Origin of the sequence: Ralstonia pickettii (assembly GCF_030582395.1) — a bacterium.
GTDB lineage: Bacteria > Pseudomonadota > Gammaproteobacteria > Burkholderiales > Burkholderiaceae > Ralstonia > Ralstonia pickettii_D.
In genome coordinates this window covers 230,686-345,176 of the sequence record NZ_CP104382.1, presented here as the reverse complement: position 1 = coordinate 345,176, position 114,491 = coordinate 230,686, and the positions used below count along the sequence as shown (strand labels likewise).

Sequence of the window (114,491 nt, the reverse complement as noted above, 5' to 3'; positions counted from 1 at the left end):
GAAGATGGCGCCAATTACGTGGAAGCTGGAGACAAGATTGGGCCCGCCGTTGCCAACGAAGATGCGCACCGTTTCACCCACCTTGGCGTGCAGCGCCTTGTCACCGGTGAGCGCACCTTCGGCACCGTTGAACAACACGTAGCTCGGGCGTTCGTCGATGGCCTTTTCCATGTCGAACGGCTGCAGGCCCTTCTCGCGGTACTTGCCGGCAGTGTAGAAATCGCCCTGCATGACGTAGTACTCGTGATCCACCTTGGGCAGGCCTTCGGGCGGCTCAACCAGGATCAGGCCGTACATGCCGTTGGCGATATGCATGCCCACGGGCGCGGTGGCGCAGTGGTAGACGTAGACTCCCTCGTTAAGCGCCTTGAAGGTGAACTGCGATTCGTGGCCCGGTGCGGTGAAGCTCGATGCTGCGCCGCCGCCCGGACCGGTCACGCCGTGCAGGTCGATGTTGTGCGGCATCTTGCTGCTCGGGTGATTCTTGAGGTGGAACTCCACCGTGTCGCCCTGCCGCACGCGGATGAAACTGCCAGGAACGGTGCCGCCGAACGTCCAGAAGGTGTAGCTGACGCCTTCGGAGATCTGCATTTCCTTCTCGACCACTTCCAGCTCCACGATGACCTTGGCTGGATAGTTCCGGTTCACCGGCGGTGGCACAAGCGGCGGACTCGTCAGGACGGCGTGGATGGGCTCGCCGCGCGGCGGGCCAAAATCACCCGGCAACTTGGCGCTGGCAGCGCGGGCCGCAGTGCCCGCAAGCACTGCGCCCAGCAACACAGAAATCAGGCCCGCGCGCATCAGGCTGCGGACGGTGTGAAGACGGCTCATTTTTCCCCCGTGTATCGGTCTGGTGTCGTCCGCTCCACGTTAGGCCGCGGCGGCCATTAGGGCTTTGATACAGCGCAAACGAAAACCCGCCCCGACCGGTACATCCACCCCACCGCGTGGCACGCAAACCCAGTCGTGACGTGATTTGCCGCCTCAAGATATCCATCAAACAAGCATCTGATATACATCAATAACGCCAGAGATTCCGCTCACTACTATAGTTGCATCATTAATGCATCTTTTTGATGCGGCACCCACAGAGGGAATCCCCATGACACAGTCCGCCTCCACCATCCAGCTCGACCTCCGCGTGCTGGCGCCGCGCGAGCGCCATCCGCTGATCTTCTCCGCCTTCGGGGAACTCGGCATCGGCCAGCGCCTGGAACTGATCAACGATCACGATCCGCGCCCGCTGCAGTCGCAGTTTCAAGTCGAACGCCCGGGCCAGTTTTCCTGGGACTACCTTCAGCGCGGCCCCGGCACGTGGCGCGTTGCCATCACCAAGGTGGCGTCTGCCGCCAGCGCGGGCCACTGCTGCGGTGGCTGCGGTGGCGGCGCCTGATTTTCCGATCGCATCCTGCAAGGAACCTTGTCATGAAAAACAACCAAAGGCTGTGGCGGTGGCTCGGCCTGATCTTCATCCTGTCGTTCGGGGCATTGGGCTATCTGGGCCGGCAGATCTATCTGGCAGCGCCGCCGATTCCGCATGCCGTCGTCACCTCTGTGGGCGAGGTGCTCTTTACCGGCGAACAAATCCAGCGCGGCCAGGAAGCCTGGCTGGCAGCCGGCGGCCAGCAGCTTGGTACCGTCTGGGGCCACGGCAGCTACGTTGCACCTGACTGGTCTGCCGATTGGCTGCACCGTGAAGCCACAGCGCTACAAACCATTCGCGCGCATCAGCAGTTCGATACCGACGCGCCGTTGACGACAGTGCAGCAAGCCGCCGTCGACGCCAGCGTAAAGGAGGAAATGCGCCGCAATACGTACGACGCAAATCACGACATCCTGACCGTGTCGCGTGAGCGCGCAGAGGCCATCCACGGTGTGGCCCAGCACTTCGAGGCCCTGTTCGGCACCGATCCGTCGCTGGCAACGCTGCGCGATCAATACGCCATGGCCACCGGCGTGCTGCCGGAGGCGGCCGATCGTGAAGCCCTGGCGGCGTTCTTCTTCTGGACGTCGTGGGCCGCGGCCGCCGACCGCCCAGGTGAGACCGACATCTCGTATACGAGCAACTGGCCGCATGAACCGCTAGTAGGCAACACAATGACCGGCGGTGCGGCAGTGTGGCCGATGGTCAGCATCGTGCTGCTGCTGGGCGGTATTGCCGCCATGCTGTGGCTGCACGGCAGCAGCAAGCACGAAGAGGAGGCTGCGCCGCTGCCGGCCGATCCGTTCCTCAACGTGGTGGCCACGCCGTCGATGAAGGCCACGCGCAAGTACTTCTTTGCCGTGATCGGCCTGATGCTAGTGCAGATCGGCATGGGCGCCATTACCGCGCACTATGCGGTGGAAGGGGAATCGTTCTTCGGGATTCCGCTGGCGCAGGTGTTGCCGTACGTGATCAGCCGCACCGTGCACACGCAGCTTGGCGTGCTGTGGATTGCCACGGCATGGCTGGCCACGGGTCTGTACATTGCGCCGCTGCTGTCGGGGCGTGAACCGAAGTTCCAGAAGCTGGGCGTTGACCTGCTGTTCTGGGCGCTGATCTTTATCGTGGTGGGGTCCATCGCCACCGGCTGGCTCGGCACGCTGCAACATCGCGGTGCAGACTTCGGCTTCTGGGTCGGCAACCAGGGGCTGGAATACACCAGCATGGGTCGCGTGTGGCAAATCTTGCTGTTTGTCGGCCTGCTGTTCTGGGTGGTGCTGCTCGGCCGCGCGCTGTGGCCGGCACTGAAGACGCCGTCGGAATCGCGCGGCCTGATCGCCATGGTGTTCCTGTCGGCCACCTGCATCGGCGGGTTCTATTCGACTTCGCTGGTGTGGGGCCAACACACGCACTATTCGATGATCGAGTACTGGCGCTGGTGGCTCGTCCACCTGTGGGTCGAGGGCTTCTTTGAAGTGTTCGCCACCGCCGTCATCGCGCTCATCTTCACGCGCCTGGGCCTGATTCGCGCCAGCAGCGCTAACCGTGCCATCGTGGCTGAGACGATCGTGTTCCTGTTCGGCGGCATTCTGGGCACGCTGCATCACCTCTACTTCACAGGGACACCGACCTCGATCATCTCGGTGGGTGCAGTATTCTCTGCGCTGGAAGTGGTGCCGCTTTCGCTGATCGGGCTCGAAGCGCTGCAGAACTATCGCCGCACGCAAGGCACGCCGTGGCTCAATGCATACAAGTGGCCCGTGCTGTACTTCGTGGCCGTGGGCTTCTGGAACACCGTCGGCGCCGGCCTGCTCGGCTTTGCCATCAACCCGCCCGCTTCGCTGTACTACGTGCAAGGTCTGAACATGACGGCCGCCCACGGGCACGCTGCACTGTTCGGGGTGTACGGCATGCTCGGTATCGGCCTGATGCTGTTCTGCCTGCGCGGCCTGTATGCGCGCAGCTTGCATGCCGATCGCCTGCTCAAGCCCGCGTTCTGGGGCCTGAACATCGGCTTGGCGATGATGGTATTCATGTCGCTGCTGCCGGCCGGCATCTATCAGGCCTGGGCGAGTGTCACCAAGGGCATGTGGTACGCCCGCTCGCCGGAAGTGGTGCACTCGAAAGTGATGGAAACGCTGGTCTGGCTGCGTGTGCCGGGTGACATCGTGTTCGCCATCGGTGCGCTTGTACTGGCCTGGTATGCGCTGCGGCTGCTGCGCCGTCCGAAGGCCCAACAGATGGAGCCATTGCCGGCTTCGGCTCGCGCGACGCGTTAATTCCTAATCCAGCAGTCCTCCCAAAAACCCGCAGGGCCCGTGTCGATCAGACCGGGCCCTGCGGGTTTTCCTGTAATGCCCTCCGCCCCCCAGCTCCCTACAATGACGAGTCATATAGATGAATAGTTGACCACTTTTGAGACCCATGCCTGCCGATCTCCGCCTGCCCCGCTACCAGCAATTGCGCGACGATCTGGCCGCGCAGATCGCCCAGCAGCACTGGCGCCCGGGCGACGCCATCCCGACGGAAGCCGAGCTTGCCAAGACGTACAACGTGGCGGTCGGCACCGTCCGCAAAGCCGTCGATGTCTTGGTCGCCGAGGGCCTGCTCGAACGCTTCCAGGGCCGCGGCACGTTCGTGCGGCGCGCCAGCTTTGCCAGTTCCCTGTTCCGCTTCTTCCGCTTCCAGAGTGAAAGCGGCGAGCGGCGCATTCCCGAGAGCCGCATCCTCAAGCGGGACGTGCTGGACGCACCGTCGGCACCGGCTGCAGGCCTGCAGATTGAGACCGGCGCACCGGTCATTCGCCTGACCCGGCTGCGCCTGCTGGACGGCGCACCCATGCTGGCCGAAGAAATCTGGTTGCCGTACGACCGCTTTGCGTCGCTCGCCACGCTGGAACTCGACGCGTTTGGCGACCTGCTGTATCCGCTGTACGAATCGCACTGCGGCCAGATCATTGCCAGCGCTGAGGAAACGCTCACCGCCGAGGCCGTCAACGCAACGTATGCGCGGCTGTTGCGCATCCAGCCCGGCGATCCGGTGATGGTCATCGAACGCGTTGCGCGCGGCTACGACCGGGTACCGCTCGAATGGCGGCGCTCGCGCGGCGCGGCGGCGCACTTCCGGTACCACGTGGATATCCGGTAGCGCCGCCTCCGCTGCAGACCAATCCGACAAAAACACACACAGGAGACAACATCATGCAGGCCAACGCACCAACGGCCCCACCGCTGCTGGACGTGCGCGGCGTCACGCTGCAGTACAAGACACGCCAGCATCTGGTGACGGCCACCTACCGCGTCGACTTCCAGGTCTATCCCGGCGAGCGCTACATCCTGCTCGGGCCGTCGGGCTGCGGTAAATCGACCTTGCTCAAGGCCATCGGCGGCTACCTCACGCCCACCGAGGGCGAGATCCGTCTCAAGGGCCAGCCCGTGACGAAGCCGGGGCCGGATCGCATGATGGTGTTCCAGGAGTTCGACCAGCTCCTGCTGTGGAAGACGGTGAAAGAGAACGTGCTGTTCCCGCTGCTCTCCACGGGCAAGCTGGGTGCGCGTGAAGCCGAAGAACGTGCCCTGCACTACATCAACAAGGTCAACCTCACCAAGTTTGCCGACCATCACCCGCACATGCTGTCGGGCGGGATGAAGCAACGCGTGGCCATTGCGCGCGGCATGGCGATGGAGCCCGACGTGCTGCTGATGGACGAGCCCTTCGCCGCGCTCGACGCGCTCACGCGCCGCAAGATGCAGGATGAGCTGCTGCAGCTGTGGGACGAAACGCGCTTCACCGTGCTGTTCGTCACGCACTCGATTCCGGAGGCGATCCGCTGCGGCAGCCGCATCCTGATCCTTTCTCCGCATCCCGGCCAGGTACGCGCCGAACTGCCGAGCCTCGCGCGCGGCGATGATGATCCGGAGCGCTTCAAAGCGCTCGAAGCCGAGATCCACGACATGCTGTTCGCCCGCGCGGTGGAGGAAACCCATGCAGACTGAAACCCTTTCCATGCCGGCCACCACCGACATCAGCAACCGCGCGCCCGTCTACAGCACGCCCGTGGCGTTCGAGCGCATCGGCGTGGTGGAAAAACCCCTCTCCGTTGCGGAGCGTTTGTACGAACAGGCATGGCTGCGCAAGCTCGTCATCCTCGTCGTGCTCGCGCTCGTGTGGGAAGGCGGTGCGCGCTGGCTCGACAACCCGCTCTTGCTGCCGACCTTCTCCGACACGGTGCAGGCTTTGTGGGCTGGGTTAGCGAGCGGCACGCTGTTCGCTCGCATCGGCACGTCGATGCAAACGCTGCTGGCAGGCTACGCGCTCGGCTTGGCGTTGTCCTGCGCGCTGGTCGTGCTCGGTATCAGCAACCGGCTCGGGCAAGACTTCCTGGAAACGCTCACCGCCATGTTCAACCCGCTGCCCGCCATTGCGCTGCTGCCGATCGCCCTCGTGTGGTTCGGCCTGGGCAACGGCAGCCTGATCTTCGTGATCGTGCATTCGGTGGTGTGGGCGGTGTCGCTCAACACGCATGCCGGTTTCCTGTCGGTATCGAACACGCTGCGCATGGTGGGCCGCAACTACGGGCTCTCCGGCATGGGATACCTGACCAAGATCCTGATCCCGGCCGCGTTCCCCTCCATCCTCACCGGCCTGAAGATCGGCTGGGCCTTCGCATGGCGCACGTTGATCGCATCCGAACTGGTGTTTGGCGTCAGTTCCGGCCAGGGCGGCCTCGGCTGGTACATCTACGAGAACAAGAACCAACTGCAGATTCCCGAAGTGTTCGCCGGCCTGCTGACGGTGATCATCATCGGCCTGCTGGTAGAGAACCTGGTATTCCGCACGCTGGAAGCCCGCACCGTCAAACGCTGGGGCATGCAGAACTAAGGGAGCCCGCGCGACTACCGAAACCGTCCCGGCGCATACGGTCGCCCGGAGACGGTTTGGCCGGACCCTGCCCTATGCGGCGCCTTGAATTTTTGTGACCGGGCGGAAGAAAGAAGGAGGCCTGTTTGAGCGAAGCGAGTTTGCCTCCTTCTCCGCACGGTCACAGAAATTCAAGGAGTCTTTCGCCGCATCGGGCGCGCCTTTCTTTGCTTACTTTCTTTGGCAAGACAAAGAAAGTAAGTCGCCCCCGGCAGGGGGTGAAACAAGAAACGCACCACCAACAAACATAAAGCCCAACAGAGCAACAAGGAGACAACACATGCAGCACCCCCGCCGCACCATCCTCCGCCTGACAATCGCCGCCACGCTGGCCGCATCGCTCCTGACCGGCGCCGTCAGCACCGCCCACGCAGAAGCCAGCGAAGTCCGCATCTCCCACGGCTACGGCATCCTCTACCTCCCCATCATGGTCATGGCCAGCGAGCACCTGCTCGAGAAGCAAGCCAAGGCCGCTGGCCTGGGCGACGTGAAGGCCAGCTACCGCGTGCTCGACGGCGGCAATGTCATCAACGACGCCATGCTCTCCGGCGCGCTCGACATTGCCTCGCTGGGCGTGCCCGGCTTCCTCACGCTGTGGGACAAGACGCGCGGCAGCGCGATGGAAGTGCGCGGCCTGTCGTCGCTCAGTTCGTCGTCGATGTACCTGATGACGCGTAACCCGAACTTGAAGACGCTGGCGGATTTCTCCGACAAGGACCGCATCGCCGTGCCGGGCATCAAGACCTCGCTGCCAGCCGTGGTGCTGCAAATGGCCGCCGCCAAAACCTTCGGCGACAAGCAGTTCAACAAGCTCGACCCGATCACCGTGCCGCTGCCGCACCCTGACGCCACCGCCGTCATGCTGGCCGGCGGCAGCCAGATCAACAGCCACATGGCGTCGCCGCCGTTCTCGTACACCGAGGCCGCGGCCCCCGGGCTGCACCGCGTGTTCAACACGGTCGACGTGCTCGGCAACATCACGCTGGACATGACCTACACCAGCAAGAAGTTCTACGAGGCCAACCCGAAGCTGTCGGCGGCATTCGTGGCCGCGCTCGATGAAGCCAATGCCCTCATCGCCAAGGACAAGACCAAAGCCGCGCAGATCTACATCGCCCAATCGAAGGTGAAGAGTTCGCCGGAAGAGGTGAAGAAGATTCTGGACGATCCGGATTCGCGCTTCACGACCACGCCGGTGGGCGTCGCACACTATGCTGAGTTCATGCAGCGCGTGGGCACGCTCAAGAACAAGCCGGCGTCGTGGAAGGATCTGTTCTTTCCGACGGTGCAGAGCCGACAGGGCTCGTAAGCAGGCCGCACGCAGCATCCACACGGAGACATTCCATGGCACTACGCATCGTCCGGCTCGGCGAGCCGCGTCACCCCGATGAAGGCTTGCGCATCGGCACCGTGCGGCGCCCACCGCGCGGCGTGCCCAAGGAAGAATTTTCCAGCCGCGATTTCTACGACGTGTGGATGCCGTTGCTCTCCCCCACGCCGGAACTCGTCAAGCAGGCCCTGGCCGCACAGAGCGCGCACGACGAGAAAGGCTGGAACACCTTCGTGCGTCACTTCCGCACCGAAATGCGCGACGGTGATGCGGCACGATTGCTCGATATGCTGGCCGCACTTTCGCACCAGACCAACCTGTCGGTCGGGTGCTATTGCGAGGACGAGACGCATTGTCATCGGTCCGTGCTGCGCGCGTTGTTGAAGGAACGTGGGGCGAAGCTGGCTCCGTGAACGATGTTTCCCCCTGCACAAGGAAAATCATGCCGAACCTGCCCTACACGTCGCGCTCCGCAGTCTCATCCGCCCTCTTGCTTGCGCTGACCATGACGGCCACCCAAACGGTGACAGCGCAAACCGCCCCCGCCGCACTGCAACCGGCCGACTCGCATCACACCGTCGCCACGCTATCGGCCACGGGGGTGCAGATCTACGTTTGCAAGCGCGACGGCGACAAGCCTCTGGCGTGGGTCTTCAAGGCGCCGCTGGCGGAGCTTTACGATGCGAGCGGCAAGCTCATCGTCAAACACGGTGCCGGCCCAAGCTGGGAGGCCTCCGACGGCAGCAAGATCACAGGCAAAGTCGTGCAGCAGGCGCCCAACACCGCGGAAGCCGGTGCCATTCCGCTGCTGCTGTTGCAAGCCACGCATGCTGGCGGCGCGGGCTTGTTGGGCGGTGTGCGCTCCGTGCAGCGGCTGCAGACCCACGGCGGCATCGCGCCCGCACAGCCCTGCACGGAGGAAGGCCAGGAAGGCCGCAGCCCATACTTGGCGCAATACGTCTTCCTGGACTGACGCGCCGCGCTCCGAGGTCGGTGCCCCTACCCCATACGGGGGACGACGGGTTTCCTTGGCAACCCTATAACGAAGAAATGCGCGACGTGTCGTTCACCGCGTCGCGCGATCGTCATTCCTCATTCGTCATTCCAGGAGCACCGTCATGAGCCGCCGCTACATCGACTGCCGCGCTTTCCCCAGCGAAACCAACTGCTCGGTCGCCATCAGCGCCGACAGCGATGCCGAACTGCTGGAGGCGGCCGTGCAGCATGCCGTTTCCGTGCACAAGCACACCGATTCGCCCGAGTTGCGGGCGCAACTGCAAACGCTTTTCCAGGACGGCACCCCTGCCGTGGCGCCACCCAAGACGGCCACCGCCTGATCGGCGCCTAGCGACGCGCCGATAACGCGAGCATCAGCCGCACGACATCGCACTGGCTGTGGGTGTTGGTCTTGCGATAGACGTGCTTGAGATGCGTGCGCACCGTATCGAGTGAAATGCCCAGCGTGCGGGCAATGCATGCCGGGTCGGAGCCGCTTGCGAGCAGACCGGCCACATCGGCTTCGCGGCGCGTCAGGTGAAAGGCATCGGTCAGCCACAGACTGGCCGGCTGCGCAGGCGAGATGCCCGCGCGCGCAGCAACGCGCTGCCAGCACAACGGCAGCGCCTGTGCAAAGTGCGGCAGCAATGCTTGTGGCGCCGCACCATGCTGCATGGGCGGCACACCCGTCTCGCGGTAATCGAGCCATACCGCACCGCGTACTTCAGCATCGGCCATCGGCCACGCCTCAACGCCATCGCCGCGGATGGCACGCGGCAGCACATCGGCCGAGCGTGCGCCGCGCGAGGCCACCCAGTGCCAGCGTCCATCGACACGCCATCGGATCATCGCTGCTGCATGATCCGCACCGCACGCATCGCGCAGCACGTTCATCACGCCAATGGCATCGCCCGCGCACGCCGCTACGTAACACTGGCGAAGCACGGTTGCCGAGGCATGGGATGGGGTGACGGAAAAACGCAGCATGAAGGCAATACGGGCGCAGCGGCTTGCGACCGCTGCGCCCGTCTTGAAAGGGACTTCATTATAGGAAGCGCATGACCTGCTGCACTGCCCCTTTTGCCCTAGGCCAGCCTCCACTTCAGGCCAGCGCGCGACGTGACATCCAGCGTGCGCGCAGATGGTCGTATGCGAGGTTGAAGAAGAAGGTGTACGGCAGGAACAGCAGCATGATGCCGATGTCGAGCACGAACGCTTCCCACAGACCCACGTCGAGCCACCAGGCGGCCAGCGGCACCAGCATCAAGACCAACCCGCCCTCGAACAGGCAGGCATGCACCACTCGCAGCACCCAGGTACGCGAGAGCCTGTAGCGACGCTCCACGCGCTCGAAGATGGCGTTGAACACCATGTTCCATACCATCGCCACCGCAGCAAACATGAGCGTCATCACACCCATCTCAGCCAACGGCAGTTCCATCAGCCAGCTGAACAACGGCGCACAAATCAGCATGGCAACCAACTCGAACGTCAGCGCATGCACGAGGCGCTCAGCTGGCGTTTTCTGTATGACTTGCATTGCAATTACCTCCAAAGAACGAGGTGCATTTTCATCGGTATGAACGGTATGATCCAGTTCATTACTATCGGTTTTTCCGATATATGGGCGATACATCGCCGTCCGGAGTGCCCAATGCGCCATTCACCCGAAGCCTTACTGGCGTTTGCCGAAGCCGCTACGCTGGGTTCCTTTTCCGCCGCAGCCCGAAAATTGGGCAAACGGCAATCCACGATCAGCGAGGCGATCGCCAATCTCGAAATCGACCTCGGTCTGACCCTGTTCGACCGCAGCACGCGCCAGCCCACCTTGACCGAAGCGGGCCACGCGATGCTCACTCAGGTGCGCCGCGTGCTCGATGCCAGCGCGCAGATGGACCGCATGGCCGCCCAGATGGCCGGCGGTCTGGAGGCTCGCCTGACGCTCGTCATGTCTGACACCTACCAATCCGATCGCTACGAGCAAACGCTGGCCACGCTGGAGCAGCGTTATCCCGACCTTGAACTCGAATGCCTGATCGCCGAACACGAAGACGTGGTCGACATCATCCAGCTTGGCCGTGCCCAGATCGGCTTGGTGGCTGCACAGCCGGCATATCCGGCCGATATCGGCTGGGCGACCATTGCAGAGCAATCGGAGATCGGATTGTTCGTCGGGCTGCAGCACCCGCTCGCCCGATACGGCGACGAGGAAGTGCCGCACGCCATCCTGCGCGAGGCGCGCGAGCTGCGGCTGAACACCTTCGTCGACCCAACGGGCCCGCGCACCGATGCAGTGCCCGTGCGCAGCCTGCGCCGCTGGTCTGCGCCGAGCTACCTGATGCTGCTGGAAATGGCCGTGCTGGGTTTCGGCTGGACGGAGTTGCCGCGCTGGCTGGTTGACCACTTCGCGGCAGACAGGTTGCATGAAGTGCGTGCGCGGGGGTGGCCGCGCCTCGTGCCGGTTGACGCCGTATGGTCACGCAATCGCACACTGGGGCAGGCCGGCGCCTGGCTGCTGGAAACGATGCTGGCGGGCTAGGTGCTCAGGCGTTTTCGTCCAGCCGTTCGATGATCAGATGCGAGAGCTGCGCTGTCTGCTCCTTCGACAGCGTGAATTCCACACCAAACGAAGGGAACGCCGACGCGGTGGTGCCCAGCGCTGGCGACCCGCTTGCCACGCGGCCTGTCAGGGCAAACGTCTCCATTTGACCGTCCACGTAGGCATGGAAATCCAGCGCGAGTCTGTCACCGGGTCGGAACGCCGGATTGGCACTCTGCACCAGCGCGCCATTCAGGCAGATGTCGCGGATCACGGCCACGCGGTCCGCTGCCGACGCGGCCTGCCCCTGCGCACGCACGCGCGCCCCGATGCGAACCTGCACGCGCTTCGCCCGGCGTAGCGGCATCTTCTGCATCTTGATTGGTGCAGACAACACCAGATACGGCGATGGAAACTGCCCGACCGACACCACGCTGCACACCATCGTGATCACGGCGCGGCCGGAGAAACCGCGCAGGATGAGCACGTCTCGGGGCTCGGGCCGCAGCGTGCGTTTGGCGTCGGCCGGTTGCGTGACAAACAGCGCCTCGCCTTCGATATAGCCGATCAGGCGGCACGGCAGCAGGCCACGCAGCGGCGCGGACTTCTCTTGCACCTGCAAGACGGTGCCCACCGTCAGGCCGGCCGAGCCAAGCCGGGGCGGCGCTTCCGCGGGCGCGGTGGCGGGCGCTGCCGCAACGTCATCGCCTTCCGCCAGCGCCAGCACCGGGCCGTGATGGAACAGCAGGCGCACGTCTTCGGCATCGGGCACGACGGCACCGGCAGGCAGCAGAAGCCGACCCACGCTGTCTGCCAGCGGAAACGGCAGCGGTTGACCGACCGGAACGTCTTCCTGCGTGAGTTGCCGCGTTTTTTGAAGGGTCATGTGTGGCGAAGGATCGCGTCTGGTCTGTCATGGGCGGGCCAAGACCCAGGCAAGGCCAAGGCCGATGCCTCGGCAGGTATGCCCGCCATGTTGTAACAATGGCCGGCAAACCGCCGGAGATCAACTCGCATGAACCCTTTCCACCTGACGCACGTCAACGGCAAGCGTTTGCGTCAGCCCGCCATTGCAGTGGCCTCGATTTCGACGGCCAATCCGTAGTGCAGCGTCGGCACCGGCACGACCGCGCGCGCCGGGCGCAGGTCGCCGATCCACGCCCTGTACAGCGCATCGAACGCGGGCCAGTGCGTTTCCATGTCGGTCACGTACACGCGCACCTGCACCAGGCGTGAGCGGTCCGTTCCCGCGGCAGCGAGCACCGCATCGAGGTTCGACAGCACCTGCCGCACCTGCGTCTCGAACGGCGCATCGACGAGCTTTTCGCCGGTAGGCGTCACGGGAATCTGTCCGGCGACGAACACGAAGCCATTGGCGCAGACCGCGTGCGAGTAATGCCCCGCAGGGGGGCGCAGTTGCGGCGCGTTCAGGTAGCGTGCATCGCTCATTTCGCTGCCTCCGCGCCCAGCACCAGCTTGGCGAAGAGTTGCAAATCCACATTGCCGCCAGACAAGATTACGCCGACGCGCTTGCCCCGCACATCGACCTTGCCGTTCAGCGCCGCAGCGGCGGCCAGGCAGCCCGTGGGCTCAACCACCGCCTTCATGCGCGAGGCGAAGAACTGCATGGCGCTGACGAGTTCTGCATCGCTGACGGTCACGATGTCGTCGACCAACTCGCGAATCACGGCAAACGTGTGGTTGCCCAGATGCTGCGTCTGCGCGCCGTCGGCCAGCGTCTTGGGTGTATCGATGTGGACGATCTCCCCCTTGCGAAAGCTCTGCTGTCCGTCGTTACCGGCCTCGGGTTCCACGCCGAAGATCTTGCACGCCGGGTTCAGTGCGCGCACCGCCGTGGCGCAGCCGGAGAGCAGCCCGCCGCCGCCCAGCGGAGCGAGCAGCACGTCAAGCTGGCCGACCTCTTCGATCAGTTCCTTGGCCGCTGTGCCTTGCCCGGCCATCACGTGCGGATGGTCGTACGGAGGGATCAGCGTGAGTCCATGTTCTTCGGCCAGCTTGCGCCCGATGGCTTCGCGGTCTTCTTTGTAGCGGTCGAAGAACACCACCTCGCCGCCGTAGCCGCGCGTGGCTTCCACCTTCACGACGGGCGCGTCCTTCGGCATGACGATGACGGCGCGCATGCCAAGCAGCCGGGCCGACAGCGCAATCGCCTGCGCGTGGTTGCCCGACGAAAACGTGATGACGCCGGCCTTGCGCTGCTCCGGCGTGAATTGCGACAACGCGTTGTACGCGCCGCGAAACTTGAACGCGCCCATGCGCTGAAAGCTCTCGGCCTTGAAGAACAGCTCGGCGCCGGTCATGGCGTTGGCGGTGGCCGACGTCAGCACGGGGGTCTTGTGGGCAACGCCGTGCAGACGCGTGTCGGCGGCAACAACGTCATCGTAGGAAATGGGCAGGCTCATGCGAGGTCCTCGGGCAGGTAGGTGTAGACGGTGGAGCGCGCCACGCCCAGCGTTTGCGCGACTTCGGTCAGCGCGCGGCGCAAGTTCAGCAGGCCGCTGGCGGCCAGTTCGCGCATGGCTTCGCGGCGCTGGTCGAGCGTCATGGCCATGGGCGTGGTGTTGCGTGCGGCGGCAAATTGTTCGAGCGCGACGCGCACGTCTTCCACGCGGCGCGATGCGAGCGACTCGGGCACCGGTGGCGCTGCAACATCGATACGCATCAACTGCGTGAGGCTCGACGTCATGGCGCCGAGCATCGATACATCCATGTTCAGGCAGATGGCCGCGACGTAATCGCCGCGGCTGTTCTTCAGCCCGATCGATGTGCTCTTGGCGGGCCGCCCGTCGGGAAACCGGTTGGCGTAGTTTTCGATGACTTCCGGGAAGTCGGGGTCGGCCAGGCGCGCAAGGCCCAGCTCCGTCACGGCGTCGCCCACGTGGCGGCCGGACAGGTTGTTGGCGATGGCGACGACGGAGTGGTCGGGATCGGTCAGGTCGTGCAGGACGACTTCCACCAGCGGCGCCAGCGTCTTGCCCAGCGCCTCGACGATCTTGCGGCCTTCGCGCAGCAGAAGGCGGTTTTCTTCGATGGGCTTCATGATCGTTGACGATACGTCAATTTCTGACGTTTCGTCAACGATCATGAACTTCGCTTACTGGACGGGAGCGTTGATGAAACGCACCAGCTCCGTCATGGTGGCCTCGGGCGCTTCTTCCATCAGCCAATGGCCGGAGTCCTTGATGGTGACGCCGTTCACGTTGGTCGCCACCATCCTGGCCTGTTCGATCAGGAAGGCGCCGGAAGCCTTTTCGCCCGCCAGTACAAGCATCGGCATCTTGAGCGGCGTCTTGGCAAAGCCCGCAAAGTCCACCGCATCCTTCGGGAAGGCGTGAAAATATTCGAACCCTGCCGCCATGCGCCCGGGTTGGCCGTAGGTGCGCGCGTAGAACTGGCGGTCAGATTCGGGCACCGAGTGCTTGGGATCGGCCGCAAAGTCGTTCCAGAAGTGCTCGAAGTAGATGCGCTCGCGGCCCTGCACCAGCTTGAGCGGCGTGTCGCCATAGAAGTGGAAGTGCCACAGGTCGCGCAGCAGCCAGACCTTTTGCCAGTCACCCACGCCGGGCAGGAAGGCGTCCATGAGCGTGACGCTTTCCACCTCGTCGGGGTATTGCGCGGCATAGGCGTATGCCACCATCAGACCGATGTCATGGCCGACCACCTTGACCTTGCGATAGCCCATGGCCTGCACCATGGCGTGGATATCCTGCGCGAGCGTCGTCTTGTCAAAGCCCGACGCGGGAATCGCCGAGGTGCCCGCGCCCGGCAGGTCTGGCGCCAACACCACGCGGCGATCGGCCAGACGCGGAATCAGCGGCAGCCACATGTGGCTGGTCTCGGCATAGCCATGCAGCAGCACGACGGGGGTTTCGGGGCCGTTGCCGGCCTGCAGCGTGTGAATCTGCAGGCCCGCGGCCTCCACCATGCGGTCATGCACGACGGGTGCGGCATGCGCGTGCAGCGCGGCCAGGCCGATGAGGGCAGCGCCCAGGTGGCGTACCAGGTTGGGAAGAATCTTCATGATGATCTCCAGCCGTGCCACACGCGGTGTGCGGCACGCCATAACAAGGGTTGAGTTAGAGCTGGCTCATGCCGCCGTCGGCAATGATTTCCGTGCCGACAATGAACGCCGATTCGGGTGCCGCCAGGTGCAGCACGGTCGAAGCAATCTCTTCCGGCTGGCCAAAGCGACCCAGCGGGATCTGGCTTTGGATGTGTGCAGCGGTCGCCGACAGCGTATCGGCATCCATGCCGAGCTTGCCGTACAGCGGCGTGCTCACCGGGCCGGGGCTGACCACATTCACGCGGATGCCGGCGCTGATCAGTTCGCCTGAAAGCGTCTTCGCCAGCGAGATCAGCGCCGCCTTGCTCGCCGCATAGACCGACGAATTCGGCATGCCGATGTGCGCGTTGATGGAGCCGTTCAGCACGATCGACGTGCCCTTGTTGAGGATGGGCAGCAGCGCCTGAACCTGGAAGAACGCGCCCTTCACGTTGGCGTTGAAGGTGGCGTCCCACAGGGCTTCGTCCACGTCCGGGACGGCGGCAAACTTGGCCATGCCGGCGTTGATGAACACGGCGTCCAGACGCACGCCGGCCTCCTGAAGCTGGCGGGTCAACTCGCGAGCGGCCGCCACGGTGCCGGTTTCGTTGCGGATGGCAACCGCGTTGCTGCCTAGCGTAGCGCGCGCCGTTTCCAGTGCTGCCGCATCGCGGCCGGTGATGACCACGCGGGCGCCTTCCCGCGCAAATGCCTGGGCGGCTGCCAGGCCAATGCCGCTGTTGCCGCCAGTGACCAGAACGGTCTTGCCTTCGAAGCGATTCATGATGTCCTCCATGGGATAAGTTGAACTTGAACAATCGCGTGACTGCAGTGTGGACGCGGACAAGCGGTTTGCCATACGATCCAGACGATGGACACGTTCGAAGGAATTGCACATGTTGACAGACGAGGAATTGGCCCTGCTGGAGGCCATCCGGCAAACGGGCAGCCTGTCGCGCGCGGCGGCGCAACTGGGCAAGGCGCCGTCGACCGTGTCGTACGCCGCACGGCAATTGGAGCAGCGCTTCGACGCCCTGCTGTTTGACCGGCGCCGCTACCGGCTGCAGCTCACGCCCGCCGGCCAGTTGCTCACGGAAGAAGCCGCGCGGCTTGCGCAAGATGTGTCGCGCGTGACGCAGCGCGTGCGGCAGGTGGCCAACGGCTGGGAAGACCGCCTGTGGATCGTGACGGACGAACTGCTGGAATTCGAATCGCTCATGCCCGTGATCCACGCGTTCGATGCGTTGCAATCGGGCGTGGCGCTGCGCGTAACGCACGAAGTGCTGGCCGGCACCTGGGAGGCTTTGCGCGATGGCTGCGCCGATCTCGTCATCGGAGCGACCAACGAGCCGCCGTCCATTCCCAACCTCGGGTGGTTCGAACTGGGCGTGGTGGAATGGGTGTTTGCCGTGTCGCCCCGGCATCCGCTGGCAGCTATCGACGCGCCGCTCACGCGCGAGGAAATCGCCCGGCATCGCGCCGTGGTGGTGGCCGATTCCGCGCGCACCACTGCCGGCCGCGCGTACGGCATGCTCAGCGGGCAGCCCACGCTCGCCGTGCCCAGCATGCGCGCCAAGACACTGGCCCAGCGCGACGGCCTGGGCGTCGGCTGGCTGCCGAGGCACCGCGTGGCGACGCTGCTCGCGCGCGGCGATCTGATTGAAAAGCGCACCACCGATCCACGCGAGCCGAACCTGCTCTACGTCGGCTGGCGCAGCGGCGATGGCGACGGTGAAGGCCGCGCACTCCAATGGTGGCTGGAACAACTACGGCAGCCCCGTCTGGCCAAGCGGCTCGTGCAGGGTGTCGACGCATTCGCCTGAATCTTCGCCGGGGCATCTGATGTTGCCTATGCTGGGATGGCGCCGGCGCCGCATTGGCCGTCTGCGCCTCCAGGCGTCGCCGACTGTTGCGGAATGATCAAAGTTGCAGCGTTTGTCTTCTGACAAACCCTCGGGTTGGTCAACGCCCGCTGTCGGCCAGCGTTAATCGGTCACGCACGTATATTCGTGCCTCGTTGAGGGTCTCGTTATGAAACTGTCTGCGTTGATGTTTTCCATGGGTGCGCTGGTGATGGGCTCGGCCTTTGCCCAGGGCACCGCCGCACCTGCCACCGCTGCGGCAGCTGCTCCGGCGGCCGTTCATGCGGTCTGCAAGGACGGCACCCCCTACAGCGGCGCGACGCTCAAGGGCGCTTGCCGCGGCCATGGTGGAGTCGACAAGAAAGCCAGCGCAGGCGGTGCCCCAGCCGCCGCGCCGGCCGCCCCCGCAGCAACGCCTGCCGCGCCGGCCCCGGCCAAACCTGCCGCAGCGGCTCCAGCTGCGCCTGCCGCCGCGCCCGCCCCCGCACCCGCAGCCAAGCCCGCCGCCGCCACGCCCGCCAAGCCTGCCGCAGCCGGTGCAGGCGCCGTTGCTCCCGGCGGCGGCCCGGACAAGGTGTGGGCCAATGCCAGCACCAAGGTCTACCACTGCCCGGGCGATCGCTACTACGGCAAGACCAAGCAGGGCGAATACATGACCGAAGCCGATGCCAAGGCCGCCGGCATGCGCCCGAGCCGCAACAAGGCCTGTACCAAATAAGACACGCCTGTAGCAAAACCGTACGCCGCGGCCCACCGGGGTCGCGGCGTTGTCTATTTCAGCCGGACCACCGCGCCGCATGCCCCCAAGCAACGAACATCCCGCCACCGCCCTGCAACATCCGGAGAGCTTCGCCCCACTGGATGCGCCGCCCCAGCCGCCACAGCAGCGGGTGGTGCGCGACGTCATCGCCGGGTTCTCGATTGCAGGTCTGTTGCTGCCCGAAGCCGTTGCCTATGCGGGCATCGCAAGCCTGCCGCCGCAAGCCGGGCTGATCGCGCTGATGTGCGGCCTGGTGGTCTATTCGCTGCTCGGCACGAGCCGCTTTGCCATTGTCTCGGCCACGTCGTCGTCCGCTGCCGTGCTGTTTGCAACGGTGCTGTCGGAGCCCGGCGCCAGCGGCGCGACGGCGCTCACGATGGCCGCCGCGCTCATCATCGCGACGGGCGTGCTGTTCATCCTGGCGGGGGCGGCGCGGCTGGGCGGCATGTCAGATTTCATCGCGCGGCCGGTGCTGCGCGGTTTCACGTTTGGGCTGGCGCTGACGATTGCCATCAAGCAGTTGCCCAAGATCCTCGACGTGGCCGTTCATCACAGCGACACGCCCCGCGTGGCGCTCGACCTCATCGCCGGCGCGGCTGGCGCCAACCCGTACAGCACGGCATTGGGCGCCGTCGCACTCGCGCTGCTCTTCGGCCTCGGGCGCTGGGGGCGCATTCCGGCCACGCTGGTCGTCATCGTGCTGGCCATCGCAGCCGGCTACTGGATCGACTGGCATGCTTACGGCATTGCCGTGGTCGGCCATATCGACCTGCAGAACATCAGCTTCGGCGTACCCGACCTGGGCCGCGCGCAATGGATGCAGAGCGCCGAACTCGGTTTTGCACTCATGCTGATCCTCTATGCCGAGTCCTACGGTTCGATCCGAAATTTCGCGCTCAAGCACGGCGACAGTATCTCCGCCAACCGTGACCTCGTCGCCCTGGGCTGCGCCAACCTGCTCTCGGGCCTGCTGCACGGCATGCCCGTCGGCGCCGGATATTCCGCCACGTCTGCCAACGAAGCCGCGGGTGCGCAATCGCGGTTCTCAGGGCTGTGCGCGGCGGCCGTGGTGGCGCTGATCGTGTGGCTGTTCCTGCCGCAGCTCGCGCGTATTCCCGAGCCGGTGCTGGCGGCCATCGTGATCTTTGCGGTCAGCCACTCGCTGCATCCCGCAGTGTTCAGACCTTACTGGGCCTGGCACCGCGATCGGCTCGTGGTGATTGCCGCATTGCTGGCCGTGCTGGTGCTGGGCGTGCTGCACGGGTTGCTAGCCGCAATCGGCGTGAGCTTGCTCCTCACCCTGCGCAAGCTTTCCGAGCCCAACGTAAGCGTGCTCGGCCGCCTGCGCGAGAGCCACGATTTCGTCGATGTGTCTCTACACCCCGAAGCCAAGCCCGTGCCTGGCGTGCTCATCGTCCGGCCCGAGGTGCCGCTGTTCTTCGCCAACACCGAACGCGTGCTCGGCCAGGTTCGCGCGATGCTGCAGCAGCCGCACGAGCCTGCGCTGCGAACCATCATGCTCAGCCTGGAAGAAACGCCGGACGTGGACGGCTCCGCCATCGAAGCGCTGCGCATCTTTGCCGCCGAATGCGCAGCGCGCGGCCTGCAACTGATGCTGGTGCGGCTCAAGCCGCGCGCGCTGACCGTCCTGCAGCGGGCCACCGACGACACGCTGCGCACCGAGATGCTGCATGAGCTGAGCGTGGATGAATGTGTGCAGTCATTGGCTACAACCGCCGGCATGCCGGCCCCGGCCCCGGCCTAGCCCGACACCGTCAGCGCACTCCAGGCACCGGTTTTCGCCGCATCTCGCACGTAGTCGGCAAAATCCCGCGGCGCGCGCCCGAGCGACCGCTGCACGCCGTCGGCCACCTGCGTGTTGCGGCCATCCAGCACCTCGCTGAACAGCCCGCCCAGAAATTCCGCAAACGCGCGTGGCACGTAATCGGACAGCATGTCGACATAGGCACCGGTTTCCATCGGCTGATAGTGGATGGTGCGGCCGAGGGCATCGCTCAGGATGCCCGCCACCTCCGAAAATGTGAGCGCGCGCGGCCCCGTCATCTCGTACAACTGGCCGAGATGCCGCACATCGGTGAATGCGGCGATGGCGGCATCGGCCAGGTCATCGGCGTCGACGAATGGTTCGGCGACATTGCCGGCTGGCAGCGCGATCACGCCGGCCAGCACGGGTTCAAGCAGATGGCCCTCACTGAAGTTCTGGTTGAACCAGGCCGCGCGCAGCACCGTCCAGGCGAGTCCGCTGTTCTGGACGATGGCTTCGCAGCGCTGTGCAGCCGGTTCGCCACGGCCCGAGAGCAGCACAAGATGGCGCACGCCTGCTGCCTTGGCAGCATCGGCGAATGCGGCGATGGCCGCCTCTGCGCCCGGCGCAGCCAAGTCCGGCTGATAGCTGATGTAGACGCCATCCATGCCGGCCAACGCCGGCGCCCAGGTGGCAGCGTCCTCCCAATCGAATGCGGGGCTGGCGTTACGCGAGCCCTCGCGCACGGTCACGCCATGGTTGCGCAGGCCTTGGGCGACACGCGCACCGGTCTTGCCGGTCGCGCCCAGAACGAGGACGGAAGAGACAGGGGGAACGTTAAAAGTCTGGACGATCGGCATGGGAGCGCTCCTGGAGGCATGGCGGGTAGAAGACGCCTCCAGTATGGAAAGCCGCGCCGCCTGCGATGTGATTGCGCGTCCTGCGTTCATGCCCGATCGTCCAGATCAGAGCAGAATGCGCATGTCACGGACCGGATGCCACTATGAACACCCCCTCCCCCTGGACCCACATCGACCCCCTGGGCGAAGCGCTGCACTTTCTGCGCATGAACGGCGTGTTCTATTGCCGCTCGGAGTTCTCCGCGCCGTGGGGGCTCGCCCTGCCGCCGATGCCCGATTGCATGATGCTGCACGTGGTTGCCAGCGGGTGCGCCTGGCTGGAACTGGATGGCGAGGCGCCCCGCCCGCTCAGCGTCGGCGACCTGGCCATCGTGCCGCGCGGCACCGGGCACAGGCTGACCAGCCAGCCGGGCGTCGCGTCCGCCGGCCTGTTCGACCTGCCCCGCGAGCTGATGAGCGAGCGCTACGAGGTTCTGCGCCACGGCGGCGGCGGCGAGCCTGCGCGGATGGTCTGCGCAGCCGTGCGCTTCAACCATCCGGCCGCACGACGGCTGGCGGCGCTGCTGCCGGCGGCGCTGTGCATCGACAGCCGCCAGTCTCCGCACGCACAGTGGATCGACCAGACGCTGCACTTCATGGCCGCCGAGGCTCGCACGCCGCAACCCGGCGGCGAAACCATGGTGACGCGGCTGGCGGACATCCTCGTCATCCTGGCCATTCGCGATTGGATCGAGCGCGATCCGGCCGCGCGCAGCGGCTGGGTCGGCGCGTTGCAAGACAAGCAGATCGGCCGCGCGATGGCGCTCATCCACCGGGAGCCCGAACGCGATTGGACATTGAACGCCCTCGCCGACGCGGCGGCCATGTCGCGCTCTGCATTTGCGGCACGCTTCACGCGCCTGGTGGGTGAACCGGCCATGCAATACGTCGCCCGATGGCGCATGCAGATTGCTCTGGGCTGGCTGCAGGAAGAGCGCGTGCCGCTGGCAGAAGCCGCCAGCCGGCTGGGCTACCAGTCGGAGGCGGCATTCAGCCGGGCGTTCAAGCGGTTCAATGGGGTGACGCCCGGGGCCGCTCGACGCACGTCAGCCGCGGCGCTGGCAGGCTAGCGCGCGGCGTTCCCCGCTGCACGCGCGCCTTCAAGAATGATGCGCGCCAGCTTGGCGTAATCGCCATCAAAGTGATGGCCGCCCGGCAGCTTCACGAGCTGCACCTGCTTCGGATCCAGGCCAGGGCAGTTGGTGTCCTTCTCTTCCTTGCCGTAGATGCACATGCCCAGACCCGCCGGCAGCTTCTGCACCTCGGGCAGGATCGGCAGGCCGGATGCGCTGCTCGACACCCAGTTCGTCATGTGGAACTCAAAATCGGCGCGCTTGCCCAGGCCCATCATCACGGCCAGCGCAACATGCTCGCGCGACGCCGCCGGCAAGCGGTTGACGATGAAGGGCAGCACGTCTGCGCCTTGCGAATAGCCGATCAGCAACGCCTTCTGCTTCTTCCAGCGCGCGGCGTAAAAGCGCACGAGGCGGTCCATGTCTGCGGCGGCGGAGGCAGGCGTGCGCGGCGTCCAGAAATAGCGCAGCGAATCGATACCGACCACCGACACGCCGGATTTGGAAAGCGCCGCGGCGACCTCCTTGTCCAGCCCTGCCCAACCGCCATCTCCCGAGAGCAGCACAGCGAACAGCTCGGACGACGTACCGGGCTGCGCGGGCACCTCGATGATCGGCAAGTCGGAAACCGCCGCGGGCGGGGGCGGGGGCGGTGGTTTGCGCTGCGCGACAAGCTTGGCGAAGGCGGTTTTGAATGGCTCGGAGGCGGTCACGGGCGGCGCATTGGCAGCCGACGCGGCGGCCGGCAACGCCACCGATTGCGCCCCCGAAATCGTATCGATGAAGGCTTGCGTGGCACGCGCTTCGCACAGCGGACCGGAGCGCCGCGCAAACGACGTCGGTACGGTCGATTGCAGCGCCACCCACGGCGCAGACAGCTTCGTGGCGGGTAGCAGGACCACGCCCGCGTTTTCGGGGGGCTTGACCCGCTTGGCCGTGGTGCGGCTCTCGCTCATGCGGCGGCTGAAGTGCACACCCTCGCCTTTGCACAGCGGCTTGTGCAGCTCCAGCACCGGGCAGAACTCCATCGACATGGCTGCGGCAAAGATGTTCGGGCGCGCTTGGGCAATCATGGCGTAGGCCAGCGCACCGCCTTCGTTGTCGCCGACCAGGATGGGCGGGTAGTAGCCGGGCACCTTCTCATAGGCCTGCAGGAAGCGGCTGAAGTTTTCGAGATCGCCATCGGGGAAAGCGCAATCGCCCGGGTCGGCTTCCAGGCTCGCAAACAACGCGGGCGTCGACAGGCCTGCCACCAGCGCCCCCTGCTGCGCAAGGCTCTCTGCCATGCGCGAGGCAGCGGGCGTCCAGCCGAGATCGCCCGACAGCATCAACACGACGGTGCGGATTTCGCCCTTCGGTTTGTAGACCGGCACATCGCGAAAACGCCCGTGCGTGACAAATTCGACGGCACCCGGTGCGGCGGCGGGCGTAGCGGGCGCCACCACCGGCAGCGACAGCACGCCGCCATTGGCTGCCTTGTTCGCCGTCACCGCGGCTCCGCTCATTTGCAGCCGAGGCGGCATGTCACCACGCGGCGGCACCGCCACGACACCACTCGCCCCTGTCATACCCACGGGCGGAACCAGCACCGCGCCCTGCACGGGTGCCGGTTTGGGTGCAGGCGCAGGAGCATCGGCGGCGATGGCCCAGGACGCTGCCAGCATCATGCCGATGGCACCTGCATGCCCCGCCCAACGCAAGCCTTCGCGTAGCACTCCCCGATGCCGCGCCTCTTGCGTGCGCGGTGCTTGCCAACTCATTTGGAGATCACTCCCTTCAAGCCGCCGCCGATCAGCGCGGCGACGTCCGTCAATGTGAACAGTGGCGCAAGACCGCCACGTGCGAGGAGGTAGCGGGCTTCCCACACCGGCTCGAACTTGTCCTTGAAATTGCGCAGCCCTCTGAAATTGTAGAAGCGCGCACCGTGCCGGAACATCATCCGTCCGAAGCGGTGCCAGCGCGGTGCAAGCTGATGCTCAACCATGCCCGACATCGGCGCCATGCCCAGCCCGAAACGCTGATACCCCTGCGCCTGGAAGTGGAGGATGACCTTGCCGAACAGGAAATCCATCGTGCCCGGCGGCACGTCGCTGCGATAGCGCATCAGGTCGACGCTCGCCTCGATGCGCAGCACGTCAGGGCACATCAGCGTGGCAAACGCGAGGATCACGCCTTCGCGGCGCACCACCGCCACAGGCTGGCTGAGGATGTAACGGTCCTCAAATGCGCCGAGCGAGAAACCCTTCTCGCGCGCGTTCTGATTGCGCAGCCATTCATCGGAGATGGCGCGCAATTCGTCCAGCACGGTCGACACCTCCGCCGTCGGGATGATCTCGAACGACAGCCCTTCGCGTTCGCCGCGCGTCACGCCATGGCGCAGGTTGGCACGGCGCGAGCCCTTCAGGCTGAACTCGGGCAGCGACACATACGCCTCCTCGCCCAGCTTGTAGGCGCGCAGGCCCGCATCGAGATACAGCGGCAGCGTCTGCGGCCGCGTCTTGTAGAACGCGGCGCGCCCGCCATGCGCGTCGGCCATTTCGATAAAGCGCCAGATCAGTTCGGGCCATTCCTGCTGCGCGCCCACGGGGTCGGACAGCGCCACCCACGAGCGCCCTTGCTTGGCGTACATGATGAACGCGTTACCCGACGGCGAGAACAGCAGGCTTTTGTCGCCCATCAGCGCGAGCGTGGCGTCGGCGGCGGGCTGCTTGCGGACGATCTCGGCCGCGCGGGCGAGTTCTTCGTCGCTGGGGTAGGTGGTAACGCCCGGCTCCTTGCGAAAGAGCTGCCACATGCCGAAGCCGAGCCCCGTCACGGCCACGGCCATCAGCGCGCGGATCGAACGCGGCGCATCGCCGTCGAAGGTGAATTGCCACCAGAGCTGGTTGGCGTAGGCCACCTCGCGGTAGGCGAAGAAGAGGATCCACACACACGCCGCAAACACGCAGACCATGGCGAGCAGCCATCCCGCCTCCAACCGCTGCGAGAACAGCGACGACGGCCGGTCAAACTGCCGGCGCGAGACGACGAGCAGCACCGCCAGGGTCACCAGCACCGCCATCTCCGACACGGCAATGCCCTTGGGCAGCGCCAGCACGCCGGTGAGCAGCGACAGCACCAGCGCCGCCCACCACGCGGCGTCCAGCCGGTGCAACAGCCCGCGTGCGACAAACAGCATGATGAACCCGGCCACGCTGCCGATCATGTGGGAGGCTTCCACCACGAACAGCGGCACGTGCATGCGCAGGAGGTCTTCCGCTTCGTCGCTGGCCGGGGTGACGCCCGAGACCAGCAGCATTACGCCCGCCACCATCGTCAGCGCGGCCAGCAGCCCTGGCGACAGCTTGACCGCAGCGCGGCCGAACGGCGCCCCGGCGCCCGAACGCAACTCGAACGCGCCGAGCATGGCCGCAGCCACGACAAGCGGCAGCAGGAAATAGATGACGCGGTAGAACAGCAGCGCGGCCAGCACCTCGGCCGGCGGCGCCTGGCCGCTGCAGCCTAGGAGGATGACGGCCTCGAACACGCCCAGGCCGCCCGGGCTCTGGCTCAGGACGCCCAGCGTGACCGCCAGCGCGTAGAACGCCACGAACGTCGGCAGATCGACCGCGCCTGCCGGCATCAGCACCCACAGCGCCGCCGCGGCCGCAATCATGTCCGCCGCCGAGATCGCGAACTGACGCGCGGCCAAGCCGGGCGGCGGCAGGCGGATCTCCCAGCGGCCGAAGAGCATCACATGGCGCTGGCGCATGCACAGCAGCAGCAACGCAACGACGCCCGCCAGCACCAGCAAGGCCACCACTTCGAGCAATGCCACCGGCAGATGCGTAATGGCGGCGATGTGCGGCGCGCCCCAGAGCAGCCCGACTGCGCCAAAGGCGGTGGTGGGCACGCCGAGCGCCCCGGCATCAAACGCAACCGCCTCCGTCACGCGGGCGGCATCGACCCCGGCCGCCGCGTACAGGCGCGTGCGCACCGCCCCGGCTGTCAACGAACCGAGGCCGATAGTGTTGCCCAGCGCGTAAGCGATGAACGAAGTGGTGGCGACCGTGGCGGGGGCGACGTGCGCGCCGGCATAGCGCAGGCCGGACGCGTCGTAGCCGGTCAGGGCAACGTAGCTCAGCGCCGTGGCCAGCACGGCCAGCAGCAGGTGCGAGCGCGGCGTCGCCTGCAGCGCGGCGACCATATCGGCGTAGTGAACGTGGTCCAGCAGGGCATACAGGCTGTCGAACACGAGTGCGCCAAGCACGAGCACCATGCCGACCACGATCCAGCCGGCAAGGCCGAGGCCGGAATCGGGCCGCGCAGGCGTGGCCGGCGTGGCAGGCGCGGGGTGGGCCGAGGATCGGCGGGGTGTTGGACTGGCGTCGTTGGACGCGGCGTCAGGCATGGTGAAAACGAAATCCTGCTGGCTGGGCGGAGGGCCTTGTCGATGCGACATGCGAATCCGGACACCCGCCGATGGAAGAGCGCGGCAAGCCAATCCCCCGAAGCTCACGCTTCGGACGATATCGACTTCTTGATTGGACCCGGCCTATCGGCACGGGCTGGCGGCGCGCGCCGGCCTTCTCGCGACTCGCGCCTCAAACGGCGCGTGTGTTGGATTCGCACGCTATTGGCGGCCAACGTAATACGGCTGAAGAGGCCGATTCGTTGACACGCGTTTGCGCATTTTACGGTTTGGGCGCGCTCTCCGGCGGCTTGGGCGGCACATTGGGCTTGCCGGCATCAACGGAAACCGGGTCGCTCGCGGGAAAGGTTTCCTCGATGCCTTCATCCAGCAGCGCTTCCTCGTGCGTGTCGGCCACGGGCGGATGCGGATTGGCGGGCGCCGGCGTGGGTGAGGCGCGATCGTCTGGCTCTGGCATGGCGTTCTCCAAGGATGCTTACCCAGAATAGGCAAAGCCGGATTAACAGGATGACATGGAGGGCGGCATGAGCGTATGTCCGGCGAGGGGTGTGCCCGGCACGACAGGTGCGGCACTCAGCCGATGCTCAGCAAACTGTGCGCCCGAGCAGCCGAAAAACGTTGCGCAGAAGGGATCGAATCGGGATGCGCAAACCTTTTCGGTGCTGAAAACGTCTTAGTCAGTATTGCGTAGGAAGGTGGAGTCCGGTACACAACTCACACCACCCTTTTCAATATTTTCACAATTCTGCGCATGCCTTTACAGCGCGCCACCGGTGCATTCCTTCGGCGGCCCTCTCTGCTGATCATCGGCGCGTCAGTGCTTTCGCTGATGCTGGCCGCGCTCACCGCGCTGTCACTGTGGGAAATGCGCTCGGACGCACTGGCCCGCGCACGCGATGCCGCCGACAACCTTTCGCTGATCCTGCAGCGCGACATCGCCCGGAACATCGAGGTGTACGACCTCTCGCTGCAGGCCGTGATCGACGGCGTGCGCGATCCTGCCATGCTGGCGCTGCCGCCCAACGTTCGCCAGCTCGTGCTGTTCGACCGTTCGACCAATGCGCAGGACCTGGGCTCGCTGCTGGTGACCGACAAGGCCGGCGACGTGGTCATCGATTCGCACTCGGTGCCGCCACGGCGCATTTACCTGGGCGACCGCGACTATTTTCAAGTGCATCAAGGCTCCGACAACGTCGGGCTGTACATCAGCGAGCCGTTCATCCCGCGCGCGACCGGCCTGGACCGATCGCTGGGGCTCAGCCGGCGCCTGAACGGCCCGCACGGCGAATTCAACGGCATCGTGGTCGGCACGCTGCGGCTGAACTACTTCCGGCGGCTGTTCGACGGCATCAACCTTGGCCCCCACGCCACCGTCACGCTGATCCGCACCGACGGCACGCTGCTCATGCGGCGCCCGTACAACGAAAAGCTCATCGGCCGCAGCCTGGCCGATGCCACCGCGTTCCAGAAGCGGCTGCTCGCACCGGAAGGCTCGTATGTGGACGTCGCGGGCCTTGACGGTATCGAGCGGCTGTTCAGCTTCCGCCATATCGGCGACCACCCGCTCATCGTCACCGTCGGGCTTGCCACCGAAGACATCTACGCCGAGTGGTGGCAGCGCGCGTGGGTGATCGGCGGCATCGTGCTGATGCTCGATGCGGTGTTCATCGCGCTGTCGATCCTGTTTGCGCAGCATCTGCGCAAGCGGTTCGAAATGGAGCAGCAATTGCATTTGCTGGCCAATACGGACAGCCTGACCGGCCTCGGCACGCGCCGCGCCCTGGACGCCGCGCTCGATGTGGAATGGCGCCGTGCCAATCGGCATCACACCCCGATGGCGGTGTTGATGATCGACGTGGACGATTTCAAGCGCTACAACGACCGCTACGGGCACGCCGCCGGCGACACCGCGCTGCGCACCGTGGCGCGCTGCGTGAACGACAGCATCAAGCGCCCCGGCGATTTTGCGGGCCGCTACGGCGGCGAGGAGTTCTGCGCCGTGCTGCCCAATACGGATCTGAGCGGGGCCGTGCGCGTGGCCGAGGCCATTCGGGCCGCGGTGTTGGCCGCAGACGAGCCGAACGCGGGAAGCGCGTACGGCAAGCTGACGGTGAGCATCGGCGTGGCCGTGCATTCGGGCGTGGCCGCCGAAGACTACACGCTGGAAGACCTCGTTCGACTGGCCGACGGGCGGCTGTATGAAGCCAAGGCCGCCGGCCGCAACGTGGTCTTGCCCAGACAGGAGCGGCCAAAGCTGGCGGTGGTCTAGCCCCGCCCACTTACGGCAGCACCGCATGCGCCGTGGCGTAAGCGATTGCAGCGTCCGCATCGGCCTGCAACAGGAAACGCCGCGCCACCAGACTGCTGGCCGCAGCCGTCACGGCCGCCACGTAGCCGCTCTGCGTGCCATAGCGCTCTTCGATGGACAAGCGCGGATCATTTGCACTGGCGCGCGCAGCCGCCGTCTTTTGCAACGGAAAGAATGAGCCCACCAGCCCCGGCTGATCGACAATCCCCGGCCGGTTGATCGTGTTCCAGCCGGTGTTGGTGGCCAGCGGCACGGCCACGTCCAGGCTGCGGATGCCGGCAATGTCGTTGCCGTCTGCATCCACCTGCGGCACGAGGATGGCGTAGTCGCGGCCCAGATAGGCCGGCGGCACCTGCGTGGCAATGCCGGTTTCATCTTGCGGGGTGTATTGCGGGCCCCAGTCAAGCAGGTGGAACGTGTTCACCAAACCCGTGTATGTCACGCCCGGAATGGCCGGAAACGCGACGTGCGCAGGCGCAACCAGCGTGGCATCTGCAATGCGCGGCACCTGGTTGTCGGGCGGCTGCGTACCGCGCACGACCCAGTCCTCCAGATCCTGATACAGCGCCCGGATGACCGGCACCACGCCGGTGTTGCCGTTCGTGGCATACAGCGCGTTGTACGCCGGTCCGAAGACGGCAGCGGCAGACGCGCCCGGAACCGACGGCGCGCCCAGCAGATGCTGAGAGCTTGCGTAGTAATAGACACGCGCGTTGTCGGGCTGGACCAGATCCTTGGTGCCGAACGCGTCGGTCAGCATGGGCGAGCCCTGCAACGTCCAGAATTCCGTGCCGCTGAAGCCGACGAACAGTTTCGGGCACGTGCCCGATGCATCGCAACGGGTCATGATGCCGCCCTGCCGGCCTGCTACATCGTCAACATAGTCTTTCGCCAGCCCGCGCCGGCCGCCCTGACCGAACGCGGTGTGATCGGCACGCACGCCACCGCCGCCTCCCGGCACGGCAAAGCGCATGTTGATGTTGGTCTGCCGCGCGGCGATCTGTGCAAACACGCCGTCGAACACTTTTGAGCCGTCGGCGGCCTGGTTGAAACCCAAGTTGATGAAGGTCTTCATGAAGTTGCCGCATTGCGATACGCCCGACCCGATGGCGTATCGGATAGCGCCCGCAACCGGATTGGCAACGCCCGGCGCATCGGCCGGAGCACTGCGCAGGAACGAGACCATGTCGCGCACGGCAGCCAGGCCCAGGCCCATCACCTTCGGGTCCTTGGCGACGTAGACGAGTTCGTAGAGGTATTGCGGATCCCACCCGCCCTTGACGCAGATGTTGGCCGGGTCAGGCGTGCCCGGAAACGGCACGGTGCTGCTGCATTGGGCGAACTTCCAGTCCGTAGCGGGAATGAGCTGGCGCGGGTCGCTCTCGTTGATGCGGCGCGTGAGCACGTAGCCGGGTTGCGTGTTGTCGAGGCTGGCCGGCGCGTACGGCACCATCGCGCCGTTGAACGCACCGCCAGGCAAGGTCAATGACGCCGTGGTCGCCACCGTGGGCAGCAGTTCGGCGCGGTAGGTGCCGATGATGGACGAGCCGTCGGCGTTCTTCGCAACCGGCACCGTCAACGTCACGCGGCCGGCGCTTTCCGGCACGTCGCCCTGCCACGCCGACGATAGGAAGACGTAACCGCGCGAGGCAAAGTACGGATCGAGATTGACGATGTTGCCCCGGTTGGGCGCGTCGTAGCGCAGCACGCCGTTGGCCTTGGACATGTCCACCGGCTTGAACAGCACGAACTCCGAGGTGTATTCGACGTTGCCGTTGGCGTTGCGCGGGGCGAGCTTGAGGTCGGTGATGATGCCATTACGCGCATCCGCGGGGTCGACCTCGCCGGTGAAGGTGCCGGAGATCTTCTCGTACGCACCAACGTTGCCGAACGTGCCCGCCACCGGCTCGGTCTTGCTGACCGTGATGCGATAGGCCGGCGCCGGGGCTGTGCTCGCCACGGGGGCCGGCGGGCCAGCATCCGAATTTCCGCCGCAAGCGGCCAGCGCGCAGGCGAGCGCGAGCGCGCCTCCCAGAATCGGAAGCTTCATGGTGGTCTCCTCTGTTGGTGGGTCGTTCTTTTTGCGCGCAGCCCGATGCAACGCGGTCCGCAGGCTGTGATGAGGTTGTGCACAGAACTCTAGAAAGCTTTCGTTGATCGGTGAAATGGAATGTTTCGATCAACCATGCGGTGGGCGCGATGAATGAAGGGCGCCTCTTTCCCACCCTCCCCCCCGCGTAAAATGCGCGGCTTCCAACGGATGGCACCTGCGCATCCGGGCCCTTCTTCAGATCCAGGACACCACACCATGACCAAGGCCACCGGCAGCTTCGAAGCGCTGGCCGCGCGCGAAGGCGGCCTGCAGCACCGCTTGTCTTCCGCGCAACTCACCATGATCGCCATCGGCAGCGCGATCGGAACAGGCTTGTTCCTGGGCAGCGGGGCGGCCATCCAACTGGCCGGCCCGGGCGTCATCGTCAGCTACGCCATCGGGGCGTTCATCGCGCTGCTGCTCATGGGCTGCCTGGCAGAAATGGTGGTGGCGCACCCGACCACCGGTTCCTTCGGTGCCTATGCCGAACACTACGTGAGCCCGCTCGCCGGCTTCCTCGTGCGCTATGCGTATTGGGCGGCCGTCGTTTTCGTGATCGGTGCGGAGGTGACCGCGGTGGCGGTGTACATGGCGTACTGGTTTCCGGGCGTGCCGGCGTGGGTGTGGATTGCCGGGTTCTCGGCCGTGCTGGTGTGGATCAATGCAAGCAGCGTCGATGTGTTTGGCGTGGCCGAATACTGGTGCTCGATGATCAAGGTGGTAGCCATCGTCGCGTTTCTGGCGGTGGCCAGCTTCGCCATCTATCGCGCGCCCGAAGGCGGCCCGATCGGCTTTCACAACTACGTAACCACGGGCGGTTTTCTGCCGCACGGCTGGAATGGTGTGTGGTTCGGTGCGGTGGTCAGCATCTTCAGCTTCTTCGGCATCGAGCTGATTGCGGTGGCCGCCGGCGAGGCACGCGAGCCCGAAGCCGCCGCCACCAGCGCCTTCCGCTCAACGCTGTTCCGGCTGGTGTTCTTCTACCTGTGCACGCTCGCGCTGATGCTCGCCGTTGTGCCGTGGCAGCAAGCCGGCACGGGCAAGAGCCCGTTTGTGCGGGTGATGGAAATCCTCGGGATTGCCGGGGGTGCAGGCGTGATGAACTTCGTGGTGCTGACGGCGGCGCTGTCATCGATGAACGCGCAACTCTATGTATCGACGCGCATGCTGTTCAGCCTCGCGCGGGGCGGGCAGGCGCCTCAGGCGTTGGGCGCGGTGAGCCGACGCGGTGTGCCGCTGCGCGCGCTGGCGGTGTCCAGCTCCGGTGCAGCATTGGCGGCCGTGCTGAGCGTGGTGCTGCCGGGCCACTCGTTCCTGCTGATGATGTCGCTGGCGATGTTCGGTGCGCTGTTCACGTGGCTCGTCATCTTTGTGACGCACCTGCGCTTCCGGCGCGCCGCCGAGCGCGAGCGTCGCGCATTGCGCTTTCGCATGTGGGGTTTTCCGGTGCTGACCATGCTTGGCGCCATCGCCATGGCGGTCATCATCGTCAGCACCGCGTGGATGCCCGATTTTCGGATGACGCTGGTGGTGGGGGTGCCGTTTTTGGCTGTTATGGCATGCGTGCACCTAAGAATTCGAGACCGGTAGTCGCTCTGCCGCCACACCCCACTTCTTGACGGGCTGGCGAGCGCACTTTCACGCGGGAATGTGGGATACGATCAGTTTCTCATTCTTACAAACAGCTTATTTCCGCTGCTCATGACTCCCGCGAAACTGTTCCTCGCCGCGCTCTTACTTTCCACGCCGGTGCTGGCTGCAGCGCAGTCGGCAGATGCCCCTGTCATCAAAAGCGGCGACCAGTGGACGTACCAGACCACCATCGAGACAGGGCCGTCCGGCTGGAAGCAGACGCATGACACGTTCACCGTTGTGCGGACCACGGCGTCGAACATCTACTTTACGGTGCAGGCCAAAGGCGCGCCTACTGGCCCGATCGAGGTTATCGCCGGCGCGGATTGGAGTCGCATTCGCAACGTGGATGGCAAAGAGACGACCGTCAACCGTCCGCTTGCTTTCCCGCTGCAGCCAGGCAAGAGCTGGGATGTTTCCTTCACCGAGCACAATCCAAACAAGGCCCATACCCTTGAGCAGTGGGACACGCACTACAAGGTCATGGGCTATGAATCGGTCGAAGTGCCCGCCGGCAAATTCAACGCCATCAAGATCGAGGCGGAAGGTCAGTGGATAGCTGAACTGGCGCCATCCACCGCCATTGTGCAGTCGGCCAACAGCGCCGCGGGCGGCACTACGATGGTCACGCAGACGCAACGCACCCAGCCAAGCAAGGCCACTGGGCGGACGTATAGGGCCGTGTGGTATGCGCCCGAGGTCGGCCGCTGGGTGAAGTCTGTTGATGAGGTCTACAACAGCGGAGGCGTGCGCAGCCAGCGCACCACGTCGGAACTGGAAACGCTCCAGCTCACGGGGCGGTAAGAAGCCTCATGCGCCGAGCGCCGCGAGGCGCTCGACGTCTGCACATCAAGCCTGCGCCAGCGCCTGATCCAGATCGGCCAGCAGATCATCGATGTGCTCGATGCCGATCGACAGCCGGATCGTCTCCTGCCGCACACCGGCCTTGGCAAGCTCGGCTTCAGACAGCTGCCGGTGCGTGGTCGATGCCGGGTGCGTGGCCAGCGACTTCGCGTCGCCAATGTTCACCAGCCGCGTGAACAACTGCAGCGCATCCTGAAAACGCGCCCCGGCGGCAGAGCCGCCCTTCACACCAAACGTAAGCAGCCCTGGCGCCTTGCCCGAGAGGTACTTGCGCACGAGTGCGTGATCGGGGTGATCGTCCAGGCTGGCATGGTTGACCCACTCCACCTTGGCGTGGCCGCGCAGATGCCGGGCGATCTGCGTGGCGTTCTGCGTGATGCGGTCGATACGCAGGCCCAGCGTTTCGATGCCCTGCAGGATCAGGAACGCGTTGAACGGCGACAGCGCCGCGCCGGTATTGCGCAGCGGCACCACGCGCGCGCGGCCGATATACGCCGCGTCACCCAGTGCTTCCGTATAGACGACACCGTGGTAGCTGACGTCCGGCTCGTTCAGCCGCTTGAAGCGCGCCTTGTGCTTGGCCCACGGAAACTTGCCCGAATCGACGATCGCACCGCCCAGGCTTGTGCCGTGACCGCCCAGGTACTTCGTCAGCGAATGCACGACGATGTCGGCGCCGTGCTCGAAGGGCCGCGTCAAGTACGGTGTGGGAACGGTGTTGTCGACGATGAGCGGCACGCCGTGGCGGTGCGCGATCTCGGCCAGCGCCGCAATGTCGGTGATGTTGCCCAGCGGGTTGCCGACGGTCTCGGCAAAGATCGCCTTGGTGCGGTCGTCGATCAGCGCCTCGAACGCTGCCGGGTCGCGCGGATCGGCAAACCGCGTGGTGATGCCCGACAGCGGCAGCGTGTGCGCGAACAGGTTATAGGTGCCGCCGTACAGCGTGCTGGCCGAGACAATGTTGTCGCCCGCCTCCGCAATGGTCTGGATGGCATATGTGACGGCCGCCTGTCCCGACGCCAGCGCAAGCGCCCCGATGCCGCCTTCAAGCGCAGCGATGCGCTTCTCCAGCACATCGTTGGTCGGGTTCATGATGCGGGAGTAGATGTTGCCCGGCACCTTCAGGTCGAACAGATCGGCGCCGTGCTGCGTGTCGTCAAACGCGAACGCAACGGTCTGATAGATCGGCACGGCCACCGCGCGCGTGGTGGGGTCGGCGCTGTAGCCGCCGTGGACGGCTACCGTGTCGAGCTTCCAGGCAGGGGCCGTGGTGAGCGATTGCTGCGTCATCGTCGCGTCTCCGGAGGATTGATCTCCGGCGAGCATAGGGGTTGCCGTTCAGGACGCGAACGACCGTTTTTGTCTTTGGTTATGCGCTCAGGCGCTCTTGCCGGCGCACGCGGCGCGCTCCTTCTGCCAGTGTGTCATCAACTTGCGCAGCGCCGCGTCCCGCACCTCCAGGATGGCAAATACGCCCAGGGCGTCGAGCGCGGGGAGCACCTCGCTGGAATCGCATTGAGTTCTTGTTCTCAAAAGCCGTAAAGCTTGACCGGATTCGCCACAAAGATCATCTGCTGCCAATCCGCACGGCCGATCCACGCGGCAAACGTATCGACGAGTGCAGCATCGTCGGGCTTGTGCGCCTTCTCGGTGGGATGCGGCCAGTCGGTGCCCCAGAGCATCCGCTCGGGAGCCGTGTTGATGAAGGCCTTGGCCACGGGCTCGACATCGGCGTAAGCAGGGGCACCCGTCTTGGAATCGACGTAAGGGCCGGACAGCGTGACCCACGTGTTGCCCTTGTCGACCAGGCGCTGCGCCGTGCGCATGGCATCGGACTGCATGCCGCCAGGCTGTGGCACGTGCGCAATGTGATCGATGACAAGCGGACACGACAGCGCAAGGAGATGCGGCTCCAGCGCGGGCAACTTCGCGCCTTGCACGACCAGCTCGATATGCCACCCAAACGCGCCGATGCGTGAGGCCAGCGGCGCAAGCATCTCGACGGTGGTGGCCCCCGGATAGCTCAGGTTAAAGCGGATGGCCCGCACACCTGCCGCGTGCATCTCGGCAAGCTGGGCATCCGTCACGGAGGTATCGACCACCGCAACCCCGCGCGCATTGGCCCCGAAACGCTTGAGCGCATCCAAGGTGCAACGGTTGTCGGTTCCGTATGTCGACGGCGTGACGACCACGTTGCGCTGCACGCCCAGACGCGCCTGCACCTTGCGGTACTGCTCGATGCTCGCGTTGGGCGGCCGCAGCGTGGTGCCCGGGGCGCTGGGGAATCGGTCATTGTAGATGTGCATGTGGCAATCCACTGCACCGGCCGGCAGCTTGAACGTCGGCGCGGCGCTGCCGGTGGACCACAACTCTTCTGCTTCGGTAAGCCCCGGAACAGCGGCCGCCACGGCACCAGCGCCTGCCATCTGCAGGAACCGCCTTCTGTTGAGTGCGCGCATGTCAGGCCGTCTCCGTCTTGTTCAGCATCTGCGCTTCTGATGTGGAGCGACTCAACAGCAGCAGGGTGGCCACGCTCACTAGCGTCAGCACGGCCAACGGCATCAGCGCCAGGGCATAGCTGCCGGTAGCCTGCTTGACCCAGCCGTACACATTCACCATCAGGCCGCCGCCGATGAGGTTGGCGATCGCGTTGATGGTGGCCAGCCCCGCAGCGGCTGCACTGTTGGAGAGCATGCCGGAGGCCAGCGCCCAGAACGGCCCCTTGAACGAATAGGCCCCGACCAGCACCGCGCACAGCATCACCATGGTCGGCACCAAAGACCCGCTGAGCGAGGTGCCGAACAGGCCCAGCCCGATCAGCAGCATGGGGATGGCGGTGTGCCAGCGGCGCTCCTTCAGGCGGTCGGAGCGGCGGCCCCAGAACACCATCAGCACCGAAGCCACGGCATATGGCACCGAGTTCAGCAGCCCCGTCTGCATGACGGTCAACCCGAACGATTTGAGCAGTTGCGGCTGCCACACCGACAGCGTGCTGCCGGCAGCCGACGCACACACATCCACCAGCGCGAGGCACAGCACGTAGCGGTTGCAGAACAGCTTCGCCAGCGGCATCTGCGCAACCTTCTTCGGGCCGCGCGCTTCACCGGCCAACGCATTCGTGAGCCACTGGCGCTCGTCAGCGGACAGCCACTTGGCTTCTTCAGGCCGATTGGTCAGCAAGCGCAGGCAGGCAATGCCAAGCAGCACCGTCGGAATGCCTTCGAGGATGAACAGCCAATGCCAGCCGCGCAATCCAGCGAACCCGTCCATCTGGAGCAGCGCAGCCGAGATGGGCGAGCCGATGAAGCTCGCCCCCGGAATGGCGACCATGAACGTGGCCACAATGCGGGCGCGGTGCGTTGCCGGAATCCAATATGAGAGATACAGCAGCACGCCGGGAAAGAACCCCGCCTCGGCGGCACCCAGCAGAAAGCGCAGCGCGTAAAACGAGGCCGGGCCTTGCACCAGTGCCGTCGCAGCCGAGATCAGACCCCACGTGATCATGATCCGCGCGATCCAGATGCGCGCGCCGTAGCGTTGCAGCGCAAGATTGCTCGGTACCTCGAAGAAGAAGTACGACACAAAGAAGAGACTGCTGCCGAACCCGAACACGCCGGCCGTGAGCCCCAGGTCATGATTCATCTGTAGCGAGGCCATGCCCACGTTGCCGCGATCGATGAAGGCCAGCAGGTAGCAGACCATCAGAAATGGCACGAGACGCCAGACCACCTTGCGCAGGGTCCGCCGTTCGATCTCGGTGACGCCGGTACCGCCGGTCACTTGCATGTGTGTCTCCTGGCGCCGTCGCGTGTTGCGCGGCGCTATTGGATGTCTGGGAAGAAAGGTACTGCGATTGCGCAATCAGCGTGTTGCAGCTTCACCGGCATCGGCGCCGGGGTCGCCCAGCCACGCGATGGACAGCGCTCCGATGAGCAGCACAGCCGACACCGCCAGCAGTGGCGCGGTAAAGCCCTGCGAGTACTGCTTGATGGCGCCGACCATCGACGGACCGACAAAGCCGCCGAGGTTGCCCACGGAAACGATCAGCGCCAGGCCGCCCGCGGCCGCGCGGCCCGTGAGGAAGGTGGACGGAATCGCCCAGAACGTGGCCTGGAACGCCAGGATGCCGCTCACCGTCACGCACAGCGCCGCGAGCTTGAGCGCCGGTGCATCCAGGGCCGTGCTGGCTGCCAGCGCTACCGCAGCAACCACCAGCGCGGCAGCCACATACGGGACGCGATTCTGCGCGCGGTTCGCCATGCGGGCCCACCACAGCATGATCACCGCACCCAGCGCATACGGGATGGCCGTCAGCCAGCCGACCACGGTGTGCTGCACGCCAAACTGCTTGATGATCTGCGGCATCCAGAGGCCCACGCCGATGGAGCCGACGATGCCGCAGAAGTTGATGAACGCCAGCACGAAGACGCGCCAGTTGGTCATGGCATCGCGCAGGGTCGCGCCGTGCTTGCTGGCGATGTCGCGTTGCTCCAGGGCGAGGCGGCGCGCGAGTACGGCCTTCTCATCGTCGGTGAGCCATGTCGCCTTTTCCGGCCGATCGGCCAGCACGAACAGGCACGCGATGCCAAGCAGCACGGCCGGCAGCCCTTCGATCAGCAACAGCCATTGCCAGCTGCGTAGCCCATGCAGGCCGCCGAGTTCGAGCAGCGCGCCGGAAATGGGTGAGCCGATCATGTTCGCCACAGGAATGCCGACCAGGAAGGCAGCCGTCACCTTGGCGCGCCACTTGCCCGGAAACCAGTGCGTGAAGTACAGGTAGATGCCCGGCGTGAAGCCCGCTTCGGCAAGACCCAGCAGAAAGCGCGCCGCCGCAAAACTCTTGGGCCCGACCACAAACGCCGTGGCCATCGAGAAGATGCCCCACGTGATCATGATCCGCGCGATCCAGATGCGCGCCCCCACCTTCTGCATGATGAGGTTGCTCGGGATCTCGAACAGGAAATACCCGATGAAGAACAACCCTGCGCCGAACCCGAACTGCTCGGCCGTGAGGCCAATGTCCTTGTTCATGGTGAGCGCGGCAAAGCCCACGTTGGTGCGATCGAGATAGCTGATCACATAGCAGGCGAAGATGAACGGCAGGATGCGGCAGAACGCCTTGGCCAGCGTGCGTTCGCTCGCCTCGTAATCCGCGTCGGGCAGCGTGGCGGCGGGGCGCTCATCCGCGCCGTGCGCTGGCGTGATGGCACTCAGAGTCTGAGACATTTGCTTGGTCTCCTCCATCGCGCTTCTATGAGCGCTCAGGGTCGGGTATCGATGGGCTGGGCTAGGGCGTTGCTTTCGTCTGCTTTGCCCGATGCGGCAGCGGGCCGGCGATGTCCATCTCGGTCTTGAGCACCGTGCCGGACACCGATTCGGTCATGAAGAGCGTCTTCATTTCGGCGCCGCCGAAACACAGGTTCGTGAGCGAGGCACCTTCGGGGCTGGTCAAGACCATGTCCGGCTCCGCACGGTGGTTCAGCACCCATGCGCGGCCGAGTCCTGGGTTGGCCACGAACAGCCGCCCCGCCGTGTCGATCGTCAAACCATCCGGGCCACTCGGGCCGTATGACGTGAAGAACTGGCCGACCTTGCTGACGGAGCCATCGGCCTGCAGCGGCACGCGCCACACGCAGTTGCCGCGCGTCATGGCGACATACAGCACCTTCTCGTCGGGCGACAGCACGAGCCCGTTGGGGCTGGGGCAATTGCCGAGCAGCATGTCGAGCCTGCCTTCCGGCGAGAGGCGATAGACGCGCCCGGTCGGGTCTTGCAGCCCGGTCTGCCCCTGGTCGGTGAAGTACAGGTTGCCGTGCGAATCGAACGTCAGGTCGTTCACGCCCTTGAAGCGCTCGGAGTTGCGGCGCTCAAGATACGGCGTGACTTCGCCGCGCTGGATATCGAGCAGCATCAGCCCGTTGCGGTAGTCGGTGATGAGCAGGTGCGCATCGTCGACGAACTTCATGCCGTTGGGCTCGCCGTCGTATTCGGTCACCAGTTCCCAATCGCCCGTCGGCGAGATCCGGAAGACGCGACCGTGCGGAATATCCGTCACGTATAGATGACCGTGGCCGCGGCCGTCCGGACACCACACCGGTCCTTCGAGAAACGAGTCGGTGGCTTGCCCACCGCGATTGGCGCGCGCCCATTCCGTCTGGACATCGGGCTTGCGAAACCTGGCAGGCATGCGCGTGAAGACTTCGGCTTCACGCACCGCCGGTGGCGAGAGCAGGAACATGGACATCACGCCGCCGTGCGGGCACGTTCCTCGATCACTGCGAGCACATTGGCCGCCGCGCCCTTGCCCATGTTCACGTAGGCCGCATCGCTCACGCCGCCGATGTGCGGCGACAGGATGATGTCGGCAACGCCCTGGAACGGATGCGGCACCGTCATCGGCTCCACATCGAAGCTGTCGAGCCCTGCTGCACGGAGTTGGCCACTGGCCAGCGCTTCCACCAGCGCGGCTTCGTCAATGAGGCCACCGCGCGCCGTGTTGACCAGAATCGCGCCGGGCTTGAAGCAGTTGAACGCGTCGCGGTTCAGCATCTTGCGGTTCTCGGCGGTCAACGGGCAGTGCAGCGACACCACGTCGGACTGCGCGTACAACTCGCCGAGGCTCACCAGCATCACGCCTGCCGGTGCCTCCTTGGCGTACGGGTCGAAGGCGATGACATTCATACCGAACGCCTGCCCAATCGTGGCAGCCCGCCGGCCGATCGCACCCAGACCGACCAGGCCGAGCGTGCGGCCATCCAGTTCGATCGACTTGTGCGTCGCCTTGTCCCAATGGCCGGCACGCATGCGCGCGTCCAGCTGCGGGACCGACTTTGCGCATGCGAGGATCAGCGCCCACGCATGCTCGGCCACAGCAGCCGCGTTGGCACCCACTGCAGCGCGCACCGCAATGCCACGTGCCGCGGCGGCGTCCTGATCGATGACATCGATACCGCTGCCGTGCTTCGAGATCACCTGCAGGTTGCCGGCGGCTGCATCCATGATGCGGGCGTTGACCTTGCCGTAGCGCACGATGATTGCCACAGGCTTGTGCCGGGCGCAGAGCGCAACGATGTCGTCTTCGGTGGATTGCTTGCCGGCAAACACGACTTCGAAATCGCCCAGCATGTCCAACGCCTCGGGTGCCAGGTCAGCCGCCGTGACGAGCAGGACAGGCTTGGTTGCAGTCGTGCTCATTACAGTGCCTCGCCTTCGGCCAGCATGCCCGCCGCGCGCAGTTCTTTCTCGAGCCAGCCGGGGCGCGTATCGCCCTTGCGGATCGCCGCAATGCGGGCCGCTTCGACGTCCACCTTTTTCTGTGCGAGCACGAGAATGCGCTCAACGTCGGCACGCGGGATTACGACCACGCCATCTGCGTCGCCCACCACCAGGTCACCCGGATGCACCGTCGCGCCGGCAGCCGACACGGGCAGGTTCACGCGGCCCGCCACGCTCTTGGTCGGCCCGCACGGGTTCAAGCCGGCAGCAAAAATCGGGAACGTGCCGTGCGCCAGCTCATGCGAATCGCGCACCGCGCCATCGATGACAAACCCGGCGATGCCGGTGGCCTGCGCCTGCGTGGCCATGATCTCGCCGATCAGCGCGCAACTCTGGTCACCCTTGCCGTCCACCACGATCACATCGCCGGGCCTGGCGACCGCCAGGGCGGCATGGATGGCGAGGTTGTCGCCGGGGCGAACTTCCACCGTGACGGCTGGCCCGGCCACTTTCATGGTCGGCGCGAGCGGTTTGACGCGACAGTTCAAGGTGCCACGGCGGCCGGCAACGTCAGCCAGGATGGCCGCCTGGAAGCGGGCCGCCGCCTCAACCAGCGCGGGTGAAACGCGCTCGATATCGCGAACGATGGCGGAAATGTTGTGCGAAAGGGTACTCATGAAAACCTGCCTCAGACTGTGAAGTTGTACTATGTACAACACGGGTGTACTCAGTGAAACCACTATAGCCACGGCAAGCGGGTCGATCCACTAGCGTTTACCCTTTCGCCAGATACAACGGCGTTGTACATGGTACAATCCTGCCATTCGGAGTTCGGGGGATTCGGAAAATGGGGAATGACGGCGTTGCCGCAGTGGAAAAGGCGCTGGCCTTGCTGGATTGCTTCAAGCCCGGGGCGGAAGCCCTCTCACTCGCGGCCCTGGCGCAAGCGTCGGGCATGCACAAGACCACGGTGTACCGGCTGATGAACTCGCTGGAGCGCATGAGCTATGTCACCCGCTCCGAGTCTGGCGCGTACTCGCTCGGACCGCGCCTGCTGTACCTCGGCAAGCTCTACGAGCAGTCGTTCCACCTGTCTTCGGTGGTGGAGCCGGTGCTGCACGCGCTGGCGGCAGCCACGCGAGAGAGCGCATCGTACTACGTCATCGATCACGGGCGGCGCCTGTGCCTGTTCCGTGCTGAACCGTCGGAAGGTCTGCGCGAGACGCGCCTGCCCGGCACGTCGCTGCCGCTGGACGACACGGCCATCAGCCATGTGCTGCGTTACTGGGGGCTGGGTGAAGCGCTGTATGACGGCACGCCCGAATTACCCCTGTTCACCTCCGGCGCGCGCGATCAGCACACGGCGGCATTTGCCACGCCCGTCTTCGGCTCCGGCGACAAGTTCATGGCCGCGCTCACACTATCGGGCGCAGCCTCACGGCTCGAAGCGGCGCGCACCACCGGCGATTTCGTCGCGAAGCAGTTGCAGGCAGCGTCCGAGCTGTCGCGCAAGCTCGGCGCAAGTGCGGCGTTGTGCGAACGCCTCTACGGCGCTTGACGTGAAGACGCTGCCTGATGCCGAGCGCGCATCGCAGTGCTAAGGGCGCTCGGCTGATTCGGCCGGAACCTGCCCTGCCGGCGCTGCTTCGGTAGGTCGCTTCGCATGGCCAATGCGCTGCGCATGATAGATGCCGGTGTGGCCCGAGAAGAGATAGCTCACCACGCAGGCAATGCCGGCAAACGTGCCGACTTCGGGGCCGAAGAGTTCCATCGCCATCAAGGTCGACGCGATGGGCGTATTGGCGGCCCCCGCAAACACGGCAACGAACCCCAGGCCCGCCAGCAGCGGGAAAGGCAACGGCAGCACGTAACCCAACGCATTGCCCAGCGTGGCGCCGATGTAGAACAGCGGCGTGACCTCGCCGCCCTTGAAGCCGGACGCCAGCGTCACGATCGTGAACGCCGCCTTGCCGGCAAAGTCGTACGCCGGCAGCGGTGTGTGGAACGCATCCACGATGACCGGAATGCCGAGGCCGAGATATTTGTCCGTCCCCAGCGCCAAGGCCACCGCCACGACCACGCTGCCGCCCAGCACGGGGCGAAGCGGCCCAAAGGCGATGTGATGCTTCAACAGGCGGCTGAGCCGGTGCGTGACCGCCGCGAATGTCATCCCCGCCAGACCGAAGACGATGGCCGCCACGACCACAAGCCCAATGGCGATTGGCGTGAGATGCGGCACAAACGGAATCGCATACGGCGTGTGGTGCACCCCCAGCAACGGCGGCACCAGGTCGCCCACGATGGCCGCGATGAAGCACGGGAGGATCGCGTCATAACGCAGACGGCCGATCGCGAGCACCTCCAGCCCGAACACGGCGCCGGCCAGCGGCGTGCCGAAGACCGATGCGAAACCCGCACTGATGCCCGCCATCAGCAAGATGCGCCGGTCCGCGGGCGCCAGCGAGAACAGCCGCGTCAGGTAGTCCGCAAAACTGCCGCCCATCTGAACGGCCGTGCCCTCACGCCCGGCCGATCCGCCAAAGAGATGCGTGACGACGGTGCCCAGCAGGATGAGCGGCGCCATACGCTTGGGCACGACACGCTTGGGGTCGTGGATCTCGTCGATGAGCAGGTTGTTGCCGCCTTCCACCGATTGCCCCGTGTAGTGGTAGAGCAAGCCCACGGCCAGCCCCGCCACAGGCAGGAACCACAGCAGCCAAGGGTGCGCGGTGCGCGTGTTGGTTGCCCAATCCAGCGCCAGCAGCAACACCGCAGAGCCAAGCCCGGCGAGCATGCCGACGAGCGAACCGAGCGAGAGCCAGCGCAGCAGATACCCGAACATGCGCAGCGGCTCGGAGCGTGTAAGCGTTTTCCTCATGATGACCAGATTCGAAGGACTCAAACCTGAGCGACAGAACGTCGTTTGGGCGCGTGCCTACAACTTCCTTCGACCAGGAACTTGTAGGCATCATCAGCCGGATGCGTGATCCGCAGACCGGCGGTTAAGGGAGGCATGCCATCTCCACAAGGGCGGGGATTGTGCCTGAACGCGGGCACCGTCACAACCCGGCACAATCGCGCGCCGCCCAGAAAAATGGCCCGCCCCGGCGTCATCCCGGGGCGGGCCTTTTTTGCTTCGGGCGTGTCGCTTACTGGCGCAAACCCTTCACGCGGTCTGCGGCGACATCGGCCGGTTGCCCGCCAAAACTCGTCCGCAGGTAGTTGGCCAGATCGGCCAGTTCCGTATCGCTCATCTGCGCAAAGCCCGGCATCTCCTGCATGGCTTCCGTGCCCGGGAAGCGCTGCGCTTCAATGCCGTCGAGCATCGAGACGATCAGGTTATGCGCGTCGGCATTGCGCAGGATGGCGTTGCCCAGCATCGGCACGGCCACGTGCGGCTTGCCTTCGCCATCGCGGCCATGACAGCCGGCGCAAACGGCGAGGTAATGCGCGCGTCCGGCCTTGATCTGATCGACATTCTCAGGCGTGGCGGCGACCGGCTTGAGCGGCTGCGGCGCGGGCGCCTTGTCGCCCAGCAGATACGTCGTCAGTGCCGCCACATCGGCCGGGCTGAGGTACTGCGTGCTCAGGTGGACCACCGGGTACATCTCGCCAAACGCGGACCCCTGCGGCGCGATGCCCACGCTGAAGAACGTCTGCAGGTCGCCCTGCGTCCAGCCACGCGCCGCCAGGCCGGCAGGCGTGATGTCCGGCGCGACCACGCGGCCCAGCGCAGCACCGGAAAGCGGTTTGCCGGCATCGAGCTGGCCGGCAAAGCCGCGCGGGCTGTGGCACTCAGCGCAGTGGCCCAGCGCGTTGGCCAGATACCGGCCACGCTGCCACGCTGCTGTGTTGCCGACGGATGCATCGGGCAGCGCGTTCTTCAGGAAGAACACGTTCCAGCCCGCCATGGCGATGCGGATGTTGTACGGAAAGCGCAACTCGTGCTCGCGATTGGCGACGGCCGCCGGCTTCACCTGCTGCATCAGGTAGGCATACATCGCATCGGTATCGCCGCGCGAAAGGCCGCGATACGACGTGTACGGCATCGCCGGATACAGGTGTTTGTCGGGCGTGACGCCGTCGTGCAGTGCCTTGTAGAAATCGTCCGCGCTCCACTTGCCGATGCCCTGCGCCTTGTCAGGCGTGATGTTCGTGCCGTAGAACGTGCCAAACGGCGAGGCCAGCGCCACGCCGCCGGCAAACGGCGCACCGTCCTTGGCCGTGTGGCAGGCCGCGCAGTCCGCTGCGCGCACGAGGGCGCGGCCGCGGTTGATCAGGTCGGCGCCGGTCAGCTTGGCCGGCGGCGGCTGGTCGGCGGCGGGCGGGATCTCGGTGGAGCGGTCGCCGCAGGCGGACAACGCCGCAGCGGCCAGCAGCGGCAGCAGCGCCTTTCGTGTCCATTGAGTCAATTGCGTCAATTCAGCGATAGCCATCACTTGCCGTCCTTGACGAGCCCGGGCGTGCTCAGGACGACGTCCTTCACGGCCTCGAAGTAGCGCACGTAGCCTGTGCAGCGGCAGATGTGGTCGTTCAGTGCTTCGGTGATTGTCTCGTCAAGCTTGTCGCGCGCCACCGGCTCGCGCTTGAGGCGCTCCACCAGCACCGTCGCCCCGTTGACGAACCCCGGCGTGCAATAGCCGCACTGGAAGCTGAAGTGCTCCAGAAACTTCTGCTGCACGAGCGTGAGCGACACCACCTCGCCCTTCTCATCGCGCTTGGCGTGCCCTTCCACCGTGCGCACCTTCTTGTTCTGGAAGAAATGCGCGCCGGTAATGCACGTACGCACTTCTTCGCTGGTGCCGTCCGGCTTGTCGAGGATGACCGTGCAGGCGCGGCACACGCCCTGCCCGCAGCCGAGCCGCGAGCCGGTCAGGCCGGCGTATTCGTGCAGGAAGTCGATCATCATCAGGCCTTCGGGCACTTGCGTGGGGCCGACGTCCTTGCCGTTGATATGCACGGTGAGCGGTTGTGTCGTGATGGTCGTGTTGCTCATGCCAGTACCTCCTGAATCTTTTCCGCGGTCACTGGCAGGCTGGTGAAGCGGTGTCCGATGGCATGCGCGATGCCGTTCACAATGGCGCCCACCACCGGGATCATCACCACCTCGGCAATGCCCTTGGGCGGATCGGTTTCCGATATGGGCGGGAGCACCGTGCCGGTCTGTGTCCACACCGCCACGTCCTTGGCGCGCGGCAGGTGGTATCGGTTGAAGTTCCACGTGCCGTTGCCGGGGCCGTCTTCGTACAGCGGCAGCGCTTCGTGCAGCGCGTGGCCAATGCCCATGGCGAGCCCGCCCTGCAATTGCCCCGAGACAAGCTGCGGCGATATCTGCGTGCCGCACTCCATGATCGAGTGGTGCGACAGCAGATCGACCTTGCCGCTGGCTTCGTGCACCGACAGCTCGACCAGCGTGCCGACCGCGCTGTAGTACGTGACCGACGCGTTGTTGCGCTGCGTTGGCGCGATGTAGACCTTCTTGCGATCTAGCACGTGATACCCGCCGGGGGTTGTCATCCTGGCCTTGCGTGCCGCGTCGGCACCGTCGCCGTAGCGTACGGACAACGCGTCGATGGGCACGCGCGTGGCTGCACCGTTGACTTCGAAATCGGCCTCCGACCATTGCCAGCGGTTGAACGCGTGCACCACCGCGCCCGTCACCAGACCCAGTTCGTGCGCCTTCTTGACGATCTGTTCATAGGGCAGCGCCTCCAGGCCGCCGGCCGTAAGCTTGCCGTCCACCCAGCGCGCGTCTTCCACGCGCACCACCAGCGAGGCCGCCTGGCCGCCACCAATGCCCTGGCTCCAGATCGCCATTGCTGCCGGCCACAGGCCATGCATGAAGACGATGCGCGCCGCCTCACGCGTGCTGTGCGTGAAGTAGTACGCCGAGTTGGTCGCGCTCGACGGCGACGCATACGCCGGAGACCACCGCGGGTTGGCCGATGCTTTGTCTTGATCGGCCTGGCTCATGAGATACGGGTCGCCGCTCGTGACGACGGGCAGGTCTGCCCAGTCCGTCACCGCCACGCGCACTTCCGCTGCCGGGCGGCCCAGCCAGCGCGCCACGGCCACGGCTTGCGAGGTCGACATGCCCGTGCCGATTTCCGCGGCCACGTGATGCAGCGTGATCTGTCCATCGGCGCGGATCTCCACCTTGGCGAACGACGCCTCGGCGCCCGTACCGAAATCCTTCTGCACGCACGCGAACCCCACGCCGTAGCGCTTGCCCGGGTGGGCGGCTTCAAACTCGGTTTTCTTCTTCGCGCGATTCACCCACAGCGGATGCACCTTGGCCGCCTGCAGCACTTCATCCACGCGGATGGCGCCGGCGGGAATCGCGCCCTGTGTGTTCTTCATGCCCGAACGCAGCGCGTTCTTCAGGCGGAACTCGATCGGGTCGAGCTTCAACTGCTCGGCAAACTCGTCGACCATCACTTCGGTCGCGGCCATGCTTTGCAGCGTGCCGTAGCCACGTGCGGAGCCCGCGTCGATGGCGCGGGAGGCAATCGCCACGGCCGTCAGGTCGTTCTTCGGGAAGTAGTAGATCGACTGCGCGGCCGTTGCGCCCACCATCGCGACGGATGGCGAGAAATTGGCACGCCCGCCGCCGTTGGCCTCGAAGTGGCCCTGGAACGACTGGAACAGGCCAGTCTTCTTGTCCACAGCGATGCGGTACCGCATCTTGAATGCGTGCCGCTTGATGGAAGTCTGGAACTGCTCGTAGCGGTCATTCGCCAGACGCACCGGCTTGCCGTCGGCATACAGCGCCGTCACGAGGCCATAGAACGGGAAGTTGTAGTGGTCTTTCGAGCCGTAGCCGACCGTGTAGCAAGGGTGCACGATCACCTGCTTCACCGGGAACGCGCCGCGGGCCTTGGCGATCATCTCGGCCGTGCTTTCGCCTACCTCCACCGGACTCTGCGTTGGCACCACCATGTGCAGCGTCTGCGTGGCAGCGTCGTACCAGCAGTTGGCATTGTCATTTTCGAGCGCGGCAGTATCGACCGATTGCGTGTTGTACTCGCGCTCCAGCACGAGCCAGTCGGCCGGCGGCTTGTCGAGTTCTGCGGCGATCTGGTTGGCGTAGAAGATGCCCTGCTCGCCGAGCTTGCCGTGGTCTACGCCGTCAGGCCACACGGGCTCGTGCTTGCGCATCATGCTCGGAAAGATCGGCGCATTCTTCAGGCTGGAGAACACATCGTCGTCATACGGGCTTGCGCCGCCCACGCGCACAAAGCGGAAGGTGCCCCAGGGGTCGCGCTCAAGCGGCCCGGTCTGCGCGCCATAGCGGATGATCTTGTCCTGGAACTTGAGCTTGTCTTTCGCAAAGCGAAAGCGCGCGAAGTCGTGATAGATCAGGATGGCCACGGCGTGGCCCAGGTAGGCGGGCGTCTTGCCGGTGGGCAGCAGCATGTCGTCGCCATAGAAGGCGGGGAAAGCCACACCATCGCGCGCCAGGTCGTCTGCCGTCACCACGCGATCGGGCTTGAGCTCGTCGCCCAGCAGGCTCAGGTCGAACCCTTCGTACGTACGATCGGCCAGCGTGGTGCGCAGGATGAATGCATGCGACTGCTGCTGCGGCCAGTGCGGCATGTCGCGCGAGCGGATGTCACGCGCGAAGACCTTGTCGCCCGTCACCTTGGCAATGCCGTCGATGCGGAATTTGGGCGTGCCGGTCTTTGGGTCCCACTGGACAGGGGTAAGAATCTTTTCTTCGAACAGGGCCGCAAATGCGCGGCCGCCCAACGGTGCGATGACCACCGAGACGCCGGCCACGACGGTCGCTTTCAGGAAAGCGCGGCGTGACGGATGGGTAAGCGGCATGAATTCTTCCTCGAGGGGAGGATGATGAGGGGAAAGAGAGGCGGGCAAGTGCGGGGGATGCAAGCGGCTCCGCCTCTTTCGATTTTGGTTCGTGCCCTGACGCAAAACAAGGCGAACCGGCGAATACCGCTTATTCGGCGCCCGTTATCTGCCTTGGCACACTCTTGTGCATGCGCAGCATTCCGGCAGCAAGGCGGGCACCGCAGCAGCCTTCGTTGTCCAATCGCGTTCACCAGTGTGGGCAACCTGGGGCAGATTGTTCAGCTTGGGGCGATCCGGCATGCTGCGCACGTTGAGCTGACGTCCGGTCAAAACCTAACAACATAGAGACCCGCCAAAGGAGACACGCATGACTGCCCACCTGATCTTCGATGATCGCCCCACCGATGCCGATACGCTGCTCGCGCGCGGTGCCGCCCTTGCCGGCGGGTTGCGCCGCATGGGGGTGCAGGAGGGCGATGTGATCGGCGTACTGCTGCGCAATGCACCCGCCTACATCGACGTGATGCACGCCTGCCGCATCGCAGGGTGCTACTTCTGCCCGATCAACTGGCACTTCACGCCGGCCGAGGTGGAGTTTCTGGTGCGCGATTCGGGTGCCAAGGTATTGATCGGCCATCGCGACCTCGTCGATGCGGCAGAACCGCTGCTACCGGCACACGTGCAGCTGCTGCGCGTGGATGCAGAAGGCACCGACCGCGCCGACGGCTATGCCAACTGGCTTGCGCTGCAGACGCCGTACGACGGGCCGATCGTTTCTCCGCGCGGGCACATGGCCTATACCTCGGGCACCACGGGCCGCCCCAAGGGCGTGGTACGCCAGGCCGTACCACTCGATCAGCTCGAGGCGCATCTGCAGAAGGCACGCGCCGTGGTGGCTGCAACGTTCGGCATCGTGCCGGGCTGCCGTGCGCTGGTGCCGGCGCCGCTGTATCACAGCGCGCCGAGCCTCTTTGCCCAGCAAGCCGCGCAGATGGCGGAGGTGCTGGTGGTGAACGCGCGCTTTGATGCCCTGCGCGTGCTCGAGCAGATCGAGCGCTACCGCATCGACACCGTCTACCTCGTGCCCATCATGTATGTGCGCCTGCTCAAGCTGACCGACGAAGAACGCAGCCGATACGACCTGTCTTCGCTGCGCTTCGTGGCGTCCACTGGTGCACCGTGCGCGCCGGAGATCAAGCGCCGCATGATCGACTGGCTCGGCCCCGTCATCTACGAAACGTATGCGTCGAGCGAGACCGGCATGATCACTGTGATGGACCCGCGCGAGGCGGCCGCCCGCCCCGGCAGCGCCGGCCGCCCGGTGTGCGACGCACGCGTGCGCATCCTGCGTGAAGACGGCACGCCCTGCCCTACCGGAGAGATCGGCTTGATCTACAGCCACCAACCCGCCTATCCCGATTTCACCTACCGCGGCAACGATGAGGCGCGCAGCAAGATCGAGCGCGACGGCCTGGTCACGCTCGGCGACATGGGCTACCTCGATGCCGACGGCTATCTGTATGTGTGCGACCGCGCATCGGACATGGTCATCTCGGGCGGCGTCAACATCTACCCGGCCGAGATCGAACATGCGCTGCTGCGCCACCCCGATGTGGTCGACTGCGCGGTCTTCGGCGTGCCGTGCGACGAGTACGGCGAGCGGCTTGTTGCCGTGGTGCAGACCGAACGCCAAGACCTGCAGGCCGAGTTCGTGATCGAATGGCTGCGCGGCCAGATTGCCGGCTTCAAGATCCCGCGCCAGATCGAGTTCACCACAGCGCTGCCGCGCGACGACAACGGCAAGATCGCCAAGCGCCGCCTGCGCGATGCATGGTGGGGCGACCGGCAGCGGCGCGTATGACGGCGCACGAACCGCTGCCGGAGCCGATCACGCGACGGCCGCCTCCTGCGCCGTGCCGGACTTGGCGAACAGCGTGCGCTCCGTGAACTTGATGTTCTGCGGATCGTAGTACGGGTCGGCCCATGCGCTGGTCGTCTTCAGCACCAGCGGCTTGTCGGCCGTCGCCTTGGATTCGCTTGCACGGAAGCGGTAGTGGTCGAACAGGCGGATGGCCTCGATCGCATAGGCCGTGACGATGGCCGGGTCGTAGATGGCGATCAGGCTGTCGCCGTTCTGCTCTTCCCCGCCCTTCGACAGGTTGGACGAGCCGCAGAACACGACCGGCTCATCGCCATTGAAATCGCACACGACAAACTTGTGGTGAATGTGCTGGCCGGTGCCGGCATCCACTTCCTGTTTGAACGGCGCAGGGGCTTCGTCCTTCAAATACGCAAACGACACAGTCTGCGAGGGCACATCGCGGCCGGGGGCAAAGGCGTCGACGCCACCCTGTTTGTCGATCACGCCCAGCGAAAGCAGCCCAGCCTTGTGCGGCACCACTTGCTCGAGCGTGTTCAGCATCGCGCCGCCGCCATCGGTGGCCATCACCGCAAACAGCACGGACGACAGCGCGCCCTTCACACGGTCCGCGGCCTCCGTGAGCAACGCATCGGTCTGATGCGGCGAGAAGCCGAAGCGCGCACGCGGCTTGCCGCCTTGCGGCACGGCCTGCCAGCTGGCAGCCAGCGCATCGGCGCGAAAGGCGGCGGCCACCTTGCGGCTGCCCGCAGCGTCTTCACCGTACTGGTCGATCCATCCCCACAGACGCTCGAACACCTGCGCGTAGAGCTGCGCGGCGTCTTGCTCGAACACCAGCACGCTGTTGGCCTGCACGTACAACCCGCGCAGCGAGAAGTTGGCCGAACCGGCCAGCACGCGCACCGGCTTGCCGGCCGCGTCCCGCAGCAGGATCGCCTTGTGGTGCTGGAACCGCGCCAGGTGCGTCCGGCGGACCTCCGCGCCGGCCTGCTTGAAGTACTCGGCGGCCTGCGTCTCAAACGCGTTGTCGGTGCCGTGGCCCACCGGGTTGGCGCCGGTGCCAACATAGTTGTCCTGAATCACGCGGACCTTGCGACCGTTCTGCGCGAGCCAAGCAATGGCACGGATGATGTCCGGTTCGTCCAGGTCGTAGGCGAGCACGTCGATGCCGTATCCGTCGGACGCGTGGCACTGGTTCAGCAGATCGATGATGAGATGGCGACCCGTCGCCCCCAGGTAGGCGTACTTGTTCTGATACGGCTGCGTGTCGTACAGCAGCGGCGATTTGGTCTGCGCGCGTTTGTCGGGCGCCAGCGCCGTGTTGCCGCCGTAGTGGTCGATGAACGCCTGCGACGACACATACCCGCGCACCATGCCGACGGTGGCCCAATCGCTCATCGGCTGCTGCAGCGTGACCGTGACGATGCGCGTCGCGCGCGTCTCCAGCTGCACGGGGTTCGTAGAGACAAAGTAGCGCGCGTGGATGGTGTAGCTGAGCTGCCCAGCCGCATGCGGCGGAAAGTGAACCCAGTGGAAAGACTGAAACGGCGCGTCGATGGAATCGGCGTATTTGCCGGCCTTCAGCGGCGCGTCTGCATGAATGGGCGTGTCGAAGGTCAGCCGGTTGGGCACCCAATACGGCGCTCCGCCCTGCGGCGTGCACTGAATGGCAAAACCTGCCAGATCGGCGCGCTCGGCGTCGGCCACATCAAAAGCGAACAGCACCGCGCTGTCGCCCTGATACACCTTCACCTGGAATGAATCGACGGATGTCGCCATGAGAGCCTCCTGAGGTGGCAAAGCATGCGGCCAGTTAGCACGGCGATTGTGACAACAGTCTGACGCAGGGTACCAAAACCTAGCTGCCATGCGGGTTGGCAGGCGGTGACTTCAAAGCGGTTTCAATCCGATCTGCAGATCGGCCAACACGCATGTGCCCCGTAAGGCAAAAAAAAACGCAGCGGAAGCCGCTGCGTACGATGAGAACGTGAGGGGTGACCTCTCCTCGCCCGTGTAAGTTACACGTAAGTTATGACAGAAATTTGTCACGGAACCGACTTATTGGCCGGGACAAAGCGCCTCATGCGCGCTAACGATCGCATTTGCGACATGCCGTTCACATGGCATTGCGTTTCACGCGAGCCCCACCAACGGATGCGCTTCCGCCCGCCAGGGGGATGTCAAGAAGTGACGCACGCGCTCAGGCCGCACCTGCGGCAGCGTGGCAGGCGCCCAGCCGGGGCGGTGATCCTTGTCCACCAAATGCGCGCGCACGCCTTCACAGAAATCCCCTTCCTGGATTCCGCGCGCAACAATGCCCAGCTCCATCTGAAAGCATTCCGCCAGCGACAACTGCCGGCCCCGCAGCAACGCTTCGCGCGTGACATGCAGCATCGTCGGCGAATGCGTGGTCATGGCATCCAGCGTCGCCTGCAGCCATTGACGCGGCTCGCGTGCCGACTCGCGCTCGAGGCTCTCTCGCAGCGTGGCGACCATGCGATCGACCGAAGAGCGCCGATCGAAATAGCGCAGCACCCACGGCATCGCCTGTGCAAGCGGCGCGTGCGGAACGATGTTGCAAGGCGGCTCGAACACGCGGCGCAGCGCCTGCATGAGGTCGCCATCGTGCGGCATGCGCTGCAGACGGTCTTCAAACGACGCCAGCCATTCGGCGGGCACGCACACATCGGCCAAGTGGCAATGCAAGGCGTCGGCGCCGATCAGCGTCACGCCCGTCAGGCCAACATACAGCTCCAGCTCGGGCGACATCACGCTCAAAAAGCGCGTGGCGCCCACGTCCGGGAGAAAGCCGATGCGCGTCTCGGGCATTGCCATCTTCGTGCGCTCGGTCACGACACGCAGCCGTGCCGCCTGCCCAAGGCCCATGCCGCCGCCCATGGTGATGCCGTCCATCAGCGCAACGATGGGCTTCGGAAACTGGTGCAGCGCGTAGTCGAGCCGGTATTCGTCGACGAAGAACTGCAGCCAGCCGTCGTCGCCGTCCATGCGGCCCTGCTGCGCAAGCTGATAGAGCGCCCGCACATCGCCACCCGCGCAGAAGCCTTTCTGACCCGCACCGCGCAGCACCAGCGCGACGATGCCGTCGTCGTGGCGGCATTGCTCCAGCAGCGTCGCCAACTGGCGCACCATGCCGTGCGAAAGTGCATTCAGGGCAGCCTGACGGTTCAGGGTGATGACGGCCACGCGGTTGACCACGCGCATCAACACCTCGGGTTCGGCAGCGGCGGCCTCGGTTGGCCGCGCCTGCAGTTGGACGACACTCATTGCAGCGTCTCCGATTCGTGTGCGGAATGCCAGCGCGGCGCGCGTTTCTCAAGGAAGGCGTTCACGCCTTCGCGCTGATCCGGGTGGTCAAACAGATCGACAAAGCGCTCGCGCTCCACAGCCAACGCCGCACCTCGCGGCACGCCATTGCGCGCCAAGTGGATGAGCTGCTTGCTGAAGGTGACGGCCTGCGGGCTCAACGTGGTCACACGCAGCGCCATGGCAATGGCCGCTTCGCGCGCCGCACCGGTTTCCACGACCTCTTCCACCAGGCCGATACGCAGAGCGGTCTGCGCGTCGACGCGCTCGCCGGTCAGGATCATGCGCTTGGCCCAGCCTTCGCCCACCAGCCAGGGCAGCGTCTGCGTGCCGCAACCGCAGCACAGCAGGCCGACGGCCGTCTCGGGCACGGCCAGCTTGGCGTGCGCTTCGGCAATGCGGATGTCGCTTGCCAGCGCACACTCAAGACCGCCGCCCATCGCAAAGCCGTTGATGGCCGCGATCACCACTGGGCGCGCATTCTGCAGCGCCTCGAACGCGGCACCGAAACGTGCAGCGGCCTCGCGGGCTACATCGCGGTCGCCATCGGCAAAGGTGTTCAGATCAGCGCCCGCGCTGAAGAACTTTGGCCCATCGCCGGTGACGACGATGGCGCGCACGCGTGCGTCGGCGTTCAATCGCTCGACGGTGCCTTGCAACTGCAGCAGACCTTCCGGGGTGAACGCGTTGGCCGGCGGACGCTTGAGCGTCAGCACCGCGACGGTGCCCTCATGCAGCGTTTCCAGTTCGATCATCACGCCGCTCCGTCTTTCCGATACAGCTTGATCACGGCGGAGAAATCCAGCTTGCCATCGCCCTTGCTGCTCACGGTTTGATAGAGCTGCTGTGCCAGCGCACCCAAGTAGACGGGTTGACGGACCGACTTTGCGGCATCACCGGCCAGGCCCAGATCCTTGAGCATCAGGTCAGTACCGAATCCGCCCGTATAGCCGCGCGAGGACGGCGCGGTGTCGATCACGCCCGGGAAGGGGTTGTAGGTGTCCGAACTCCAGCAGCGCCCCGTCGACGTGTTGATGATGCCGCCCAGCACCTTCGGGTCGATGCCCAGCGCTTCGCCCAGCGACATGGCTTCGGCCACGCCGGCCATCGTGATGCCGAGCACGAGGTTGTTGCAGATCTTCGCGCCTTGCCCCGCGCCGGTGTCGCCGCAATGCACGAGATTCTTGCCCATGGCGGACAGCACCGGACGCACCTGCTCGAACGCCGCCGCGCTGCCGCCCACCATGAAGGTCAGCGTGCCGGCTGCCGCGCCACCCGTGCCGCCCGAGACTGGCGCATCGACGAAGGGGTTGCCGTGCTCGGCCGCCAACGCGCCAAGCGCCTTGGCGCTGGCCGGGTCGATGGTGCTCGAATCGATGATGGGCACGCCCTTGGCGATGCCCGCCAGCACGCCGTCTTCTGCCGTCAGCACATGGCGCACATGCGCGGCGGCAGGCAGCATGGTGATGACGGTCTCCGCGCCCGTCACGGCGTCCTTGGGGGACACAGCGGCCACGGCACCGGCTTCCACCAGCGCGCCCACTGCCTGCGTATTCAAATCAAAGACGGTCAGCGCGTGGCCCGCCTTGAGCAGGTTGCGCGCCATCGGGGCACCCATGTTGCCCAGGCCGATGAATGCGATTTTCATGTCAACGCTCCCGGTGCGATCAGCGCAGGCTGATGGTGGTATTCACGCCGCCGGCATCGACCGCGTCGTCAAACCAGCGCGCCGTGACCGTCTTCGTTTGCGTATAGAACTGCACGACCTGTTTCCCGTACGGGCCCAGGTCGCCCAGTTTGGAGCCGCGCGAGCCGGTAAAGCTGAAGTACGGCACGGGCACCGGAATGGGAATGTTGATACCGACCTGCCCGACGTCGATCTCGCTCTGGAACTTGCGTGCTGATGCGCCGCTCTGCGTGAACAGGCCCACACCGTTGCCGAACGGGTTGGCGTTGACCAGCGCAATGGCGTCGTCCAGCGTAGGCACAGTCAGCACCAGCAGCACGGGCCCGAAGATTTCGTTGGTGTAGATGTCCATGTCGGTCTTCACGTCGGTGAAGATCGTCGGGCCGATGAAGTTGCCGCCTTCGTAACCGGCCACGCGCACATTGCGGCCATCGAGCGCCAGCGTGGCACCCTGCTGCACGCCCGACTCGATCAGGCCGAGAATGCGCTGCTTGGCCGCGCGCGAGACGACCGGGCCGACATCGGTGCCCGGCTCCACCCCGGCGTTCACCTTCAGCGCCTTGGCTTTCTGCACGAGGTCCGGCAGCCACTGCTGTGCCGCGCCAACCAGCACGACCACGGAGGTTGCCATGCACCGCTGCCCCGCTGCGCCAAAGCCCGCCCCAACCAGCGCATTGATGGCCTGCTCGCGGTTCGCGTCGGGCAGCACCACGGCGTGGTTCTTGGCGCCCATCATCGATTGCACGCGCTTGCCGTGCTCGCTGCCCAGGCGGTAAACATGCGTGCCCACTGCGGTCGAGCCCACAAACGAAATCGCCTTCACGTGTTCGTGCGTGCACAGTGCATCCACGACGTCCTTGCCGCCATGCACGACGTTCAATACGCCGGGCGGCACACCGGCCTCGAGCGCCAGTTCAACCAGCTGCATGGTCGACAGCGGATCCTGCTCCGAAGGCTTGAGCACAAACGTGTTGCCACACACGATGGCCATCGGGAACATCCACAGGGGGATCATGGCCGGGAAGTTGAACGGCGTGATGCCGGCGCACACGCCAATCGGCTGGCGCAACGTGTAGGTGTCGACCGCGCCGGCCACGTTCTCCAGAAATTCGCCCTGCTGCAGTGAGCCCACCGAGCACGCGTGCTCCACCACTTCCAGCCCGCGGAAGATATCGCCTTCGGCATCGGGCAGCGTCTTGCCCTGCTCGGCCGTCAGCGTGCGGGCAATGCGCGGCGAGTGCTCGCGGATCAGCGCCTGGAACTTCAGCATGATGCGCATGCGCGCACCGACCGGCGTGTTCTTCCACGTGGCAAACGCAGCATGTGCGGAGCGGATGGCTGCATCCACTTCGCCGGCCGTGGCAAACGGCACGCGCGCCAGCACTTCCTGCGTGGCGGGGTTCACGATGTCGCGCCATTCCTTCGACTGCGATTCGACAAACTCGCCGCCGATCAGCAGCTTGACGGTGGGCGGGGTGTCCTGCTGTGCGGCAGGCTTGGCGGAAGCGAGAGAGGCAACGGCGCTCATGGGAGTCTCCTGGCGAATCGGTATCGGTTGCGGTTTCGGTAGTGGTGATCGGTTCAATGCGGAATGGGCATATCAGGCGAAGTCTTCTTCCCAGTACTCGCCAGGCAAGCGAGCCGGCTGGGGCGTGCGCTCAAGCTCCCGCCGACGCAGTTCGACGCGGCGGATCTTTCCCGAGATGGTCTTGGGCAGCTCGCTGAACTGCAGCCGGCGGATGCGTTTGTAGGGCGCCAGCTTTTCGCGCGAGAACAGGAACACGGCCCGGGCCAGTTCAGGGCCGGCCTCATAGCCCTGGCGCACCGTCACGAATGCCTTTGGCACGGACAGCCGCAGCGGATCGGAACTCGGCACCACGGCGGCCTCGGCAATGGCTTCGTGCTCGATCAGCACGCTTTCCAACTCGAAAGGGCTCAGGCGGTAGTCGGACGACTTGAACACGTCGTCGGTGCGGCCCACATAGACGAAGTAGCCGTCGTCGCGCCGCATCGCCACGTCGGAGGTGTGGTAATAGCCGTTGCGCATCGCCTCGGCCGTGGCTTTGGCGTTGTTGGCGTAGCCCTGCATCAGGCCGAGCGGGCGGTGCGAGAGCGGCAGCACGATTTCGCCTTCGCTGGCGGGCTGATCATCGTGGTCGACCAGCTCCACGCGGTAGCCGGGCAGCGGCCGCCCGACCGAACCCGGCACGACCGGCTGGCCCGGCGTGTTGCCGATCTGGCAGGTGGTCTCGGTCTGGCCGAAGCCGTCGCGGATGGTCACGCCCCAGGCGCTGCGCACGCGCTCGATGATCTCGGGGTTCAGCGGCTCGCCCGCGCCGACGATCTCGCGCAGCTTGACGGCGTACGAGGCCAGCGGCTCCTGCACCAGCATGCGCCACACGGTGGGCGGCGCGCACAGCGTGGTCACGTTAAAGCGCACCAGCACATCCAGCGTGTCCTTCGGCACGAAGCGCGCGTAGTTGTAGACGAACACGCAGGCCTGCGCATTCCACGGGGCGAAGAAGCAGCTCCACGCGTGTTTCGCCCAGCCGGGCGAGCTGATGTTCCAGTGGATGTCGCCGGGCTGCAGGCCGATCCAGTACATGGTCGACAGGTGGCCGACGGGGTAGCTCTGGTGTGTGTGTTCCACCAGTTTCGGCTTGGACGTGGTGCCCGAGGTGAAGTACAGCAGCAACGGGTCGGTTGCCTTGGTCGGCCCGTCGGGCGCGAACTGCGCCGGCGCCTCGTACGCTGCTGCCAGGTCGATCCAGCCTTCGCGCTGCGCACCCACGGCGATGCGCTTGATGCTTGCATCCACACTGTCGAACTTGTTCAGCTCCGCCGCATCGACGACCACGCAGTTCGCACCGCCCAACTCAACGCGGTCGCGCACGTCATCCGGCGAAAGCTGCGTCGTGGCCGGCAGCACCACCGCGCCCAGCTTCATCGCCGCGAGCATCACGTCCCACAGTTCGACGCGGTTGGGCAGCATCAGCAGCAGACGGTCACCACGCACGATGCCAAGCTCACGCAGGAAGTTCGCCATGCGCGACGAGCGCTCCGACATCTGCGCAAACGACAGCTTCAACCCTTCGCTCTGCGGGTCATCGATGATCCACAGCGCCGGGTTGTCGTTGCCGCGCGCCATCACATCGAAGTAGTCGAGCGCCCAGTTGAACGTGTCCAGCTTCGGCCACGCAAACTCGCGATACGCCCGGTCGTAGTCGGTGCGATGGCGCAGCAGAAAATCGCGCGCTTCCACAAAACCCTGTGCTGCAGATACCGCTTCGTTCATCGTCGTCTCCTGGTCGGCGCGTTTGCGCTCTTTCGTATTCGGTCGATGTGCGCGGTGCGTGCTACACGTGCCGCGCGATCACCATCCGCTGGACTTCGCTGGTGCCTTCGTAGATCTGGGTGATGCGTGCATCGCGGTAGTGGCGCTCGACGGCGTAGTCGGCCAGGTAGCCATAGCCGCCGTGAATCTGGATGGCGTTGGAGCAGATCTCTTCCGCCAGTTCCGACGCGTAGAGCTTGGCCTGCGAGGCCTCCGACAGGCACGGCTTGTCTGCACTGCGCAGGCGCGCTGCGTGGTGAACGAGCAGGCGCGCCGCATTCAGGCGCGTGGCCATGTCGGCCAGCATGTTGGCGATGGTCTGGTGCTCGCGCAGCGCCTTGCCGAACTGAATGCGCTCATTCGCGTAGTTGCGCGCTGCATCGAAGGCGGCACGCGCAATGCCCACGGCTTGCGCGGCAATGCCGATGCGCCCGCCTTCGAGGTTCGACAGCGCGATCTTCAGGCCCTCGCCACGCTCGCCCAGTAGGTTCTCTTCGGGCACGGCGCAGTCTTCCAGCGTGATCGGGCAGGTGTCCGATGCGCGAATGCCGAGCTTGTGTTCGGGCCGCCCAACGTGAAAGCCCGGCGTGTCCGTCGGCACGATGAAGGCCGAGATGCCGCGCTTGCCCGCATCAGGGTCCGTCACGGCAAAGACGATGGCGATGTCCGCGCGTGCGCCGTTGGTGACGAACTGCTTGTTGCCGTTGAGCACCCACTTGCCGTCGCGCAGTACCGCACGGGTGCGCAGGTTGTTGGCTTCGGAGCCGGCGTGCGGCTCGGTCAGGCAGAACGCGCCAATCGCGCGGCCCGTGGCCAGGTCCGGCAGGTAACGCGCCTTCTGCGCCGCGGTGCCGAACTTGAGGATGGGGCCGCAGCCCACCGAGTTGTGCACGCTCATCATCGTCGCGCTGGCAGCGCACCCGGCAGCCACCTCTTCCAGCGCAAGCGCATAGGCCACGTAGTCGGTGTACGAACCGCCCCACTCCGCCGGCACGATCATGCCCAGCAGGCCCAGCTCGCCCATCTCGCGCACCACCTCGTCGGGCAAGGCGCCGTCACGGTCCCACTGCGCGGCGTTGGGCGCCAGGCGTTCGGTGGCAAAGGCGCGCGCAGCGTCGTGGATCATTCGCTGCTCTTCGGTATAGAAGTCGTCCATCGCTTGGCTCTTGCTTGTTTGCTGGCTGGGGCCGCGTGACGCTGCCTGTGCAGGCGCCTTACACTGTGCAGCCCGCGGCGCTCGGGTTCGATGGGGAAAAAGTGTAGGCACGCGGCCGGGCGGCTTCGATGCCCGTCACGATCAACTTGCGTGAGCGGATTTGCCATGCCGATGAAAAACAACGAGAAAGGAACCGTCTCTGTCAGCCTCGTCAACGAGGCCGTGACGCGCGCCCGCGCGCATGGCGTCGACACGCAGCCCATCATGGCCGCCGCGGGCATCACGCCGCAGATGCTGGCGCAACCGCGCAGCCGCGTGTCGTCCGCGCAGTACGGCGCGCTGTGGGCCGGCATTGCGCAGGCGATGGACGACGAGTTCTTCGGGCAGGATGCACACCCCATGCGCTGGGGCAGTTTCGTGGCGATGACGCAGGCGGCGCTCACCGCTCGCACGGGCCGGCAGGCGCTGGCCCGGGCCACGGGCTTTCTGCGGCTGGTGCTGGACGATCTGCATGTGCGCGTTGAAGAAAGCCCCGACCGCGTGCGCCTCGTCTTCGTGCACCGCAAGGGCACGCGGGTGCCGCCCATGTTCACCTACGCCACGTGGCTCATCATGGTCTACGGGCTGGTGTGCTGGCTCGTGGGGCGGCGCATTCCCTTCATTGCCGCGCGCTTCCGTTGCGCGGCGCCGCAAGATGCGCAGGAATATCGCCTGATGTTCTGCGACGACATGGCGTTCAAGCAGGATGCGTCGTACGTCGACCTATCGCCCGATTTTCTGGACCTGCCGGTCATTCAGACGGCCGCGTCCATCAAGACGTTCCTGCGCGATGCGCCGGGCAGCTTCATCGTCAAGTACCGCAACCCGGATTCGTTCGCTGCGCGCGTGCGCAAGATGCTGCGTAACCTCCCGGTGGCCAGTTGGCCCGCTTCGGATGCAATGGCGCTCAAACTGAACGTGGCCGAGGCCACCATGCGGCGGCGCCTGAAGCTCGAGGGCCACACGTATCAGTCGATCAAGGACGACCTGCGGCGCGACATTGCCATCGGCCAGTTGCAGGACACGCGCCGCACCATCGCCGACATTGCCGTCGCGGTCGGCTTTGCGGAACCGAGCGCCTTTCACCGCGCCTTCCGCAAGTGGACAGGCATGCGGCCGACGGACTATCGACTGGCCCGTGCAGACTGAGGTTGCGCGGCGACGGTACCTTCGCTCGTGCCGCTCACTTCTCGCAACGTATCCAGAAACGCCTTGAGCACCGGCGAGTGATCGTCCACTCGATAGTGGACGTATAGCGGCACAGGCGGCAGCGCCGGCTCCAGCGGGCGGAAGACCACACCGGGCGGTGCAAGATTGGCCGTCGAGCCCGGCAGCAGCGCCACACCAAAACCCGCACTCACCAGCGCCAGCAGCGTCTGCACTTCGGTCACCTGTTGGCGCACAAGCGGCGCAAAGCCCGCCTGGATGCACAGATGCAGCAGATGATCGGCAAAGCGCGATCGCTTGGATTCGAACGCGACAAACGACTCGCCGGCAAAATCGCCGAGGGCCAGGCTGGTGTGCCCGGCCAGGCGGTGCGTGGCGGGCAACGCCATCACGATGGGCTCGTGCTGCAGCAGTTCGCTGCGCACGGCTGGGTCTTCCTGCCCCAGCCGGAAGATGCATGCATCGATGCGGCGCTCCTTGAGCGCGGCCACCTGCGCGGCTGGCGTCATCTCTTGCAAGCGCCATTCAACCCCGGGGTACCGCTCGCGAAACTGGCGCAACGCTTCGGGCAGCAGCCCAACCATCACCGAGCTGATCATGCCGATCTCCAGCTCGCCGACCTGGCCACGGCCTGCCTGCCGGGTGAGATCCAGCGCGCGGTTGAGCTGCGCAAACACCAGCGGCGCCTGCTCCTTGAGCGTGCGGCCGGCCGCCGTCAGTTCCACACGATGGTGGCTGCGCACAAACAGCGGCGTGCCGATCTCGTCTTCCAGCAGCCGGATCTGCTGGCTCAGCGGCGGCTGCGACATGAACAGGCGCGCCGCCGCCCGGCCGAAGTGCAGCTCGTCGGCCAGCACCGAGAAATAACGCAGCAGGCGGATGTCCACGGTATGCGCTACGCCTTCAGGCCGAAGTTGAACGGCGTCTCGCGCTGGCGCCTGCCGGTCAACCGGAAGATGGCATTGGCAATGGCCGGCGCCACCGGCGGGTTGGCCAGCTCGCCCACACCGCCGGGCTTATCGCGGTTGCCATCGGTAATGACGATGTCGATGGCGGGCATGTCCGACATGCGCATCACCGGGTAGTCATGGAAATTGCTTTGCTGCACCGCGCCGCCCTGGATGTCGATGCGATCGAACAGCGCATGGCCGAGGCCCCACATCAGCCCGCCGTACAACTGCTCCTCCACGCCGGTGCGCGACACCGCCAAGCCGACGTCCGCCACGCAGGTGAGCTTTTCGACGACCACGCGGCCGTCCTTGCGCGCCACCTGCGCCACCACGGCGATGTAGCTGTCATACGCCTGATGCGTGGCGACGCCCAGTGCGTGACCGTGCGCCATGTTTCCCCACCCCGCGCGCTGTGCGGCGGCGCGCAGCACGTCGACATGCCGGGGCCGGTCGGCCATGTGAGCGATACGGAAATCAACCGGATCGCGCCTGGCCGCCGCAGCCAGCTCGTCCATGAAGCTCTCGGTGGCGAAGACATTGGGGATGAAGCTGACGGCGCGGTACCAGCCCGTCGGGATGCCCGTTTCGTGCCGCACCCAGCCGATGTCCATGTGGTTGGCGCGGTATGGGAAGTCCCACTTCGAGAGGGCCTCTGTGGTGCTGTAATCCATGCGGTCGGGGCGGTCGAAGTAGCCGGGCTCCCATTGCTCGGGCGAGGCCGGAGACACGGCGCGAATATGCAGCGCATCCAACCGGCCCTGCGCATCGAGCGCGCCTTCGAGCCGGTGATACGTCGCGGGGTGTCCGTACAGCGCGCGCATCTCGTCTTCGCGGCTGTTCATCAGCTTGACGGGCACGCCCGTCTTCTTGGCAAGGTAGGTGACTTCGAACAGCCAGTATTTGCTCTCGCGCGCACCAAAGCTGCCGCCCGACACCATCTCGTGCAGCACCACCTTGTCGCGTGGCACGCCGCAGATCACCTCGGCAGCTTCCATCGCGGTGGATGGCACCTGGATGCCGCCCCAGTATTGAATCGTGCCGTCCTTGAACCACGCGGTGATGTTGACGGGTTCCAGCGGATTCTGCTGCTTGTACGGCATGCGGTAGGCCGCATCGATGCGCTTGGCGCCGTGGGCCATCGCCACGTCCGTGTTGCCGGTCTGCACGGTGTGCACCACGCGCGCCTTGCCGCTGGCTAGCCACGCAGCCTGGTGCTGGGCAACATGGCCGCTGTCGAAATCGGCGAAGGCGCTGTCGTCCCACTCGACCTTGAGCGCCGCGCGGCCCTTGTTGGCGGCCCAGTAGTCATCCGCCAGCACGGCCACGCCTTCCTGATTACCGCCGAGCACATCGGAGCGCATCGGGATGGTCATGACCTGGCGCACGCCCCGCACCTTCAAGGCTTCGGCGCTGTCGATGCGGCGCACGCGCGCACCGGGCATGGGCGCGCGCTGCACGACTGCCACCAGCATGCCGGGCAACGACACATCGATGCCGTACTGGAACCGGCCCGTCGCCTTGGCCAGCGCATCGCGTTTGTGCCGCAGCTTGCCGATGTACTTGAAGTCCGCCGGATTCTTCAACGCCACATTGGCAGGTGCAGGCAGTCTGCCGGCCGTATCGGCCAGTTCGCCGTAGGTGGCCTTGCGGCCGTCGGCATTGCAGATGACGGTGCCGTCTGCAGTGCTGCAACTGCCTACGGGTACACCCCAACGTTGCGCTGCCGCGCTGATGAGCATCGCGCGCGCCGTGGCGCCGGCTTTCCGCAGGCGCGCATATTCGAGCGACACGCTGGTGCTGCCGCCGGTGGAATACACCTTCCAGATCGGATGGATGTAGTCCTGGTAGAACGGATCCTCCGGCGTGACGACGGCAATGCGCATCGGGTCGACATCCAGCTCTTCGGCCACGCAGGCTGCCAGGGCAGTTTGCGTGCCGGTGCCGGAATCGTGCTTGTGGACGACGATCTTGACGGTGTTGTCGGCCAGCACCCGCACCCAGGCGTTCGGTTCGAATTCCCCCGCGCCGCCATCCTTGCCGGCGGCCAGTGCATCGGGCAAGCGAAAGCCGACCGCCAGCCCCGCCGTCAGCAGCGCACTCTGCTGCAGGAAGCGGCGGCGCGACGGTGTATGCAAATCACGCGGCGCGTTCATGCCTTGCCTCGCTCGTCGGCGGCGCGCTTGATGGCCTGGCGGATGCGCCCGTAGGTGCCGCAGCGGCAGATGTTGCCGGCCATGGCATTCGTGATGGCCTCGTCGTTGACGGGCGTGCCTGCCGCCAACAACGCAGCGGCCGACATGATCTGCCCCGATTGGCAGTAGCCGCATTGCGGCACGTCTTCAGCCACCCAGGCGCGTTGCAGGGGGTGCGTGCCGTCTTTGGACAGCCCTTCGATGGTCGTCACGCTGTGTCCGGCCGCTGCCGATGCCGGCGTGATGCACGCGCGGATCGGCGCGCCATCCAGATGGACGGTGCAGGCCCCGCAGAAGCCGCCGCCGCAGCCGAATTTGGCGCCCGTCAGCTTGAGCCGATCGCGCAGCACCCACAGCAGGGGCATGTCGGCATCGGCGTCATCCAGCGCATGGGGCGCGCCATTGACCATAATCTCGGTCATCATTGTCTCCTCCAGAATCGGGCCGTCTTGTGCGGCCGCGCCTGGCTGCAATATGAAGCCGCGACCGGTCACCCCGCCAGCGACGATTTCTGCCAGCCCGTGTAAGTCGAACTAACAGCTCACCTGCCGCCGCCATGTACAAGCGTTATCCGTCGATCCAGTCGATGCATGCCTTTCTGCAGGCCGCGCGCACTGGCAGCTTTACCAAGGCCGCGCAGCAACTGGACCTGACGCACAGCGCGATCAGCCAGCAGATCCGCTCGCTGGAGGAGTTCATCGGCCAGCCGCTGTTTGTGCGCGAGGCGGGCGGCATCGTGCTGACCGATGCGGGCCAGCTCTTTGCCAGCATGCTCACCGACGGCTTTGGGCAGGTGGACCGGGCGCTGTCTTCGGTGCGCAACCGGCACGTGCCGCAAACGCTCATCGTCGATGTCGACAGCGAACTGGCGCAGGGTTGGCTCAATGCGAGGCTGCCGCAATTGCTCGCGGCTCTGCCCGGCTACCAGGTGATGTTCCTGTCGACCCCGCGCGGCGAGCGGCCGTCGTTCGAGCGCGTGGATGTCTCGCTGCGCTACGGCTATGGCGAATGGGATGACTGCGAGATGGCGCTCATCTGTGGCGACCACGTCACCGCTGTAGCGGCGCCCACGCTGCTGGCGCGGCATGGCTTGCAGGCGCCGCTGGCGCCGCCGGCCGCGATGACGCTGCCGCTGCTGGGCTACACGCGGCGCTCGTGGATTCCCTGGCTGGACGCCGCCGGCCTGGAGCCGCTCGAGCCCGCCGTCGTGGCCGCGTTCGACAATGCCGCCAACATGGTCGCTGCCGCCGAAGCCGGCATCGGGGTGGCGCTGGTGCGTGGGCTGCTGGCGGCCGATGCACTGCAACACGGGCGCCTCGTGCGGCTGACCGATGTCGCCATCCCGGCGCACTACAACCTGTATGCCGTCTGGCAGCGCGGCCAGGGTGAGCGCGCAAAGGCGGTGGTCAACGCAGTGCAGCAACTCGCACGCGGCACGCTCGGCGCCTGAGCGCCCGCCGTCTGCCGACCGGCTTGCCGATATCGGCAACGTATCAAGACCGCCGCCAAATAGTATTGGCCGGCCCCCGGCCCTGACTCCGATACTGCGCCCCAAGCAGCACGCATCCGGCATCACGCGATCCGGCGAGGGGAAGGCACACGCCTAGCAAAGAGCGCCGCGCTGCAGGACGTGCCTGCCCTCACCGGGAAGCCATCACCCGCTTCCTCCCAGTCATCAGGAGATCCAACGATGATCATCGACATCAGCTGCTACCCCACCGACCTGGTGGACCTCGCGTGGTGGCACGACGGCGACCCCTTTACCGGCGAGCGCTTGCTCGAAATGATGGACGGCCCTTACATGATCAACGGCAAGCCGCGCCGTATCGACAAGGCCTTCATCCAGCCGCCGCAGGGCAACACCATCTACACCTGGACGGACGGCGAGCTTTCGGGCCGCGAGTCCATCGACGCCTACATGGCGTACACGCTCAAGATGGTGCAGACCTATCCCGACCGTTTCATCGGGTGCTTCGTCTACAACCCGCGCTGCGGCGTGCAGAACGGCGTGGAGGCCATCGAGCGCTATGTAAAGGAGCACGGCTTCAAGATGGTCCAGATGCAGGCCAACATGCACGCCTACCGGCCGGACCGCGCGCTGGACTGGGTGATGCCCGCGTTCGAGAAATGTGCCGAGCTGGGAGTGCCCGTCAAGCTGCATACGGGCGACGGCCCCTACAGCATTCCGTCGGAATGGATTCCGATGATCAAGCGCTTCCCGAACGTCGATTTCATCATGGCGCACTTCGGCGTGCAGACCGGCGGCGTCTACGTGTTCGAGCCGATGCAGTGGGCGATGGAGCTGCCCAACGTGTATTGCGAATCGGGCTGGTGCCTGCAGTCGCGCATCGTCGAATTTGCCAAGGTGCTGCCCAAGCACAAGATCCTGTTCGGCACCGACACGCCGCCCAACGAGCCCGGGATGTGGCTGCGCCTGCTGGAAGTCTTGTGCATGGACCCGCCGCAGGGCCTGAACCTCGATGAAGACACGCTCGAGGATTACCTGGGCAACAACATCGCCCGCATGATCGGCCTGGAGCCGACCCGTCCGCCCAAGACCGTGGCCGAAGCCGAAGCGCAGCTCGCGCTGGCTGCCGCCTGAGCCACCGCAGACCGCACGGAGCGCAACACATGATTATCGATACCCATCTGCACCCGACCAACCTCGTCGACGAGGCCTGGCGCCACACCGGCACGCCGTTCAACGGCGAACGCATGATCCAGCTGATGGACGGCCCGTACATGATCAACGGCAAGCCCCGCCGCATCGACATGGGCTTCATCCAGCCGCCACCGGGCAACACCGGCTACCGCGACGGCAACCGCCGTGGCCGTGAAGGCATTCGCGACTACATGGCGTACATCGCCGAACTGACGCAGAAGTACCCGGACCGCTTCATCGGCAACTTCACCTACAACCCGCGCTGGGGCCCGGAGAACGGCGCGGCGGAGCTGGAATTCCACATCAAGGAATACGGCTTCAAGATGGTCAAGCTGCACGCCAACATGCACGGCTACCGGCCCGACCGCGCGCTCGCCTGGCTGCGCCCCGCGATGAAGGTCTGCGCCAAGTACAACATCGTGGTGCTGATCCACACCGGCGACGGCCCGTACACCATCCCGACGATGTTCTATCCGATCATCCGCGAGTTCCCGATGGTGAACTTCATCATCGGCCACTTCGGTATCCAGACCGGCGGCAACTACTCGTTCGAAGCGTTCTGGATGGCGATGGACACGCCCAACGTGTACTGCGAATCGGGCTGGTGCTTCCAGTCGCGCATCGTCGAGTTTGCGAAGCAGCTGCCGCGCGACAAGATCGTCTTCGGCACCGATTCGCCGCCCAACGAGCCCGGCATGTGGCTGCGTGAGCTGGAGGTGCTGTGCTCGGCGCCGCCGCAGGGGTTGGGCATCGACGAGGACCACCTCGAAGACTATCTGGGCAACAACATCGCGCGGCTGGTCGGCATCGAGCCCACCAAGCCGCCCAAGGACCTGGCCGAGGCGGAGCTTCGCCTGAAGTCGACCTACGTCCAGACAGCAGAAGCGGCCTGAGCGCCGATCCAGCGGGCGCCGCGCCTCTGTGGTGTTCGGCGCCCGCCTCTAGCGAGGTGTGCCATGAGCATGACCCGGCTTGGCGAAGGCCAGGATTTCCACGTCTTCGCCAATCTCTATCGCGAGCTGTATCCCGAAGATGTGCTGACACTGCACAACGGTATCTCTGCAGACCAGGACGTCACCGCCGTCATCGATCAGCTTGCTGCGCGCAACCAGACCCCCATGCTGGTCTGCGAGCAGGTCAGCGGCCTGCAGGTGCCGCTGGTCACGAACGTCTTTGCCTCGCGGTCACGGCTGGCGCGGTTGCTCGACGTGCTGCCGCATCAACTGCACGACGCCTTCCAGGCACGCGCCAATGCGCCCATCGCACCGCGTGTCGTCTCGCATGGCCCCATCGCTGACGAGGTAGTCGAAGGCGACGCGGTCGACGTTGCGCTGCTGCCGATGATCAAGCACTTCGAGAGCGACCGCGCGCCCTACATCACCAACGCGATCATCGTGGCCGAAGACCCGGTGACGGGCGTGGCCAACATGAGCTATCACCGCTCGATGCGCCACGCACGCAACGCACTGGCGACGAGCCTGCACTCGCGCGGCCACCTGTGGCGCATGCTGCAGACCGCGCGCGAGCGCGGCGACGTGCTGCGCGTGGCGATGGTGGTGGGCGCGCATCCGTTGTTCATGCTGGCCGCCGCCGCCCGCCTGCCCTTTGGTGCCGACGAACGCGCCGTGGCCGGCGGCCTGCTGGGCACGCCGCTCGATATCGTCCGCACGCCGCGCTACGGCATTGGCGTGCCGGCGGCAGCGGAGTTCGTGCTTGAAGGCACCATCGACCCTGCCGCCTATGCGGAAGAAGGCCCGTTCGGTGAATTTACCGGCTATTCGTCGGACCGTTCCACCAACAACGTGCTGCGCATCGACACGCTGATGCGCCGGCGTGATGCCTGGTTGGTCGACGTGGTGGGCGGCCCGTATGCAGAACACCTGACGCTTGCCCGCCTGCCGCGCGAAGCCGAAATGAGCGAGAAGCTCAAGGCGCGCTTCCCATCGGTGACGGCGCTGCACTATCCGAACTCAGGCACGCACTTCCATTGCTACGTGGCGCTCAATCCGACGCGCGATGGCGAGGCGCGGCAGGTCATGCTGGCCCTGCTCGGCTGGGACCCGTACCTCAAGACCGTGATTGCCGTCGATTCCGATATCGACCTGCAGCAGGACGAGCAGGTGCTGTGGGCCATGGCCACACACTTCCAGCCGCACCAGGATATGTTCATGGTCGATGGCCTGCCCGGAAGCCCGCTCGATCCGTCATCGTCCGTGCACGGTACGACATCACGCATGGGCATCGACGCCACGCGCGGTGCCGGCTTCGAAGGCATCCGCGCACGCATCGATCCGCAGGCGATTGCCCGCGCCGGCGACATCCTCCGCCAGGCCGGAGTGCGCCCATGAGCGCGCGCCACCCTCGCGCTCCAACCCGGCCGCGCATGGTGGTCGGCATCAGCGGTGCATCGGGCTTCGTCTATGGCGTGCGACTGCTCGAACTGCTGCGCGCGCTCGATGTGGAGACGCATCTGGTCGTCACGCGTTCTGCGCTGCTGACGATGGCGCACGAAACGCCGTACAAGCTCGCCGACGTGATCGATCGCGCCACGCATTACCACCGCGCGGACGACATGGCCGCCGGCATTGCCAGCGGATCGTTCCGCGCGCTGGGCATGATCGTGGCGCCTTGCTCGATGAAATCGCTGGCGGAAATCGCCACCGGCGTCTCGTCGACGCTGCTGACACGCGCGGCAGACGTCACGCTCAAGGAGCGCCGTCCGCTCGTACTGATGGCGCGCGAGACGCCATTCACGCTCGCACACCTGCGCAACATGCAGGCCGTCACGGAGATGGGCGCCATCGTCGCGCCGCCCGTGCCGGCCTTCTATGCGCGCCCCAATACGTTGGACGACATGATCGACCACACCCTCGGCCGCGTGCTCGACCTGTTCGGGCTCGATGCCGGCACCGCCCTGCGCTGGGGCGAAGAAGCCTTACCTGCCTTAGTCCGTACCCCACCCACGCTCGACAAGGAGACAACATGAAACCCCAAGCCACGGCCCACGCCACGCTTCCCGGCCCGAACACCAAGATTCCGGTCACCATCCTCACCGGCTTCCTTGGCGCCGGCAAAACCACGCTGCTGAACTTCATCCTGCGCGAAAACCACGGCCGCAAGATCGCCGTGATCGAAAACGAGTTCGGTGAAGTCGGCATCGACGGCGGCCTCGTCATGGCCTCCGAAAACGAAGAAATCTACGAGATGGTCAACGGCTGCGTGTGTTGCACGGCGGAGGTGCGCGAAGACCTCGTGCGCATCGTGCGCCAGCTCGTCGCGCGGCCCGAACGGCTCGACCATATCCTGGTGGAAACCAGCGGCCTGGCCGATCCGTATCCAGTGGCGCAGTCGTTCTTCATCGACGACCCTATTGCCGAACATGTCGAGCTTGACGCCATCGTCACCATGGTCGACGCCAAGCACATCGCCGCCCACCTCGACGACCTGCACCTGGATGGCGTCGACAACCAGGCCGTCGACCAGATCGTCTGCGCGGACCGCATCGTCATCAACAAGGTGGACCTTGTGGGCCGCGACGATATCGACGCGCTGCGCGGACGCATCCGCGGCTTGAACGCCACCGCCGACATCGTCACCTCCAGCTATGCCGAGGTCGATCTGAACAAGATCATCGGTGTCGGCGCGTTCGAGGCGACGCAGAAGCTGCTGGAGATCGGCGCAGACGCCGGCCACGAGCATGACGCGCACGACCACGAACATGAACATGTTCACGCCGACGCTCACGAGCATGACCATGAGCACGACCACCAGCACGATCCGAGTGTCTCGTCCGTGGGTTTTGACGTACCTGCCGACGTGGATCTCGTGCGCTTCCACACGTGGATCGACACCCTGCGCACCGAGCAGGCGGAAACGCTGTTCCGCATGAAGGGCATCCTGGCGGTGAAAGGTCAGCCGCAGCGCTACGTGCTGCAGGGCGTGCACAGCCTCATCGACTTTCGCGCGACGCAGCCTTGGGGCAGCGAAGCGCGCAGCAGCAAGATCGTCTTCATCGGCCGCGACCTCGATCGTGCGGCCCTGCAGGACGGTTTCAACGCGTGTCTGGCGGCGTGAGCATGCCATGACATGACATCCCCCTGACCCGAGGGCGGCTCCTGGCACGCCCCGGGCATGACAACGATAGGAGACAACCATGACAACAGCCGTACACCCGGTCGACCAGATTCTGTCGACCCGACAGATGTTGACGTTGGGCTTGCAGCATATGGCGGTGTCGTACATCGGCGCCATCGCGGTGCCGATGATCATTGCGTCGGCGCTCAAGATGTCGCAAGCGGACACCATTGTCCTCATCAGTACCACGTTGTTCTGCTCGGGCATTGCCACGCTGTTGCAGACCATCGGGTTCTGGAAGTTCGGGGTTCGGTTGCCGATCCTGCAGGGGGTGGCGTTCAGCAGCGTGGGGCCGGTGATCGCCATCGGCACCAACCCTGCCGTAGGTTTCGCGGGCGTGTGCGGTGCGGTCATTGCGGCCGGGCTGTTCACGCTGCTCGCCGCACCGCTGGTGGGGCGGCTGCGGCGATTTTTTCCACCGGTGGTCACGGGCTGCATCGTGACCGTCATCGGCCTGCAGCTCTTTCCCGTCGCCTATGACTGGGTTGGCGGCGGACGCAACGCTGCCAACTTCGGTGCACCATCGTTTCTGCTGGTGGCCGCGGTTGTGGTTGCCACCATCCTCCTCATCAACCGCTTCGGCAGCCCACTGCTGCGCAACCTCGCCGTGCTGGTGGGCATGATCGTCGGCACGTTGCTGGGCTGCGCCATGGGCATGGGCAACTTCCACGGCGTGGCAGACGCGCCGTGGGTCACGCTGCCGGTGCCGTTCCACTTTGGGGTGCCCGTATTCGCCGTGGTGCCCGCGCTGACGATGATCGTGGTGATGATCGTGCAGATGGTGGAATCGATGGGCCTGTTCCTGGCCATCGGCGACATCGTCGAAAAGCCGATCGAAGAAGAGGAAGCCATCAACGGCCTGCGCGCCAACGGGCTGGCCAGCGCCATCGCCGGCATGTTCGCCGCATTCCCGTTCATCGCCTTCATGGAGAACGTCGGCCTGGTGGTGCTCACCGGCGTGCGTAGCCGCTGGGTGGTGGCCGTGAGCGGCGTGCTGATGTGCCTGGTGGCGCTGGTGCCCAAGGCAGGCGCCGTGATTGCAGCCACGCCGACAGCCGCATTGGGCGGTGCCGGCATCGCCATGTTCGGCGTGGTGGCCGCAGCCGGCATCCAGACGTTGGCGCGCGTCGACTATGAGCACAACCGCTACAACGTGCTCATCGTCGGCTTCACGATTGCCGCCGCGCTGGTGCCGGTGCTCGCGCCCACGCTGTTCAAGGCCCTGCCGGACTGGACGCAACCGTTCCTGCACAGCGGCGTGGTCATCGCCTGCCTGGTGTCGGTGGCGCTGAACCTGCTGCTCAACGGTACCGAAGAAGCGCACGTGCCCGCGTCGGTCGTGCGCACGGCGGGCCGCGCTTGATTTTCCAATGGACCTCTCCATGCACAACACGCCTCAAGACATCCTCATCCGCCGCCCGTTGGCCGTCATGACCGGCCTGCGTGGTGATGCAGCACGCGCCGGTGCGGTCGACATCCGCATCGCCGGCGGCCGCATCGCCGAGATGGGCCCCGACCTCATGCCGCGCCCCGGCGAGCGCGTCATCGACGCCAGCGACTGCATCGTCTACCCGGGCTGGATCAACACGCACCACCACCTGTTCCAGAACCTGCTCAAGGCCGTGCCGGATGGCATGAATCAGGACCTGCAAGGGTGGCTGGCCAGCGTGCCGTATCCGCGCCTGCCGCTGTTCACGCCGGAGCTGATGCGCACGGCTGCGCGCCTGGGCATGGCTGAGCTGCTGCTATCGGGCGCCACCACCTGCGCCGACCACCACTACCTCTATCACGCAGGCGGCAGCACCGAATCGGGCGACATGCTGTTTGACGTGGCCGACGAATTCGGCATGCGCTTCGTGCTCTGCCGGGGCGGCGCCATCGAGTCGGCCAGCAGCCACCCGGGCTTCTCGAAGACGGCGTTGCAGCCTGAAACGCTTGACCAGATGCTGACCGATATCGAGCGGCTCAAGCACCGCTATCACGACGACGCACCCGACTCGATGCGCCGCGTGGTGGTGGCACCAACCACCCCCACGTTCTCTTTGCCTCCGGCATTGCTGGTCGAGCTTGCTCATGCGGCGCGCGGCATGCACCTGCGCATGCATACGCATTTGTCGGAGACCGACAACTATGTGCGCTTCTGCCGCGAGAAATACAACTGTCTGCCCGTGGAGTTCGTCGCCGAGCACGAGTGGCTGGGCCCGGACGTCTGGTTTGCGCACCTCGTGCACCTGCAGCCGTCGGAGATCCGCATGCTGACCCAAACGGGCAGCGGCATCGCACACTGCCCCGTCAGCAACAGCCGGCTGGGCAGCGGCATCGCACCGGTGCCGCAACTGGCGGCGGCCGGCGTGCCGGTGTCATTGGGCGTGGACGGCGTGGCGTCCAACGAATCGGGCAGCATGACCGGCGAGGTCAACACCGCGTGGCTCATTCACCGTGCCAAGCAAGGTGCCGGCGCCACCACCGCCGAAGACGTCATTCACTGGGCGACCGCAGGCGGTGCGCACGTGCTCGGCTTGAGTGAGGTCGGCACGCTGCAGGTCGGGCAAGCGGCTGACCTCGTGCTCTACGACATCAACCATCCGCGCTTCTTCGGCTTCCACGACCCCGCGCTCGCACCCGTGGTGGCCGGCGAGCCCATCACCGTGCGCACCAGCATCATCGGCGGCCGGGTTGTGGTGGACGAAGGTGTGGTGTGCGGGCTGGATGTGGCGAGCATCCGCGCCGAAGCCAGCCGGGGCGTGGCGGATCTGATGGCGTGCGCCTGACGGTTCAGCTGTCCAGCCGCAGCGCCATGTGTTCTTCGTCGTAGAAGCGATCGCCGACACGCATGGCGCGGCGCTCGATGCCGAAGGTTTCGAAACCCGCGTTGCGATACAGCGCTTGCGCACGCGGGTTCTCAGCGTTGACGCAGAGATGAATCTGCAGAACCTGTGCAGCACGCGCATGCTCAATGGCGGCGTGAAGCAGACGACCCGCAATACCGCCCCGCCGATGCGCAGGGTCAACAAACACGCCCCATAGCACGGCCTTGTGCGCCACTTGCGCGAGCGGCTCACGACGTAGGCCGGCAATGCCGACCAACTCCGGCCCCGCAAATGCTCCGAAGACGATCTGATGTTCGGTCGCCCGGATGCGATTGCGGGTTTCCTCCAGCGTGCGGCTCGATTCTTCATCGTGCGTCGGCCAGATGGCGGTGGGTGCGTCTTGAATGGCTTTGAGGCGTAGCGCCTTGAAGGCCTCGGCATCCTCGTCGTTCAATGGGCGAATGGTGATGTCGCTCATGGCTGTTTGGTCTCCACGGTTAATGCGTCGCCGGTCTCAAAGAATGCACCGCCTGCGAGGTAATGCACGGTCTTGCTGCCCGCATCGGTGAAGTGCCAGCGGCCGTTGCTGAACAGCGCTGGGTCCGCCCAGGCGGCGGTCACTTCGGCGATGAAAAGGTCGTAGCGCTTCTCGTTGTGCGGCTCGGGGATGACGCGGCATTCCAGCCACCCTGCGCAGCCTGCGACGAGCGGCACGTCGATCGTGCGGGCTGGCACCGTGGCCAGGCCGAGCGCTTCGAACTTGTCGCCGTCCCGGCCCGTGAGCGTACCGACCGCGAGTGTGGTCTCGGCAATTGCGCGGGTGGGAATGTTGAGCGCAAACACACCCGAGGCATCGATCAGCTCGCGAGTGAGTGTGCGGCTGTCGACCACGACGAGCACTTTGGGCGGGTCAAAGTCGAGCGGCATCGCCCAGGCGGCGGCCATGACGTTGTGCACGCCGTTGTGGGCGCTGGTGACCAGCGTGGTCGGGCCGTGGTTCAGGAGGCGGTAGGACTTTGCGAGTTCTACTGGGGCCAGTGTTGGGGGATTCGGCATGATGGCGAGGGGACTAGGGGGAGGCGTCATCATAGGGCAATGATGTTGAGGGTGGTTTCGTGTTGGTTTTTTGTTGGTGGTGCATCCCTTGTTTCATCCCCTGCCGGGGCTGACTCACTTTCTTTGGTCTTGCCCAAAGAAAGTAAGCAAAGAAATGCGCGCCCGAGATGGCGACTTCTCCTTGAATTTATGTCGCAGGGAGGGAGGGGAGGCAAACTCGCTGCGCTCAGACAGCCTCCCCTCTTTTTCCTCCCTGCAACAGAAATTCAAGGCGCCATCTAGGGCAGGAGAGTCAAAGTACAAAAGCCACACCCTCTGGGCACAAGTTCAAACGACAAGGCCAACCGCGCGATGGGTTGGCCTTTTTCTCTTGACGTTGAGCCCTTGATGGCGCCTTGAATTTTTGTGAGCGGGCGGATCAAGGAAGGAGGCTGTCTGAGCGAAGCGAGTTTGCCTCCTTCCCCGCACGGTCACACAAATTCAAGGGGGTGTCGCCATCTCGGGCGCGCCTTTCTTTTGCTTACTTTTCTTTGGCAAGACAAAGAAAAGTGAGTCGTGCCCGGCAGGGTACGAAAAGGGGATGGACCACAAGAACAAAAACCCCAGCGAACTTCACTGGGGTTCCAATTTACTCAGCTACCCGCCGAGCAATATGCTCCAACGCCTCCTCCACCTGATCAATCAAAATCAGGCAGAGATCACCGGGCTGCAACCGCCCCAGCGCCGTATCGATCGCCAGGAATTCACCACGAATTTCCTCAACACGGCTCGTGCGCGACGCACCCTGCAACCCTTCACGCAGCAGCGCAAGCACTTCACCGTCGGCGCGCCCGCGCTGGCATTGGTCTTCATACAGCACGACGTCGTCAAACACACCGCCAAGAATCTGCGTCTGCTTGCGGATATCTTCGTCGCGGCGGTCGCCGGCCCCGCTGATCACCACCATGCGACGCTGCGCCGGCATGGTCGCTACCGCGTTGCACAGTGCCTGGATGGCATCCGGGTTATGGCCGTAGTCGGCGATGAGCGTGGCGCCCTTGTAGTCGAACAGGTTGAAGCGGCCCGGCGCAGTGGCGGCGTCGTTCACAAAGGTGGCAAGGCCGCGGCGGATGGTCGTCCAGTCGATGCCAAGCGCCCATGCAGCGGCAATCGACGACATCGCGTTTTCAACCTGGAAGCCGATCGTGCCGTTGCGCGTGAGCGGAATGTCAGCCAGTGCGATGCGCGTTTCGTTGGCACCTTCGGTGGCCACAATCTCGGTGCCATCGACAAACACCACGCGCTTGCCCTGCGCGCGGTGCAGCGCCAGGGTCGGCAGGCCCGGATCGTGCGCGAAGAACGTGACCGAACCGGGGCAGCCCTCCGCCATGCGCGCGACCATCGGGTCGGCGGCGTTGAGCACCGCCATGCCGCGCGGCGCCACGTTCTGCACGATCACGCTCTTGAGCACGGCCAGGTCTTCCACCGTGCTGATGTAGTTCAGGCCCAGGTGGTCGCCTTCGCCCACGTTGGTCACCACGGCCACATCGCAGCGGTCGAAAGCGAGACCTTCGCGCAGCAGGCCACCGCGCGCGGTTTCGAAGACAGCAGCGTCTACATCTGGATGCAGCAGCACGTTGCGTGCGCTGCGCGGGCCGCTGCAGTCACCGGTGTCGATGCGCTGGCCCTGGATGTACACGCCGTCGGTGCCGGTCATGCCCATGCGCAGACCGCTGGACGCCAGCAGGTGCGTAATCAGGCGCACGGTCGTGGTCTTGCCATTGGTGCCGGAGACCGCGACGAGGGGGATGCGGCCGTCGTCGCCGTCGGCAAACATCGTAGAGATGATCGCTTCGCCCACAGCGCGGCCCTTGCCGTATGACGGCTGCAAATGCATGCGCAAACCCGGCGCGGCGTTGACTTCCACGATGCCGCCGGCCTGGTCCTCGAACGGCTTGAGCATCGTCTCGCACACGGCGTCCACCCCGCAGATGTCGAGGCCGACCATCTGCGCTGCCGCCACGGCGCGCGCGGCGATGGCGGGGTGCACGTCGTCGGTCACGTCGGTGGCGGTGCCGCCCGTGGAAAGGTTCGCGTTATTGCGCAACACCACGCGCGTGCCCTTGGGCGGCACGGCGTCGGCGCTCAGGCCTTGCTTGGCGAGCGTGGCCAATGCAATGTCATCGAAGCGGATTTTCGTGAGCGACGTGGCATGTCCTTCGCCGCGGCGCGGGTCGCGATTCACCTCGTCGACCAGCTCACGCACGGTGTGCTTGCCGTCACCGATGACCTGCGGCGGGTCGCGGCGCGCAGCTGCCACCAGGTGCTTGCCGACCACGAGCAGACGGAAGTCATGGCCGGGGATGTAGCGCTCGACGATCACGTCCGACGAAATGTCGGCCGCCACTTCGTAGGCCGTCATCACTTCTTCGCGCGTACGGATGCGCACGGCCACACCCTTGCCCTGGTTGCCGTCGCGCGGCTTGACCACGACCGGGCCGTGGATTTCCTGCGCGGCTTCCCAGGCTTCCTCCGCGCTGCGCACGGAACGGCCCAGCGGCACCGGCACGCCCGCCGCATGCAGCAGGGCCTTCGTGAGGTCCTTGTCCTGCGCGATCGATTCGGCCACGGCGCTGGTCATGTCGGTTTCAGCGGCCTGAATGCGGCGCTGTTTGCTGCCCCAGCCAAACTGCACCATCGAGCCCTGCGTGAGGCGGCGATACGGAATGCCGCGCGCCACGGCGGCATCGACGATGGAGCCGGTGCTGGGCCCGAGGCGCACGTCTTCGTCCAGCTCGCGCAGGCGGTGCAGTGCATCGTCCAGATCGAACGGCTGGTCGTCGCGCGCAGCCAGGCAAAGTTGGCCGGCCAGCTCGAATGCCAGTCGGCCCACTTCCTCTTCGGTGTATTCGACGACGACCTGATACGTGCCCGGTTCGAGCGTGGGCTCGGTGTGGCTGAACGTCACCGGGCAACCCGCGGCAGCTTGCAGGCCCAGCGCGGCGGCCTCCAGCGCGTGCGCAATCGATGGCGCGTCGGCTTCGTCATCTGGGCGCATCGGGCCAATCGCCGGAAAACGCGCGCGCAGGCGGTCTTCAAAGCCTGGCAGTTCGGCCAGCAGTTGGGATTGGTCCGAACAGGCCACGATGGCCTCGATGGCCGTATGGCGGCACCAGAGATTTGGGCCGCGCAAGGCCCGGATACGAGAGACTTCCATGCAATCAGCTTTCCGTTGTGCTTTGGGCGTTCTTTCTGACTCAGGCCCGATCGTCAGGCCTTGGATTCGGCGCGGCCCATCCACTGGTGAACCTGCTCGACGGTGCCCTCGATGGCGCATTCGTCGCATTGCAGAACCAGCAAGTCGCCCGCGTTGAGCTGCGAGAGCGCCGCTTCCACGGCATCCCGGCGCTTGCCGCCTTCGACAACGACTTCGGTCACGCGACCGCCCGCCTGCAGCCCTTGCTTGAGCAGCGCGTGCGCCTGGCGGTCGAACCCGGCATCGGCGCGTTTGACGCTGGCGTCTTCGCACAGCAGCACGCGGTCGAATGTCTGTCCGATGACGGTGCCTTGCGCTACCAGGTCTTCATCACGGCGTTGCAGGCCAGCGCCGAACACCAGCGTGCGGCGTTGCGCCGGGAAGTTATCCAGCGCAGCGGCCAGGGCTTCCAGCGCTGACGCGTTGTGCGCGTCATCCACCACGATCGTGGCGCCGTTGTGCTGGAACAGCGTAAAGCGGCCCGGCACATCCACCTGACCCACATCGAAGGTCAGGATGCCGGCGCGCATCAGTTCGTTCGAGATGCCCAGCGCCCAGCCGGTGGCCACGGCCGCCAGGACGTTCTCAAGCTGGAACGGTACGCGGCCGGCGTAGGTCAGCGGAATGGCCGCCACATCAGCCAGTGCCAATTCCGTCGGGCCGGTGGCAAGCACCACCTTGCCGTCACGCACGAACACGGCCCGCTTGCCCGCGGCGCGGTGCTCGGTGATGGCCGGCCGGTCGCCCGACAATGCGAAGAAGATCACTTCGCCATCGCACAGGTCGGCCATTTCAACGAGGCGCGCATCGGCGGCATTGAGCACACCGACGCCCGTTTTCAGCACAACGTCGATCTGCGTGCGCAGGACGCTGTACATCCGGTCTTCGTCTTCGACGTAAAAATCGCCCAGGTGATCGGGCTTGCCGAAGTTGGTGACCACGCCCACCTGGCAGCGGTCATACGGCAGGCCCTGCGAGAGGATCATGCCGCTGTCGCTCTCGAACACGGCGGCTTCAACCGCCCGGTTCATCAAGATGCGATGGCAGGCATCCCACGCGGCGCGGTCGTTGCGCGCGCCCGATTCCACCTGGCGGCGATCAAGGTACAGGCCGTCGCTGCAGCCCAGGCCCGTATGCCTGCCCGACAGTTGGAGCATCTGCGCGACCAGCTTGGCCACGACGGTCTTGCCGTTGGTGCCCGTGATGCCGACGATGGGAATGCGGCCGTCGTCCTGCGTGCCTTCCTTGTCGGAAAACAGGTGGTCGACAATGGCGCGACCCACGGGGCGGGGTTCACCCTGGGCCGGCCGGATATGCATCAGCAGACCGGGCCCCGCGTTGACTTCCACAATCGCGCCGCGCTGCTCGTCCAGCGGCCGCGAGATGTCGTCGGCCACGAGGTCCACACCGGCAATGTCGAGCCCGACCACCCGCGCGGCCAGCGATGCATGCGCGGCCACGCTCGGGTGCACCCGGTCGGTCACGTCAAAGGCGACGTTGCCGTTGCGCTGGATCAGCACGCTGCGGCCCGCCGGCGGCACGGCGCTTCCGTCAGCGTAGCCTTGGCGCTTGAGCTCGAGGCGTGCGGCGGAATCCAGGCGCACGAAGTTCAGCGGGTGTTCTTCAGTGCTGCCGCGGCGCGGGTCGGAATTGATCTGCGATTCGATCAATTCTTCGATGGTCGAGGTGCCATCGCCGACCACCGACGCGGTCTCGCCCATCGCTGCCGCCGCCAGCCGGCCGCCCACCACCAGCAGGCGGTGTTCGTTGCCGGAGACGAAGCGCTCGACGATCACGCCGTTGCCTTCCTCGATGGCCACGGCATAAGCCGTTTCCACCTCTTCGCGCGTCATCAGGTTTGTGAACACGCCGCGGCCGTGGTTGCCGTCGTACGGTTTGACGACCACCGGCACGCCGATGTCTTCGGCGGCCTCCCAGGCATCTTCGGCGCTGTCGACCATGCGCCCTTCCGGCACGGGCACGCCGCACGACTGCAGCAGGCTCTTTGTCAGGTCCTTGTCGCGCGAGATCGATTCGGCAATGGCGCTGGTGCGGTCCGTCTCGGCCGTCCAGATGCGGCGCTGGCTTGCGCCGTAGCCGAGTTGCACGAGGTTGCCGTCGGACAGGCGGATGGACGGGATATTGCGGTCATCGGCGGCATCGACGATGCAGGCGGTGCTGGGGCCGAGGCAGTGTTCGTCCACCATGTCGCGCAGCGTTTCGACGGCGGCGTCTACGTCGTACGGGCGGTCTTCAATGGCCGCCATGACCAGATCACGGGCGGCGAACAGGGCAGCGCGGGTCACGTCTTCGTGCCAGGCGCGGACGATCACCTTGTAGATGCCGCGCACCGGCGTCTCGCGCGCCTTGCCGAAACCGCCGGGCATGCCGGCCAGGTTCTGCAATTCGAGGGTGACGTGTTCCAGGATGTGCCCCGGCCAGGTGCCTTCCTTCAAGCGCATCAGGAAACCGCCGCGCACGCCGGGGCTGCAGCGGTGCTCGATCAGCGTGGGCAGCCATGTCGACAGACGCTCGTAGAACCCGGGAATCGTGTTGGAGGGATAGTCCTCCAGTTCACCAATATCGACCCATGCCTCCAGCACTGGCCGATATGTCCACATATTCGGGCCGCGCAGGGACATGACATCGAGAATCTCAATGTCCTTCTTCTTCATTGACTTTGCTTGGAAGCAGGGGGCGATGTACCCGTGAATTGGTCCGTGAAACCGAACCGTTACCTTTCAATAACGTTACAACGGCGTCGGCGTTGACGTCTTGAGCCCGGAGTGCGTTGTGCAGCGCACCAAATGCCGTGCTGGCGTGGCTATGTATACTTGCGAGCAAATTTTGCAGGCCGCAACAATTGCGACGCCGCGCTCTTGCCTCGATTTATGTTCGTCCTTTTCCCGTTTTGGGCTGTTTTTTGGCCATTTGGACGCGCTTTTTGAATTCTTTGCGCCACTGATGACCCAGTCCTCCCCATCGTCCGCCCCCACCGTCGCCCGCGCTCAGGAACCCTGGAGTGTCGTGCTGGCCTCGAGCCTCGCTCCAGAAGAAACCGTCCTGGCCGGGCTGCAGCTGGATTTGGACGCAAGACTGCATTTTACCCACGGGTGGCTGGTTGTTACGAACCGTCGCCTGATAGGCCAAGCCCCCGGCGAAAAGGATTTGCAAAGCTGGGACATCGCTCCTGGCATGACGCTGGCGCACAGCGACCACGCCGGCGTCGGCACGCTGGAGTTGTCCGACGGCCAGCGCCGCCTGGCAAGCTGGCGCTACACGCTGGGCCACAATACCGACGCGCTGCGGCTGGCCGATGCCTTCGATGCCCAGCGCACTGCCCTGGCCACCGGCGCCCAAGCCGCGCAACCCGACGCGCACACCTGCCCGATCTGCAAGGCGCCCCTCCCCGCTGGTGAAGACAACTGCCCGCAATGCAGCCGTGAACTGGAGCAGCCGCCCTCGACCTGGGCGCTGCTGCGCCTGTGGCGCTTCGCCCGGCCGTATCGGTGGGAATTGCTGGCCGGTTTCGCCCTGCTGCTGATCGGCACGGCCGCCACCCTGGTGCCGCCGTACCTGACGATGCCCTTGATGGACAAGGTGCTGATCCCCTACCAGAACGGGCAACCGGTCGACTACCGCCTCGTCACGCTCTACCTGTCGGGCCTGTTTGGCGCCGCGCTGGTGGCGTGGGTGCTGGGCTGGGCGCGCACCTATCTGCTGGCGCGCGTGTCCGAGCGCATCAGCGCCGACCTGCGCACGACCACCTACGAGCACCTGCTCAAGCTGTCGCTCGAATACTTCGGCGGCAAGCGCACGGGCGACCTGATGGCGCGCATCGGTTCGGAAAGCGACCGCATCAGCGTGTTCCTGTCGTTGCACCTGCTCGATTTCGCGACCGATGTGCTGATGATCGCGATGACGGCCGTCATCCTGGTCTCGATCGACCCGTGGCTGGCGCTCGTCACGCTGGTGCCGCTGCCGTTCATCGCGTGGATGATCCATCTGGTGCGCGACCGCCTGCGCCACGGCTTTGAGAAGATCGACCGGATCTGGTCGGAAATCACGAACGTGCTGGCCGATACGATCCCGGGCATCCGCGTGGTCAAGGCCTTCGCGCAGGAAAAGCGCGAGGTGACGCGCTTTGCCGAGGCCAACAAGCACAACCTGGCGATCAACGATCGCGTCAATGCAGTGTGGTCGCTGTTTACCCCGACCGTCACGCTGCTGACCGAAGTCGGGCTGCTGGTGGTGTGGATCTTCGGGATCTGGCAGGTCAGCCACGACGCTATTACCGTCGGTGTGCTGGTGGCGTTCCTGACGTATATCAGCCGCTTCTATACGCGCCTGGATTCCATGAGCCGCATTGTGTCCGTCACGCAGAAGGCGGCGGCCGGCGCCAAGCGCATCTTCGACATACTCGACCACGTGTCGAGCGTGCCGGAGCCGGCCAAGCCCGTGCACATCGAGAAGGTGAACGGCGCCATCGAGCTGCGCGACCTGGGCTTCCGTTATGGCAACCGCGCGGTGATCCGCGGGCTGAACCTGTCGATCCGGCCGGGAGAGATGATCGGGCTGGTGGGGCACAGCGGCTCGGGCAAGAGCACGCTCGTGAACCTGATCTGCCGCTTCTACGATGTGTCCGAAGGCGCGATCCGCCTGGATGGCACCGATATCCGCTCGCTGCCCGTGTCGGAATTCCGGCGCAACATCGGCTTGGTGCTGCAGGAGCCGTTCCTGTTCTTCGGCACGATCGCCGACAACATCGCCTACGGCAAACCCGACGCCACGCGCGAGGAGATCGTTGCCGCCGCGCGTGCCGCCCACGCCCACGAGTTCATCCTGCGCCTGCCCCACGGCTATGACTCGCTGGTGGGTGAACGCGGGCAGGCGCTGTCGGGCGGGGAACGCCAGCGTATTTCGATTGCGCGCGCGTTGCTCATCAACCCGCGCATCCTCATCATGGACGAGGCCACGTCTTCCGTGGACACGACCACCGAAAAGGAAATCCAGAAGGCGCTCGACAACCTCGTGCAGGGCCGCACGACCATTGCCATCGCGCACCGGTTGTCGACGCTGCGCAAGGCCGATCGCCTGGTCGTCATGGATCGCGGCCAGATCGTCGAAGTCGGCAACCACGACGAGCTGCTCGCACGCGAAGGCGCGTATTACAAGCTTTATCAGGCGCAGGCGCGCAATGTCGATGCCGACACCGATCTGACCAGCGACGGCGAGCGCGTAGACGCCGCCGCGCCGGCTTACGCGCAGTGATCCCCTATTTGAAATGACTGCGATGCAAACGCCCGACTTCAGCCTGAGCCGCAACGGCTTCGGCAAGCTTGTAATGACCCTGGCCGACGGTACCGTGCATGAAGGCGTGGTGCCCGTGCGCGCGTTCCCGATCTCCGCTGCGGGCGACGGCTTGAGCCTGATGAGCACCGATGGCCGCGAACTGGCATGGATCACCCAGCCCGATGCGCTGCCCGCGCCAATGCGCACGCTGATCGAAGCCGAACTCGGCGCGCGTGAATTCATGCCCGAGATCCGCAAGATCGTCGGCGTATCGACTTACGCCACGCCCAGCACGTGGACGGTGCAGACCGACCGCGGCCAGACCGACCTCGTGCTGCGCGGCGAAGAAGACATCCGGCGCCTGACCGGCACCACGCTGCTCATTTCCGACAACCACGGCATTCACTACCTGATCCGCGATCTGCTTGCGCTGGACAAGCACAGCCGCAAGATCCTCGACCGGTTCCTGTAAGCCCCTTTCAGACGTGCAACCGCGCAGCAGCGCAGCCGTTAGCGGGGCGTCGGCTGCACGGCCGTCATCACCTCGTTGAGCACGGTTTCGGCCTGCTTCCAGATTGCGCGCTGGTTGTAGTCGCCTGCCGTGGTGACGACCACCATGTCGATCCCCGGTACGATCCACAGTCGCTGGCCACCGTTGCCGATACCGCCGATCCATGCCAGCTCGGTACCGCCGGCCGCCACCTTGCCGAGCCACCATTGATAGCCGTACTGCAAGCCCATGCCGGTGTCGATGTGTGGGCGCGTTGATTCGGCAATCCACTCGGCGGGCACGACTTGCCGCCCGTTCCATTGGCCATGCTGCAACACAAGCTGGCCGATGCGCGCCACGTCTCGGGGGCGCAGGCGCAGGCCAGCAAAGGCCAGCGGGCGGCCACGGTAGTCGTCCACCCATTCCCAGTCGGTGATGCCCAGCGGTTCGAACAGTTGCTGGCGCGCGTACTCGGGCACAGACATGCCCACGCGGTCCGCCAGCAGTTGCGCAAGCACTGCCGTGTTGCCCCCGTTGTAATTGAACTGCGTTCCAGCCGCGGCCGCCATCGGCCGGTCGAACACGTAGTGCGCCTGGGACGTGTGCCAGAACAGCCCGAACTCGTCGTTGTTGAAGAAGCTCGCCGCACGCCATTCGTTCCAGGCCAGCCCGCTCGACATCGACAGCATCTGCGACAGCGTGATCGCTTCGCGGCCGTCGCGATTCAGGTCGGCCAGCTTGGGAAACAGCGACAGCGCCGGTGTATCGAGCGGCGGCATTTTCCCCTGCCCCTGCGCAATGCCCCACAGCAGGCTCGTCACCGACTTGCTGATCGAGCGCATGTCGTGAAGCGTGCTGGCGTCGAACGTGCGCGTGGTGCGGAACAGATCCTTCACCCGCTCATCTTTGCCAGCACGATAGACCTCTGCCACCAGACGGCCATGGCGCACCACGAGCAGGCTGTGAAAGTTGGCATCGGAATCGGCGAATTTGCGCAGGACAGCGCAGAGATGGCCGGCATCGAAACCGGCTGCGGCAGGGTCCGCCTCGGCCTGCCAGCCGTCGTTCAACTGGGCGGGCGCATCGCAAGGCGCGGCCTGCGCGCTGCATGCCACGCATACCCATGCCAAAGCGATGCCGATGTTGCGCAGTCGTAGCCTCATCCCAGCCTCCCACCGTTGTGGCACCAAGTATCGTAACCGCCACCTGCAAATTCAAACCCTCTGCGATGAATGGTCGAACGGGGCGACCCAACGGCAGTGCATCGGCCATCCGGGGGAGCGTTCACCCCGCGTCGGAACCTGGGCCCGCGTTACCATGTCGGACCATTCTTATTTCACCAGCTACATCACAGGCACCTATGGTCACACGTCGAACCCTGCTTGCCTCCGCATCCGTCACCGCCACGCTGGCGGCGCTCGGCATCACGCCCGAAGCGCTGGCCGTCGATCGCGTCAAGCTCGGCGATGCCGCACCGTTTTCTTTCGATGCGCTGATCGAACGCGCCCGCACGATGGCCGGCAAGCCTTACACGCCGCCTGCCACGGCGCCGGCCGACATCCTGTCCAAGATAGACTACGAAGCGCACGGCAAGATCAAGTTCGACACCGCCCACGCGCTCTTTGCCGACGGCCCGGGCCAGTTTCCGGTGACGTTCTTCCATCTGGGCACGTTCTTCCGCGCGCCGGTGCGCATGCACGTGGTGGACAAAGGCGCCGCACGCGAAATCGTCTACGACGAGTCCTACTTCGACATGCCCGCCGACAGCCCGGCGCGCAAACTGCCGCGCGGCAGCGGATTTGCCGGCTTCCGCTTCCAGGAAAGCCGCCTGGGCGACCAGAAAAAACTGGACTGGAAGAAGAACGACTGGGTCGCCTTCCTGGGTGCGTCGTACTTCCGCGCCATCGGCGAGCTATATCAATACGGGCTTTCCGCACGGGGTATTGCGCTCGACGTGGCGCAGGCCGGTAAGCCCGAAGAATTTCCCAACTTTACGCACGTATGGTTCGACACGCCGGCAGACAACCGCGCCGATTCCGTGACGATCTACACGCTGCTCGACGGCCCGAGTATCACGGGCGCATACCGCTTTGTCATGCACCGCACGAAGGGCGTGGTGATGGACATCGATACGGCGATCTTCCTGCGCAAGGACGTCGACCGTTTCGGCATCGCGCCCGCCACGTCGATGTACTGGTTTTCGGAAACCGCCAAGGGCACCGCCACCGACTGGCGCCCCGAGGTGCACGACTCCGACGGCCTCGCCCTCTGGACCGGCAATGGCGAGCGGATCTGGCGCCCGCTGAATGATCCGCCGCGCACGATGGCGTCTGCCTTTGGCGACAACAACCCGCGCGGCTTCGGCCTGCTGCAGCGCGATCGCGATTTCAACAACTACCAGGACGGCGTGCACTACGAGCGCCGGCCAAGCCTGTGGGTCGAGCCGCTGGAGGGTTGGGGCGAAGGCGCCGTGCAGCTCATCGAGATCCCGACCGACGACGAGATCCACGACAACATCGTCGCCATGTGGGTGCCGAAAGCGCCGGCGCGCGCGGGCAGTCAGTACCGCCTGCGCTATCGCCTGCACTGGCTGGCCGACGAGCCGTATCCGACACAGCTGGCGCGCTGCGTGGCCACGCGCATGGGCAACGGCGGCCAGCCGGGCCAGCCGCGCCCGCGCGGCGTGCGCAAGTTCATGGTCGAGTTCAAGGGCGGCCCGCTGGAGAAGCTGCCCTTCGGCACCAAGCCGGAGGCAGTGCTCAGCAGCTCGCGCGGCACGTTCTCGTACGTATTTACCGAAGCCGTGCCGAACGGCGTGCCGGGGCATTGGCGCGCGCAGTTCGATCTGACGGTCGACGGGAAGGAACCGGTCGACATGCGGCTGTTTTTGCGCTTAGACGGCAAGCCTCTGTCGGAGACGTGGCTGTACCAGTACCACCCGACCCTGAAAACGTCGCAAGTCTATGACTAGAAAAGAAGACCACCGCTTTCTTGCGTGAAAACCGGGGGCGAAACCACGCGAACGCGTCGCAATCAAGTCAATGACTTGCGAGGGTGTGTTGAACACGATTCGGCGCGCAACGGCGTGGTGGCGGCCCCGCGCGACACCAAAGCGCGCCGATGATGCACCCGTATTTGATGTGCTTTGCCTGACAAGGGTGCGTACTTGAAGCGGTGCCAAAAGCTACGCTGCGCCAAGTCTCACCCCTTCAAGCCAAAGTGCGGCACGTCAGGCCTTTTTGCGGCACAGGCTCCCCGCTGTCCAAGGGGCACAGCGCGTGTTGGTCAATTGATCTATCATCCAATTTCCCCCTCCCCGTCATGTGAGCGAAGTCAGCTCGCGTCGATCCCCTAGTGGCGCTGTACTGCACTTCGAGTGAAGTCAACGTCGTACAAGCCAGTTGTGCAGGGCTGTGCAATGCACAACGCTCACGCCTTTCAGTAGGCGTGAAGCCGTTGCCCAACATCCTTTACTCGTTTTGCCAAGATGATTCAGATCCATCGCGCAACCGGACCATCGGCGTCCAACAAGCGCTGCTCCGGATGCAGCTCCGACGATGGCACCTCTATCGAGATGGCTTTCGCATTTCAGCCCATCGTGGATCTGCGCACGGGCGACGCTTATGCACACGAAGCGCTGGTACGCGGACCGAACGGAGAGTCTGCTGCATCGGTGCTGTCGCAAGTGGACGAAGCAAACCGTTACCGATTCGACCAACTGTGCCGGACCACTGCAATTGAGCAGGCGGCCGGGATCGGGATGGACACCTTCCTATCCATCAACTTCATGCCGAACGCGGTGTATCAGCCAGCCGCATGCATCCGCACGACGTTTGAGGCGGCCGAAAAGTTTGGCTTCCCCATTAATCGGATCATCTTCGAAACCATCGAGGGCGAAGACATCATCGACCGCCCGCACCTCCTCGAAATCTTTCGGGCGTATCAGTCGTTCGGCTTTCAAACCGCGATTGACGATTTCGGAGCCGGGCACTCCGGGCTCACCCTGCTCGCTGACTTCCAGCCGGACCTCATCAAGTTGGATATGGCATTGATCCGCGGAATCGATTCCGATCCGGTGCGACAACGCATTGTTTCCGGCGTACTCGGCATCTGCGAGGACCTTGGGATCCGGGTCATTGCCGAAGGCGTTGAAACAACGCCGGAACGCGACTTCCTCGCTGACGCGGGTATCACGCTCATGCAAGGCTATCTGTTCGCAAAGCCTGCGTTCAGGTCAATGCCACCGGTATCAAACACCCGCTAATTGCCAAACTGGCTTTAGCCAGACCGGCTGCGGGCACAGCGGTTGTCCAGCCTCGGGCCAACCTGCCGCAGCGTGCAGCCGGTTGATGCGCACCACCCTCCTTCGATTGGACAACCGAGCTCGGCAATCTATGAGCACACCACAGCTGAAACTATTTGAGACGGCCATCACACAGACATGGACAGCCATCGTCATTACCGATGCCGACATCTCTGCCGGTTGCCGGGTGCAATTTGCCAATCCGGCGTTCACCGCCATGACGGGTTATTCGCTGGACGAGCTTCACGGCCACTCCCTCAGGAGGCTTCAAGGTCCCGACACCGATCCGGCAGTGATTGATGACCTTCGTATCAGCTTGAGGGAGGGGCGACTCTTCGAGGGCACCGCAACCAACTACCGGAAGGACGGCTCAAGCTACACCGTCCGCTGGAGCATCTCGCCCGTGCGCGACGACAGCGGGTTAGTCACCCATTTCGTCTCCGTTCAGCAGGACGTGTCGGCTCACGAACAGGCAGAACAGACGAACAAACTGCTCGCATGCGCCCTCGATTCGACGAGCGACCCCGTCATGCTGACGGATGCCAAGGCGCGGATCATCTTCGCGAATACGGCCTTCGCCAAATCCACGGGCTACACGATTGACGAAATCCAAGGCAGCACGCCCGCCATGTTCAAGTCGGGCAAACATGACCAGGCTTTTTATGGGGCTATGCGCCGGTCGCTCGCCAGCGGACAGGACTTTCGCGCCACCTTCATCAATCGGCGTCGCGATGGCTCGCTCTACCATGCAGAACAGAGCATCTCGCCGATCTTCGACGAGAAAGGACGTATCAGCCACTACGTCAGTGTCAGCAAAGACATCACTAAGCGCGTAGAGCGGGAACAGGCACTGTTACGGGCAGCCACCAAGGACAAGCTCACCGGCCTGCACAATCGTCACCATGGCGAGCAACTCCTTGCGGATCGGTACAGGACCGCCACAACGCTGGAGCGCCCGCTCACCCTCATCATGTGTGACATCGACCACTTCAAGAGCATCAACGACGCGTTCGGTCATCCCACCGGAGACCGCATACTGGTCAAGGTTGCCGACATCCTTCGGCAATCGGTCCGCAGCCGCGACGCGGTGATCCGCTGGGGTGGCGAAGAATTCATGATCGTGCTCGACAAATGCTCGCAGGCGGATAGCGTCGACCTGGCCAAGCGCATTCTCGATCGCGTCAACGCCTATGAGGATGAGGAAGTCTCCGCGCTGACCCTTTCGCTAGGCATCGCAACGCTTATTCAAGACGAAACGATCGGCGCGCTGATCGCTCGTGCTGACTCGGCGCTTTACGACGCGAAACGCGCAGGGCGTAACCGGCTATCAATCGCGCATTGACTGGCCCAAGCGGCTGCCGCAGACCAAAAAAAACAAAGGCGGTCCGGAGAGAGATGGACCGCCTTCAAGTCTGCGGGGAGAGCGAGCTCTCACGACCAATCTACCAGCGCGCATCCTTCCAGCATCTCAGTGTTTATGCGCGTTGCACATACAGAAGTGAGGAGAATGCCATAAACGAATGATTGGCTGGGCCAAGGGCCGCATAGCTCACGTCTGCATTGTCTACGTTGACGCGTAGATTCCGGGCGCTGATACTGTATAAAAATACAGTACTCGCACCATGCCCTATCCCCTCCGCATCGAATATCCCGCGCTCAGCACCGAGCAACTGAAGGCCATCGGCGACCGCTATGGCCACGACCCCGTCGTGCGCCGGCTGGTGATGGAGGTGCAAGCGCTGCGTAACCTTGTCTTTCGTGTAAACCAAGTGGCGGAGGCGGCGGGGCCGGGCGGTCGGACAGACGCGTTCGGCATTGCCGTCGCGGCGTTGCACCGCGAGCTTGCGGCGGAGACGTGGTTCCAAGAGGAACTCGCACAACGCGACGCCTATCGCGCCGCTCTCCCCAAAGAACCCGCCCCGCAGGACCGTCGGGCGATGCGCCGCAACCGCAAATGGTGACGGTGCGCCCATGTCGAACCCTATCCGCAAGCGCTTTCCCGCGCTCACCCTTGCTGAGCTCCACAAGCTGACCGAACAGCACCGCGACAACGAAACCGTCTTGCGGCTCTTGTGGGAGATCCGCGCCCTCCACGTCATCGGCTATCACGCATGGCGCTTGGAAACGGAAGAGTACTTTGTCTACCCGGACAACCCGCTCGGCGCTGCTTTGCTGAACCTGCGTCTAGCGCTGCAACAGGAGGACTGGCTGCCCGAGATGATCGTCAAGATCAGGGGCGAGCGACCGCCGGGCGACCGGAGATAAGCCGCCCCGCGGCGTATGATCAGGCAGCCAGCCCGGGAGCCCCGCGCCCATGTGCTACTCCGCCCAAATCGAAGCCGACTATCGACGGTTCGTACACGAGTACGGCGCCGTCATGTCGCTCGACGACTTCACGCGGATGGTGATGGAGTACTTCTCCAACCCGAAGATGCGCGTGCCGAGGGCGATGACCACGCATTTCCTCGAATCGCCCGAGACAGAGGAAGAAAAGAAAATCGCCGAGGTCATCCGCGCGCGCATGGCCGCAGACGAAATCGCGCTGCTGCAGGAGCTGGCCAAGCAGACCGACCGGCTGGAGAAAGCCCAGCAATCCCTCGCCGCCAAGGCCACCAAGAAAGCCGCTGAAGACGTCCGCATCGCCACCAACAAGATCGCGGCGGCAAAGGGCAAGCTCGAAGAGCTGAAGAGCACCGAGCTCAAGCCGCGCGACTCGCGCATCTACCCCGGCTGGTACGCGCCCGTGATGGTGATGGAGAACGGCCGGCGGGTCGTCAAACCGATGCGCTACCAGTGCCGCCCCGCCGGCAAACCGGCCTTCTACTACGAGCAGTATCCCGGCACCTACAACGCCCGCCGCGACAACCTGCGCGGCTTCTGGAAAGGCCAATACGGCCACACGCACGGCCTTGTCCTGGTCGACGCGTTCTATGAGAACGTGACCGGGCCAGACGGCAAAAACCTCGTGCTCGAATTCCGCCCCGACCCGCCGCAGACGCTGCTGGTCGCCTGCGTGTGGTCACACTGGCGCGCGACCAAGCCCGGCGAGAAGGATCTGCTGTCGTTCGCCATCATCACCGACGATCCGCCGCCGGAGATTGCGGCAACGGGGCACGACCGCGTACCGATCCCGATCAAGCCGGAGAACATTGATGCCTGGTTGAACCCGGAACCACGCGACCTCGACGCGGTAGATGCAATTCTTGAGGACAAGCTGCGTCTGTATTACGCGCATCGGCTTTCAACGTAACCTCTGTTCTCGGCCGGGAGCGGCCCAGGGGCACTCGGCGCACCCTGCTCGAAACCTGGGCTCTACAATCCATTCACAGATACGTATTGATCAGGAATGTCGAGGGAACGAGAGATGAGCGCGTCCGAGAAGTCCGTCGTTTTCGTGATCTCAGGACGCCGCGCTCTATCGGCCTCGATGACCCATGACGGATGGAATAACGCGTAGGCGGCACAATAACGCAAGACCGTTCCTGTTCCCGTCTCTGATTCGTTCGAGGCGTTGTGGCGGGCTGCTATTGGCCAAATGTGGTTGATGAAGATGCCGGCCGCCTTCTAAGACATGCCCTTGCGATCCCAGGGCGGGTCATCCCCGAACGTCTCGACGAGGTAGTCGACAAACCGACGCACCTTCAACGGAATGCGTCGCGTACTGGGGTAGACCGCGTGAATCGTCAGCTCCGCGGGGCGATAGGCTGGCAGCAGCTCCACAAGCTCGCCGCGCCGGATGTGCCCGCCGAACACGAAGGTCGGGCCGTACGCGATACCGGCTCCCGCAACAGCGGCAGCGAGCAGCATCTGTGTGTTGTTGGCCGCCATCCGGCAAGGTCCGTCGATGACGTGCGCGCGATTCTCGTGGTCGCGTAGTGTCCAATCTCCGGCCGACACGGCCTCGCTGAACACCAGTCGTTGCGCGCTCAGCAATTCTTCCGGCCTGCGGGGCGTTCCGTGGCGCTCGAGATAGGCGGGCGAGGCACACACGACCATTCGGCAGGGGGCGAGCCTGCGCGTCGCAAGCCCAGGCGCCTCCAACCGTCCGATCCGGATCGCCACGTCAACGCCCGCATCGATGAGATCGACATAGCGGTCACCCAGCTGCGCCTCCACAGTGACGTTCGGGTGGTCCTCCATGTAGCGCGCCACGACCTCACCCAGGTGCATCGCGCCGAACGTGACGGGCGCCGCGATGCGCAACACACCACGGGCCGCGCCTTGGGAATCGCTCGCTTCCCGCCTCGCTTCATCGAAGGCTTCGAGAATTCGCTTGCAGCGTTCGTAGTAGGTCTGGCCTGTATCGGTCAGGCTCAAGCGCCGTGTGGTGCGGTGGAGCAGCCGCGCATTCAGATCGGCCTCGATGGCACTCACGTGCTTGCCGGCCATCGCTGCCGACAGCCCAAAGCGGCGCGCCGCCGCGGCCAGACTGCCCTCCTCCACAGCGGCGACGAATACGCCGAGGCTTGTAAGCCGGTCCATGTTGCCCTCCAATTCGATAACAGCATTATCGGCTGAATAGTCGGATCGACAGATTATCAAACGACAAAATCGAATCTACGATGCGTGCATCAACGAACGGACAGGGGCACAAACATGGTGATCGATTCGAACGGCACGCACATTCACGTCAAACAGCGGGGCAACGGCGAGCTGGCCCTGGTGTTCCTGCACTACTACGGTGGCTCGGCGCGAACATGGGATGCGGTAGCAGACGAACTGGCTGACCGGTACAGGATCGTTGCAACCGATCACCGGGGCTGGGGCGACTCCGAGGCGCCCGCCGACCACTACGGCATTGCTGATCTCGCCGCCGACGCCGAAGGCGTTATCGAAGCCCTAGGTCTACGCCGCTATGTTCTGGTCGGTCATTCGATGGGGGGAAAGGTTGCCCAACTGATGGCATCGCGCCGGCCGAACGGCCTGGAAGGTCTCGTACTGGTCGCGCCGTCGCCGCCGTCGCCGATGCTGCTTTCCGACGCCCAGCGGGCGACATTGACGGGCGCCTATCAAACGCGCGAGTCAGTGGAATTCGTGATCGATCACGTGTTGACCGCGAAACCGCTCGACGCCGCTTACCGCGAGCAAGTCATCGAAGACAGTCTGAGGGGCGCGCCGCAGGCCAAATCGGCTTGGCCCGAGCTGGCCATGCGCGAAGACATTACTGCGGCAACAACGTCTATCGACGCACCGACAATCGTCATCTCTGGCGAGCTCGACCAGGTCGATCGCATCGCAACACTCCAGGCAGAACTGTTGCCGCGCATTCCGCATGCGGCGATGCACGTCCTGCCCGGAACGGGACACTTGTCGCCGCTGGAAGCCCCGGCTGAGGTGGCGCGGATCATTGGGCAATTTGTCGCGGCGATCGAAAACAAGTCGGTCGCATGCCGCTCGCCCGATCAGGTTCCGGCCGCTTTCGATGCCGCGTTGAACGCCGGCGATCTCGATGCCGTGCTCGGCTTGTTCAGCAATCAAGCCACGATGCGGATGACGAATGGCGAGGTGGTGCAGGAAAGCCCCGGCAGTTTGCGCGCCGGCCTGGCGCAGTTGCTGCCACTACGCCCGCGTATCCGGAACGAAGTGCGCCGCGTCTTGACGAGCGGCGACATAGCCCTCGTCCTGCTCGACTGGACCCTGAACGTGACGCTACCGGACGGCCGCGATCACGAAGAGCGCGGCACCGCGACGCAAGTGATGGAAAAGGGCCGCGACGGTGGGTGGAGGCTCCGAATCTCCAACCCGGCCGGGTTGAACTGAAGGACTTTGGACGGCTGACGCCCCCTCGCTCCTCCGACGGGGCGCTTGGCATCTGGACTCCGCACCCGTTCCAATCCAACCGCCGGTGGCGTCGCCAAGGCCATCGCGGCTGTCAACGAACAAGGCGGTGCACTCCCGCCTTGTTCCTTACTGGTAGGACAGTGTCACCACCGCGAGCGCTGATTCCGCTCCCGGTGCGCGGGATAAGGTCAAGGTGCCGTTGTTTGCCGCGAGCAAGTTGCCCTTGAAGCCGCCGTATTTGACCAGGACGTCTGCCTTGCCGCCTGCATCACTCACCCGCAGCGGCCTGAGCGACGAGGCTGCGCGGGCCTCCACCGACACATCGACCGGCACCACCCGTACCGCTGTCGAGCGAAAGTCCAACACCACCTGATCGCCGGACACAGAACGACGCGGCTGGACGCCCTCGCTCGCGCCGGTCACCTGCAGTGCAGGCTGCACATGGAACCCGGCCTCGACGATGGCCCCGGTGAAATAGATCACGCCGTCGTGGCTGCCACCTGCGAGCACACTATTCGCTCCGACGGCCGCCGCCAGGGCGACAGCCGTAGCCGTGTAGACCTTCAACATGAGGACCCCCGTTGTGTTGCATCCGGCCGCCTTCAGACGGATCGGCGCAATAGTTTTTTACGATTTTCATCGTCCTCCGAATTCATCTCATTGTGGATTGCGGGCATCCCTGATTGCGGGTCAGATTGAGAAAGCAGCAGGCCCGTGTGTCACAGCGTCGGCCACACCTCCAGCGCCTGCATCAACTGCTTGCCCAGCGGAATGCGCTTGGCCATGTCGCCCTCGCGCGGCATGTCGATGTTCAGCGCGAAGGCATACACGCGCCCGGCACGCTCGACCCAACCGACCCACCAGCCGATCTCCGGCTGATACTCCGTGGCAACGCCCGTCTTGGCATACAGCGCGGCGTCGCCCTGCTGCTCGATCAACAGCATGCGGTGGACCATGTCCCACGTGCGGGGCTTCACCGGCAACTGCTTGAGCGCCACGCGGCTGGCGAAGCGCGCCTCTTCAAGTGCAGAAATCTCCAGCGGGCCACGCAGCCAGAACTGGTCGATCACGCTGCCGAGCTGGCGATTGCCGTAGTCGAACGCATCGACGTAGGCCTGCATGCGCTCGAAACCCACGCGGCGCGCCACTTCCTGGTAGATCGGCACGGCGGATAGGCGAATCGCTTCGGGCAATGCCATGTCGTGCTCCCACTGCTTGAAGGATTGCGGCTTGCCGCCGTAGGGCAGCACTTCCTGGTCGTCGCGCACGGCGCCGGTGTCGAAGGCGATCAGACTATTCGGGATCTTGAACGTGGAGGCCGGATGGAAGCGTCGCGCGGCCCGCGCCGGGTCGACGACATAGGTCCGGTCGGCGCTGATGTCCATCAGCACGAAGGTGCCTGAGACGCCGGCGGCGTCGAACACGCGCTTGAGGTCGTTACGCACGACCAGCTCGGCGCGGGCAGTGGCGGCGCTTGTTGCCAGCATGCAGGCCATCAAGGCGAACGCGAAGGTCTTCGAGCAGCAAGACAGCATGAGACAGCTCCTTTGATGTTGTGGGTGATTGCCGGCGGGCGTCTGCACAGCCAGCGCTGCGCATCGTAGAAGCGGCCCGGCGCTGCGGCCAGCGCACAAGCCTCGCGGCACGTCACGCGCGTAACGCCTGTAACAGGCGGCTTGGCGCACAATGGCGGCCACGCTTGTGTCTTGTCCCCGCTGCCGTATGACGCCATCCACGCTGCCGCCACTTCATGTGGAACTGACCACGCCGCAAACCGTCGACGGCAGGCGTGCACCGTTCCAGAGCCTTTGGCTGCTTGTGCGCCTGGCCTACGCGCATCGGCTATCGCCGGAACAACCGCTGGTGCGTCTGGCCGACCTGCGTGGCGCCGTGTCGGACGCCAGCACGCAGCGCATGATGATCAGCCGCGCCTTTCGCGACTGGCAGAACTGGGGCGTGCAGGCAGGCTGGGGCGAACAGCGCGACCGCGAGCCGCGCTTCCTCAACGCAGACAAGCGCAGCCAGGGCCCGTTCTGGCTCACACCTGAAGACGCCGGGCGCGTGGTCTGCGTTGTGGAAGGGCGCATTGCCGATGACGCCGATGTGCGCGCCTTTCTCGGCATCACCGCGCCGGAAGGCAGCACAGACATCAGCACCGAAGCAAACGCCAGCGCGCTGTCCGGCCCGGCTCCCGGCACGCCCAACCCCGCCTTCTGGCACGCGTTTCTGACTGCGCGCCACGCCATGCGCGAAGGCCGCCTGCTGCATGCGCTGGGCACCGGCACGAGCGCCTCCGACACGGAACGCGGCGGTGCCCTGCTCGCCTTACGTCACGCAGGTGACGCTGCCGACAACGACTTCCAGCGCGCCCTCGTTACCCTGGGCGAGGCAATGGCCGCACGCCGCCTGGGCGACTCGACACGCGCGAGCGCCCTGCTCTCGCAACTGCGCGCGCACCGCCGACAGCGCCATGTGCTGGGCAACGATTACCTCGCCGCCATGGAGCGCATCGTCACGGCATGGTGCGCCTATGACCGCCGCGACCTGGATCTTGCTGCCGGCCTGCTCGCCCGTCTGGCCGACGCCGAGCCCGGCCGCAGCCTGCTGCGCTATCACCCGCAGATCCGCTTCGAGTGGAACAACCTGAGCGCACTCATCGAGCGCGCCCGCCTGCTCTACGCGGAACCCTACAGCATTGCACCGGACGTACGCGTGCAGGCCGCGCAGCGCATCGTCGCGCAGTTCGAAACCGCGCTGGCTGCTGCGCTGGAAAGCCAGGCCTCCGACGCCGTGCAACAAGTTGCCGCCAACCTCGGCATGACGTGCTGGCTGCTGCGCGATGTGCTTGGCAACGCGCAGCATGCCGACGGCACGGTCGATGCCGTCCGCTGGCTGGCCATGAGCGAATGGCAGGCGCTACGCAACGGTGGGCCGCTGCAATCGGCATGGAATGCCATTGCGCTGATGCGCATTGCACGCGCCGACACACACCGCCCGGCCCTCACGTTGACCGACCTGCGCACGCAGGCCGGCCCGTTCTCCGAAGCCTTTGACGCGCGCTACTGGCCGCAGCGCTGGGCCGACGTGGCGGCATTGCGCCTGCGCGAACACGACAGCGGCCGGCATCGCTACGGCCACGTGCAAGTGAGCGGGTTGCTGCTGGAACTGGCGTGGTTTGCCCACGCAGACCGCGATCACGCGACCGCGCGCACGGCGATGGACCGCCTCTCGCAAGCCATGCAAGACCTGGCGCCGTACGACCGCGCGTACTTCGTTCAGGCGCTGAAGCAGCTTGCGCACACGACAGAAACAGCCCCCTAAACGTGTGGCTCACGCACATCGACAGGCGGAAAAATTCGTTGCATCGCTAATGATCCACCGCTAGACTCCCGCCCATGTTCGATCACTGCCTGTACTTCAACACCACCGCGCTGGCGCGCTCCGTCGAACGTGAATGGACGGCAGCGTACGCGCCGTTCGGCCTGACGCCGCCGCAAGGCTTTGTGCTGCGCGTGGTGCTCAAGCGGCCCGGCGTGCTCAACCGCGAACTGGCCGAGGTGCTGGGTATTGCGCGGCCCACCGCCACGCGTCTTGTCGATGGCCTGGTCGCCAAGGGACTGGCGGAGCGCCAGGCATCCGTAGAGGATGGCCGCGAGTGGAATCTCTTCCCCACGGACGCTGCCCGAGCACTGGAAGCCGCGCTGCAGGCTGCCAGTGCCAAGGTGGCGCGGCGCCTGCGGGAGCATGTCGGTGCAAGCGCATTCGATGAGACGGTCCAAGCCATCCGCGACGTTCGGAGCGCGCTGAACACGTAAGACAAACGGGGGCGGTCATGGCCGCCTTTTTGATCGGCAAATAGTTGCATCACTACGGATATCACCTAGGAGCGCCCGCATGACGACCGTTCTCATCACCGGCATCGAGCCATTTGAATCCGACCCGACCAATCCTTCGTGGGACATCGCGCAGGCGCTGGGCGGCACCCAGGTAGATGGCGCGGTCATCGTGGCGCGGCAGTTGCCGTGCGTGTTTGGCCTTGCCAACGAAAAATTGGTGGAAGCGATCGAGGACACATCGCCCGCCCTCGTCTTCGCGCTCGGCTTGGCCACGGGCCGAACAGAGATATCGGTGGAGCGCGTGGCCATCAACGTGATCGATGCACGCATTCCGGACAACGCGGGCAATCAGCCCGTCGATACGCCTGTGGTGGCCGACGGGCCGGCGGCGTATTTCTCCACGCTACCGATCAAGGCGATCGTGCAGACACTGCGCGAGGCCGGCGTGCCGGCGGGCGTGTCGCAAAGTGCCGGCACCTACAACTGCAACCACCTGTTCTACGGCTTGATGCACCACATCGCCACGCGTGCGCCGGACGTGCGCGGCGGCTTCATCCACGTGCCGACCACGCCCGAAATGGCAGCGCGGCATGCGGGCCGGCCGAGCCTGTCGATCGATACGCAAGTCAAAGGGATCCGTCTGGCGGTGCGTACAACGCTGGCCACGCGGGCAGACCTGAAGGTCAGCGGCGGGGCCATCCACTGACACGCGCGCGCCATGGCCGGACCTGACGCAATCAGGCAACGAGCGGCATGAGCAACATCCGCGCTGCCAGCTCCTGCCGGAAGCTTTCGAAGGCCTGCATGGCGGAATCGGCCCCGCGCGCTGTGTTCTGCAAGCGGATGCCGGCGACCTGACGAATGCCCACTGTCGCGAATACATAGCGCAGGTACGGCATGAGGAAATCGGTCTGCGCGTGCGCACCATCGAAGTTGCCGCCGGAGGCGGACAGCACCAGCACCGAGCGATCGGCAAGCGTGCCGACCTTGCCGGTGGGCGTGCGGCGGAACGTGCGCTCGGGCCGCACCACCAGATCGATCCATGCTTTCAGCGCCGAAGGCACCGTGTAGTTGTGCACCGGCGTGGAGATCAGCACGGCATCGGCCGCCTCCAGTTCACCAATCAACGTTTCCGACAGGGCGAGCTGTGCGCGATGCGCTGCGGTGCGCTGGGCGTCGGGCATGAGGCTGGCCTCGACAAAGCCGGCATCGGGATGCGGCAATGGCGTTGCTGCCAGGTCGCGCTCGATCACGCGCAGACCGCCGGAGACTTGCGCCAGCTGCGCAATCACCAGTTGCGCGCCACGCCGACTGTGCGAGCGATCATTGCGCGGGCTCACGGCCACGTGCAGCAGGGTTGTCATCGCGTTGCTCCAGGGTGCGTGTTCATGCCAAACCGCAAGGCGCCTGCGAGCAGCCCGTTGCGGTAGTAGAAGCGATGGCCGAGCACATTGGACAGCGGCGTGTCGAGCACCAGCCTTGCGCAGCCCAGACGCTCGGCTTCGGCCTTGAGATGGTCCATCAGGACGTTGCCGAGGCCACTGCTGCGCAGCTTGGCATCGGTCACCAGATCGTCGACATAGAGGAACGGCCCGTAGACGAGGTTTTCCTGCAACCGATAGCCGGCCAGCGCAACGGGCGCGCCCTCCCGCCAGACGGCGATCAGGCGATAGCCGTCTGCCACCTGCCGACGCCAGCGCGCGGCCAGTTCGTCTGCGTCGGCAAGGTGCGGCCGCAATTGATGCATGAGGGGAAAGCAGGCTCGCAGCGCGGCTTCGTCTTCAATGGGGCGGATGGCGTCCATGGTCATGCACCCTCTGCCGCTGCAGCAGCCGGCACCGGCGGCGCGAAACGCATCGCAACGGCAATACGGTTCCACGCCTGGATGTTGGCGACGGCGGCCGTCAGGAAGGCGACTTCCGTCCGTGAAAAATGTTCGAGCACGGCATCGTATTCGTGGTCTTCCACGCCGTGCCCGGCGGCGCGTGCCAAGGTGGTCAGCGCTTCGGTCCAGCCTAGCGCAGCACGCTCGCGCGGCGTGAAGACGGCCGGCGTATCGCGCCAGACCGCTACCAGGTCGAGCTTGGCAGGCGCTACGCGCAGCTTGCGCGCGAGGTTCAGGTGGAATTGCACGCAAAACGCGCAGCCGTTGATTTGCGAGGCGCGCAGCTTGATCAGCTCGGTCAGCGGCTTTTCCAGCCCCGAGGCGTCCACCGCCTTGCCAAGCGCCTGCAACGCCGGCGCCACGCCGACGGCAGTATCGACAAATTCCGAGTAATCCATGCGCGGGGAAAGATCTTCCATGGCTGGCTCCTGAGAGGGTTCGGGTGGGACGAGTGTTAATATCAGTGTTCGAACATCATATTCGAACTCTTACATCATGAGCAAGCGCGCCCCTGTTGCCACCCAGGAACACGACACATCCGCCAATGCGCCCGCCATTCCAGAGCCCGGCCAAGGCAAGCGCGGCGAGGAAGGTTATCTCGGCTACCTGCTACGCCAAGCCAGCGCCGCGCAGCGGTTGCGCATGGAGCGCGCCATGGCCGACGTGGGCGTCACGCTGCCGCAATTCCTGGTGCTCACGATGCTCCGCGCCTACCCGGGCATCTCGAACGCCGACCTCGCCCGGTTGACCATGCTGACGCCCCAGACGGTGAGCGTGATCGTCACCAACCTGGAGCGCAGCGGCGCCATCACCCGCCGGCCCCACGCCGTGCACGGCCGAATCCAGCACATCGACGTCACACCGGACGGGTCCGCCCTGCTTGCAGCGTGCCGCGAACGCTCGGGCGGCATCGAGCGGGACTTGCTGGAAGGCTTCTCGCCCAAGGAAGAAGAGGTTGTGCGGCGCTGGCTTGTACACGTTGCAAAACTCGGCGGCGGCAAGCCAGGACCGTAGTCCGCGCATCTTTTTTCCTCCGCTCCCGTTTCTGATGTCCTTGACTTCTGGGAGGCCGCCACTATCATGCGATGTATCTTACGATATATCTGATGATCTTCTTCAGGAGAACAGCAATGCGCGGATGGTTCGGACATCACCACAAAATATGGATTGAAAAACACTTCATGATGGGTCGCCACGGTCATGGCGGACACGGTTTCGGACGCGGCATGGGCGGCTTTGGCGGCCCCGGCGGCTACGGGGAAGGGGATGACGAGGGCGGCAGCCCGTGGCGCGGCCGGCGACTCAGCTCTGCTGATCTGCAGCTGGTGCTGCTGGCGCTGCTCAAAGGCACCCCGCGTCACGGCTATGAGCTGATCAAGGCGGTGGAAGAACACTCGCTTGGCTTCTACACGCCAAGCCCGGGCATGGTGTACCCGGCGCTGTCGTATCTGGAAGACCACGGTTTTGCCTCCGTCACCGTCGAAGGCAACAAGAAGCGCTACGGCATCACGCCAGAAGGCGAAACCTGGCTGGCTGAGCGCCAGAACAGCGCCGATGCCATCCTCGCGCAATTACGCGCCATGGGTGAGCGCGTCAAGCGCATGAATGAAGCCATGGCCTTCGACCGCGAAACCGACAACGCCGCCGAATGGACGGACACCGGCCACGACCCGCTGCGCACGGCGCGCTGGCGCTTGAAGTTCGCGCTCATGGAAAAACGCTTCGCCTCGCGCGAAGAACAGCAGCGCGTGGCAGACATCCTGCTACGCGCCCTCAAGGAAATCACCGGCGAGCGGTAAGCGGAACCGGCAGCATCCAGTCCGCCCCGGGTGACGCTTCGTCGCCCGGCCCCTCGCCTCGGTCCGTTTCGCAGCCATCTATGTTTGCCTTCAATCGCACACAAGGTCTCATGTCGCAGCTGCTCAGTACTGTCAAACCCGCCACACGCCGCGTGCGTGTGCGCGCCATCCATACGTTGTCGCCCCGCATGCGCCGCGTGGTCTTTACCGGCGCGGCCGCGACGGATCTCACCGATCTGGCCGAGGCGCCGCCCGGCGCAGCGATCAAGCTGATGTTTCCGCACGAACGCGCGGGCAACGGCCGAACGCTCGGTCGGGCCTACACGATTCGCCGCTATCACGCGGCCCGCGGGGAACTTGAAATCGATTTTGTCGTGCACGACGAGACACCCGCAGCCCAGCATGGCCCTGCCGCACGCTGGCTGGAGCATGCCGCACCCGGCGATGAAGTCGAATTTGCCGGCCCCAAGCGGGGCTTCCGTGCTGACCCCGCCGCGCCTTGGACGCTGCTCATTGGCGACGAAACCGCGTTGCCTGCCATCTTCGCGATTCTGGAAACGCTGCCCGAGCACGCGCAGGTGCTGACCTACATCGCCATCGGCGACGCCCGCGCCCGGCTGCCGCTGGAAGGCGCCTTGGCCACGCACCCGCGCAGCCGCAACATCCATTGGGTGGAAAGCGATACGGCGCACGCCGGCGCCATGATGGTCGGCGCGCTGAGCGCGCAAGCCATGCCGGCCGGCACACCGCAGGTCTTCCTGGCCGGCGAGGCGTCGTTGCTCAAACAGGTTCGCACGCTGCTCGAAGGCGCCTGGGCCGTGCCGCATGACGCCATCGACGCCAAGGGCTACTGGACGGCCGGCCTATCACGCGAAGAGCGCAAGGCGAGCGAGGCGCGCTGATCTTCGCGTCGCGTCAGGTTGCGACTTCTGCCTGGGGTGTCGTGCCCCTCACCCACTCGCGCAACAGGCGCTGCCCGTGCAGCAGCGCCGCGTCCATCGCTTCGCGCGGCGAGCCGAACGTGCACCCGGGCCGCACCGCCTGCGAACCCGACAACGATTGCCCTTCCGCGCCGCGAAACACCACCTCCACGCGTGCCTCCCAGCCGCGCCCGCCGGCGGGCACGACGCGGGGGACGATTTCAACGTCTCCACAGATCTTGTGCACTCGTTCCTCCATCTTCAGCGCCTGAACGGCGCATTGCCAGCAACGTAGCAACGGCCATGCCAATCTGCGCCACCCGTGTGATTTGATCCAGATCAACTCGGGGCGCAGGCATCACCTTTAGATGGCCCGCGGCATGCCGATGCAAAGAAGGACAGCGTGCCTTTCAAGCCCACGCCTCCTTTCGACCATCCGCGCCCACGAAGCGCGGCACCACCATGCGCAAAAACCTGCCGGTCACCGAAGCCGAAACCGCCCTCACCCCGACGGACTACCTCATCTCCCGCACCGATCTCAAAGGTCGCATCGTCTTCGCCAACCCGGCGTTCGTGCGCATCAGCGGGTATTCGCATGAGGAGCTGATGGGTGCGCCGCACAACCTCGTGCGCCACCCTGACATGCCCGAGGCCGCCTTCGCCGATTTGTGGGCCACGCTGCAAGCCGGCAAGGCGTGGCGCGGCTTCGTCAAGAACCGACGCAAGGACGGCGGCTTCTACTGGGTGCTGGCCAACGTAACGCCGGTGTTTCAGAACAACGCGGTGGTCGGCTATACATCGGTGCGCTCGATGGCCACGCCTGCGCAGATCGCGCGCGCGCAACGCGCCTATACCGCCATCAATGAGGGCGACACGTCGTACACCGTGCGCGCGGGCCGCATTCTGCGCACGGGATGGCGGCGCGCCGTCAATCTGTTTCAGATCGACAGCCTGCGCTTCAAGGTGATTGGGCTGCAGACACTGATTGCATCGGCCATCCTGATCGGCACGGTATGGGCGCACATCGCGCTGGAAGCCGCCGATCTGCATGGCGCAGCGTGGCTCGTCTTCAGCCGCGACTGGCTGTGGCTCACCGGCGTGGGTTGCGCCGGGCTGGCTACGATGTCAGGCGTACTGCTTGCACGCACGCTGATCCGGCCATTGGAAGAAGCGGCCACGCTTGCCACGCGACTGGCCGCCGGCGACCTGACCACCGTGGTCGAAGTCCGCTCCAGCGATGAGCTGGGCGAAGTCATGCGTGCCATGGGCACCATGCGCGCAAGCCTCTCGTCGATGGTGCGCGACATCCAGGACGGCGCCGCCAACGTCGCGCACAGCACGCTGCAGATTTCCGCCGGCAACCATGACCTCTCTGCCCGTACCGAGCAGCAGGCTGCCGCACTGGAAGAAACCGCATCGAGCATGGAGGAGCTGACATCGATGGTCGCGCAGAATGCGGAGCACGCCCGCGCCGCCAGCGCCCTTGCCGAGCAGGCCTCCACGATCGCGGCCGACGGCGGTCAGGTCGTGCAGCGCGTCGTGCAAACCATGGACGCCATCCGTGCCGACAGCCAGCGCGTGACCGAGATCATCGCCACCATCGAGAGCATCGCGTTCCAGACCAACATCCTTGCGCTCAACGCCGCGGTCGAAGCCGCCCGCGCGGGCGAAGAAGGCCGGGGCTTTGCGGTCGTCGCCGGCGAGGTGCGCAGTCTCGCCCAACGCAGCGCGCAGGCCGCCGCACAGAGCAAGGAGATCATCCGCGCATCCGATCAGTCCGTGCGCGATGGCGTAGATCTCGTCCACAAGGCGGGCGCCACCATGACGCAGATCGTGCGATCGGTGCAGACCGTCACGCAGCTCATGTCGGAAATCTCGGCCAGCTCGCGCGAGCAGAGCAGCGGCATTGCGCAGATCAACGCGTCGGTTTCACAGCTCGACAGGGTCACGCAGCAGAACGCCACGCTGGTGGAAGAGGCAGCGGCCGCCACCTCGGTGCTGGCGCGCCAATCGGAAGATCTGAAGCACGCCGTGGCGGTGTTCCGCGCGTAGCGTTGCAGCGGGAAGAGCAACGCTTCCTTACACGGTGAAGCGCGTGTCGCGTTCAAGCAATGCAGTCACGGCCTCAGGCAACAGGGGCTCGCTGAAGTAATAGCCCTGCAGTACGTCGCATTGATGAGAGGCGAGGAAGGCCGACTGCGCAGCGTCTTCCACGCCTTCCGCACACACCTTCACGCCAAGGTTGTGCGCAAGCACCACGACGGTCGTGCAGATGGCGGCATCGTTGGAATCGCGGTCGATGTCCTTGACGAAGGCGCGGTCGATCTTGATGAGGTCGATCGGCAAGCGCTTCAGATACGCTAGGCTCGAATACCCCGTACCGAAATCGTCGATGGCAATGCGCACGCCGAGCTGGCGAATGGCCGTGAGGTCTTCGATGGTGCGCTCCGTGCCTTCCATCAGCATCGACTCGGTCACTTCCAGCTCAAGGAAGCCCGAGCCGAGGCCGTACTGACGCTGGAGCTTGAGCAACGTCGGCAGCACGGTACCGCGCTTGAACTGCAGCGGCGACACGTTCACCGCAAGCGTCAGGTCATCCGCCAGGCCGCGTTTGTGCCATTCGGCGTGCTGCTGCGCGGCTTCGGTCAGGACCCAGTTACCGATCTCGACGATCAGCCCGCTCTCTTCCGCCACGGGAATGAACGCGGCCGGCGGCAGCAACCCGCGTGTCGGATGAATCCAGCGGATCAGCGCTTCCAGCCCGCACACGCGCCCGGTCTGGGTGTCGATCTGCGGCTGGTACAGCAGGCGGAACTGGCCCTGTTCCAGCGCTGCCCGAATCTGGTGTTCCAGGTTCAGCCGGTACGACACGCCGATGTCCATCTCGGGCGCGAAGAACTCGAGGCGGTTGCGGCCGTTCTGCTTGGCGTAGTACATCGCCATCTCGGCGTGGCGGATCAGGCTATCCGCATCTGCACCGTGCGCCGGGTATTCGGCCACGCCGATGCTTGCCGTCACGAACACCTCGTGCCCTTCCACGCGCACCGGGTCGGCAAACAGGTCGAATCCGAAGTCGACGCCGCGCGAACCGGCCTGCGAGATGACCAATGCAAACACGTCGCCGCCAAAACGCGCCACTGTGTCGACCGTATCGGCCGCATCGCGCAGGCGTTCGGCCACACGGCGCAGCACCTCGTCGCCCAGCAGGTGGCCAAGGCTGTCGTTGACGACCTTGAAACGGTCGATGTTGATGAGCGCCACATAGAAGCGGCTGCGCTGGCGTGCTGCCATCTCCACCGACTGCTGCACCCGGTCGGCCAGCAGTGTGCGGTTGGGCAGGCCCGTCAGCGGGTCGATGGTCGCGTGCTGCGCAAGGCGCGTGCGCGTCATCTCCTGCTCGGTCACGTCGTCTTGAATGCCGACGTAATGCGTAACGGCGCCCTTGGCATCGCGCACGGGGGAGAGCAGGAAGTTGTTCAGGAACGCGTGGCCGTCCTTGCGGAAATTGCGCAACAGCACGCGGATCTCGCTCTCGTCGCGCAGCGAGGCACGCACTTCGTTCAGCGCGGGCTGCCCCGGCTCGGATGAGTGCAGGAAGCGCGCGTTGCGGCCCAGCACTTCTTCTGCGCGGTAGCCCGTCATGCGCTCGAAGCCGGGGTTCACATACACGATCGGAAGATCAGGCTGCTGCGCGTCGGCCACGGTAATACCGGACGGCACCGATTCGACCACGCGACGCAGCAGGCGCAGTTGCTCGTCGGACTCCCGCCGCTCGGTGATGTCCTGCATGGTGCCGAACAGCGCGATGACCTCGCCGCGCTCGTTGCGCTCAATATTGCCGCGCGACAGCACCCAGCGGTGCTCACCGTCGCGGCGGATGATCTCCAGCTCCAGCGAGTACGGTTCCCCTTCGGTGACGGCGCGGCTGGCGGCGTCGCGCAGACGGTTATAGCTGTCGGCGGTAAAGAACTGCGCCTGCTGGGCGAAGGCCGGCGGCGCACCCAGCGGCACGCCCGTCAGCACGTACATGCCCGACGACCACGTGGTCGAATCGCGCAGCACATCCCAGCGCCAACTGCCCAGGCGCGCAATCTGCTCCGCCACGCGCAGGTTCGCTTCGCTGCTGCGCAGTTCCTGCTCGATCGCGGAACGCTGGGAAATATCCGTTACCCCGCCGACCATGCGTACGGCGCGCCCGTCCTGATCACGATAAACGCTCGCGCGAATTTCCACCGTGCGCGTGGCGCGATTGGCGTCGATCACGCGGCAGACGTGCTGCCAGCTGTCGCGGGCCGAATTCAGGACGGCGCGCAGCTCGCGGGCGAAGGCATCGACGTCGTCCGGGTGTACGAACTGTTGGAAGGTCAGCGTGCGCGAGGTGCCCCCACCAGCGCCGTCGTCGTCCTCCGGACCGAGCAGCGCGTCGCTGCCAAGCAGCCGATGCAGGCTGGCGTTGGCCCAGGATTCGCCGGTCGCGATATCCCAGTCGAAGATCCAGTCGTTGGTGGCGCGTGCCACGCGCTGGAAGCGTTCGGTCAGGCGGTGAACGGTGGCGTCGTGGCGCTGGATGGCGGCACGCATTTCGTTGAAGGTGCGCTCAAGCAGCGAGAGTTCGTCGCGCGAGGCGCCATGCTCCACTACGCGTGCAGAAAAATCACCCGTCGCGTAGTGGCGCGCCGCGTCGACGAGCGCATCGATGCGCGGCATGACCATCCGACGTAGCGCCATCTGGATCAGCGCGAGCAGCATCACGACCATCAGCAGAATGGCGCCGCCCCCGGCCAGCGTCACGTTGCGCTGCTGGCGAAGCATGTCAGTGGCATCCACGCCGCGCACGATGCGCAAGTGCCCGCCAGCCGCATGCGGCACGACCATGGCGGCGTAGGCGCGGCGCACACCGTCGGCGTCGTCCACCAGCAGCGGCTCGCCTGGTTGCTGCCCCGCCGAAGCCAGTAGCGGCGCACGCACGATGGCCGGCGCTTGCCCCGCAGCCAAGGTGCCGTGATTCGAAAGCACGTTGCCGTCCGCATCGACCAGATAGACGGGCGCTTCCGGCACGCCGTCAATGGCGGCCGCAATCAGTGCGCTTTGCCGTACAGCCGCATACGCCACGCCGCGGATGGCACCGTCGCCGGCTGCCATGGGCCGCGCTGAAATCAGCACTGCCTGGTTGGAGGCGCGTCCGGTCAGGAACGTCGACAAGGAAGGCCGGCCCGTCGCCATGATCTCGTTCAGGTACGCTCGGTCCGACATATCGATGCCGAGCTTCGCCGCGTCAGGCGTGCATACCAGCTTGTGGTGCGCGTCGATGATGCCGAGGTTCGCCAGATCGCTCTGGTTATGGAAGACACGGTTGACGAAGCTGCTGCACTCTTGCGGCTCCATCCGCAATGCCGAATCGTCGGCAAGCACTACCGAGAGAAGCGTATTGGCGTTGGACAGCACCATGCCGACGCGCGCAGCGGCGGCCTCGGTTTCGTGGGTCAGGTGCTGGGCGAGGTGGTCGTTGAGCCGGTCACGGTAAAGGGCCACACCGGCAATCGCCACGACGATGGCCGGCAAGGCGGCCACCGCGGCCAAGGCGAGCAAGCGGCCGCGCAACGTGGTGGGAAAGAGAGCGTGCTTCGGCACTTGAATGACCGGTAGAGCCTTATGTGGAGAGCGGATGCACTCTGCGGTTGCACGATGCGCGGCTCAAGGACCATCTCTCGGCGCACGATGCAGTTGCGGCATCGTGCCGCTGACGGCTGACGCAGTGCGCAAGCATTTTGCTTGCAATTCCTATCGCACGCAACTTGTGGATAGTCTGTAGGGGACCCGGCCGCAAATCGGCGCCGCAGGCCGCGCGAGGGGTGATGGCAGTGTATGCAATGTGGCGCAGGAACTGCCGTTGTTGGCGCCTTGGTCGACTGCAATGCACGCTCGATGGCGCACGGTCAGCGCAGTTTGAGGCGGGCCGCCGCGCACGGCGCATAAATAGAAAAAGCCACCGGATAGCGGTATCCGGTGGCTTCAAGAATACGCTTTGAACGGGGAAGTTCAGCGCAGTTGAAGAATAGGCAAGCCCCCCGGTCAGGCCAATACCCAGGATAGGGTAATTTGGTAAAAACCCTGCATGGGCAGCGGTTTTGTCACTCGTGCCTCTTTGGCTGTGCTTTCTGCACAACGCGGCGGCTCGGTAACAACCCCTCCTCCGAAATATCCATTCTCGCGGCCCCGTGCCGCAGCCCGTCACTCGGGATGTTGCGTTATAATGAAAACGATTCGCATTTAGCCTCTTTGTCATACCACGTTAACGATCACGCACGATGCGGCTTTCAGAGCTCTCCCGCCGGGCGACGGCGGTGGTGGATCACGTTGAAGACCGTGAACCCGCCGATCCCATCAGCCAACGCCTGCGCGAACTCGGGTTCGTGACGGGCGAAGAGGTGCGCGTGGTGGCCGTCGGCCCGTTCGGCGGCGACCCGCTCGTCGTGCAGGTGGGCTTTACCCGCTTTGCACTGCGCCGCCAGGAGGCTGCCCGCGTGTGCGTGCACGCCGAATCGGCCACGCAACCCGCCGCCATCGCCGCGCCCGAAACGGCCCCGCCCGCAAAGGTGCGCGAAGCGGCATAGCCCGTCTCCCATTGCCGCAGCTTTCCGGCTCCGCTTATCCGGCTTCATGCAGATGCACGCTTCTTCCTCCTCCGCTTCCACCCCCGCATTGCGCGTTGCCCTCGTTGGCAACCCGAACTGCGGCAAGACCGCGCTGTTCAACCTGCTGACGGGCAGCCGCCAGAAGGTCGCAAACTACGCGGGCGTGACGGTCGAGCGCAAGGAAGGCCGCTTCACTGCGCCGTCGGGCCGGCATGTGCAGATTCTCGATTTGCCCGGCGCCTACAGCCTGGTCGCCACCAGCCCGGACGAAGCCATCACGCGTGATATCTGCCTCGGCACGTTCCGCGGCGAGTCGCGTCCCGATCTGCTGATCTGCGTGGTCGACGCTACCAATCTGCGGCTGCACCTGCGTTTCGTGCTGGAACTGCAACGCCTGGGCCTGCCGATGGTGCTGGCGCTGAACATGGTGGATGCAGCCGAGCGGCGCGGTATCCGAATCGACCGGGCCAAGCTGGAAGCCGCTCTGGGCGTGCCGGTGGTGCAGACCGTGGCCATCAAACGCAATGGCGCGGCCGACCTTGTCGCCCATATCGACCACGAACAGCTGCCGCCCGTGCCGGTCGGGCTCCCGGCGGATGCGGATCCGCACGTTGAAGTGAAGCGCCTGCTCGATACCGCCGTGACCATGCCGCGCAGCACCGCCGAGCTGGACGACCGGCTCGACCGTATCGTGCTGCATCCGGTACTGGGCCTGATGTTGCTGGCCGTGCTGATGTTCTTCATGTTCCAGGCGGTGTTCTCGTGGGCGCAACCGCTCATGGAGGGCATCCAGGGGGCCGTGGAAGCCGTGGGCGTGTGGGTCGGCAACGTCATGCCAGACGGCATGCTGAAGAGCCTGCTGGTGAACGGCATCATCGCCGGCACGGGCAGCGTGCTGGTGTTCCTGCCGCAGATCCTGATCCTGTTCCTTTTCATCCTGTCGCTGGAAGAATCGGGCTATCTGCCGCGCGCGGCCTTCCTGCTCGACCGGTTGATGGCGGGCGCGGGGCTGTCAGGGCGCTCCTTCATCCCCCTGCTGTCGAGTTTCGCGTGCGCGATCCCCGGCGTGATGGCCACGCGCACGATTCAGGACCCGCGCGACCGGCTGGTAACGATTCTCGTGGCACCGCTGATGACGTGCTCGGCCCGTTTGCCCGTGTATGCACTGCTGATTGGCGCGTTTATCCCGGTGCGGCAGGTGTGGGGGCTGTTCAATCTGCAGGGGCTGGTGCTGTTCGGGCTGTACATGGCAGGCATCGTGTCGGCGCTGGTCGTGGCGTACGTGCTCAAGTACCTGAAGCGCGATCGCAATGAGCACCCGCTCATTCTGGAATTGCCGTCATACCGCTTGCCCAGCGTGCGCAACCTGATCGTCGGCCTCGTGGAGCGGGCACGCATTTTCCTGCGACGCATCGGCACGGTCATCCTCAAGATGATGGTACTGCTGTGGTTCCTCTCGTCGTTCCCGGCACCGCCGGCCAACGCCACGCTGCCGGCCATCGATTACAGCTTTGCCGGGATGATCGGCCGTGCGCTTGAAGTCGTGTTCGCGCCGATCGGCTTCACGTGGCAGATGTGTATTGCGCTGATCCCGGGCATGGCGGCACGTGAGGTGGCCGTGGGCGCGCTGGCGACGGTGTACTCGCTGTCGGCCACGCATGAAGATGCGGCTGCGCAGCTGGCGCCCATCATTTCCCAACAATGGTCGCTGGCCACGGCACTGGCGTTCCTGGCGTGGTACGTCTACGCACCGCAGTGCATCTCGACGCTGGCCACCATCCGCCGCGAGACCAACTCGTGGAAGGTCATGGCAGGCACCGCCGGTTACCTCTTCGCGCTGGCCTACCTGGCCGCGTTCGCCACTTACCAGATCGCACGGGTGCTGACATGAGCGTGTACCACGTTGTCGAAACCGGCGTTGTCGCCACGGTCGTGGCGTTGAGCGCGTTGTCGCTGACCGGTCGCTATGCGCCGGCCACGCGCGCCCGCACGATGGCGCGCGTTGCAGGCTGGTGTGATCGCCCGTCGCGGCCGGGCTGGATGCGCGCTTTCGGGCAGCGCTTGCTTGCGCCAGGCGCGTCGCCCTCGTGCCACTCCGATCCGCTGTCGGGCAGCGCATGCGGGAGCGGTTGCAGCGGCTGCGCGTCGGGTGAATCGGCATCCGCCGCGCCGGTTGAGCAGCCGATCCACTTCGTGCGGCGCAAGTAACGACTGACGCAACGTCACAACACAGACGGGCTCGCATCACGCGGGCCCGTTTTATTTTGGCGCGGCGCAGGCGTAGACTGGCTCAAACCTGAACGGGGGACGCGTCATGACCGAAGAGTTGCTGGTCCAGTTGATTGCGGAAGTCGAGAAGGAAGACCCAGTGGATTTCGCCAACCTGCCCTTTGACGAGCAGATGTTGCGCGACCTGGTCTGCAAGCTGGTGTCCCGCCAGCTGTCACAAATGGAAGACGCCCACTTCAGCCAGGACGAGGTGATCGTCTCGCTCACGGCGAGCATTGCCAAGCTCGTCCTCGAAAATCTCGTGCTGAATGCACGCCTGCTGGCACAGCAGGGGCACGGCGAAAGCGCACGCGCGCTGCTCGAGCGGATCTCTCGTCAAGCGAAGGGATAAGCGCCGGTTACGGGGCCGGCACCACGTTGTACTGCGTGCGGGCCCGCGTCAGCAGGCGCTTGGCGACGGACAGGCCGCGAATCGCGGCGTCATCGTCGTCGACCGGAAAATCAAACTCGGCGCTCCAGTTGCAGCCGGTGTGATCGGGGCGGTGAATGCACATCGCGCGCAGTTGGCACTGGGCGCACTCGGGATGTTGCTGGACGCAGCGGGCCAGCAAGGTCTTGAGTTCATCTTCGGACTTCAGACGGCGTTGCATCGGCATCTCCTGAATAACAGGGAGTTGGAACACCGAGCGCGCACTGAGTTTCGCCATGATCCCGTCGATACTGTTTCAGCAAGTTACCGGGTCACATCACGCGTTCAACACGATCGCGCCGGCCGCACCCGCACTTGTCTGACATGCGGGGCAGACGCCGTAGAGCGCGAGCGCGTGATCGCGCAGCACGAAGCCGCGCTCGTTGGCCACACGCTCCTGCCGCGACTCGATGGCGTCGTCGTGAAACTCCTCCACGCGGCCGCAGCACAAGCAGATCAGGTGGTCGTGGTGTGCGCCCTCGTCTAGCTCATACACCGCATGGCCGGCCTCGAACGTATGGCGCAGCAGCACGCCGGCATCCACCAGCTGATTGAGCACCCGATAGACCGTTGAGATGCCGATGTCGAGTTCCGACGTGAGCAACTGGCGGTACACATCTTCCGCGCTCAGGTGGCGGCCGTGCTGCGTACCGGCGGTGAGGATTTCCAGAATCTTGACGCGCGGCGAGGTGGCTTTGAGCCCCGCCCGGCGCAGGTCGGTCGAGTTTGGCATGGCGTTCGTTGGGGCGAGATTTGGGTACAGCAGGCGGGGCACGACAGCGGGCGAGAATCGAAACGGCGACGTTGCACGCATGCACGCCGGGCCGCTGCGTTCTTGAAGAAAAAAAATGGCATGGCTGGCGGCCCGGAAAAGTCGCAGTCGGGAAAGCGGGGTCTGAGTGCTTTCCCGACTGTCGGGCGGCTTGCTACTGCCAAACGCTCTGTGTGTCAGAGCGGTCCCCACAAAAGATCGGTTGCCGGGCGCTGGCTCGCAAAGAGCAGCGAACGCACGCAGCGAAATTCGGTTCGACGTGCGGTGCTTGAAAGGTGTGCCCTGGGGGCGAATCCTTCGGCTGCACCGCCGTCGATGGACACACTATAAATGCGAATCATTCGCATTACAAGTGTTTTCTTCGCGAATGGAGGAAGCCCTCACTCCAAGCATGGTTGGATTGGGGAAAACGTCAGCGCGGCTCGAGCGGCAACCCGCCGGCCTTGCCCCGATGGCGCACAAGCGCCCCGCCTTGCGCACGTCCTGTTCATAGGCCAGCGAGTGCACCGCTGACAAAATTGCGGGTCGATTATGGTTGCGCCCCTAAACATGTTCAAATTAGATGGTCGACTGTTGTTCAGTGGGTTTCCAAATGATCGATCTTGTCTTGCTGCGCAGCTTTGTCACGGTGGTGGATACGGGCAACTTCACGCGCGCGGCCGAGCATTTGCACCTGACGCAATCGACCGTCAGCCAGCAGATCCTGCGGCTTGAGCAGCAGTTGGACTGCCGCCTGCTCGACCGCAGCCAGCGCCAGGTATTGCCGACGGAAGAAGGCGACCGCCTGCTCGGCTACGCGCGCCGCCTGCTGCGCCTGGCCAACGAAGCGAGCGAGGCCCTCAGCCCCGAACATACCGGCGGCGTGCTGCGCCTGGGCGTGCCGGAAGACCTCGGCAGCGGCGCGCTGATGCCGCTCATCGCCAGCTTTGCGCGCGAGCGCCCGCGGCTGCGTCTCGAGGTGGAAAGCGGCCTTTCCCACCATCTGCTGCGCCTGTACCGCAACGGCGATCTCGACATGCTGCTCGTCAAGCAATGGGGCACCGATAGCGACTGCCATGCGCGCTGGGCCGAGCCGGTCTGCTGGATCGACAGCGCCGAGCGGCCGCACACGCTGCCGCTCGGGCCATCGCAACCTTCATTGCCGCTGGTGGTGTTTCCGGTGGGCGCGCTGTATCGGCAGGAGATGCTGCACGCGCTGGAATCGATCGGCCAGCCGTGGCGCATCACATATTCCAGTCCGAGCCTGGCGAGCCTGTGTGCGGCGGTGAGCGCGGGGCTGGGCGTGAGCCTGCTGCCGGCCAGCACCGTGCAGGCCGGGCATCGCGTGCTCGGCGCTGCCGATGGTTTTCCGGAGATCGGCGGGCTGGAGCTGGCGCTGTTTGCGCGGCCCGACCTCGACAGCGCCGGGCGTGCCCTGCGGGATCGCCTTGTCGAGATGTGCGCCGCGCGTGCGCAGGCGCTGCAGTCTGCCGCCGGCTGAGCCGCAGCACCAAAGAAAAAGCCGGACCCGCTGATCGCGACGTCCGGCTTGGTACGGGTACGGCTGAGTTCTGCTTCAGGCAGCTTCGGCCAGCGGCACGCGGATCAGATGATCGAACGCCGACAGTGCGGCCTTCGCGCCATCGCCCGTGGCGATGATGATCTGCTTGTACGGCGTCGTGGTCGCATCGCCTGCGGCAAACACGCCTTCCGCGCTGGTCTGGCCACGCGCGTCGACGACGATCTCGCCAAAGCGGTTGCGCTCCAGCGCACCGTCCAGCCATTCGGTGTTGGGCACCAGGCCAATCTGCACGAACACGCCTTCGAGCGCGCCCGTGTGCTCGACGCCATCCACGCGGCTCTTGTAGCGCAAGCCATTGACCTTCTGGCCGTCACCGGTGATCTCGGTGGTCTGCGCGTTGGTCACGATGGTTGCGTTCGGCAGGCTTTGCAGCTTGCGCACGAGCACGGCATCGGCCTTCAGCTCGCTGGCGAATTCCAGCAGCGTGACGTGGCTCACCAGGCCTGCCAGGTCGATGGCCGCTTCCACGCCCGAGTTGCCGCCGCCGATGACCGCCACGCGCTTGCCCTTGAACAGCGGGCCATCGCAGTGCGGGCAGTACGCCACGCCCTTGTTCTTGTATTCCTGCTCACCCGGCACATTGACGTTGCGCCAGCGCGCGCCGGTCGACAGGATGACCGAGCGGCCCTTGAGCACCGCACCGTTGGCCAGCGTCACCTCGGCAAAGCCGCCCGGCTTGTCTGCCGGCGTGAGCTTGACTGCGCGCTGCGTGTTCATGATGTCGACGTCGTACTGGCGCACGTGCTGCTCCAGCGCGGCGGCAAACTTCGGCCCTTCGGTCTCCTGCACGGAGATGAAGTTCTCGATGCCCAGCGTGTCGAGCACCTGGCCGCCAAAACGCTCGGCCACCACGCCGGTGCGCACACCCTTGCGTGCCGCGTACACCGCAGCCGCCGCGCCGGCCGGGCCACCACCGACGATCAGCACGTCGTA

At 65.2% G+C, this 114,491-nt stretch carries 101 protein-coding genes and 1 riboswitch (2 of these 102 only partly in view); of the genes, 49 read left to right on the top strand and 52 right to left on the bottom strand.

Annotated features, from left to right (window positions below):
• Positions 1–831, bottom strand: partial view of a copper-containing nitrite reductase gene (gene nirK / locus N5B55_RS18300; protein ID WP_178961772.1) — the 5' portion only. It extends 669 nt beyond the left edge of the window; 831 of the gene's 1,500 nt are visible here — the first part of the coding sequence; the start codon lies at positions 829–831; the stop codon falls past the left edge of the window.
• 271 nt (positions 832–1,102) lie between these two features.
• Between nirK and N5B55_RS18295 the strand changes: the two genes are divergently transcribed.
• The 9 genes from N5B55_RS18295 to N5B55_RS18255 all read left to right on the top strand — a co-directional run bounded on the left by N5B55_RS18295 (position 1,103) and on the right by N5B55_RS18255 (position 9,010).
• Positions 1,103–1,393, top strand: a complete 291-nt coding sequence (locus N5B55_RS18295) for a DUF2249 domain-containing protein (protein ID WP_304540924.1) — start codon at positions 1,103–1,105, stop codon at positions 1,391–1,393.
• 32 nt (positions 1,394–1,425) lie between these two features.
• Positions 1,426–3,702: a nitric-oxide reductase large subunit gene (locus tag N5B55_RS18290; RefSeq protein ID WP_304540922.1), complete on the top strand. Its 2,277-nt coding sequence runs from the start codon at positions 1,426–1,428 to the stop codon at positions 3,700–3,702.
• Positions 3,703–3,847: 145 nt separating this feature from the next.
• A complete protein-coding gene (locus N5B55_RS18285; protein WP_065854174.1) occupies positions 3,848–4,570 on the top strand; it encodes a GntR family transcriptional regulator in 723 nt (240 codons plus the stop codon).
• 53 nt (positions 4,571–4,623) lie between these two features.
• Positions 4,624–5,418 carry an ABC transporter ATP-binding protein gene (locus N5B55_RS18280; RefSeq protein ID WP_304540919.1) on the top strand — a complete coding sequence of 265 codons (795 nt, stop codon included), beginning with the start codon at positions 4,624–4,626 and terminating at the stop codon, positions 5,416–5,418.
• On the top strand, positions 5,408–6,304 hold the full coding sequence (locus N5B55_RS18275; RefSeq protein ID WP_004627831.1) for an ABC transporter permease: 897 nt from the start codon (positions 5,408–5,410) through the stop codon (positions 6,302–6,304). The genes N5B55_RS18280 and N5B55_RS18275 overlap by 11 nt, the downstream gene beginning before the upstream one ends.
• 319 nt (positions 6,305–6,623) lie before the next feature.
• The gene (locus N5B55_RS18270) at positions 6,624–7,652 is read left to right on the top strand and encodes an ABC transporter substrate-binding protein (protein ID WP_304540913.1); all 1,029 of its coding nucleotides are present in this window, start codon (positions 6,624–6,626) and stop codon (positions 7,650–7,652) included.
• A gap of 35 nt (positions 7,653–7,687) precedes the next feature.
• Positions 7,688–8,086, top strand: coding sequence for a DUF488 domain-containing protein (locus N5B55_RS18265; protein ID WP_065854167.1), 399 nt, complete (start codon positions 7,688–7,690; stop codon positions 8,084–8,086).
• 29 nt (positions 8,087–8,115) lie between these two features.
• Positions 8,116–8,646: a DUF3455 domain-containing protein gene (locus N5B55_RS18260; protein WP_304540911.1), complete on the top strand. Its 531-nt coding sequence runs from the start codon at positions 8,116–8,118 to the stop codon at positions 8,644–8,646.
• A gap of 145 nt (positions 8,647–8,791) precedes the next feature.
• Complete coding sequence (locus N5B55_RS18255) at positions 8,792–9,010, top strand: DUF1059 domain-containing protein (RefSeq protein ID WP_065854163.1); 219 nt, start codon at positions 8,792–8,794, stop codon at positions 9,008–9,010.
• Positions 9,011–9,017: 7 nt separating this feature from the next.
• Here N5B55_RS18255 and N5B55_RS18250 read toward each other — a convergent pair whose 3' ends face one another.
• Both N5B55_RS18250 and N5B55_RS18245 read right to left on the bottom strand, forming a co-directional pair.
• Positions 9,018–9,656 carry a helix-turn-helix transcriptional regulator gene (locus tag N5B55_RS18250; RefSeq protein WP_065854161.1) on the bottom strand — a complete coding sequence of 213 codons (639 nt, stop codon included), beginning with the start codon at positions 9,654–9,656 and terminating at the stop codon, positions 9,018–9,020.
• Positions 9,657–9,771: 115 nt separating this feature from the next.
• On the bottom strand, positions 9,772–10,209 hold the full coding sequence (locus N5B55_RS18245) for a multidrug/biocide efflux PACE transporter (RefSeq protein WP_065854159.1): 438 nt from the start codon (positions 10,207–10,209) through the stop codon (positions 9,772–9,774).
• Between the two features lie 114 nt (positions 10,210–10,323).
• Between N5B55_RS18245 and N5B55_RS18240 the strand changes: the two genes are divergently transcribed.
• Complete coding sequence (locus N5B55_RS18240) at positions 10,324–11,208, top strand: LysR family transcriptional regulator (RefSeq protein ID WP_065854157.1); 885 nt, start codon at positions 10,324–10,326, stop codon at positions 11,206–11,208.
• Positions 11,209–11,212: 4 nt separating this feature from the next.
• On the opposite strand, the gene N5B55_RS18235 is transcribed toward N5B55_RS18240, so the two are convergent.
• The 6 genes from N5B55_RS18235 to N5B55_RS18210 all read right to left on the bottom strand — a co-directional run bounded on the left by N5B55_RS18235 (position 11,213) and on the right by N5B55_RS18210 (position 16,055).
• Positions 11,213–12,094, bottom strand: coding sequence for a flagellar brake protein (locus N5B55_RS18235; RefSeq protein ID WP_154205645.1), 882 nt, complete (start codon positions 12,092–12,094; stop codon positions 11,213–11,215).
• Positions 12,095–12,267: 173 nt separating this feature from the next.
• Positions 12,268–12,657: a RidA family protein gene (locus N5B55_RS18230; protein WP_304540905.1), complete on the bottom strand. Its 390-nt coding sequence runs from the start codon at positions 12,655–12,657 to the stop codon at positions 12,268–12,270.
• The gene (locus N5B55_RS18225; protein ID WP_304540903.1) at positions 12,654–13,631 is read right to left on the bottom strand and encodes a threo-3-hydroxy-L-aspartate ammonia-lyase; all 978 of its coding nucleotides are present in this window, start codon (positions 13,629–13,631) and stop codon (positions 12,654–12,656) included. Before N5B55_RS18225 ends, N5B55_RS18230 begins: the two co-directional genes overlap by 4 nt.
• Positions 13,628–14,269, bottom strand: a complete 642-nt coding sequence (locus tag N5B55_RS18220; protein WP_154205642.1) for a helix-turn-helix transcriptional regulator — start codon at positions 14,267–14,269, stop codon at positions 13,628–13,630. Before N5B55_RS18220 ends, N5B55_RS18225 begins: the two co-directional genes overlap by 4 nt.
• 54 nt (positions 14,270–14,323) lie before the next feature.
• Entirely contained in the window at positions 14,324–15,250 is a 927-nt protein-coding gene (locus tag N5B55_RS18215; RefSeq protein WP_304540899.1) for an alpha/beta fold hydrolase, read from the bottom strand.
• A 55-nt stretch (positions 15,251–15,305) separates the two neighbouring features.
• On the bottom strand, positions 15,306–16,055 hold the full coding sequence (locus tag N5B55_RS18210) for an SDR family oxidoreductase (protein ID WP_304540897.1): 750 nt from the start codon (positions 16,053–16,055) through the stop codon (positions 15,306–15,308).
• Positions 16,056–16,167: 112 nt separating this feature from the next.
• Here N5B55_RS18210 and N5B55_RS18205 point away from each other — a divergent pair, with 112 nt between their 5' ends.
• The 3 genes from N5B55_RS18205 (at position 16,168) to N5B55_RS18195 (ending at position 19,658) form a co-directional block, all read left to right on the top strand.
• Complete coding sequence (locus N5B55_RS18205; protein WP_304540895.1) at positions 16,168–17,094, top strand: LysR family transcriptional regulator; 927 nt, start codon at positions 16,168–16,170, stop codon at positions 17,092–17,094.
• A gap of 208 nt (positions 17,095–17,302) precedes the next feature.
• Complete coding sequence (locus tag N5B55_RS18200) at positions 17,303–17,851, top strand: sunset domain-containing protein (protein ID WP_304540894.1); 549 nt, start codon at positions 17,303–17,305, stop codon at positions 17,849–17,851.
• 79 nt (positions 17,852–17,930) lie between these two features.
• Positions 17,931–19,658 carry a SulP family inorganic anion transporter gene (locus N5B55_RS18195; protein WP_065854123.1) on the top strand — a complete coding sequence of 576 codons (1,728 nt, stop codon included), beginning with the start codon at positions 17,931–17,933 and terminating at the stop codon, positions 19,656–19,658.
• Here N5B55_RS18195 and N5B55_RS18190 read toward each other — a convergent pair.
• Entirely contained in the window at positions 19,655–20,518 is an 864-nt protein-coding gene (locus tag N5B55_RS18190) for an NmrA family NAD(P)-binding protein (protein WP_304540891.1), read from the bottom strand. The two genes, N5B55_RS18195 and N5B55_RS18190, sit on opposite strands and share 4 nt — an antisense overlap.
• 143 nt (positions 20,519–20,661) lie before the next feature.
• Here N5B55_RS18190 and N5B55_RS18185 point away from each other — a divergent pair, with 143 nt between their 5' ends.
• Positions 20,662–21,627, top strand: a complete 966-nt coding sequence (locus N5B55_RS18185) for an AraC family transcriptional regulator (protein ID WP_154205635.1) — start codon at positions 20,662–20,664, stop codon at positions 21,625–21,627.
• Here N5B55_RS18185 and N5B55_RS18180 read toward each other — a convergent pair.
• The 3 genes from N5B55_RS18180 to N5B55_RS18170 all read right to left on the bottom strand — a co-directional run bounded on the left by N5B55_RS18180 (position 21,624) and on the right by N5B55_RS18170 (position 26,498).
• Entirely contained in the window at positions 21,624–23,390 is a 1,767-nt protein-coding gene (locus N5B55_RS18180) for a virulence factor family protein (protein WP_304540889.1), read from the bottom strand. The two genes, N5B55_RS18185 and N5B55_RS18180, sit on opposite strands and share 4 nt — an antisense overlap.
• A complete protein-coding gene (mprF, locus tag N5B55_RS18175) occupies positions 23,387–26,020 on the bottom strand; it encodes a bifunctional lysylphosphatidylglycerol flippase/synthetase MprF (RefSeq protein WP_304541864.1) in 2,634 nt (877 codons plus the stop codon). Before mprF ends, N5B55_RS18180 begins: the two co-directional genes overlap by 4 nt.
• Before the next feature lie 283 nt (positions 26,021–26,303).
• Complete coding sequence (locus N5B55_RS18170; protein WP_065854113.1) at positions 26,304–26,498, bottom strand: hypothetical protein; 195 nt, start codon at positions 26,496–26,498, stop codon at positions 26,304–26,306.
• 294 nt (positions 26,499–26,792) lie between these two features.
• On the opposite strand from N5B55_RS18170, the gene N5B55_RS18165 reads away from it, so the two are divergent.
• A complete protein-coding gene (locus tag N5B55_RS18165) occupies positions 26,793–28,310 on the top strand; it encodes a sensor domain-containing diguanylate cyclase (RefSeq protein WP_304540887.1) in 1,518 nt (505 codons plus the stop codon).
• 10 nt (positions 28,311–28,320) lie between these two features.
• On the opposite strand, the gene N5B55_RS18160 is transcribed toward N5B55_RS18165, so the two are convergent.
• On the bottom strand, positions 28,321–30,399 hold the full coding sequence (locus N5B55_RS18160; protein WP_304540885.1) for an alpha/beta hydrolase domain-containing protein: 2,079 nt from the start codon (positions 30,397–30,399) through the stop codon (positions 28,321–28,323).
• Positions 30,400–30,657: 258 nt separating this feature from the next.
• On the opposite strand from N5B55_RS18160, the gene N5B55_RS18155 reads away from it, so the two are divergent.
• On the top strand, positions 30,658–32,031 hold the full coding sequence (locus N5B55_RS18155) for an amino acid permease (protein ID WP_304540883.1): 1,374 nt from the start codon (positions 30,658–30,660) through the stop codon (positions 32,029–32,031).
• Positions 32,032–32,142: 111 nt separating this feature from the next.
• Positions 32,143–32,877: a hypothetical protein gene (locus N5B55_RS18150; protein WP_304540882.1), complete on the top strand. Its 735-nt coding sequence runs from the start codon at positions 32,143–32,145 to the stop codon at positions 32,875–32,877.
• A gap of 45 nt (positions 32,878–32,922) precedes the next feature.
• Here N5B55_RS18150 and N5B55_RS18145 read toward each other — a convergent pair whose 3' ends face one another.
• The 8 genes from N5B55_RS18145 to N5B55_RS18110 form a co-directional block, all read right to left on the bottom strand.
• Positions 32,923–34,227, bottom strand: coding sequence for an O-acetylhomoserine aminocarboxypropyltransferase/cysteine synthase family protein (locus N5B55_RS18145; protein WP_304540881.1), 1,305 nt, complete (start codon positions 34,225–34,227; stop codon positions 32,923–32,925).
• 87 nt (positions 34,228–34,314) lie between these two features.
• Entirely contained in the window at positions 34,315–34,470 is a 156-nt protein-coding gene (locus N5B55_RS18140; protein WP_304540880.1) for a hypothetical protein, read from the bottom strand.
• Positions 34,467–35,396 (bottom strand): amidohydrolase family protein, encoded by a 930-nt coding sequence (locus tag N5B55_RS18135; protein ID WP_304540879.1) that lies wholly within the window; start codon positions 35,394–35,396, stop codon positions 34,467–34,469. Before N5B55_RS18135 ends, N5B55_RS18140 begins: the two co-directional genes overlap by 4 nt.
• Position 35,397: 1 nt before the next feature.
• On the bottom strand, positions 35,398–36,723 hold the full coding sequence (locus N5B55_RS18130; RefSeq protein ID WP_304540877.1) for an MFS transporter: 1,326 nt from the start codon (positions 36,721–36,723) through the stop codon (positions 35,398–35,400).
• A 75-nt stretch (positions 36,724–36,798) separates the two neighbouring features.
• Positions 36,799–38,163 (bottom strand): MFS transporter, encoded by a 1,365-nt coding sequence (locus N5B55_RS18125; RefSeq protein WP_304540875.1) that lies wholly within the window; start codon positions 38,161–38,163, stop codon positions 36,799–36,801.
• Positions 38,164–38,224: 61 nt separating this feature from the next.
• A complete protein-coding gene (locus tag N5B55_RS18120; protein WP_304541862.1) occupies positions 38,225–39,175 on the bottom strand; it encodes an SMP-30/gluconolactonase/LRE family protein in 951 nt (316 codons plus the stop codon).
• A gap of 5 nt (positions 39,176–39,180) precedes the next feature.
• Positions 39,181–40,131, bottom strand: a complete 951-nt coding sequence (locus tag N5B55_RS18115) for an NAD(P)-dependent oxidoreductase (RefSeq protein WP_304540873.1) — start codon at positions 40,129–40,131, stop codon at positions 39,181–39,183.
• On the bottom strand, positions 40,131–40,829 hold the full coding sequence (locus N5B55_RS18110; RefSeq protein ID WP_304540871.1) for an RraA family protein: 699 nt from the start codon (positions 40,827–40,829) through the stop codon (positions 40,131–40,133). The genes N5B55_RS18115 and N5B55_RS18110 overlap by 1 nt, the downstream gene beginning before the upstream one ends.
• Before the next feature lie 170 nt (positions 40,830–40,999).
• Between N5B55_RS18110 and N5B55_RS18105 the strand changes: the two genes are divergently transcribed.
• Positions 41,000–41,710 carry an IclR family transcriptional regulator gene (locus N5B55_RS18105; protein ID WP_065854095.1) on the top strand — a complete coding sequence of 237 codons (711 nt, stop codon included), beginning with the start codon at positions 41,000–41,002 and terminating at the stop codon, positions 41,708–41,710.
• Positions 41,711–41,749: 39 nt separating this feature from the next.
• On the opposite strand, the gene N5B55_RS18100 is transcribed toward N5B55_RS18105, so the two are convergent.
• From N5B55_RS18100 to N5B55_RS18085, 4 genes are all read right to left on the bottom strand, one after another.
• A complete protein-coding gene (locus tag N5B55_RS18100) occupies positions 41,750–43,030 on the bottom strand; it encodes a voltage-gated chloride channel family protein (protein WP_304540869.1) in 1,281 nt (426 codons plus the stop codon).
• Between the two features lie 77 nt (positions 43,031–43,107).
• Positions 43,108–43,185, bottom strand: a riboswitch (Fluoride riboswitch).
• A gap of 116 nt (positions 43,186–43,301) precedes the next feature.
• Positions 43,302–44,588: a cytochrome c gene (locus N5B55_RS18095; RefSeq protein ID WP_304540867.1), complete on the bottom strand. Its 1,287-nt coding sequence runs from the start codon at positions 44,586–44,588 to the stop codon at positions 43,302–43,304.
• Positions 44,588–45,148 carry a (2Fe-2S)-binding protein gene (locus N5B55_RS18090; protein WP_065854089.1) on the bottom strand — a complete coding sequence of 187 codons (561 nt, stop codon included), beginning with the start codon at positions 45,146–45,148 and terminating at the stop codon, positions 44,588–44,590. The genes N5B55_RS18095 and N5B55_RS18090 overlap by 1 nt, the downstream gene beginning before the upstream one ends.
• Positions 45,145–47,979: a xanthine dehydrogenase family protein molybdopterin-binding subunit gene (locus N5B55_RS18085; RefSeq protein WP_304540865.1), complete on the bottom strand. Its 2,835-nt coding sequence runs from the start codon at positions 47,977–47,979 to the stop codon at positions 45,145–45,147. The genes N5B55_RS18090 and N5B55_RS18085 overlap by 4 nt, the downstream gene beginning before the upstream one ends.
• A gap of 349 nt (positions 47,980–48,328) precedes the next feature.
• Here N5B55_RS18085 and N5B55_RS18080 point away from each other — a divergent pair, with 349 nt between their 5' ends.
• Positions 48,329–49,822, top strand: coding sequence for an acyl-CoA synthetase (locus tag N5B55_RS18080; protein ID WP_304540863.1), 1,494 nt, complete (start codon positions 48,329–48,331; stop codon positions 49,820–49,822).
• A gap of 27 nt (positions 49,823–49,849) precedes the next feature.
• Here the strand turns inward: N5B55_RS18080 and N5B55_RS18075 are convergent, their stop codons facing one another.
• The 7 genes from N5B55_RS18075 to N5B55_RS18045 form a co-directional block, all read right to left on the bottom strand.
• Positions 49,850–51,619 (bottom strand): phospholipase D-like domain-containing protein, encoded by a 1,770-nt coding sequence (locus N5B55_RS18075; RefSeq protein WP_116575311.1) that lies wholly within the window; start codon positions 51,617–51,619, stop codon positions 49,850–49,852.
• Between the two features lie 354 nt (positions 51,620–51,973).
• On the bottom strand, positions 51,974–53,125 hold the full coding sequence (locus N5B55_RS18070; protein WP_304540860.1) for an enoyl-CoA hydratase/isomerase family protein: 1,152 nt from the start codon (positions 53,123–53,125) through the stop codon (positions 51,974–51,976).
• Positions 53,122–53,919 (bottom strand): enoyl-CoA hydratase, encoded by a 798-nt coding sequence (locus N5B55_RS18065; protein ID WP_304540858.1) that lies wholly within the window; start codon positions 53,917–53,919, stop codon positions 53,122–53,124. Before N5B55_RS18065 ends, N5B55_RS18070 begins: the two co-directional genes overlap by 4 nt.
• Positions 53,919–54,812 (bottom strand): 3-hydroxyisobutyrate dehydrogenase, encoded by an 894-nt coding sequence (gene mmsB / locus N5B55_RS18060; RefSeq protein ID WP_304540856.1) that lies wholly within the window; start codon positions 54,810–54,812, stop codon positions 53,919–53,921. The genes N5B55_RS18065 and mmsB overlap by 1 nt, the downstream gene beginning before the upstream one ends.
• A gap of 19 nt (positions 54,813–54,831) precedes the next feature.
• Complete coding sequence (locus N5B55_RS18055) at positions 54,832–56,379, bottom strand: CoA-acylating methylmalonate-semialdehyde dehydrogenase (RefSeq protein WP_304540854.1); 1,548 nt, start codon at positions 56,377–56,379, stop codon at positions 54,832–54,834.
• Between the two features lie 72 nt (positions 56,380–56,451).
• Complete coding sequence (locus N5B55_RS18050) at positions 56,452–58,146, bottom strand: AMP-binding protein (protein ID WP_304540852.1); 1,695 nt, start codon at positions 58,144–58,146, stop codon at positions 56,452–56,454.
• A gap of 61 nt (positions 58,147–58,207) precedes the next feature.
• The gene (locus tag N5B55_RS18045) at positions 58,208–59,341 is read right to left on the bottom strand and encodes an acyl-CoA dehydrogenase (RefSeq protein ID WP_304540851.1); all 1,134 of its coding nucleotides are present in this window, start codon (positions 59,339–59,341) and stop codon (positions 58,208–58,210) included.
• Between the two features lie 171 nt (positions 59,342–59,512).
• Between N5B55_RS18045 and N5B55_RS18040 the strand changes: the two genes are divergently transcribed.
• Positions 59,513–60,529 carry an AraC family transcriptional regulator gene (locus N5B55_RS18040; protein WP_304541860.1) on the top strand — a complete coding sequence of 339 codons (1,017 nt, stop codon included), beginning with the start codon at positions 59,513–59,515 and terminating at the stop codon, positions 60,527–60,529.
• Here N5B55_RS18040 and N5B55_RS18035 read toward each other — a convergent pair.
• The 3 genes from N5B55_RS18035 to N5B55_RS18025 are packed head-to-tail and all read right to left on the bottom strand — an operon-like array spanning position 60,505 to position 64,111.
• Positions 60,505–61,434: a LysR family transcriptional regulator gene (locus N5B55_RS18035; protein WP_304540849.1), complete on the bottom strand. Its 930-nt coding sequence runs from the start codon at positions 61,432–61,434 to the stop codon at positions 60,505–60,507. The two genes, N5B55_RS18040 and N5B55_RS18035, sit on opposite strands and share 25 nt — an antisense overlap.
• Before the next feature lie 8 nt (positions 61,435–61,442).
• The gene (locus tag N5B55_RS18030) at positions 61,443–63,650 is read right to left on the bottom strand and encodes a xanthine dehydrogenase family protein molybdopterin-binding subunit (RefSeq protein WP_304540847.1); all 2,208 of its coding nucleotides are present in this window, start codon (positions 63,648–63,650) and stop codon (positions 61,443–61,445) included.
• The gene (locus N5B55_RS18025; RefSeq protein ID WP_304541858.1) at positions 63,647–64,111 is read right to left on the bottom strand and encodes a (2Fe-2S)-binding protein; all 465 of its coding nucleotides are present in this window, start codon (positions 64,109–64,111) and stop codon (positions 63,647–63,649) included. The genes N5B55_RS18030 and N5B55_RS18025 overlap by 4 nt, the downstream gene beginning before the upstream one ends.
• A gap of 134 nt (positions 64,112–64,245) precedes the next feature.
• Here N5B55_RS18025 and N5B55_RS18020 point away from each other — a divergent pair, with 134 nt between their 5' ends.
• The 8 genes from N5B55_RS18020 to N5B55_RS17985 all read left to right on the top strand — a co-directional run bounded on the left by N5B55_RS18020 (position 64,246) and on the right by N5B55_RS17985 (position 73,256).
• Entirely contained in the window at positions 64,246–65,139 is an 894-nt protein-coding gene (locus N5B55_RS18020) for a LysR family transcriptional regulator (RefSeq protein WP_304540845.1), read from the top strand.
• A 240-nt stretch (positions 65,140–65,379) separates the two neighbouring features.
• Complete coding sequence (locus N5B55_RS18015) at positions 65,380–66,291, top strand: amidohydrolase family protein (protein ID WP_045202142.1); 912 nt, start codon at positions 65,380–65,382, stop codon at positions 66,289–66,291.
• Positions 66,292–66,320: 29 nt separating this feature from the next.
• A complete protein-coding gene (locus N5B55_RS18010) occupies positions 66,321–67,244 on the top strand; it encodes an amidohydrolase family protein (RefSeq protein WP_304540839.1) in 924 nt (307 codons plus the stop codon).
• Positions 67,245–67,307: 63 nt separating this feature from the next.
• Complete coding sequence (locus N5B55_RS18005) at positions 67,308–68,699, top strand: UbiD family decarboxylase (RefSeq protein ID WP_304540837.1); 1,392 nt, start codon at positions 67,308–67,310, stop codon at positions 68,697–68,699.
• Complete coding sequence (locus N5B55_RS18000) at positions 68,696–69,337, top strand: UbiX family flavin prenyltransferase (protein WP_216647828.1); 642 nt, start codon at positions 68,696–68,698, stop codon at positions 69,335–69,337. Before N5B55_RS18005 ends, N5B55_RS18000 begins: the two co-directional genes overlap by 4 nt.
• The gene (locus N5B55_RS17995; RefSeq protein ID WP_304540834.1) at positions 69,334–70,425 is read left to right on the top strand and encodes a CobW family GTP-binding protein; all 1,092 of its coding nucleotides are present in this window, start codon (positions 69,334–69,336) and stop codon (positions 70,423–70,425) included. The genes N5B55_RS18000 and N5B55_RS17995 overlap by 4 nt, the downstream gene beginning before the upstream one ends.
• 79 nt (positions 70,426–70,504) lie before the next feature.
• Positions 70,505–71,848 carry a nucleobase:cation symporter-2 family protein gene (locus tag N5B55_RS17990; protein WP_065854054.1) on the top strand — a complete coding sequence of 448 codons (1,344 nt, stop codon included), beginning with the start codon at positions 70,505–70,507 and terminating at the stop codon, positions 71,846–71,848.
• A gap of 19 nt (positions 71,849–71,867) precedes the next feature.
• On the top strand, positions 71,868–73,256 hold the full coding sequence (locus N5B55_RS17985) for an amidohydrolase family protein (RefSeq protein WP_304540832.1): 1,389 nt from the start codon (positions 71,868–71,870) through the stop codon (positions 73,254–73,256).
• A 4-nt stretch (positions 73,257–73,260) separates the two neighbouring features.
• Here N5B55_RS17985 and N5B55_RS17980 read toward each other — a convergent pair whose 3' ends face one another.
• From N5B55_RS17980 to cphA (N5B55_RS17965), 4 genes are all read right to left on the bottom strand, one after another.
• Positions 73,261–73,773 (bottom strand): GNAT family N-acetyltransferase, encoded by a 513-nt coding sequence (locus N5B55_RS17980; RefSeq protein WP_304540831.1) that lies wholly within the window; start codon positions 73,771–73,773, stop codon positions 73,261–73,263.
• The gene (locus N5B55_RS17975; RefSeq protein WP_304540829.1) at positions 73,770–74,384 is read right to left on the bottom strand and encodes a flavin reductase family protein; all 615 of its coding nucleotides are present in this window, start codon (positions 74,382–74,384) and stop codon (positions 73,770–73,772) included. The genes N5B55_RS17980 and N5B55_RS17975 overlap by 4 nt, the downstream gene beginning before the upstream one ends.
• Positions 74,385–74,979: 595 nt before the next feature.
• Entirely contained in the window at positions 74,980–77,547 is a 2,568-nt protein-coding gene (cphA, locus tag N5B55_RS17970) for a cyanophycin synthetase (RefSeq protein WP_154205602.1), read from the bottom strand.
• Between the two features lie 53 nt (positions 77,548–77,600).
• Positions 77,601–80,261, bottom strand: coding sequence for a cyanophycin synthetase (cphA, locus tag N5B55_RS17965; protein ID WP_304540827.1), 2,661 nt, complete (start codon positions 80,259–80,261; stop codon positions 77,601–77,603).
• A gap of 289 nt (positions 80,262–80,550) precedes the next feature.
• Here cphA (N5B55_RS17965) and N5B55_RS17960 point away from each other — a divergent pair, with 289 nt between their 5' ends.
• Both N5B55_RS17960 and N5B55_RS17955 read left to right on the top strand, forming a co-directional pair.
• Entirely contained in the window at positions 80,551–82,857 is a 2,307-nt protein-coding gene (locus tag N5B55_RS17960; RefSeq protein ID WP_304540825.1) for a cyanophycin metabolism-associated ABC transporter, read from the top strand.
• A gap of 22 nt (positions 82,858–82,879) precedes the next feature.
• Positions 82,880–83,350: a cyanophycin metabolism-associated DUF1854 family protein gene (locus N5B55_RS17955; protein WP_304541856.1), complete on the top strand. Its 471-nt coding sequence runs from the start codon at positions 82,880–82,882 to the stop codon at positions 83,348–83,350.
• A 38-nt stretch (positions 83,351–83,388) separates the two neighbouring features.
• Here the strand turns inward: N5B55_RS17955 and N5B55_RS17950 are convergent, their stop codons facing one another.
• The gene (locus N5B55_RS17950) at positions 83,389–84,531 is read right to left on the bottom strand and encodes a serine hydrolase domain-containing protein (protein ID WP_304540824.1); all 1,143 of its coding nucleotides are present in this window, start codon (positions 84,529–84,531) and stop codon (positions 83,389–83,391) included.
• Between the two features lie 197 nt (positions 84,532–84,728).
• Here N5B55_RS17950 and N5B55_RS17945 point away from each other — a divergent pair, with 197 nt between their 5' ends.
• From N5B55_RS17945 to N5B55_RS17920, 6 genes are all read left to right on the top strand, one after another.
• Complete coding sequence (locus N5B55_RS17945) at positions 84,729–86,339, top strand: glucan biosynthesis protein (RefSeq protein WP_304540822.1); 1,611 nt, start codon at positions 84,729–84,731, stop codon at positions 86,337–86,339.
• Between the two features lie 516 nt (positions 86,340–86,855).
• A complete protein-coding gene (locus N5B55_RS17940) occupies positions 86,856–87,632 on the top strand; it encodes an EAL domain-containing protein (RefSeq protein WP_154205596.1) in 777 nt (258 codons plus the stop codon).
• A 130-nt stretch (positions 87,633–87,762) separates the two neighbouring features.
• The gene (locus N5B55_RS17935) at positions 87,763–89,013 is read left to right on the top strand and encodes a sensor domain-containing diguanylate cyclase (protein ID WP_369812460.1); all 1,251 of its coding nucleotides are present in this window, start codon (positions 87,763–87,765) and stop codon (positions 89,011–89,013) included.
• Positions 89,014–89,293: 280 nt separating this feature from the next.
• Complete coding sequence (locus N5B55_RS17930) at positions 89,294–89,632, top strand: hypothetical protein (RefSeq protein ID WP_304540818.1); 339 nt, start codon at positions 89,294–89,296, stop codon at positions 89,630–89,632.
• A gap of 10 nt (positions 89,633–89,642) precedes the next feature.
• The gene (locus tag N5B55_RS17925; RefSeq protein WP_253912902.1) at positions 89,643–89,936 is read left to right on the top strand and encodes a hypothetical protein; all 294 of its coding nucleotides are present in this window, start codon (positions 89,643–89,645) and stop codon (positions 89,934–89,936) included.
• 49 nt (positions 89,937–89,985) lie between these two features.
• Positions 89,986–90,921, top strand: coding sequence for an SOS response-associated peptidase family protein (locus N5B55_RS17920; protein WP_304540814.1), 936 nt, complete (start codon positions 89,986–89,988; stop codon positions 90,919–90,921).
• 314 nt (positions 90,922–91,235) lie between these two features.
• Here the strand turns inward: N5B55_RS17920 and N5B55_RS17915 are convergent, their stop codons facing one another.
• The gene (locus N5B55_RS17915) at positions 91,236–92,153 is read right to left on the bottom strand and encodes a LysR family transcriptional regulator (protein WP_065854029.1); all 918 of its coding nucleotides are present in this window, start codon (positions 92,151–92,153) and stop codon (positions 91,236–91,238) included.
• 114 nt (positions 92,154–92,267) lie between these two features.
• On the opposite strand from N5B55_RS17915, the gene N5B55_RS17910 reads away from it, so the two are divergent.
• On the top strand, positions 92,268–93,431 hold the full coding sequence (locus N5B55_RS17910; protein WP_304540811.1) for an alpha/beta fold hydrolase: 1,164 nt from the start codon (positions 92,268–92,270) through the stop codon (positions 93,429–93,431).
• A gap of 147 nt (positions 93,432–93,578) precedes the next feature.
• Here the strand turns inward: N5B55_RS17910 and N5B55_RS17905 are convergent, their stop codons facing one another.
• Positions 93,579–94,022: a hypothetical protein gene (locus N5B55_RS17905; RefSeq protein ID WP_178961680.1), complete on the bottom strand. Its 444-nt coding sequence runs from the start codon at positions 94,020–94,022 to the stop codon at positions 93,579–93,581.
• A gap of 149 nt (positions 94,023–94,171) precedes the next feature.
• The gene (gene blaOXA / locus N5B55_RS17900) at positions 94,172–94,987 is read right to left on the bottom strand and encodes an OXA-60 family carbapenem-hydrolyzing class D beta-lactamase (protein ID WP_304540809.1); all 816 of its coding nucleotides are present in this window, start codon (positions 94,985–94,987) and stop codon (positions 94,172–94,174) included.
• A gap of 187 nt (positions 94,988–95,174) precedes the next feature.
• On the opposite strand from blaOXA, the gene N5B55_RS17895 reads away from it, so the two are divergent.
• The 3 genes from N5B55_RS17895 (at position 95,175) to pcp (ending at position 97,994) form a co-directional block, all read left to right on the top strand.
• On the top strand, positions 95,175–96,773 hold the full coding sequence (locus N5B55_RS17895; protein ID WP_304540807.1) for a hypothetical protein: 1,599 nt from the start codon (positions 95,175–95,177) through the stop codon (positions 96,771–96,773).
• A gap of 74 nt (positions 96,774–96,847) precedes the next feature.
• Positions 96,848–97,267: a MarR family winged helix-turn-helix transcriptional regulator gene (locus tag N5B55_RS17890; RefSeq protein WP_154205587.1), complete on the top strand. Its 420-nt coding sequence runs from the start codon at positions 96,848–96,850 to the stop codon at positions 97,265–97,267.
• Between the two features lie 79 nt (positions 97,268–97,346).
• Positions 97,347–97,994: a pyroglutamyl-peptidase I gene (gene pcp / locus N5B55_RS17885; RefSeq protein WP_304540805.1), complete on the top strand. Its 648-nt coding sequence runs from the start codon at positions 97,347–97,349 to the stop codon at positions 97,992–97,994.
• Positions 97,995–98,025: 31 nt separating this feature from the next.
• Here the strand turns inward: pcp and N5B55_RS17880 are convergent, their stop codons facing one another.
• From N5B55_RS17880 to N5B55_RS17870, 3 genes are read right to left on the bottom strand one after another with little or no spacing between them, the layout of a single operon-like run.
• Positions 98,026–98,652 (bottom strand): FMN-dependent NADH-azoreductase, encoded by a 627-nt coding sequence (locus N5B55_RS17880; protein ID WP_065854016.1) that lies wholly within the window; start codon positions 98,650–98,652, stop codon positions 98,026–98,028.
• Positions 98,649–99,098 (bottom strand): GNAT family N-acetyltransferase, encoded by a 450-nt coding sequence (locus N5B55_RS17875; RefSeq protein ID WP_304540803.1) that lies wholly within the window; start codon positions 99,096–99,098, stop codon positions 98,649–98,651. The genes N5B55_RS17880 and N5B55_RS17875 overlap by 4 nt, the downstream gene beginning before the upstream one ends.
• Entirely contained in the window at positions 99,095–99,592 is a 498-nt protein-coding gene (locus N5B55_RS17870) for a carboxymuconolactone decarboxylase family protein (RefSeq protein WP_178961672.1), read from the bottom strand. Before N5B55_RS17870 ends, N5B55_RS17875 begins: the two co-directional genes overlap by 4 nt.
• 76 nt (positions 99,593–99,668) lie before the next feature.
• Here N5B55_RS17870 and N5B55_RS17865 point away from each other — a divergent pair, with 76 nt between their 5' ends.
• The 3 genes from N5B55_RS17865 (at position 99,669) to N5B55_RS17855 (ending at position 101,874) form a co-directional block, all read left to right on the top strand.
• On the top strand, positions 99,669–100,187 hold the full coding sequence (locus N5B55_RS17865) for a MarR family winged helix-turn-helix transcriptional regulator (RefSeq protein ID WP_304540800.1): 519 nt from the start codon (positions 99,669–99,671) through the stop codon (positions 100,185–100,187).
• A 116-nt stretch (positions 100,188–100,303) separates the two neighbouring features.
• The gene (locus tag N5B55_RS17860) at positions 100,304–100,972 is read left to right on the top strand and encodes a PadR family transcriptional regulator (RefSeq protein WP_304540799.1); all 669 of its coding nucleotides are present in this window, start codon (positions 100,304–100,306) and stop codon (positions 100,970–100,972) included.
• Between the two features lie 80 nt (positions 100,973–101,052).
• Positions 101,053–101,874, top strand: coding sequence for a siderophore-interacting protein (locus N5B55_RS17855; protein ID WP_304540797.1), 822 nt, complete (start codon positions 101,053–101,055; stop codon positions 101,872–101,874).
• 13 nt (positions 101,875–101,887) lie between these two features.
• Here N5B55_RS17855 and N5B55_RS17850 read toward each other — a convergent pair whose 3' ends face one another.
• The gene (locus N5B55_RS17850; RefSeq protein ID WP_175402323.1) at positions 101,888–102,139 is read right to left on the bottom strand and encodes a hypothetical protein; all 252 of its coding nucleotides are present in this window, start codon (positions 102,137–102,139) and stop codon (positions 101,888–101,890) included.
• 215 nt (positions 102,140–102,354) lie between these two features.
• Between N5B55_RS17850 and N5B55_RS17845 the strand changes: the two genes are divergently transcribed.
• The gene (locus tag N5B55_RS17845) at positions 102,355–103,944 is read left to right on the top strand and encodes a methyl-accepting chemotaxis protein (RefSeq protein WP_304540795.1); all 1,590 of its coding nucleotides are present in this window, start codon (positions 102,355–102,357) and stop codon (positions 103,942–103,944) included.
• Between the two features lie 27 nt (positions 103,945–103,971).
• Here N5B55_RS17845 and N5B55_RS17840 read toward each other — a convergent pair whose 3' ends face one another.
• Positions 103,972–107,523, bottom strand: coding sequence for an EAL domain-containing protein (locus N5B55_RS17840; RefSeq protein ID WP_065854002.1), 3,552 nt, complete (start codon positions 107,521–107,523; stop codon positions 103,972–103,974).
• Positions 107,524–108,200: 677 nt separating this feature from the next.
• On the opposite strand from N5B55_RS17840, the gene N5B55_RS17835 reads away from it, so the two are divergent.
• The 4 genes from N5B55_RS17835 to N5B55_RS17820 all read left to right on the top strand — a co-directional run bounded on the left by N5B55_RS17835 (position 108,201) and on the right by N5B55_RS17820 (position 111,147).
• The gene (locus N5B55_RS17835; RefSeq protein WP_065854000.1) at positions 108,201–108,506 is read left to right on the top strand and encodes a FeoA family protein; all 306 of its coding nucleotides are present in this window, start codon (positions 108,201–108,203) and stop codon (positions 108,504–108,506) included.
• A 46-nt stretch (positions 108,507–108,552) separates the two neighbouring features.
• A complete protein-coding gene (gene feoB, locus N5B55_RS17830; RefSeq protein WP_304540792.1) occupies positions 108,553–110,418 on the top strand; it encodes a ferrous iron transport protein B in 1,866 nt (621 codons plus the stop codon).
• The gene (locus N5B55_RS17825; protein WP_009240366.1) at positions 110,415–110,735 is read left to right on the top strand and encodes a DUF6587 family protein; all 321 of its coding nucleotides are present in this window, start codon (positions 110,415–110,417) and stop codon (positions 110,733–110,735) included. Before feoB ends, N5B55_RS17825 begins: the two co-directional genes overlap by 4 nt.
• A gap of 106 nt (positions 110,736–110,841) precedes the next feature.
• Complete coding sequence (locus N5B55_RS17820) at positions 110,842–111,147, top strand: hypothetical protein (protein WP_009240365.1); 306 nt, start codon at positions 110,842–110,844, stop codon at positions 111,145–111,147.
• Between the two features lie 7 nt (positions 111,148–111,154).
• Here the strand turns inward: N5B55_RS17820 and N5B55_RS17815 are convergent, their stop codons facing one another.
• The gene (locus N5B55_RS17815) at positions 111,155–111,406 is read right to left on the bottom strand and encodes a hypothetical protein (protein ID WP_009240364.1); all 252 of its coding nucleotides are present in this window, start codon (positions 111,404–111,406) and stop codon (positions 111,155–111,157) included.
• A gap of 96 nt (positions 111,407–111,502) precedes the next feature.
• Positions 111,503–111,958, bottom strand: a complete 456-nt coding sequence (gene fur / locus N5B55_RS17810) for a ferric iron uptake transcriptional regulator (protein ID WP_304540788.1) — start codon at positions 111,956–111,958, stop codon at positions 111,503–111,505.
• A gap of 631 nt (positions 111,959–112,589) precedes the next feature.
• On the opposite strand from fur, the gene N5B55_RS17805 reads away from it, so the two are divergent.
• The gene (locus tag N5B55_RS17805) at positions 112,590–113,477 is read left to right on the top strand and encodes a LysR family transcriptional regulator (RefSeq protein ID WP_012430077.1); all 888 of its coding nucleotides are present in this window, start codon (positions 112,590–112,592) and stop codon (positions 113,475–113,477) included.
• A gap of 75 nt (positions 113,478–113,552) precedes the next feature.
• On the opposite strand, the gene ahpF is transcribed toward N5B55_RS17805, so the two are convergent.
• On the bottom strand, positions 113,553–114,491 hold the 3' portion of the coding sequence (gene ahpF / locus N5B55_RS17800) for an alkyl hydroperoxide reductase subunit F (protein ID WP_304540785.1). 636 nt of this gene lie beyond the right edge of the window; only the last 939 of its 1,575 coding nucleotides appear in the window; its start codon lies beyond the right edge, outside the window — the gene reads right to left on this strand; the stop codon is at positions 113,553–113,555.

Coding starts and splice junctions, on each gene's coding strand:
- N5B55_RS18295 (WP_304540924.1), top strand. CDS start 1,103: ATGACACAGTCCGCCTCCACCATCCAGCTCGACCTCCGCGTGCTGGCG.
- N5B55_RS18290 (WP_304540922.1), top strand. CDS start 1,426: ATGAAAAACAACCAAAGGCTGTGGCGGTGGCTCGGCCTGATCTTCATC.
- N5B55_RS18285 (WP_065854174.1), top strand. CDS start 3,848: ATGCCTGCCGATCTCCGCCTGCCCCGCTACCAGCAATTGCGCGACGAT.
- N5B55_RS18280 (WP_304540919.1), top strand. CDS start 4,624: ATGCAGGCCAACGCACCAACGGCCCCACCGCTGCTGGACGTGCGCGGC.
- N5B55_RS18275 (WP_004627831.1), top strand. CDS start 5,408: ATGCAGACTGAAACCCTTTCCATGCCGGCCACCACCGACATCAGCAAC.
- N5B55_RS18270 (WP_304540913.1), top strand. CDS start 6,624: ATGCAGCACCCCCGCCGCACCATCCTCCGCCTGACAATCGCCGCCACG.
- N5B55_RS18265 (WP_065854167.1), top strand. CDS start 7,688: ATGGCACTACGCATCGTCCGGCTCGGCGAGCCGCGTCACCCCGATGAA.
- N5B55_RS18260 (WP_304540911.1), top strand. CDS start 8,116: ATGCCGAACCTGCCCTACACGTCGCGCTCCGCAGTCTCATCCGCCCTC.
- N5B55_RS18255 (WP_065854163.1), top strand. CDS start 8,792: ATGAGCCGCCGCTACATCGACTGCCGCGCTTTCCCCAGCGAAACCAAC.
- N5B55_RS18250 (WP_065854161.1), bottom strand. CDS start 9,656: ATGCTGCGTTTTTCCGTCACCCCATCCCATGCCTCGGCAACCGTGCTT.
- N5B55_RS18245 (WP_065854159.1), bottom strand. CDS start 10,209: ATGCAAGTCATACAGAAAACGCCAGCTGAGCGCCTCGTGCATGCGCTG.
- N5B55_RS18240 (WP_065854157.1), top strand. CDS start 10,324: ATGCGCCATTCACCCGAAGCCTTACTGGCGTTTGCCGAAGCCGCTACG.
- N5B55_RS18235 (WP_154205645.1), bottom strand. CDS start 12,094: ATGACCCTTCAAAAAACGCGGCAACTCACGCAGGAAGACGTTCCGGTC.
- N5B55_RS18230 (WP_304540905.1), bottom strand. CDS start 12,657: ATGAGCGATGCACGCTACCTGAACGCGCCGCAACTGCGCCCCCCTGCG.
- N5B55_RS18225 (WP_304540903.1), bottom strand. CDS start 13,631: ATGAGCCTGCCCATTTCCTACGATGACGTTGTTGCCGCCGACACGCGT.
- N5B55_RS18220 (WP_154205642.1), bottom strand. CDS start 14,269: ATGAAGCCCATCGAAGAAAACCGCCTTCTGCTGCGCGAAGGCCGCAAG.
- N5B55_RS18215 (WP_304540899.1), bottom strand. CDS start 15,250: ATGAAGATTCTTCCCAACCTGGTACGCCACCTGGGCGCTGCCCTCATC.
- N5B55_RS18210 (WP_304540897.1), bottom strand. CDS start 16,055: ATGAATCGCTTCGAAGGCAAGACCGTTCTGGTCACTGGCGGCAACAGC.
- N5B55_RS18205 (WP_304540895.1), top strand. CDS start 16,168: ATGTTGACAGACGAGGAATTGGCCCTGCTGGAGGCCATCCGGCAAACG.
- N5B55_RS18200 (WP_304540894.1), top strand. CDS start 17,303: ATGAAACTGTCTGCGTTGATGTTTTCCATGGGTGCGCTGGTGATGGGC.
- N5B55_RS18195 (WP_065854123.1), top strand. CDS start 17,931: ATGCCCCCAAGCAACGAACATCCCGCCACCGCCCTGCAACATCCGGAG.
- N5B55_RS18190 (WP_304540891.1), bottom strand. CDS start 20,518: ATGCCGATCGTCCAGACTTTTAACGTTCCCCCTGTCTCTTCCGTCCTC.
- N5B55_RS18185 (WP_154205635.1), top strand. CDS start 20,662: ATGAACACCCCCTCCCCCTGGACCCACATCGACCCCCTGGGCGAAGCG.
- N5B55_RS18180 (WP_304540889.1), bottom strand. CDS start 23,390: ATGAGTTGGCAAGCACCGCGCACGCAAGAGGCGCGGCATCGGGGAGTG.
- mprF (WP_304541864.1), bottom strand. CDS start 26,020: ATGCCTGACGCCGCGTCCAACGACGCCAGTCCAACACCCCGCCGATCC.
- N5B55_RS18170 (WP_065854113.1), bottom strand. CDS start 26,498: ATGCCAGAGCCAGACGATCGCGCCTCACCCACGCCGGCGCCCGCCAAT.
- N5B55_RS18165 (WP_304540887.1), top strand. CDS start 26,793: ATGCCTTTACAGCGCGCCACCGGTGCATTCCTTCGGCGGCCCTCTCTG.
- N5B55_RS18160 (WP_304540885.1), bottom strand. CDS start 30,399: ATGAAGCTTCCGATTCTGGGAGGCGCGCTCGCGCTCGCCTGCGCGCTG.
- N5B55_RS18155 (WP_304540883.1), top strand. CDS start 30,658: ATGACCAAGGCCACCGGCAGCTTCGAAGCGCTGGCCGCGCGCGAAGGC.
- N5B55_RS18150 (WP_304540882.1), top strand. CDS start 32,143: ATGACTCCCGCGAAACTGTTCCTCGCCGCGCTCTTACTTTCCACGCCG.
- N5B55_RS18145 (WP_304540881.1), bottom strand. CDS start 34,227: ATGACGCAGCAATCGCTCACCACGGCCCCTGCCTGGAAGCTCGACACG.
- N5B55_RS18135 (WP_304540879.1), bottom strand. CDS start 35,396: ATGCGCGCACTCAACAGAAGGCGGTTCCTGCAGATGGCAGGCGCTGGT.
- N5B55_RS18130 (WP_304540877.1), bottom strand. CDS start 36,723: ATGCAAGTGACCGGCGGTACCGGCGTCACCGAGATCGAACGGCGGACC.
- N5B55_RS18125 (WP_304540875.1), bottom strand. CDS start 38,163: ATGTCTCAGACTCTGAGTGCCATCACGCCAGCGCACGGCGCGGATGAG.
- N5B55_RS18120 (WP_304541862.1), bottom strand. CDS start 39,175: ATGTTCCTGCTCTCGCCACCGGCGGTGCGTGAAGCCGAAGTCTTCACG.
- N5B55_RS18115 (WP_304540873.1), bottom strand. CDS start 40,131: ATGAGCACGACTGCAACCAAGCCTGTCCTGCTCGTCACGGCGGCTGAC.
- N5B55_RS18110 (WP_304540871.1), bottom strand. CDS start 40,829: ATGAGTACCCTTTCGCACAACATTTCCGCCATCGTTCGCGATATCGAG.
- N5B55_RS18105 (WP_065854095.1), top strand. CDS start 41,000: ATGGGGAATGACGGCGTTGCCGCAGTGGAAAAGGCGCTGGCCTTGCTG.
- N5B55_RS18100 (WP_304540869.1), bottom strand. CDS start 43,030: ATGAGGAAAACGCTTACACGCTCCGAGCCGCTGCGCATGTTCGGGTAT.
- N5B55_RS18095 (WP_304540867.1), bottom strand. CDS start 44,588: ATGGCTATCGCTGAATTGACGCAATTGACTCAATGGACACGAAAGGCG.
- N5B55_RS18090 (WP_065854089.1), bottom strand. CDS start 45,148: ATGAGCAACACGACCATCACGACACAACCGCTCACCGTGCATATCAAC.
- N5B55_RS18085 (WP_304540865.1), bottom strand. CDS start 47,979: ATGCCGCTTACCCATCCGTCACGCCGCGCTTTCCTGAAAGCGACCGTC.
- N5B55_RS18080 (WP_304540863.1), top strand. CDS start 48,329: ATGACTGCCCACCTGATCTTCGATGATCGCCCCACCGATGCCGATACG.
- N5B55_RS18075 (WP_116575311.1), bottom strand. CDS start 51,619: ATGGCGACATCCGTCGATTCATTCCAGGTGAAGGTGTATCAGGGCGAC.
- N5B55_RS18070 (WP_304540860.1), bottom strand. CDS start 53,125: ATGAGTGTCGTCCAACTGCAGGCGCGGCCAACCGAGGCCGCCGCTGCC.
- N5B55_RS18065 (WP_304540858.1), bottom strand. CDS start 53,919: ATGATCGAACTGGAAACGCTGCATGAGGGCACCGTCGCGGTGCTGACG.
- mmsB (WP_304540856.1), bottom strand. CDS start 54,812: ATGAAAATCGCATTCATCGGCCTGGGCAACATGGGTGCCCCGATGGCG.
- N5B55_RS18055 (WP_304540854.1), bottom strand. CDS start 56,379: ATGAGCGCCGTTGCCTCTCTCGCTTCCGCCAAGCCTGCCGCACAGCAG.
- N5B55_RS18050 (WP_304540852.1), bottom strand. CDS start 58,146: ATGAACGAAGCGGTATCTGCAGCACAGGGTTTTGTGGAAGCGCGCGAT.
- N5B55_RS18045 (WP_304540851.1), bottom strand. CDS start 59,341: ATGGACGACTTCTATACCGAAGAGCAGCGAATGATCCACGACGCTGCG.
- N5B55_RS18040 (WP_304541860.1), top strand. CDS start 59,513: ATGAAAAACAACGAGAAAGGAACCGTCTCTGTCAGCCTCGTCAACGAG.
- N5B55_RS18030 (WP_304540847.1), bottom strand. CDS start 63,650: ATGAACGCGCCGCGTGATTTGCATACACCGTCGCGCCGCCGCTTCCTG.
- N5B55_RS18025 (WP_304541858.1), bottom strand. CDS start 64,111: ATGACCGAGATTATGGTCAATGGCGCGCCCCATGCGCTGGATGACGCC.
- N5B55_RS18020 (WP_304540845.1), top strand. CDS start 64,246: ATGTACAAGCGTTATCCGTCGATCCAGTCGATGCATGCCTTTCTGCAG.
- N5B55_RS18015 (WP_045202142.1), top strand. CDS start 65,380: ATGATCATCGACATCAGCTGCTACCCCACCGACCTGGTGGACCTCGCG.
- N5B55_RS18010 (WP_304540839.1), top strand. CDS start 66,321: ATGATTATCGATACCCATCTGCACCCGACCAACCTCGTCGACGAGGCC.
- N5B55_RS18005 (WP_304540837.1), top strand. CDS start 67,308: ATGAGCATGACCCGGCTTGGCGAAGGCCAGGATTTCCACGTCTTCGCC.
- N5B55_RS18000 (WP_216647828.1), top strand. CDS start 68,696: ATGAGCGCGCGCCACCCTCGCGCTCCAACCCGGCCGCGCATGGTGGTC.
- N5B55_RS17995 (WP_304540834.1), top strand. CDS start 69,334: ATGAAACCCCAAGCCACGGCCCACGCCACGCTTCCCGGCCCGAACACC.
- N5B55_RS17990 (WP_065854054.1), top strand. CDS start 70,505: ATGACAACAGCCGTACACCCGGTCGACCAGATTCTGTCGACCCGACAG.
- N5B55_RS17985 (WP_304540832.1), top strand. CDS start 71,868: ATGCACAACACGCCTCAAGACATCCTCATCCGCCGCCCGTTGGCCGTC.
- N5B55_RS17980 (WP_304540831.1), bottom strand. CDS start 73,773: ATGAGCGACATCACCATTCGCCCATTGAACGACGAGGATGCCGAGGCC.
- N5B55_RS17975 (WP_304540829.1), bottom strand. CDS start 74,384: ATGATGACGCCTCCCCCTAGTCCCCTCGCCATCATGCCGAATCCCCCA.
- cphA (WP_154205602.1), bottom strand. CDS start 77,547: ATGGAAGTCTCTCGTATCCGGGCCTTGCGCGGCCCAAATCTCTGGTGC.
- cphA (WP_304540827.1), bottom strand. CDS start 80,261: ATGAAGAAGAAGGACATTGAGATTCTCGATGTCATGTCCCTGCGCGGC.
- N5B55_RS17960 (WP_304540825.1), top strand. CDS start 80,551: ATGACCCAGTCCTCCCCATCGTCCGCCCCCACCGTCGCCCGCGCTCAG.
- N5B55_RS17955 (WP_304541856.1), top strand. CDS start 82,880: ATGCAAACGCCCGACTTCAGCCTGAGCCGCAACGGCTTCGGCAAGCTT.
- N5B55_RS17950 (WP_304540824.1), bottom strand. CDS start 84,531: ATGAGGCTACGACTGCGCAACATCGGCATCGCTTTGGCATGGGTATGC.
- N5B55_RS17945 (WP_304540822.1), top strand. CDS start 84,729: ATGGTCACACGTCGAACCCTGCTTGCCTCCGCATCCGTCACCGCCACG.
- N5B55_RS17940 (WP_154205596.1), top strand. CDS start 86,856: ATGATTCAGATCCATCGCGCAACCGGACCATCGGCGTCCAACAAGCGC.
- N5B55_RS17935 (WP_369812460.1), top strand. CDS start 87,763: ATGAGCACACCACAGCTGAAACTATTTGAGACGGCCATCACACAGACA.
- N5B55_RS17930 (WP_304540818.1), top strand. CDS start 89,294: ATGCCCTATCCCCTCCGCATCGAATATCCCGCGCTCAGCACCGAGCAA.
- N5B55_RS17925 (WP_253912902.1), top strand. CDS start 89,643: ATGTCGAACCCTATCCGCAAGCGCTTTCCCGCGCTCACCCTTGCTGAG.
- N5B55_RS17920 (WP_304540814.1), top strand. CDS start 89,986: ATGTGCTACTCCGCCCAAATCGAAGCCGACTATCGACGGTTCGTACAC.
- N5B55_RS17915 (WP_065854029.1), bottom strand. CDS start 92,153: ATGGACCGGCTTACAAGCCTCGGCGTATTCGTCGCCGCTGTGGAGGAG.
- N5B55_RS17910 (WP_304540811.1), top strand. CDS start 92,268: ATGGTGATCGATTCGAACGGCACGCACATTCACGTCAAACAGCGGGGC.
- N5B55_RS17905 (WP_178961680.1), bottom strand. CDS start 94,022: ATGTTGAAGGTCTACACGGCTACGGCTGTCGCCCTGGCGGCGGCCGTC.
- blaOXA (WP_304540809.1), bottom strand. CDS start 94,987: ATGCTGTCTTGCTGCTCGAAGACCTTCGCGTTCGCCTTGATGGCCTGC.
- N5B55_RS17895 (WP_304540807.1), top strand. CDS start 95,175: ATGACGCCATCCACGCTGCCGCCACTTCATGTGGAACTGACCACGCCG.
- N5B55_RS17890 (WP_154205587.1), top strand. CDS start 96,848: ATGTTCGATCACTGCCTGTACTTCAACACCACCGCGCTGGCGCGCTCC.
- pcp (WP_304540805.1), top strand. CDS start 97,347: ATGACGACCGTTCTCATCACCGGCATCGAGCCATTTGAATCCGACCCG.
- N5B55_RS17880 (WP_065854016.1), bottom strand. CDS start 98,652: ATGACAACCCTGCTGCACGTGGCCGTGAGCCCGCGCAATGATCGCTCG.
- N5B55_RS17875 (WP_304540803.1), bottom strand. CDS start 99,098: ATGACCATGGACGCCATCCGCCCCATTGAAGACGAAGCCGCGCTGCGA.
- N5B55_RS17870 (WP_178961672.1), bottom strand. CDS start 99,592: ATGGAAGATCTTTCCCCGCGCATGGATTACTCGGAATTTGTCGATACT.
- N5B55_RS17865 (WP_304540800.1), top strand. CDS start 99,669: ATGAGCAAGCGCGCCCCTGTTGCCACCCAGGAACACGACACATCCGCC.
- N5B55_RS17860 (WP_304540799.1), top strand. CDS start 100,304: ATGCGCGGATGGTTCGGACATCACCACAAAATATGGATTGAAAAACAC.
- N5B55_RS17855 (WP_304540797.1), top strand. CDS start 101,053: ATGTTTGCCTTCAATCGCACACAAGGTCTCATGTCGCAGCTGCTCAGT.
- N5B55_RS17845 (WP_304540795.1), top strand. CDS start 102,355: ATGCGCAAAAACCTGCCGGTCACCGAAGCCGAAACCGCCCTCACCCCG.
- N5B55_RS17835 (WP_065854000.1), top strand. CDS start 108,201: ATGCGGCTTTCAGAGCTCTCCCGCCGGGCGACGGCGGTGGTGGATCAC.
- feoB (WP_304540792.1), top strand. CDS start 108,553: ATGCAGATGCACGCTTCTTCCTCCTCCGCTTCCACCCCCGCATTGCGC.
- N5B55_RS17825 (WP_009240366.1), top strand. CDS start 110,415: ATGAGCGTGTACCACGTTGTCGAAACCGGCGTTGTCGCCACGGTCGTG.
- N5B55_RS17820 (WP_009240365.1), top strand. CDS start 110,842: ATGACCGAAGAGTTGCTGGTCCAGTTGATTGCGGAAGTCGAGAAGGAA.
- N5B55_RS17815 (WP_009240364.1), bottom strand. CDS start 111,406: ATGCAACGCCGTCTGAAGTCCGAAGATGAACTCAAGACCTTGCTGGCC.
- fur (WP_304540788.1), bottom strand. CDS start 111,958: ATGCCAAACTCGACCGACCTGCGCCGGGCGGGGCTCAAAGCCACCTCG.
- N5B55_RS17805 (WP_012430077.1), top strand. CDS start 112,590: ATGATCGATCTTGTCTTGCTGCGCAGCTTTGTCACGGTGGTGGATACG.